This window comes from Streptosporangium sp. OZ121 (genome assembly GCF_051918885.1).
In the GTDB taxonomy this organism is placed as follows: domain Bacteria; phylum Actinomycetota; class Actinomycetes; order Streptosporangiales; family Streptosporangiaceae; genus Streptosporangium.
This window is the reverse complement of sequence record NZ_JBPXMC010000013.1, coordinates 1-112,225: the sequence shown is the minus strand read 5'-3', so window position 1 is coordinate 112,225 and position 112,225 is coordinate 1. Positions and strand designations below refer to the sequence as shown.

The following is a 112,225-nucleotide window of genomic DNA, read 5'->3' as shown; positions in this document are numbered from 1 at the left end:
TCCAAGCCGCTGTCCGTGGTCTCCAAGGACAACGTGGAGATGACCGTGTCCGGGGTGGCGACGTTCACGCTGAACACCGACTGCAGGACGCTCCAGCAGTTCCACGAGAAGATCGGGCTGAAGTTCCGCGCCTACTACGAGGAGGGTGAGTCGTCCGACGGCTGGCGGCGGATGCTCAACATCTACATGCGGGTGCCGCTGGACCGCGCGCTGGACGCCGCCTCGCAGGAGTTCGAGTGGCGGGGGCTGTTCAACGATCCGAAGGTGAAGCAGGCCTGGGAGGCGCGGGTCGGCCAGCTCGCCAGGGAGTTCATCAAGGCGACGGCCGGGGGCGACTACTTCTGCAACCAGAACTACGGGGGCAGCGGGCAGTGCGGTGACATCTCCCTGACCATCCAGAAGCCCGAGCCGCCGGAGGCGCTGGTCGCCGCGCTGGCCTCGGAGCAGGCGGCCAAGGCTGAGAACGTCGCGCAGACCCAGCGCAACGCCAAGGTCCGCACCGAGATCGAATCGATCAAGGACCTGGTCAGGGTTCTCGGCCCGCAGGGCGCCGTGCTCTGGCAGGCCATCCAGAAGGGGCAGGTCAGCGTGGTGCCGGTGCCGCAGGGCAGCGACCTCAACATCACCCCTCAGGGCCGCTGACCCCGGCGCCCGGAACCCTCGCCCGGCGGCCGCCGCAGGAAGCGGGCGGCCGGGGAGTCGCCGGGGAGTCAGGGCAGAGGGTGTGCCCGTCCCCGGAATCCTCGTCCTGCGGCCGCCGCCGGATGATCTCGTGGCCGCCTCACGCCGTATCCGCCGGGGCGGGGGACCGGCTCACGATGTGCGGTCCGCCCGGTCGGGCATGACCGGGCCCAGCTCGGCGCCGAAGTCGTGCGCGATCCTGCGCATGCCCTCGGCGAGGTCCCGCCGGTCGAGCGCGGTGATGCGCTCGGCCGGTCCGGACACCGACAGCGCGGCGATCGTCCGCGCCCCGTCCCGTACGCCCACCGCCAGGCAGTGCACGCCCAGCTCCTCCTCGCCCAGGTCCATCGCGTACCCGTGCTCTCGCACCCGCTCCAGCTCGGCGAGCATCCCGGGCAGGTCGGTGATCGTGTTGGCGGTCCTGCGCGGCATGCCGGTCCGCTCGACCAGCGACGCCACCTCGGTGTCCGCCCTGCCGGCCATCAGGACCTTCCCCACGGCCGTGCTGTGCGGCAGCACCCGCCTGCCGACCTCCGCGAACATCCGCAGCCGCCTCGGCGAGGGCACCTGGGCGACGTAGACCACGAAGTCACCCTCCAGCACCGCCAGGTTGGCCGTCTCGCCCGACAGCTCGACCAGCCTCGTCAGGTACGGCTGCGCCCACACGCCGACCATGCGCTCGGCCACCCCGCCGAGCCGCACCAGCGCGCCGCCCAGGGCGTAGCGGCGGTCGGACTCCTGGCGTACGTAGCCCCGGGCGAGGAGCGTGCGCAGCAGCCGGTGGATCGTCCCGTACGGCAGCCCGGTGCCGGCCGCGATCTCCGAGAGCCCGGCCTCGCCGCCCCGCTCGGCCAGCGCCTCCAGCACGTCCAGCGCCCGGTCGACCGACTGCACCGCGCTCATGCGCCCCCCTCGATCCCGCACCGGCCGCGCGGGCCGCTCACCGGGCACCCGCTCACGAAACCCCCGCTCACCGGGCACCCGCTCACCGAACCCCCGCTCACGGCACCCTCGCCAGTCCGCGCAGCGAGGCGTCGAGGACCTGGGCGGTGTGCGCCACGGGGACGGGTTCGGCGCCCCGGCGGCGGATCGCCGCGGCGATCTGCATGGTGCAGCCGGGGTTGGCCGAGACCAGCAGGTCGGCGCCGGTGGCGAGCACCCGCTCCGCCTTGCGGTCACCGAGGTCTCTCGCGGTCTCCGGCTGGAACAGGTTGTAGGTCCCCGCCGAGCCGCAGCAGATCGCCGACTCGGCGATCTCCCTCAGCTCCAGGCCGGGGACGCCGTCCAGGAGCTTTCGGGGTTCCGACCGTATCCCCTGGGCGTGGGCCAGGTGGCAGGCGTCGTGGTAGGCCACGGTGAGCGGCAGCGGATGCCGCTCGGCCACCGGGCCGAGCGCGACGAGATACTCCGCCAGGTCGACGGTCCTGATCGCCCGCGCCCTGTCCGCCCAGTCTTCGCCCTCGCTCTCGAGGATCTCCGCGTAGTCCTTCATCGTCGACCCGCAGCCGGCGGCGTTGACCACGATCGTGTCGACGCCCGCCCGCTCGAAGGTGGTGATCGTCCGCTTCGCGAACCGCAGGGCCTGCCTCTCCTGGCCGGAGTGCAGCGACAGCGCCCCGCAACAGCCCTGCGAGGGCGGGATCACCACGTCGCAGCCCTCCATCGCGAGCACCCGCGCCGTGGCCTCGTTGACCTGCGGGAAGAACTCCCCCTGCACGCAGCCGGTGAGCATCCCGACCGTGGCCCTGCGCGTCCCCCGCGCCGCGACCCGGTGCGGCAGCCGCACCCTGGCCGCGGCCGGGGGAGCGAGGTCGGCCATCGCCGCCAGGGACGGGTTGACCCGCTCCAGCCTCGGCGCGACCGCCCGGCGCAGCCCGGCGCTGAGCCGCAGCGGCAGGCGCATCGCCCGCAGCCGCCGGGGATAGGGGAAGAGCTGGAAGACCAGCGCCCGCAGCGCCCTGTCGTCCGGCTCCCGCACGTGCACCCGCTCCACCTCGGCCCGGGTCTGCTCGATCAGACGGTCGTACCTCACCCCGGACGGGCAGGCGGTCACGCACGCCATGCACCCCAGGCACGCGTCGAAGTGCCCGGCCATCTCCGGCGTCAGCGGGGTGCCCTCGACGTGCTGCTTCATCAGGTGGATCCGGCCGCGCGGGGAGTCCATCTCCTCGCCCCACAGGACGTACGTCGGGCACGAGGGCAGGCAGAACCCGCAGTGCACGCAGTCGTTGATCAGCTCAGGGTCCACGTCAGATCCCTCCCGCGAACCGGCCGGGGGACATCCTCCGGCCGGGGTCGAACCGTTCCTTGACCCGTCGCATCAGCGGCAGGGCGCCCGACGGGCCCCAGCGGTCGATCCCGCGGGCGAGGGCGGCGGGCGCGGCGAGCACCGTCAGCCCGCCGCCGAGCCGCCGGAGGTCGTCGCGTACGCCCATCACGAACCCGGCGAACTCCGCCTCTCCGACATCTTCCGGCAAGGCGACCAGCAGGACGGCGGAGGCCACCGACCCACGCACGCGCGCGGGCAGCCCGCGGGCGGCGACCGCCCGCAGCGCCGGGTACGCGGCGGCGGGCGGGACCCGCAGCTCCAGCAGCACCTCCTCGCCGGGCGGCGCCGTCCACCAGGCGGGCGCCTCGGTGGTGATCCGCGCGCTCCCGCACTCGTCCATCGTCTTGCGTACGGCCTCGGCCCGGGCGCCGGCCGCCACCCCCTCGACGAGCGCGGACACGGTGGGCACGCCGGTGAGGTCCGGCCAGTCCAGCTCGACGGCGCTCGGCTCGGCCTGCGAGGCCGCGAGTTCGGCGACCAGCGCGGACAACGAGTCCTTCGCCGTGGGAGAACCCGGCCCGATGGAGGCGGGCAGGTCCACGCTGACCCAGCGGCGGCCGGCCGGGACCGGGTGGAGGCGGAAGACGGCCTCGGTGATGACGCCGAGCGTGCCGTACGAGCCGGTGAAGAGCTTGCCCAGGTCGTAGCCCGCGACGTTCTTGACGACGGTGCCGCCAGAGGTGGCGATCGTGCCGTCGGCCAGCACGACCGTGATGCCGATCAGCAGGTCGCGGGCGGTGCCGTAGCGGAACCTGCGGGGCCCGGCGACCGCGGTGGCGAGCGTGCCGCCGACCGTGCCGGTGCCCAGGGGGGTGTCCAGGGCGAGTTCCTGCCGCGATCGCGAGAGCGTGTCGTCGAGGACGTCGAGGGGGAGCCCCGCGCCGGCCCGCGCCACGAGGTCGCCCGAGGAGTGCTCGACCCCCGACCCGTTCCCCAGGAGCAGGCAGCAGGTGTCGATCAGCAGGTCGCACCGTTCGGGAGGATTGCCCCAGTCGAGCTTGGTGCCGTCTCCCACCGGGACCACGGCCAGGTCGTGCGCGGCCGAGACGCGCATCAGCGCGGCGACCTCCCCGGTGTTCTCCGGCAGGGCCACCCAGCGCGACCGCACCCCGCCCACCGCGTCGTCGGCGGTCGCCTCCCTGATCGTCACGCCCGTCTCGCGCAGCGCCTTCAGCGCCCTCAGTGTCTTCACCGGTGCCGTCAAAGCCGCCTCCAGCGGTGCTCCCATCAGAACTGCTCCGCCTGTCCCGACTCGACCAGCGGGTGCACGCCCTTGCGGACCCCGGGGACCTCGCCGCACAGCCGGGGGGTCGGGAAGATCTTGCCCGGGTTCGACAGGCCGCGGGGGTCGAAGGCACAGCGCACCAGCTGCATGGTGTTGAGATCGTCCTCGGAGAACATTTTGGTCATATATCGGGACTTGTCCACGCCGACGCCGTGCTCGCCGGTGATGGAGCCGCCGTGCTCGATGCACAGGTCGAGGATCCTCCCCGAGACGATCTCCGCCCTCTCCTCCGCGTCCGGCTCCGCGTCGTCGAACAGCACCAGCGGGTGCAGGTTGCCGTCACCGGCGTGGAAGACGTTCGCCACCCTGATGCCGTACTCGCGGGAGAGAGCGTCGATGCTCGCCAGCACCCCGGACAGCGCGGTCCGGGGGACGACGCCGTCCTGGACGATGTAGGCGGGGCTGATCCGGCCCACCGCGGCGAACGCCGACTTGCGGCCCCGCCAGATCGCGGCCCGCTCCGCCGGGTCGTCGGCGACCCGTATCTCGAACGCGCCGCTCTCCCGGCAGATCCGCGTCACCTCGCCGAACTGGTGCGCGACCTCCTCGGCGGGGCCGTCCAGCTCCACGATGAGCACCGCCCCCGCGCCCTCGGGATAGGCGCACGCCACGGCCGCCTCGGCCGCCTCGACGGCGAGGGCGTCCATCATCTCGATCGCGGCGGGCACGATGCCGCCGCCGATGATCGCCGACACCGCCTGCCCGCCCCGCTCGATGTCCTCGAACGCCGCGAGCAGCGTCGTGACGGACTCGGGCAGCCTGCTCAGCCGTACGACGACCTTGGTCGCGATGCCGAGGGTGCCCTCCGAGCCGACGAACGCGCCCAGCAGGTCGTAGCCGGGGTCGGTGTCCGAGAGCTCGACGATGTCGCCGTCGGGGGTGACGATCTCCAGGCCGACCACGTGGTTGACGGTGAAGCCGTACTTCAGGCAGTGCGCGCCGCCGGAGTTCTCCGCCACGTTGCCGCCGATCGTGCAGACCTGCTGGCTGGAGGGGTCGGGCGCGTAGTAGTAGCCCAGGTCGCGGACGGCCTCGGTGATCGCCAGGTTGGTGACCCCCGGCTCCACGGTCGCCCGCCGGTTCGGCAGGTCGACGGAGAGGATCCGCCGCATCTTCGAGGTCACGACCAGCACCCCGTCGGCCCGTGGCAGGGCGCCGCCCGACAGTCCCGTCCCGGCGCCCCTGGCCACGAACGGCAGGCCGTACTCGTTGCAGATCCTCACCACGGCCGCGACCTGCTCGGCGCTCTCGGGCAGCACCACGACGCCGGGGGTGACCCGGTGGTGGGTCAGCCCGTCGCACTCGTAGGTGCGCAGCCGTACGGGATCGGTGATGACCGACCCGGGGCCGAGGAGTTCCTCGAACCTGCGGGCCGGCTCGTCCAGGGTCTTCGTCGACATCGTTCCTCCTCCGGCGTGCCCGGCGTGCCCGGCGTGCCCGGCGTGCCCGGCGGACCGGCGCCGCCGGTGCCCGCCGGCCTCCATCGGCCGATCGAGGACGGCACCCTCGTCATCCTCGTCTCGAATTCTCGCTCAGCGCGGCGGCGCCGGCGTTCCTGCCGTGCCTGGGGCCCTCGTCCACGAGACCGGCGAAGCGGGGCTCGCCGGCCGCCCGCTGCGACGCCCGGCAGTCGGGGGAGGGCGGCGTGCGGGCGGGTCCTGCCGGGGAGCGGCGGATGCGCAGGTGGAGCCGGCCCTTGATCATCGTGATCAGGACGCCCCTGGCCCATCCCTCGTCCGCGGTCTTGCGCGCGTAGAACTCCCTGGTCGCCCTGTTGTCCAGCATATCCAGCAGGACGATGTGGTGACCCCAGGGAATCGGCCGCGCCGTCTGCGGGACGGAGTCGGGCCAGGCCGCCGCGAAGGCCCTCATGTAGAGGAGGTTGGTCCGCGAGTAGCCCGTCGCCTCGGGGAACGCGCCGCGCAGGTCGGCCGAGAGCCGGGGCACCATCTTCCTTCCCCACTCCTCGTCCGGCTGCCGGTCGAGGATGTGGCGGCCGATCCGCCAGTACTGGCGGATCAGCTCGGTGTCGGTGGTGAGCAGTGCCACCCGCCCCCTGCTGCCGATGATCTCGCGCTTGACGGCGTCGAGCAGCGCTTCGTACCCGCCCTGTCCGGCTCCCTCGCCGTTCCTGTCATCGCTCATGCACGCAAAGTATCCACTCGGCCCGACGTCCGCATCCGCCCCCGGTGGCCGCTCGGAGTGAGGAATCCCCGCCAGGGGATGAGGATTCCTCACCGTCGGAATGGTCATGTCACGGCATACGCGCATACGCCGGGAGAGTAAGGAACTCCGCGAAGTCGTCGTCCAGGGCGACTTCCTTGAACAGGGCGGTGGCCTGGCCGTAGAGGGTCTCGTCGTAGCCGGGCTCCGCCTCGATCTTGGCGAGCTCCTCGTCAATGATCTTCTCGACCAGTTCCCTGGTCACCACGTCGCCGGTGTCGGCGAGCTCGATGCCGTTGTGGATCCACTGCCAGATCTGGGAACGGGAGATCTCGGCGGTCGCCGCGTCCTCCATCAGGTTGTGGATCGCCACCGCGCCCTGCCCGCCCATCCAGGCGGCCAGGTAGCGCAGCGCCACGTCCACGTTGTTGCGCAGCCCCGCCTCGGTGATGTCGCCGGGGGTCTTGGACACCGCGAGCAGGTCGGCGGCGGAGACGGAGACGTCCTCGCGCAGGCGGTGGAGCTGGTTCGGCCGGTCGTCGAGAACGGCGTCGAAGACGTCGCGGCAGATCGGCACGAGGTCGGGATGCGCCACCCACGAGCCGTCGAAACCGTCGCCGGACTCGCGGGTCTTGTCGGCGGTGACCTTCTCCAGGGCGATCTTGTTGACCTCGGGGTCGCGGCGGGAGGGGATGAACGCGGCCATCCCGCCGATGGCGTGGGCCCCGCGCCGGTGGCAGGTGCGGACCAGCAGCTCGGTGTAGGCGCGCATGAACGGGGCGGTCATCGTCACGGCGTTGCGCTCGGGCAGCAGGAACTCGCGGCCGCGGGTGCGGAACTTCTTGATCACGCTGAAGAGGTAGTCCCAGCGGCCCGCGTTGAGGCCCGCGGAGTGGTCGCGGAGCTCGTAGAGGATCTCCTCCATCTCGAACGCGGCCGGGTAGGTCTCGATGAGCACCGTCGCCCGGATCGTCCCCTGGGGGATCTCGAGCAGTTCCTGGGCCCTGACGAAGACGTCGTTCCAGAGACGGGCCTCCAGATGCGACTCGATCTTCGGCAGGTAGAAGTACGGGCCCTTGCCCTTGGCCATCTGCCGCTGCGCCGAGTGGAAGAAGTAGAGGCCGAAGTCGACGAGGGAGGCGGAGAACGGCCTGCCGTCGAGGGTGAGGTGCTTCTCGTCCAGGTGCCAGCCGCGGGGGCGGACCACGATGGTGGCCAGCTCGGTGTCCGGCTTGAGGGCGTAGCTCTTCTCCCCGGCGGAGAAGTCCAGGGTCCGGTCGAGCGCGTCGCGCAGGTTGAGCTGGCCGCCGATGGTGTTCTCCCAGGTGGGGGCGTTGGCGTCCTCGAAGTCCGCCAGCCAGACCTTGGCACCCGAGTTCAGCGCGTTGATCGTCATCTTCCGGTCGACGGGGCCGGTGATCTCCACGCGGCGGTCCACCAGCCCGGGCGCGGGCGGGGCGACGTGCCACTCGGACTCGCGCACGTGCCTGGTCTCGGGCAGGAAGTCGAGGGTGCCGCCCGCCGACAGCTCCGCCTGGCGGGCCTGGCGGGCCTCCAGCAGCTCCAGGCGCCGGCCGTCGAACTCACGCTGGAGGGTGGCCACGAAGGCCAGTGCCTCCGGCGTGAGGATCTCGTCGAAGCGGTCCTGGATGGGGCCGCCGATCTCCACACCGTCCATGAGTCCCTCTTTCCGTGCAATTTTCCGCAGGGTGGAAAAGTAATTCTGAATTGTGGAATCGACGCTACTTGAGGGTCGGTTGCGGGTCAAAGGCAGGGTCTTCCTCAGGGCTCGCTCGGGGAGTTCCCCGATGATCTGGGAGGCGGACTCGGACAGAGTGAGGTAGCGCCCTCGGCAGAGGGGGAGAACGGACCGGTCGCACATGGGGAGCGAGGGCTTCCCGGGAAATCGAGGGTTGAGCGCATGAGGAAGAACATGCTCGTCGCCGGAGCGGTCGTGGGGTCGGTGTTCTTGCTCTCGGGATGCGACTTCGCCCTCGACTTCCGCGAGCGGCAGCAGGAGGTCGTCTCCTACGACGTCACCGCCAAGCTGACGAACCTGGACGTCGCCACCGGCTCCGGCGACATCGTGGTCACCGAGTCGGACCGGCCGGCCGTCCACGTGACCGAGACCATCCACTGGCGTGGCGACAAGCCCGCCCCCCGGCACCCGGTGGACGGCGGCACGCTCACCCTGCGCGACGAGTGCCGCGGGAACTGCACGGTGGACTACAAGGTCGAGATCCCGCGGGGCCTCACGGCCAAGCTCGACACCGGCTCGGGCACCATCACGATGCGCGGGCTGACCGGGGAGGTGAACGCCGTGAGCGGCTCCGGCGACATCGAGGCCGGCGGCCTCACCTCCAAGCGGTTCACCGCCGAGACCGGCTCCGGCGACGTCGAGGCGAGATTCTCCGCCGCGCCCGAGGGGGTGCGGATCGAGACCGGGAGCGGCGACGTCGTCGCGTACCTTCCCCAGGGCGGCTACGACGTCACCGCCGAGACCGGCTCCGGCGACGAGGCCGTGGAGGTGACGAAGGACCCCGCTTCGCCCCGCAAGGTCACGCTGAAGACCGGCTCCGGTGACGCCCAGGTCCTGCTTCCCTGACGCCGCGGCCCCGGGGCGTTCCCCGGAGCCCGATCGGGGCGCCCGGGCACCGCGGGGACGAAGTGGTGATAACCAGGTGATGACGTAGAGGTTCCCGTGGCACCATCGGGGGGAAGAGACCCGGGGTGTTCGGGCGTTCACTCATATGAGAAGAACGCGTAAGCACCAACCATCTGAATGGAGCGACGACATAGACACTCGTGAGCCGCTGGACATCGACCGATTCGACGACCTGCTCGACAACGGCGAGATGGATCTGGCCGAGCGCCAGGCACTCCGCCGGGTGGCGGGCCTCTCCACGGAGCTGGAAGACGTCACCGAGGTCGAATACCGCCAGCTGCGGCTTGAGCGGGTCGTCCTGGTCGGCGTCTGGACCTCCGGAACGGCGACCGACGCCGAGAACTCCCTCCTGGAGCTGAAGCTCCTCGCCGAGACCGCGGGTTCGGAAGTGCTGGAGGGTCTGATCCAGCGCCGGCAGAAGCCCGACACCGCGACCTACATCGGTTCGGGCAAGGCGCAGGAGCTCGCCGACATCGTCTCCGCCACCGGTGCCGACACCGTGGTGTGCGACGGAGAGCTGAGCCCCGGCCAGCTCCGCCAGCTGGAGGAGATCGTCAAGGTCAAGGTCATCGACCGGACCATGCTGATCCTCGACATCTTCGCCCAGCACGCCAAGAGCCGCGAGGGCAAGGCGCAGGTCGAGCTCGCGCAGCTCAACTACCTGCTGCCGCGCCTGCGAGGCTGGGGTGGCAACCTGTCCCGCCAGGTCGGCGGTCGCGCCGCGGGCGGCGTCGGCATGGGCGGTCGTGGCCCCGGTGAGACCAAGATCGAGCTGGACCGCCGCCGGATCCGCGAGCGGATGGCCAAGCTGCGCCGCCAGATCGGCGAGATGACCACCGCCCGCGTGACCAAGCGCTCGCGGCGCCTGCAGCGCGAGGTCCCCGCCGTGGCCATCGCCGGATACACCAACGCGGGCAAGTCCTCGCTGCTGAACCGGCTGACCGGCGCGGGAGTGCTGGTCGAGGACTCCCTGTTCGCCACGCTCGACCCGACGGTCCGCAGGGCGCACACGCCCGACGGCCGCCTGTTCACGCTGGCCGACACCGTCGGGTTCGTCCGGCACCTGCCGCACCAGCTCGTCGAGGCGTTCCGCTCCACGCTGGAGGAGGTCGGCGACGCCGACCTGATCCTGCACGTGGTCGACGGCTCGCACCCCGACCCCGAGTCGCAGCTCGCCGCGGTGCGCGAGGTGATCGGTGACATCGAGGGCGCCCGCGACATCCCCGAGATCGTGGTCATCAACAAGGCCGACGCCGCCGACCCGGTGGTGCTGGCCCAGCTGACCGCGAAGGAGAGTCACACCGTCGTGGTCTCGGCCCGCACCGGTGCCGGGCTCGACGAGCTGAGGGCCGTGATCGAGCGGGAGCTGCCCCGCTTCGACCAGGAGGTCAGGCTTCTCGTGCCGTACGAGCGCGGCGACCTGATCTCCCGGGCGCACAAGGAGGGCGAGGTCCTCGGCGTCGAGCACACCGGGGACGGCACGGTCCTGCACGCCAGGGTCCTGCCCGGCCTCTTCGCCGAGCTGGAGAAGACCGCCAAGCCGGTCGAGACCGCCGTCTGACCCGCCTTTCCGGCACGCCGTACCGTCCCGCGGGACGGTACGGCGAAGGGGCTCAGCGACGCGCCCCGCGCCGGAACATCACCAGCGCCACGTCGTCCTCCCTGGCGCCGAACCGCTCGATCAGCCGGTCGCAGAAGACCTCCTGGTCCTCCTCCACCCGCTCCGCCAGGTGCCGCACGATATCCAGGCTCTCGTCGAGCAGCTTGTCGCGGTCCTCGATGAGCCCGTCGGTGAACATCAGCACCGAGCCTCCCTCGGGGACGTTCACCCGGTCGACCCGGTAGGTCTCCTCGGCCACTCCCAGCAGGAGATTGCCCAGGCGGTGATAGCCGGCCTGGTCGTCCGCGATGAAGAGGGGCGGGATGTGCCCCGCGTTCGCGATCTCCATCTCCCCGGTCGCCGGGTCGAGCAGGAGCAGGCACACGGTGGCGGTCATGCCGGGGTGGTAGCGCCGCAGCACCTCGTTGAGCAGCGCCATCGACGCGCCGAGGTCCGAGGTGCCGATGACGGAGGCGCGCAGCGCGTGGCGCAGCTCCGCCATGACGGTGGCGGCCAGCAGCGAGTGTCCCTGGACGTCGCCGATGGCGATGAGCACCCGCCGGCCCATCCGCAGGACCTCGTAGAAGTCGCCGCCGACCTCGACGTTGTCGACCGCCGGCTGGTACCGCCAGCTGATCGCGAGTCCGGGGATCTCGGGGATCCGCGTCGGCAGCAGGCTGCGCTGCAGGGTGAGGGCGATCGCGTGCTCCTCGGCGTACGCCCGCAGCGCGTCCACGGCCAGGGCGAGGGCCTGCCCGAGCTGGCGCAGCACGTTGGACTCGTCGGCGTCGAGTGGCGAGGTCCCCTCCACCCCGAGGTAGACGGGAGGTCTGCCCAGCTTGGTGCGGCAGACCACGGCCGAGACGTCGCCACTGAGCGTCGCGTCGGGCATCAGCTCCAGCCACTCGGCGGCCGGCACCGTGAAGACCTGCGTACCGGCGGCGGCGCCCAGGGACATCGCGCTCAGCCCGGGCAGCGTGTCCGGCGCCGCGACCTTGGCGACGGGGGCCTCCGCGGGGAAGGCGGAGAACCTGCGGGTCCGGCCGTCGGGGGGCAGGGCGAGCGTGCCCGCCTGCCTCCCCATGATTCGTGAGGTTCCCTCGACGGCCGTGGTGAGGAGCTCCTCGAACGTCTCGGCGGCGTTCATCGAGAGCGTGACCTCGGTGAGGGCGGCCAGCCGCATGGCCATCAGCTCGGCCCGCTGCCGGGCGCGGTAGTAGCGCAGCGTGGCCTCGACGGTCGCGGCGAACTCGTCCGGTTCGACCGGCTCCGCCAGGTAGGCGTCGGCCCCGCGTTCGAGGCCCTGCGCCCGGTCGGCCGGGGTGATCGCCGCCCCGGAGATCTGGATGACCGGGATGGAGGACGTCGCCGGGTCCGCCTTGATCTGCTCGCAGACCTCGTAGCCGCTGATGTCGGGCAGCCGCACGTCCAGGACGACGAGGTCCGGCCGCAGCTCCCTGACCTTGACGAGCGCCTCCATGCCGCCGGTGGCCTGCACGACCTGGTGCCCCGAGCGCCGCAGCCAGCTCGACAGGATGTACAGCTTGGTCGGGGTGTCGTCCACGACGAGTACCGTCGCCCCGTTGTCACCCATCCACGTGTCCGAGGGCGCTTCCGATCGCCTCCAGAAGGGTGTCACGGCGAAGCCCCTGTTTGGAGATCATCATGTGTGCCCTCTCGGGGACCTGGCGCGACGTGGCGACGGTCACGACGATCACCGGAACCTCGTGCAGCCGCTCGTCGTCCGACATCCGCAGCATCAGCGCGGTGCCGTCGAGGCGGGGCATCAGCAGGTCCACCAGCGCGATGTCGGGAGGGTTCTCCTTCATCATCTCCAGGGCCATGAGCCCGTCGGAGGCCTCGTCGATGTGCGCGGCGAACCCGGTGAGCATCCGGCGTACGGTGGCGCGGAACTCCTCGTCGTCGTCCACGATGAGCAACCGGCCGACCACGGGAGCCCCGTCGTGCCGGTAGGGCAGCCTCAGGGTGGCCGTGGTGCCGGACCCGGCGACGCTGGCCAGGTGCAGCGCGCCGCCCAGCGCCTCCGCCAGCCGCCGGGCGTACGGCAGGCCGAGCCCGGTCCCCTTGCTCCGCACCTGGATCGGCCCGGGAACCTGGAAGAACTCCTCGAAGACGCGTTCCAGGTGCTCCTCGGGCACGCCTATTCCCGTGTCGGTCACGGTGAAGACCAGGTCGTGGGTGGCCGCGTCGAGGTTCACCTTCAGCTTGACCTCGCCGTGCTCGGTGAACTTCAGCCCGTTGGAGAGCAGGTTGCGCAGGATCCGGGTGAGCATCACCTCGTCCACCAGCATCTCCCGCGGAGCCTGGGAGACCTCCACCTTGAGCGTCACCTCGTCGTTGCCGGTGGTGGGGCGCAGCGTCATGCGCAGCCGTTCGGCCAGGGCCACCAGATCGACCATGGAGGGCTGGGGGTCGAGTCTCCCCGCCTCGGCCTTCGCCATGTCGAGCAGCTCGCTCACCAGTGACAGCAGCGTCTCCGCCGAGGAGCCGATGAGGTTGATCTGGTGGAGCTGCTCGGCGGCCAGCGGATCCCCGCCCGGTCCCACCAGCAGGCGGACCAGGCCGATGATCGAGTTGAGGGGGGTGCGCAGCTCGTGGCTGACGGTGGCCCAGAACCTGTTCTTCGCGTCGCTCGCCGCCCGGAGCTGCGCGGACTTCTCGTCCAGCTCCGCGTAGAGCGCCACGACGCCGCGGTTGGTCTCCTCCAGCTCCTCGGACAGCTGGTTGTAGAGCGCCAGCACCCCCTGGTTGGTCTCCTGGAGCTCGGTGTTGAGCTGCAGGACCTCCTCCAGGGTCTCGGCGAGCTCGCTGTTCTGCCTGCGCAGCTCGTCGAGGGCGGTGGTGGGCGTCGAAGCGGCGATCTTGGCGCGGATCTCCTCCGCCGAGAGTCTCGGCTTGCGGCCCTGCGGGAGCCGTTTGACCATGCTTATTCTTCCCTCGGCGGGATCGAGCTCGATGAGGTCGACGAGACGCCCCGCCAGCGTCACGCCGTCCGAGGGACGGAAGTCGGTTTTCGCCGAGAAGTCGACCGCGACGAGCAGGGCGTCCCGCTCCAGCCGGAAGGAGACGGAGATGTCGGCACCCGCCTCGACGAACTCCCTGCCGATCTCGCTCAGCGCGGTGGCCACCCGGATCTGGTCCTGGGCCTCCAGCCCCACGCTCTCCGCCACCTCGCGACCCAGCTTGCGCATGGCGAAGACGTCCTGGTCGTCCTGGACGTGAATCCGGCTCAGCTCGTCCTCGGTCATGCGCCCGGCCTGACGGCGACCACGCAGGCGTCGTCCCTGCGGGTCCCGGCATCACGCAGCAGCGTGCCGGCGACGACGGAGGGGAGGCGCGTGACGAGCCCGGGATAGGAGGTGATGTCCCAGCGTTCTGTCAGGCCGTCGGAGTGGAGCAGGACGACGCCGTGCCGGGGCAGTGCGTACTCGTACTGGCGCAGGGTCCTGGCCTTGTGCCCGGCGATGCCCGGGACGGAGATCATTCCCTGGCGGCCGTCGTTGTGGGCGATCCACGCGGAGACGTTGCCGAGGCCGGCGAAGCTCACGGTGCCCGCGGCGCCGTCGACGCGGGCCACGGCGACCGCGCCGCCCCTGGTGTGGCCGAGGCCGGCGTGGATGCGCTCCAGGGCGGTGACCGGGGCGAGGTCGGCGTGCCGCAGGAACAGCCGTACCGCCTCCTGGGCGGCCTGGGCGGCCGCGGGTCCGTGCCCCAGGCCGTCGCAGAGCATCACGGTCGTCGTGGTGCCCTCCTCGGTGATCACGAACGCGTCGCCGCAGACGGTCTCCTCGCCGATCGGGCGGGTCAGGCCGCTCACCCGGCACGCGGGACGCGAGGCGTCCTGCGCGACGAAGTACATGCCGAGAACGGTGCCCCGGTTGGGTATCGAGTGAACCTCGTACCCGCTGGCCATCCGGGCGATGCCGCCCAGCCCGATGCCGAGCGTGCCGGTGGTGGAGTAGCCGTCGCGCAGGGCGCGCGAGACGTCCGGCATTCCCGGCCCCCGGTCGATCGCGAGGACCTCCACGGCCGAGTCCAGCTCCGGATGCGGGCGGATCAGCATCACGCCCTCGGTCGCGTGCTTGACCAGGTTCGACGCGGCCTCGCTCACCGCGACGGCGACCCGCCCGGTGTCCTCCTCGCTGAACCCGCGGATCTCCGCGAGCGTCACGGCGGTACGGCGGAGGGCGCCGATCGCGCTGGCGTCCTCGGCCCGTACCCAGGTGTCGTGCTGGGAGTGGATCAGCGTGCCCATTTCGTCACCGTGATCAACGTGCCCTCACCGGGAGTCGATTCCAGGTCGAACTCGTCGACCAGGCGGCGGGAACCGCTGAGGCCGAGGCCGAGGCCTCCGCCGGTCGTCCACCCGTCGGTCAGCGCCTGCTCGATGTCCGGGATGCCGGGCCCGTTGTCGCTGAACACCATCCGCAGGCCCCGCCGCATGCCCTTGTGGACGACCTCGACCCGTACCTGCCCGCCTCCCGCGTACACCAGGGCGTTGCGGGCCAGCTCGCTGGCCGCGGTCACCACCTTGGTCTGGTCGACCAGGGACAGGCCCACGTTCACGGCGACGGTCCTGACGTGCTGGCGGACCAGCACGACGTCGCCGTTGACGTTGATGGGCAACTCCTCCACGGTCGTCACCAGGCGGCCGTGGAGGCTTGGGAGCTTTCGATCTGGTTCAGCATCGCGACGCCCTTCTCGAGGTTGAGCGCCGTGCGCACGCCGCCGAGGGAGAGGCCGAGCTCGACGAGGGTGATCGCCACCGCCGGGCGCATGCCGACGACGATCGTCTCGGCGTCGAGCATGCGGGAGATCGCCGCGATGGTGGCCAGCATCCGGCCGATGAAGGAGTCGACGATCTCCACGGCGGTGATGTCGATGATCACCCCTCGCGCGCCGGTCTCGACCACCTTCTCCGACAGGTCCTCCTGGAGCGCGAGCACGCTCATGTCCTGCAGGTCGATCTGGATGGAGACGATCAGGATGTCGCCGAGCTTGAGGATGGGGACGCGATCCATCAGCTCTCCACCGTCCGTACCGCGATGCGGGACTCCCCGCCCTTGACGAATTTGACCCCGCTCGCCCGCAGCGTGTGGGCCAGCGCGTCGGCGAGGGTGGCCTTGGTCACGATGTCGCCGAACTCGATGCCGAGGGTGACGATGGTGTGGGCGATCTGCGGGCGGATGCCGGAGATCACGCACTCGGCGCCCATCAGCCGGGCCGCCACCACGGTCTTGAGCAGGTGCTGGGCGACCTCGGTGTCGACGGCGGGCACACCCGTGATGTCGATGACCGCGTGCTCGGAGCCGGTGTCGACGAGCGTCTGCAGCAGCTTCTCCATGACGACCTGGGTCCTGGCCGAGTCGAGCGTGCCGACCAGCGGCACCGCGACGATGCCCTCCCAGAGCTTGACCACCGGGGTGGACAGCTCGAGCAGCTGTTCCGCCTGATCGATGATGATCTTCTCCCTGGCCGCCGCGTAGCTCTCCATGGTGAAGAGCCCGAGGTCGTCGATTACCCGGGAGAACCAGATGAAACCTCGCACGGCCTCGGGAGAGCCGTCCTCCTCGACGATCTCGTAGAGCGCCTCCTTCAGGCCGAACACCACGATCGCGGTCTCTGTCGGCGTGAAACCCTGGCGGGCACGGTCCCGGGAGAGCTCGGCGAGCAGACCGCGCAGGTCGCTGAGGTCGCCGGAGTCGCCGAACGACTGGCGCAGCGCCTGGTAGAGCTCGCCCAACTGGCCGGCCAGACCTCCGCGATCCGCCTGATTGCCGGTGCCGCCGGTGGACGAACGGGCGATCTCAAGCCAGCGCTTGAGGACGCGCGCCTCGTGCTCCTGGAAAAGTTCTTCGATGCGACGCCGACCGGCGTCCGCGTGGACGGACAAGGCAACTCCCATGCGTACGACCTGGAGACAACTCGCACGAAAGGCTACATGGAACGTCCTGCTTACGACCTTTTTTGAGGTTGGGCAGGCCGCTTGTCATCAGAGCTTCGGAAGGGTGGGGCGACCGGGTCGAGCGGCCGGTGCGGCCGTATCACATCACGGGCTTCGCGGGTGATCTCCAGGGCGCCGCGCCACGACATGGAGCCCGGGGAAGATCGCGGGTGAGCGGGGCGCAAGGGGGGCGTAGGGGGGCCACAGGGGGCCGTAGGGGAGAAGGGCCGAGGGGGCGCGAGCCTTCCGGATGTCAGCCTAGAGTGGTGGCGAACGGCGTTTCAATGGTGAAACTTGCACCGAGAGGCCCGACATGGCTGCACTACAAGAGAGTGAAAACGTACAAAAGCCTCAAAAGTGACAGTGGTCGCCCAAGGTTTGGATTGCTACCATAAGGCAAATCTAGCGAGATGTTATGACGCAAGTTGCTCTGGTGACTACTGTTACGGGCGATGAAGAAGTAGTCTGAGCTGTGGAAAGTTGCTCAACGCCACGCGTGATCGTCGAGCCGACGGGTGAGGTGCGGTCGCGGAGGGGCGGCGTTCTTCCCAATTAGCCTGTACAGCGGGCCGACTTGTGAAATAACGTAACTGAACTGAAATCGCCCGATCATGATCTCGGCGATACTGTCGCCGCACAGCGAATACGCGGATGAGAGCAGGAGACCCCCCGATGCCGTCCGGACTCACAGCGGGCTTGAAGGGCACGGTGCCCGGCGACGTCCGGGGCGGCTCGCCCCGTCCGGGTGCGGTCCTCCTCCAGGTGTCTTCCCCTGAACACAAGGCGGTGATGCGATGACGGTCCGCCTCCTGACCAACATCGGCCGGCTCTGGACCGGAAACGACGTGTTCAGCAACGCGGCGATCCTCGTCCACAACGACCGGATCGCCTGGGTCGGCCGCGCCGCGGATCTTCCGCAGAGCGTGCCGGGGGTCGTCGACGACATCGTCGACGTCGACCATGTCGAGAACCTGGGCGGCGCGCTGGTCACTCCCGGCCTGATCGACGCGCACACCCATCCGGTCTACGCGGGAAACCGCTACGCCGAGATGGCGATGCGCTCCAGCGGGTCCACCCCGTCCGCGATCACCGCGGCGGGCGGCGGCATCGGCTCCACCGTGACGGTCACCCGTGGCACCGACCCTTGGACGCTCTGCAACGGCGTCCGCGAGCGGCTCCGCGACTGGCTGCTCAGCGGCACCACCACCATCGAGGCCAAGACCGGCTACCACCTCACCCGTGACGGCGAGCTGGCCGACGTGCGACTCCTGCGCGAGCTGGAGAAAGAGCCGATGATGCCGCGGGTGCACGTGACCTTCATGGCCGCGCACGTCGTCCCGCCCGAGTATTTCGGCCGCCAGCGCGACTACGTCGAGGCCGTGGGCGCCTGGTGCGCCGACGCCGCCGCGGCGGGAGCCGACGGTGTCGACGTCTACTGCGACGAGGGCCACTTCACCGCGGAGGAGGCCCGCTGGGTGCTGGCCTCCGGACGCAACGTCGGCCTGCTGCCACGCCTGCACGCCGGCGCCTACACCAGGCGCGGCGCCGTCCAGCTCGCCGCCGAACTCGGCTGCGCCTCCGCCGACCTGCTCCACCACACCACCGACGAGGACATCGCGATACTGGCCCGCTACGGCGTCCCCGCCGTGGTCTGCCCCGGGACCGCCCTCCAGCGTGGCAGCCTGCCCCCGGTCCGCCGGATGCTCGCCCAGGGTGTCACGGTGGCCCTCGGCAGCGACCACAACCCGGGCCACTGCGGCATCACCTCGATGTCCCTGGTCATCAGCCTCGCCGTCGCGGCCTTCGGCATGAGCGTCGGCGACGCCCTCCGGGCCGCCACCCTCGGTGGTGCCACGGTCCTCGGCGCTCCCGATCGCGGCGTTCTCGCCCCCGGCCGCCTGGCCGACATCGTCCAGTGGGACGCCGACCACGAGGGCGCCTTCGCCTGGGCCTTCGGCCTCAAGCCCCGCCGGGTCTGGCGCGGCGGCACCCCCGTCCAGTAGGTCTCCCCCCTTCCGGAGGCTTCGCCCTCGGAACCCTCGCCCGCCGGATCCTCCCCTCCAGCGACCCCTCCTTCCGACGGGCTCTCCCCTCGAGCGGCCGTTTCCCTCGCGCTCGCGGCTCCTCGCCGTTCACGAGGGCTCCTCCTCGTTCACGAGGGCTCCTCGTCGTTCACCCGGGGAGTCGTTCACCCGGGGAGTCGTTCACCCGGGGAGGAGCCGATCCCGTCTCCTCCGTGTGATCTCCACCGCGTAACCTCTGGGCATGTCTCCACCGGTCGCCGTCGTCACGGACTCCACCGCCTACCTCCCTCCCGAGGAGGTCTCCCGCAGGGGAATCGTCGTGGTGCCGCTCCAGATGATCGTGGGAGGCAGACCGCTCGACGACATGCCGCGGATCGAGGGTGCGAGCATGGGCGACATGCTGCGGGAACGGGGCCAGGTGACGACCTCCATGCCCGCCCCGCGCCGTTTCACGGACGCCTACGACGAGGCGGCGGCCCGGGGTGCGACCGGCATCGTCTCCATCCATCTGTCGGCGGAGATGTCCGGCACTGTCGAGGCCGCCCGGGCGGGGGCCGAGCATTCCCCCGTCCCGGTCGACGTCGTCGACAGCAGGTCCATCGCCATGGGTCTCGGGTTCCCCGTCCTGGCCGCCGCGAGCGCCGCCGCGACGGGCGCGACACGGGCCGAGGTGGCGGACGCCGCCCGCCGCCGCATGGAGTCGGTGCACAGCTTCTTCTACGTCGACACCCTGGAGTATCTCCGCAGGGGAGGCCGGATCGGCGCGGCGGAGACCCTCCTCGGCTCGGCGCTGATGATCAAGCCGATTCTGCACATCTCCGACGGCGCGATCGTTCCCCTGGAGAAGGTCCGTACGGCTAGCCGTGCCATCGCCCGCCTCGAAGACCTCGCGGTCGAGGCCGCGGGTACGGGCCCGGTGGAGGTCGCCGTCCAGCATCTCGCCGCCCGGTCCCGCGCGGACACCCTGGCCGCACGACTGCACCGGCGCATTCCCGCCCTTGCCAAGGTCATCGTCGTCGAGGTCGGCCCGGTGATCGGCGCGCACGTCGGTCCAGGCATGCTCGGCATCACCGTCTCCGCGGGCGAGCCTCTGGTGTCCACCGATCCGTGAGGTCCGCTGGTCCGTGTCGTCTTCGAGCCCGTGTGGTCTTCGGATCCGTCTGATGACCCGCGCGCCGATCAGGCCGACCTGTGTCCCCGCTCTCCGCCGATCGTCCCCTTATCCCCAGAACGAGATTCGGTGAAAGTGCGCCCGCCGCCGTCTCCGTAACGTCCTGCGGGTGCGGACCACAGGCCAGAACACCGAGCGGTTCCAAGCCGAGTCGCGACTGCGGATCCTGACCGGGAGCGGATCACCCGGCCGGGTGCCCCCGTCGTGCCGTCCGGCCGGCACACCGTGCCAGGGCAGGCATGCGCGGGCCGGAGGTCAGGGCGAACCGGAGGACGTCGTCCACGACGGTCCCGCCGCGCGCATGCGTTCGGCGCCGATCCCTCCGTCCTTCGAGGCGCTTCGCAAGGTCGTGGCGACCCAGAAGGTCGCGCTCGGTCCTGACCGCCCGGGGCTGCGCCTGCTGTTGCTCGTCGCCCTGGTGGCCACCGTCGCGGGCGGCGTGTACGCCTGGCGGTCCCAGCCGGAGCCCGAGCCCTTGGCCCCGCCGATGCCGATCGCCGGGTCACCGCTGTCGGCGCCCGTCACCGTCTCGCGGCAGGGGTCCACGCCGGTCGCCGAGCTGACCGTTCACGTGACGGGTAAGGTCCGCCGGCCCGGGGTGATCACGTTGCCCGGCGGTTCACGGGTCGCCGACGCGCTCCAGGAGGCCGGGGGCGTCCGTGGAGCGGCCGCCACGGGATCCCTCAACCTCGCGCGCAGGCTCGTCGACGGCGAGCAGATCGTCGTCGGCCTTTCCGGTACGGCCGCCGTCGCGGCGGCGCCCGCTCCGGTGAATCCGGCAGATCCCGCCACCGCCGTCGTCGACCTCAACACCGCCACCCCCGAGCAGCTTGAGGAGCTACCGGGCGTGGGCGAGGTGCTCGCCCGGCGCATCGTCGAATACCGCGACGCACACGGCGGCTTCCGCTCCGTCGAGCAGCTTCGCGACGTGAGCGGGATAGGTGACCGGAAGTACGCCGAGATGCGGGACAAGGCCCGTGTTTGACACCTCGGTCGCGAGGACGGCCGTGACGAGGTTCGCCACGGCCGGAGTCTCCGGTGGCTCCGCACCCCCCAGCGGGTCCGAGGGGTCGGGAATCCTGGGCGGTTCAGGAAAGGGGTGGCGTGCGCATGCCACGCATCTGGTCCTGCCGGCGGCGGTCTCATGGATGACCGCCCTCTTCCTGCTGGGTTGCTCGGCCGCGACCGGTGCGGTGACGGCCGGTCTCATGGCCGCGGGTGCCCTGGCCGTGGCCGTCCTGACCCGGGCACAGGGGGCGGCGAGCCGGCGGAACGCGGCGATCGCGATCCTGGGATGCGCCGCCGCGGTGGCGGGGTCGGTGGCCTTCCGGGTGCACGCGGTCGGTACGGGGCCGGTCGCCGAGCTCGCGGGCAGGAACGCCTCGGCGACGGCCGAGGTGGTGGTCACCGACGATCCCCGGGAGACGAACCGTGGGGGAGGGCCCTTCCCGCGGGAGGGTTTCGTGGTGCCCGCCCGGGTCGAGTCGGTCGGGACGGGAGCGGGCAGGGTGGCGCTTCGGGCTCCGGTGGTGCTGTTCGTCTCGGGCGCCGGGTGGCGATCCCTGCTGCCCAGCCAGCGAGTGGAGGTCAGCGGGCGCTTCGGCCGGGCCGGCCCCGGAGAGCTGCTCGCGGCGGTGGTGCTGGTCAAGGGGGCACCACGAGTCCTGAGCGGGCCATCCTGGGAGCAGCGCGCGGCCGGGGCACTCAGGTCGGGGTTACGGGAGGCGGCCGACGTGTTGCCGCCGGCGCAGCGCGGGTTGTTGCCCGGCCTGGTGGTCGGCGACGTGTCCCGGATGGACGAGCAGGTCAAAGCCGACTTCAAGGCGGCGGGCCTCAGCCATCTTCTCGCGGTCTCCGGCGCGAACCTCGCCGTCGTGGCGGGGGCGGCGGTCGCGCTGGCCAGGGTGGCCGGGCTGCCTCTCGCGGCGCGGGCGGTGCCGGCGATGGCGGCCATGATCGCCTTCGCGGTCGTCGCCCGGCCCTCGCCCAGCGTGCTCAGGGCCCTCCTGATGGGCGGGGTCGCCGCCCTCGCCCTCGGCACGGGCCGCTCGCGCGACGGTGTCGCGGCCCTGTCGGCGACCGTCCTGGGGCTGGTCTTCTTCGTCCCCGACCTCGCCCGCTCTTACGGCTTCGCCCTGTCGGTCTCGGCGACCGCGGGCATCCTGGTCCTCGCCCCGGGCTGGCGCGACCGGCTCTCGGCCCGTATGCCCCGATGGTTCGCCGAGGCGACCGCGGTGGCCGCCGCCGCCCAGGTCGCGGTCACCCCGGTCCTGGTGCTGATGTCGGGACAGCTCGCACCGGTGGCGATCCCGGCCAACCTGCTCGCGGGCCCGGCCGTGGCCCCCGCCACCCTGCTCGGTTTCGCGGTGGCGTTGGTCGCGCCCCTGCACATGGGGCTCGCCCAGCTGCTGGTCCGGCCGGCGGGGCTGGCCACCGGATGGATCATCGAGGTGGCCGAGCACACCGCGGCGCTCCCGCTGGGTGTGATCCCGTGGCCGGGCGGCGTCACCGGGCTGCTCCTGCTGGCCGGTGCCGTGCCACTCGCCGTGCTGGTGCTGCGGCACCGGCGGCCGCGCCTGATCGCCCTGGCGGCCCTCACCGGGCTGGTCCTCGCCGTGACGGTGGCCGCGCCGATCGTGGCACGCTGGCCGCCTCGCGGATGGCTACTGGTGGCCTGCGACGTCGGTCAGGGAGACGCTCTGCTCGTCGCGGCGGGGCCGGGGCGGGCCGTGGTGGTGGACGCGGGGCCGGACCCGGTGCCGGTGGACCGCTGCCTGCGCTCCATGGGGGTCGGGGAGGTGCCGCTGGTCGTTCTCACCCATCCGCACCTCGACCACGTGGGCGGTCTCGACGGTGTCTTTCGCGGGCGCGCCGTGGGAGCGGTGATGGTGACCCCGCACGGTGCCGGAGAGCGCGAGGGGGTGAGGCTGAGCGCCGATCTCGCCCGCCGCCACGTGGTCGAGTGGGCGGCGAGGCCCGGTGCGACCTGGCGGTTCGGGCCCTCGGAGCTCACCGTCATCGGCCCGGTGGCCGAGGCCTCCCCGCCCGGCGCGGGGGAAGGGGCGGCCGTCAACAACGCCAGCGTCGTGGTGCACGTCCGCTGGGCCGCGGGGGCGGCTCTGCTCAGCGGAGACATCGAGACCGAGGCCCAGGCGGAGCTGCTCCGGCGCGGCCTGCCGCCCGCCGAGATCCTCAAGGTTCCGCACCACGGCTCTGGCAGGTACGACCCGGCCTTCCTCGCCGCCTCCGGTGCCCGCGCCGCTCTGATCAGCGTGGGGGCGGACAACGGCTACGGCCACCCCGCCCCGTCGACCCTGGCCGCGCTGCACCGGCTCGGCATGCGCGCCTACCGGACGGACCTGTCGGGAGACCTCGCGGTGGTGGTCCGCGAGGGGGCTCTGGCGGTCGTCGCCCGAGGGCGCGCGGCCCCGTTGGCGGGCGGCTCGTGGCGCCCGGCCCGGATGGACGGGGCCGGTGCGGGTCGAGTCCCGGTCCTGGCCGGGCGGTGCGGGTCAGGCCTCGGTGCTGGCCGGACGGTTCCGGCCGGGCGGTGCGGGCCGGATCCTGCTTCCGGCCGGACGGTTCCGGCCGGATGGCGCGGGCCGGGTCCTGGTTCTGGCCGGCGGCGTGGGCCGGGTGCCGGTTCTGCCCGAGGAGCGCGGGTCAGCTCCCGGTCCTGGCCGGGCGGCGGAACTCGGTGTCCACGTCGGCGGCGTAGACCGACCGGCTGCAGCGCGCGCAACGGTACATGATCGGGCCCTCGTCGAGGGACGTTCCGCAGCGGGGGCAGGCGTGGCGGCGAATAGTGGAGTTTGTCATGGTTCTCACCTCCTGTGTTGTTTCCAGAGTGCCTCGCGGCACCTGCATTCCGATTGCGAACGACTTGCCGGCGGCTCACCCGGCACCGGGACGTGGCATGCTGCTCGTCATGGCGGCAACCGATCCGGCACCCGTGATCCTGATACTCGGCGACGAGGAACTCCTGGCCGACCGCGCGGTGAGCGAGGTGACCTCGGCGGTCAAGGCCGCCGATCCGACCGCCGAGGTGCACGATCTGCCCGGCTCGAAGATGGAGCTCGGAGAGCTCACCCGCATGACGTCACCCTCACTGTTCGGTGACAGGTCCGTGGTGGTCGTCCGCTCGGCCCAGGACCTCGGCAAGGACGTCATCGCCGAGGTCGTCTCCTACGCGGCCCACCCGGCGGACGAGACCGTGCTGGTCCTCGTCCATCCGGGAGGCGTCAAGGGGAAGGCCCTGGTCGACGGGGTCAAGAAGGCCGGAGCCCAGGTGGTCTCCGTCGCCAAGGTGACCAAGCCGGCCGAGCGCCTGGCGTTCGTCAAGGCGGAGCTGAAGCGGGCCGGACGCACCATCGGGGCCGACGCCGCCGCCGCGCTTCTCGACGCCGTGGGCAACGACCTGCGCGAGCTGGCCGCCGCGTGCAGCCAGCTCGCCTTCGACACCCCCGGCAAGACGATCGACGAGGCCGCCGTCGCGCGCTACCACCGGGGCAGGGCCGAGGTCAGCGGGTTCACCGTGGCCGACTCGGCCGTCGAGGGACGGCTGGGAGACGCCCTGGAGCAGCTGCGCTGGGCACTCTCGACCGGTACGGCACCGGTCCTGCTGGTGAGCGCGCTCGCCGGGGGCCTGCGCTCGCTGGCCAAGGTGGGAGGCGCGCCCCGCAACCTCCGGGGCGGCCAGCTCGCCAGCCATCTCGGCATGCCGCCCTGGAAGATCGACCGGGTCCAGCGGCAGCTGAACGGCTGGGGCCCCGAGGGCCTCGCCCGCGCGATCCAGGCCGCCGCCACCGCCGACGCGCAGGTGAAGGGCGGCGGAGCCGACCCCGCGTACGCGCTGGAGCACATGGTCCAGACCGTGGTCGCCAGCCGCACGGGGCGTTAGGCGCTTCGGGGAGAGACGGCCTGAGCCACCCTGAGCCGCAGGGCGGGGCATGAGGCGCACCGGGAAGAGGCGCCTGAAACGCAAGAACGCCGCATCCCCGAAGGGTGCGGCGTTCGCGAAACGTGGAGCTACTTGGCGACCGACAGGGCGGCGGCGCGCTGGGCGATCGCCGACTTGCGGTTGGCGGCCTGGTTCTTGTGAATCACGCCCTTGCTGGCGGCCTTGTCCAGCTGGCGGGAGGCGGCGCGCTGCAGCGCGGCGGCCTCTTCGACGTTACCCTGGTCGGCGGCCTCGCGGAACTTGCGGATGGCCGTCTTCAGGGAAGACTTGACAGCCTTGTTACGCAGCCGGGCCTTCTCGTTCTGCCGGTTGCGCTTGATCTGGGACTTGATGTTCGCCACGAAGAAGCCTCGGTGAATGTCGTTGGATGGGGCGCGCGGGCAGAGAGGGCGCGCCACACGCAGTTGACTAGGCTACCAACTGCCGTGGTCGACACTCAAATCGACAGGCCAGGCAGAAGGATGCCTGATCAGTTTAGCGTGTGACCGTGGTGGCTCGGACCGTAATCCTCACGGCTTGAACCAGAACTTCTCGTACTCCGCCCAGTCCTCCTTGGTGGCGGCGAAGTCGACGTAGAGCGCCAGGCCGAACCGTTCGCGCGGTTTGCCGTACGAGGTCAGTGCCAGCCGGGCGCCCCTGGCCGCCTTCTCGACGCTCTCGGCCTCGTCGGCCCAGGAGACGCCGTGGTCGTGATAGGCAGGGGCGCCGATCAGCACCGTCTTCTCCTCGGGGACGAGCTCCAGCGCCAGCGAGCTCTGCCGCACGACGTAGCCGCCGTAGACGGAGGGGAAGGGGAGGTAGGAGTCGTAGGTCATGATCGCCACCTGGTCGGTGAGCTTCGCCACCTGGCGGAAGTAGTCGGGTGACCAGTACTTGTCGCGGCCGGTGGCGGCGCGCGCGGCCGGGCGGACGAGCGGGAACGGCTCGATCTGCGGGGTCGAGGTGGACAGCAGGCCGTCGCCCACGATCGCGCGGGTCTGTGTGAGCAGGTCGAGGAAGTCGGTGTCGCCGTCGCCGATCGGCTCGAAGTTGTAGTGGACGCCGTCGAAACCGAGCGCCGTGATCGCGCGGGCGCCGTCCAGCACGCGCTGCCTGGAGGCCGCGTCGTCGAGGTCCAGGACGCCGTCGACCTTCTGGCCGAGCCAGGCCGACACCCTGACCTTGGGGAGTTCCTCGCGCCACCACTTCAGGAAGTCGGCCGCCTTCGGATATTTGCCGACAGGTAGTGTCCCGTCGGGGTCGAACGGGCCAGAATGGACGTACACGTCCTTGATCCCGGTCTTTCGCAGCCGGGCGGCGAGGGTGCGCACGTCGTCGGCCGTCTTGCGGCCGTCGACCCACGCGTGGCCCAGCCACAGGGCGTCGTGGCCGGTCGTCTTCGCCCATGGGGCGGGTGTCCCGGTAAACTGCAGGGTGAGGGTGGCCACGGCCACCCCTGGAAGCGCGAGGAGCAGGGCCGCCACCATAGCGAGGAACCGCAGGCCGCGCCGTGCTCTGGTCCGGGCAATCACCCGGACATGTCACCATGGAAGACGGCTGGCATGCCAGCCGTATGATCGTCATCAATCTGTTGAAACGGACCCCGGTGCGCATTCAGCCTGGCCAGACCGACCCCGCTGTGCTCCGCAACTTCTGCATCATCGCGCATATCGACCATGGCAAGTCGACGCTCGCCGACCGCATGCTGCAGATCACCGGAGTGGTCGACGACCGTTCCATGCGCGCCCAGTATCTCGACCGGATGGATATCGAGCGCGAGCGCGGCATCACGATCAAGTCGCAGGCGGTCAGGCTGCCGTGGAAGGTCGGCGACACCGACTACGTCCTCAACATGATCGACACCCCCGGGCACGTCGACTTCACCTACGAGGTCTCCCGGTCGCTCCAGGCGTGTGAGGGCGCGATCCTGCTGGTCGACGCCGCGCAGGGCATCGAGGCGCAGACCCTGGCCAACCTCTACCTGGCCATGAACAACGACATGACGATCATCCCGGTGCTCAACAAGATCGACCTGCCCGCCGCCCAGCCGGAGAAGTACGCCGCGGAGATCGCCCACCTCATCGGCTGCGAGCCGGAGGACGTGCTGAAGGTCTCCGGCAAGACCGGCATCGGTGTCCGCGAGCTGCTGGACCACGTGGTGGCGAACGTCCCGGCCCCGGTCGGCGACGCCGACGCGCCCGCCCGCGCGCTGATCTTCGACTCGGTGTACGACACCTACCGCGGCGTGATCACGTACGTCCGGGTGATGGACGGTCACCTGGGCAAGCGCGAGCGCATCCTGATGATGTCCACCACCGCGGCCCACGAGACGCTGGAGATCGGCGTCATCTCGCCCGAGCCGAAGATCGCCGACAAGGGGCTCGGCGTCGGCGAGGTGGGCTATCTGATCACCGGCGTGAAGGACGTCCGCCAGTCGCGGGTCGGCGACACGGTGACCTCCGTGACGCGTCCGGCCCTCAAGGCGCTCAGCGGCTACGAGCACCCCAAGCCCATGGTCTTCTCCGGCCTGTATCCGATCGACGGTGACGACTACCCCGACCTTCGCGAGGCCCTGGACAAGCTCCAGCTCAACGACGCCGCCCTGGACTACGAGCCGGAGACCTCCGCGGCCCTGGGCTTCGGATTCCGCTGCGGCTTCCTCGGCCTGCTCCACATGGAGATCGTCCGCGAGCGGCTGGAGCGCGAGTTCAACCTCTCGCTCATCTCCACCGCGCCCAACGTGGTCTACCGAGTGATCATGGAGGACGGCAAGGAGGTCGTCGTCACCAACCCCTCGGAGTTCCCCACCGGCAAGGTGGAGAAGGTCTTCGAGCCGATGGTCAAGACGACCGTGCTCGTCCCCTCGGAGTTCATCGGCGCCATCATGGAGCTCTGCCAGAACCGCCGGGGCAACCTGCAGGGCATGGACTACCTGTCCGAGGACCGCGTCGAGATCCGCTACACCATGCCGCTCGGTGAGATCATCTTCGACTTCTTCGACCAGCTCAAGTCCCGTACGCGCGGCTACGCCTCGCTGGACTACGAGCCCTCGGGCGAGCAGGAGTCGGACCTGGTGAAGGTCGACATCCTGCTCCAGGGCGAGGCGGTGGACGCCTTCAGCGCCATCGTCCACCGGGAGAAGTCGTACGCCTACGGGGTCGAGATGGCCAAGAAGCTGCGCGAGCTCATTCCCAGGCAGCAGTTCGAGGTGCCGATCCAGGCGGCCATCGGTGCCCGGGTCATCGCCCGGGAGAACATCCGCGCCATCCGCAAGGACGTCCTCGCCAAGTGCTACGGCGGCGACATCTCCCGCAAGCGCAAGCTGCTGGAGAAGCAGAAGGAGGGCAAGAAGCGGATGAAGATGGTCGGCCGCGTCGAGGTTCCCCAGGAGGCGTTCGTCGCCGCGCTGTCCACCGAGTCCTCCACGGACAAGGCCAAGAAGTAGGCGCTTCCCCCAGGCACCCCGGGCCCGTCCCGCGACCGGCTCGGTCCACCCCGCACCGCCCCCGCACCGGCTCGGCCAGATGTGAAGGGCGCCCGGGGGGAGGAGACCGGGGAGGAAGAACGTGCGGGCGAGGCCGCTGATGACCCAGATCCTGCGGCCTCGCCCGGTATGAGGGGGTCGCTCAGCGCAGGACGCTGTAGAGCGCCGAGGTGAGCGACGCCTTGGTGTCGTCCTGGTCGATGGACCACATCATCGAGCCGCCGAGGCCCTTCAGGCGGATGTAGGCCGCCTTCTGGAGCAGCGAGGCCGGGTCGTCGTAGGACCAGAACTCGTTGCCGTCGTAGAGCCACACGGATCCGGTCAGCAGGTCGCGGTAGCGCTTGCCCGGCTTGTTCACGAGGATCTTGTAGTCCTCGCTTCCGGCGGCGAAGGTGCCGGGAGCGGGGCCGGTGGCGGTGCCGTACAGGCCGTTCCTCCCGCCGGTGACGCCGGTCCAGCCCTGGCCGTACGCCGGTACGCCCACCACGATCTTCTTGGCGGGTGCGCCGCGCGTCAGGTAGTCGCGGACGGTCTGGTCCACGCTGTACTTCACCGGGTGGGGGTCGCGCCGGTCGTTGAACAGGTTGCCGTTGTGGCCGGTGACGGTCTCCCACGAGCCGTGCAGGTCATAGCCCTGAACGGTGGCGAAGGTGAGCTGCCTGAAGACGTCGCGGACCTCGAAGCCGGCGTCGATCTTCGCGGCGGCGGCGGGCAGGAAGGCGGTCAGCTCGGTGCGCCGGTCGAACTCGTTCATCTGGCGGCGGAGTTCGGTGACGAACAGGGTGAAGTTCCGCTTGTCCTCGGGACGGATGATGTTGCCGTCGGCCCCGGAGGAGCCGGGCCACTCCCAGTCGAGGTCGATGCCGTCGAACACGCCCGCACCGGTGCCTGCCGCGGTGCCGGGCAGGTTGCCCTTGAGCCACAGGTCGATGCAGGAGGAGGCGAGCTTGGCGCGGCCCTCGGGGGTCAGCACCGCGTCGGAGAAGTACTTCGAACCGGTCCAGCCGCCGAGGGAGATCAGCGCCTTGAGGCCGGGGTGCTTGGCCTTGAGCTTCTTCAGCTGGTTCAGGTTGCCGTTGAGCGCCTGGCCCTCGGCGTCGGCGACGCCGTCCACGCTCTGCTCGGCGGGCACCGGGCGCTGCCAGTCGGCCCACGGGTCGGGGGAGTAGCAGTCGCCCCCGGCGTTGACGAAGCCGAAGGCGTAGTTGATGTGGGTCAGCTTGGCGGCGGCGCCGCTGGTCTCCATGTCCTTGACGTGGTAGTTGCGGCCGTAGACGCCCCACTGGATGAAGTAGGCGACCCGCTTGTAGCGGTCACCGTGCTCCCGGGGGGTCTGGGCCTGGGCCGTGGCCGGCACGGCCACGGCCGCGAGACCCGCGGCGAGGGCTGCCGCGAGCACTTTACGGAGGAGTCTCTGCACGGGCTTCTCCACTGCTTGAAATAAGTAACTTATAGGAAACTTTCCTTTAAGTTTTCCCGGATCGTAGACCTGCGGGATCTGGCCGTCAACGGCCAACGGCGTTTTGACCGGTGGACGGCGGGATGCTTCGGCTAACTTGGGAAGGCATGGAGCAGCAGGCGTTCTGCAACCGATGTGGCACCCCTGTGCGCGGGCTGTCGCGATGCCCCGGGTGCGGGGCGCCGACGGGGGGTCGGCCTCCGCTGGATCAGTCCTCACCGGCCCGGTTTCCACCGGCTCAGCCCTCGCGGGACGTCCCCGCGGGCGAGACCCGGGTCCCGCCGGAGGAGTGGCGGCAGGATCCCGCCGACTGGCAGCAGCATCTCCCCCCGGACGAGCGTCCCCCCCAGCGGGACGAGCGGCCCCGGCAACCCCCGGCGGGGGACCGGGCTCCGGCACCGCCGCCGGACCGAGGCCGGGACCGGCCGCCACGCGGGGATCGCAAGGTCTGGCCACTGGTCGCGACGGTCACGGTCCTCGCGATGTCGCTGGCCACCGCGGGGTCCTTCTGGCTCACCCCGCGAGGCGGCGAGACGTCCGTGGCGGGCGGCATCCGGACGGCGACGACCGGCGACCGGGCGGAGGCCGAGGCCGGGACACCCCCGGCGGGGCGCGCTCCCCAGGGGCCCCATGACGCCGAGACCCAGGCCAGGGTCCTCGACGCCCTGCTCGCCGACAGCGGCGGCTCCAGATCGGGCCTCGGCTCGGCCCTCGACCAGCTGCGCTCCTGCGAGGGCACCGCCACCGGGCTCGCCACGCTCCAGCGGATCACCGCGGCCCGCCGCGAGCAGGTGGTCCAGGTCGACGCGCTGGACACCGGCGAGCTCGACGGAGGCGACGCGGTCAAGGCGCGCCTCACCAGGGCCCTGACCGCCTCGTTCAACGCCGACGAGGCGTTCCTCGCCTGGGCGACCCGCCAGGAGGCCGGGTGCGGCCGCGCCTGGAGCGGCGACGACGACTACCGGCGCGGTCTCGCCTTCTCCGGCGAGGCGACCACCGCCAAACGGGGCTTTTTGAAGCTGTGGAACCCCCTCGCCCGGCGGTACGGCCTGCCGGTGCGGGACGAGCACGAGATCTGACGCTCGGGGGTGGCGCTTCGGCGTCCCTGAGCACCGGATCCTCGGCGTACCGGGCATCGCGGAGGAGGCGGCAGACTTGGGGCGTGCCATCCACACTTCCCGACGGGGACCCCGCGCCCGCCTCGGGCGAGCTCCCGGAGAGCGCGCTCGCCGGGCTCGGCGAGCGCCCCTTCGGCTTCTACGTCCACGTCCCCTTCTGCGTGACCCGGTGTGGTTACTGCGACTTCAACACCTACACGGCGTCCGAGCTCGGTCCCGGCGCGTCGCAGAAGGACTACGCGGACACCGCCGTCGACGAGGTACGACGGGCGCGGGCCAACCTCGGCGCCGCGCACCTCCCCGTCGAGACCGTGTTCTTCGGCGGGGGAACCCCCACCCTGCTCCCCGCCGGAGACCTCGTACGGATCCTGCGGGCGATCGAGGAGGAGTTCGGGCTCGCCCCCGGCGCCGAGGTGAGCACCGAGGCCAACCCCGAGTCGGTGGACCCCGCCTACCTGGCGGAGTTGCGCGCGGGCGGGTTCAACCGGATGAGCTTCGGGATGCAGAGCGCCCGCGAGCACGTGCTCGCGGTGCTGGACCGCCGCCACACCCCCGGCCGCCCCGCGCGGGCCGTACGGGAGGCGAGGGAGGCGGGGTTCGACCACGTCAACCTCGACCTGATCTACAGCACGCCCGGGGAGAGCGACGACGACTGGCGCGCCTCGCTGGCCGCGGCGATCGAGGCGGGCCCCGACCACGTCTCCGCGTACTCGCTGATCGTCGAGGACGGGACGAGGCTGGCCGCCAGGATCAGGCGCGGCGAGCTCCCGATGCCCGACGACGACGTGGCCGCCGACCGCTACCTGATCGCCGACGCCATGCTGGCCGAGGCGGGGTTCGAGTGGTACGAGGTGTCCAACTGGGCGACCTCGGAGGCCGGGCGCTGCCGGCACAACCTTCTCTACTGGACCGGCGGCGACTGGTGGGGCGTCGGCCCCGGGGCGCACAGCCACATCGGCGGCACCCGCTGGTGGAACGTCAAGCACCCCGCCGCCTACGCCCAGCGCCTGGCCGCGGGCACCTCGCCCGCGCACGCGCGCGAGGTGCTGGGCCCCCGGGACCGGGCGGTGGAACGGCTGATGCTGGAGCTGCGGCTCGCTCGGGGCTTCCCGCTCGAGGAGCTGGAACGCCCCCCGGTGGTCGCCCGCGCGCTGGCCGACGGGCTGCTGGAGGTGGAGCCGTTCAAGGCGGGCCGCGCGGTGCTCACCCTGCGCGGCCGCCTGCTGGCCGACGCCCTGGTCCGCGACCTCACCTGAGGCTCCACCCCGGGCCCGGACAGGTCAGCTGACGAAGCGGATGTTCATCGGATAGCGGTACCTCTCTCCCCGGTTGGCCGCCACCGCGGCGACGATCGCCATGACGATCGACGCGACCCAGAGGAAGAACATCAGCACGAAACCGATGAGCACGAACGCCAGGATCCAGGAGACGAAGTAGACGATCAGCACCGTGAGCTGGAAGTTGAGCGCCTCGGCGGCCTGGTCGCGCACGTAGGGCGACTCGTTCTTCTTCGCCAGGTAGAGCACCAGAGGGCCGACGAAGGAGGTCAGCAGCCCCAGCAGGTGGGCGAGCACCGACATGGTGGTGTCGTCGCTGCCGGGCCGCGGGCCGTACGTGCCCGGCGGGGCCTGGTAGCCGTATCCCTGTGCCGCGCCGTACGCGCCGTACTGGGAGTATCCGGGCTGGTAGCCGCCCGCGTCGTACGGGGAGGCGGGCGGCGGGTAGCCCCCGTAGCCCCCGTAGCCCTGGTCCGGCTGCCCGTATCCCTGACTCGGTGGCCCGTAGCCCTGCCCGGGCCGGCCGTAGCCCTGATCGGGTTGCCCGTACCCCTGGTCAGGCACGCCGTAGCCCTGGCCGGGGGGCGGGGCACCCTGGCCAGGCCACGTGTGGCCGGGCGGGGGATCGCCGATGCGCCGCGTCCGGTCGTCGCCCTGCGGGTCCTCGGGGTTCTCGCTCATGTCCCCTCCTGATGGGTTGACGGCCCTGACGGGTCAGACGGCCTGGCCGTCCTCGCCGGGAACCGTCACGAAGTCGATCAGCTCCTCGACGGGGCCGAGGAGCTCGGGCTCTAGATCGGCATATGTCGTGACCGATCCGAGAATGTGGCGCCATGCGGCGCCGGGCTCCACGTTCCAGCCCAGCGCGGCGATGACGCCCTCCTTCCAGGGCACGCCGCGCGGCACCGACGGCCAGGAAGGGATCTTGAGCACGTGCGGCCTGACCGCCTGCCAGACGTCCACGAACGGATGCCCGACGATCAGCACGTGCGGTGAGGAGACCTGCGCGGCGATCCGGCTCTCCTTGGAGCCGGGGACCAGGTGGTCGACGAGCACGCCCAGCCGCCGCCCCGGCCCCGGGCCGAACTCCTCGACGATCGAGGGCAGGTGGTCGACCCCCTCCAGGTACTCCACGACCACGCCCTCGACCCGAAGGTCGTGCCCCCAGACCTTCTCCACGAGCGCGGCGTCGTGCACGCCCTCCACGTAGATCCGGCTCTCCTTGGCGACCTGGGCCCGCAGGCCCTCCACCGCGATGGAACCCGACGCGCTCCGCCGGGGACCGCGCGGTGCCGCGGCGGGCCGTACGAGCGTCACCACCTTGCCCTCCAGGAGGAACGCGGCCGGCTCCAGCGGGAACACCCGCCGGCGCCCGAAGCGGTCCTCCAGGGTGACGGCCTCCTTGTCGCAGGCCACCACGGCGCCGCAGAAGCCGCCGTCGGCGTCCTCGACGACCAGGTCGAGCTCCGCGGGCACCCGGGGGATGGTCCCCCTGCGCGGGCGCCGCCAGTCTCCCGCCAGAACGTCACGCTCGTACATCACCGACCGCCCACCCTCTCTCGCCGGGGATCAGGTGGGACGCTAGCAAACACCACCGTCACCCGCCGTAGGGTCCCGGCTGTCCCCACTGCCCCACCGGCACCGCGGCGGCCCGGCGCTTGCGGGCGTTGCTCCGCTTCACCAGTACGACGATCGTCACGACGATGGCGAGCAGGATCCCGACGCCGGGGATCACGAACAGGGCGACCACCCCGCCCACCAGCGAGTCGGCGGCGAGCTCCTTGCCCACGCCGAACCTGGTGCCCTCGGCGGGATCGGCGGAGCACTGGACCTGGTAGTCGCCCGCCTGGTCCACGCCGACCCGCAGGCCCATCTCCCAGGTGACGCCGTCGGATCCCGCGACGGTCTGCTGGATGTCGGGCTTCTGCAGCCTGGGGGTGCCCGTGCCGCCCTTCAGCGTGCACTCGAACTGGGTGGGACCGCCCGTGGCGACGTAGATCGCCGGCTTGTCCGCCGGGTCGATCGTGACCGTCTTGGCCTCGCCGGGGGCGAAGGTCTGCGTCGGGGCCGCGTCGGTGACCGCGCCGACGAGGCCGCCGGCGAAGCCGCCGATGCCGACGATGATGCTGACCAGGGCGAGCAGCCAGACCCCGACGATCCACCCGATGCCGGGCTTGATCTTCCCGGTGGGGGGCGGAGGTCCCTGCGGGGCGCCGTAACCGGGAGGCGCGTAACCGTACGAGGGGGGCTGCTGGCCGTACTGCTGCTGGCCATACGGCTGCTGGGGGCCGCCGTAACCGGGGCTGCGGGAGGCGTCGCCCGGATAAGAACCGAAATCGTTGGACATGACCGAATTCTGATGGGTGCCGCTTGGATCGCGATAGCAGTTGACTTGACAACGGCTTGCCGTCATCATCCGCAGCTCTTGCTTATCGCGCCTTCCGCACCGGGGCCGTACACTTGGCACTCGGGAACACAGAGTGCCAAACCTCGTGTTTCCCTCTGAACGCAGGCAGGGAGGTGACCACGTTGGTCGACGACCGCAAGCTCGCCGTGCTCCGCGCCATCGTCGAGGACTACGTGTCCACCAACGAGCCGGTGGGTTCGAAAGCCCTCGCGGACCGGCACAACCTGGGGGTGTCCCCGGCGACGATCCGCAACGACATGGCGGTGCTGGAGGAGCAGGGCTACATCGCCCAGCCCCACACCAGCGCCGGCCGGGTGCCCACCGACAAGGGCTACCGGCTCTTCGTCGACCGCCTCTCGCAGGTGAAACCCCTGTCGAGCGCGGAACGCAAGGCCATCGAGAGCTTCCTCGCGGGCGCGGTGGACATCGACGACGTCGTCATGCGGACGGTACGGCTGCTGGCCCAGCTCACCCGGCAGGTCGCCGTGGTGCAGTACCCGACGCTGACCCACTCGACGGTCAGGCACGTCGAGCTGGTGCCGCTGAGCGAGCGCCGGCTGATGTTCGTGCTCATCACCAACACCGGCAGGGTCGAGCAGCGCGTGGTCGAGCTGCCCGACGTCGTCGACGAGCAGCGCGTGGCCCATCTGCGTGCGATGCTCAACGCCTCCCTCGACGGGTGCGGGCTCACCAGCGTCCCCGACAAGGTCGCCGACCTGCCGGAGCGGCTGCCCGCGGAAGACCGGCCGCTCGCTGCCACTATCCTGTCAGTGCTGCTGGAGTCCCTGGTGGACCGGCACGATGAGAAGATCGTTTTTGCCGGAGCCGCCAACCTCGCGGGAGCCGACTTCACCGTCGGGCTCCGCGACGTGCTGGAGGCTCTGGAAGAGCAGGTCGTGCTCATGCGACTGCTCGGTGAGACCTCCGACCTTTCGGCGCTGACCGTGCGGATCGGCTCGGAGAACCCCTACACCGGACTCCAGGGCACGTCCATCGTCGCCGCCGGATACGGTTCTGGGGACAAGCAACTGGCCCGGCTCGGTGTGCTGGGCCCGACGCGAATGGACTACCCGGTCACGATGGGCGCGGTGCGCGCGGTGGCACGCTACGTCAGCCAGATCCTGGCTGCATCATAAGAGGTCAACGAAAAGTGGCTAAGAGCGACTACTACGGCACCCTCGGGGTGCGCCGTGACGCCAGTGCGGAAGAGATCAAGAAGGCGTACCGGCGCCTGGCGCGCGAGCTGCATCCCGACGTCAACCCCGACCCCGAGACCCAGGAACGCTTCAAGGAGATCACGCAGGCCTACGAGGTCCTGTCCGACTCCAGCAAGCGGCAGATGTACGACATGGGTGCCGACCCGTTCGCCTCGGGCGGCGGCGCGGGGGCCGGGGGCTTCGGTGCCGGCTTCCCGTTCAGCGACATCATGGACGCCTTCTTCGGCGCGGCCGGTGGCGGCGGTGGCCGGGGTCCCCGCTCCCGTGCCCGGCGCGGGCGCAACGCCACCATCCGGGTCGAGCTCGACCTGCGCGAGTCGGGCTTCGGCACGACCCGCGAGCTGGTCGTCGACACCGCCGTGGTCTGCGAGGTCTGCACGGGCTCCGGCGCGGCGGCCGGCACCCACCCCGACACCTGTGACATGTGTCACGGCCGGGGTGAGGTCTCCCAGGTCACCCGGTCCTTCCTCGGCCAGGTCATGACCTCCCGCCCCTGCCCCCAGTGCGGCGGCTTCGGGTCGATCATCCGCAACCCCTGCCAGGAGTGCTCGGGCGACGGCCGGGTCCGCACCCGGCGGACCATCAAGGTCCGCATCCCGGCCGGGGTCGAGGACGGCACCCACATCCAGCTCGCCGGCGAGGGCGAGATCGGCCCGGGGGGAGGCCCGCCCGGCGACCTGTTCCTGGAGATCGTCGAGCGTCCCCACGAGATCTTCGAGAGGCGCGGCGACGACCTGCACTGCACCGTGCAGATCCCGATGACCGCGGCCGCGCTCGGCACCATCCTGACCATGGAGACGCTCGACGGCGCCGAGGAGCTCGACATCCGTCCCGGCACGCAGTCGGGGCAGACGATCCCGCTCTACGGGCGGGGCGTGCAGCGCCTGAACGAGACGGGCCGCGGCGACCTGCTGATCCACGTGAACGTGGAGACCCCCTCCCGCCTCGACGCCGAGCAGGAGGAGCTGCTGAAGGAGCTCGCCAGGCTCCGCGGCGAGGAGCGCCCGCCGGGCAAGTTCGCCCCAGGGCAGCAGAGCTTCTTCTCCCGCCTGCGGGACGCCTTCAATGGCCGCTGACCCGGCCCGAGCCCGGTCGCGTCGAGGCCTGGCCCGCGTGCGGCCGGGGCGTCCCGCCCCGGCCGTCCCAGGGGCGTGTCACCCGCGCCGGGCCGGCTCCGGGGCGTGGCGCCCCGGCCCGTCCTGCTCCGACGGCCCATGACCGTCCCGGTCTTCCTGGCCGACCCCGCCGACCTGGCCAGGCCGGCGTTCGTCTTCGGCGGTCCCGAGGGGCGCCACGCGGCGGCCGTACGGCGGCTGCGGGCGGGGGAGCGGCTCGACCTGACCGACGGGGCGGGCTCCGTCGCCGAGTGCGTGGTGACCGAGGCGGGCAGGGACTCGCTCCGGGTCGAGGTGCTGCGCCGCCACGACGTGCCCGTGCCGTCACCGCGCCTGGTCGTGGTCCAGGGCCTGCCCAAGGGCGACCGGGGCGAGCTGGCCGTGGAGATGATGACCGAGGCGGGGGTCGACGTGATCGTCCCCTGGGCCGCGGCCAGGTGTGTCACCCAGTGGAAGGGCGAACGGGCGGCCAAGGCGCTGGCCCGCTGGCGGTTCACGGCACGCGAGGCGGGCAAGCAGTCGCGCCGTTTCCACCTGCCGGAGGTGACGGAGCTCGCGTCCACCGCGAAGGTCGCCGGCCTGCTGTCGGCGGCGGCGCTGGGCGTGGTGCTGCACGAGGAGGCCACCGCCCCGCTGTCCGGCCTGTCCCTCCCCGCCGGTGGCGACATCGTCGTGGTGGTCGGCCCCGAGGGCGGGGTCTCGGGCGAGGAGATCGCCGCGTTCCGTGAGGCCAAGGCGGTGCCGGCGCTGCTCGGGCCGACGGTGCTGCGCACCTCGACCGCCGGGGTCGTCGCGGCGGCGGTGCTCCAGACGCGCAGCGGCCGCTGGTGACATCCCGCCGGTGCGCGGCCGGTCGCCCCTCGGCGGTCGCCGGTCCCGGCGAATCCGTGTCGTGAGGTCCCGGAGGTGTGAGGCCAAGGGGAAGCGCTCGTGAGGCCCCGGGGATCCGCCCCCGCGAGCGGGTGGCGGGGAGAGAACCGGTCAGGGGCGCCGTGACCGGTCACCGCGCTAACTCTGGGTGGGGATCGGAACCGGGGTGCTCGCCTCCGTCGGCATGGGAGGCGAGGCGTCGCCCGACGGCGCGCACTCGTCGGGCGAGCACGGACTCTCCGAGGGAGCCGGCCTCGTCTTCGTCGGCGTCGGTGTCGCCTCGATCTCCTCGCACCTCCTGAAGACCCCGCTGGGCTCGACGGTGGGGCTGTCGAGGGGGGTGGGGCAGGTGGGCGTCGGTGTCGGCGTCGGCCGGGGAGCCGTCGTCGCCGGGTTGGGCCTGGAGGTGGGCCGCGTGCTGGGCGCCGCGCTCCTGGACGGCGCGGGCCTCGGCGAGAGCATGGTGGCGCCGGGGTCCGACCTGCTGGCGGCCGGAAGCGGGGCGGGGTCGGACGGCGGTTGCGAGGAGGGCGCCGGGGGACGTGAGGTGGCGGACCCGTCGACGGGAGGGGTCGACTCGGCGAACTTGATCCACTCGACCCTCACCTGGCGGCCCACCTCCTCGCGGAACTGGGGAACCACCATGACGACGGTCGCCGCGACGAGGACCGCGCCCGCGACGGAGGCCCCGGCGCGCCACCACACCAGCCGGCGGATCCCGCGCCGCTCGATGCGTCCGCGGATCACCTCCAGCCCGTCCGGGGAGGGAACGACCGAGTTCGCCTCCGCGCTGAGCGCGCGGCGAAGCAGCTCGCCGTACTCATCCGGGGAGTCGGTCATGACAGTTGCTCCAGTGAGGTTCGGAGGGCGGCCATGCCGCGAGCCGTGTGGCTCTTGACCGCGCCTTTGCTGATGCCCATCGCATGGGCGATCTGCGCCTCGGACAGGTCTCCGTAGTAGCGCAGCACCAGGGCCTCCCGCTGGCGTGCGGGCAGCCCGCGGAGCGCCTCGATGACGGCGGAACGCTCGAACTCGCCGATCGCCCCGTTCTCGGCGCTCGGCGCGTCGGGCATGCCCTTGGGCGCGTACTTCTCGACGACCGCCCGATGCCGAAGCACCGAACGTGATCGGTTGACGACCGACTGTCGCAGATAGGCCAGTGCCTTGTCGGTGTCGCGCAGTCGGCGCCAGGCGCCATGGATGGCGACGAACGCGTCCTGCACGACCTCCTCCGCGGTTGCCATGTCGCGGACGAGTAAGACGGCGAGACGGACAAGAGACCGATAGTGCGCGCTGTAGAGCGCGGTAACGGCCATGTCGGCATCCCATCCGACGGGCACCGCCCCGAGCGACCTGTCGGCCACGAGGGTCTCGGTGGTCACATCAGTGGGACGCTTGGCCTTCCCAGAGGGTTTACGCTCTTCCGGTTCATTAGGGGGCATGACCCAGTCGTGTCCTCGCCAGGCGGCCATATATTGCTGCGCGCAAAGGGCTGTCGTGGTTGAAGTTTTGCACACCCACCATATCCGGGCGGATCTTTGTTTGCGGACGGGAACCATCACCGATTCGCAACGTCCTCGGCGGTATGGTGCCTGTCATGGTGAGCGAAGCCGACTGCCTGTTCTGCAGGATCGTGGCCAAGGAGATTCCCGCGGAGATCGTCTACGAGACCGATCGCGCGCTGGCCTTCCGCGACGTCAATCCCCAGGCGCCGACCCACGTGCTGGTGATCCCCAAGGGTCACTACCGGGACGCGGCCGCCCTGGCCGCCGCCGACCACGGCCTGGCCGACGAGGTGATCAGGGTCGCGCACGAGGTCGCCCTGCGCGAGGGGGTCGTGGAGTCGGGCTACCGGCTGGTGTTCAACACCGGGCCCGGTGCCGGCCAGACCGTCTTCCACGTGCACGGACACGTGCTCGGCGGGCGCGGCCTGCAGTGGCCGCCCGGCTGAAAACCGGCAAGCGCGATCCTGGCGATCGCGGCTAGCATGGCGTTGAAGTTCCGCGCCTATATCTGGAGGCGAACAGGCCGTAAGGCCCGCTCATGTCCGAGACAAACGATTCCAGCAGAACGCCGCCGCGGTCCCGGGGTGCCAGCCGGACCCAGGCGAAGGTGGTTATTCCGGACGATCAGTCGATGGTCAGCCTGCTGGGCTCGCGCGACGAGCTGTTGCGCGTCATCGAGGGCGCCTTCCGCGCCGACATCCACGTCCGGGGCAACGAGATCACCGTCACCGGCAGCCCCGAGGAGAGCAGCACCGTGGTGCGGCTCTTCGAGGAGATGTCCGAACTCGTCCGCGGGGGCGCGCAGCTCACGGCCGACGCGGTCGAGCGCAGCATCGCCATGCTGCGGATGACCTCCGACCGGCCCGCCGAGGTCCTCTCCCTGGACATCATCTCCTCGCGGGGCCGGACCATCCGCCCGAAGACCGTGAACCAGAAGCGTTACGTCGACGCGATCGACAAGTTCACCGTCGTCTTCGGCATCGGACCGGCCGGCACGGGCAAGACCTACCTCGCCATGGCGAAGGCGGTGAAGGCCCTCCAGGAGAAGAAGGTCAACAGGATCATCCTCACCCGCCCCGCGGTAGAGGCGGGCGAGCGGCTGGGATTCCTGCCCGGCACGCTCTACGAGAAGATCGACCCCTACCTGCGCCCGCTCTACGACGCGCTGCACGACATGCTCGATCCCGACTCGATCCCCAGGCTGATGGCCGCGGGCACGATCGAGGTCGCCCCCCTGGCCTACATGCGCGGCCGTACGCTCAACGACGCCTACATCATCCTGGACGAGGCGCAGAACACCTCGCCGGAGCAGATGAAGATGTTCCTGACGCGGCTGGGCTTCAACTCGAAGATCGTCGTCACCGGTGACGTCACCCAGGTCGACCTGCCGAACGGCACCCAGAGCGGCCTCAGGGTCGTCCAGGACATCCTCGAGGGCATCTCCGACATCCACTTCAGTCGCCTGACCAGTGCCGACGTGGTGCGGCATAAGCTGGTGGGAGACATCGTGGACGCATACGGGCGCTACGACGAGACGCAGCGCCAGAGCAGCGCGGTGGAGCAGATCAAGGGCGTCGTCAAGCAGCGCCCCCGGGGGAGATCATGAGAGTGGACGGGCCGGCGGCCGGTCGAGAAGCGGTGGGCGAGCGATGAGCACGGAGCGGCTCCGGCGCGAGAAGCGGATCGGGTCGTGTGGCACGAACCGGTCGCGCGGCGGGCGGGGAGCGGGGAACGGCCGATGAGCGTCGAGGTCAACAACGAGTCCGGCGTCGAGATCGACGAGGGGCTCATCGTCTCGCTGGCGGGGCACGTGCTGGAGCGGATGGGCATCAACCCGCTCGCCGAGCTGTCGATCCTGGTCGTCGACGAAGAGGCCATGTCGGTGCTGCACGAGCAGTGGATGGGTGAGCCGGGTCCCACGGACGTGCTCGCCTTCCCGATGGACGAGCTGCGCCCCGGTCCCGGCGCGGGCGCCAGGCAGGAGGGCGACGCGCCCACCGACCCGGCGCTCCTCGGCGACGTGGTGCTCTGCCCGCAGGTGGCCGCCAAGCAGGGGGCCGAGGCCGGGCACGGCACCGAGGCCGAGCTGGAGCTGCTGTGCACGCACGGCATCCTCCACCTGCTCGGCTACGACCACGCCGAGCCCGAGGAGCACAAGGAGATGTTCGGCCTGCAGGGCGAGCTTCTGGAGTCGTGGCGGGAGGTGCGCCCCCAGCGGTGAACTTCGCCAACGGGTGGTTGTTCTCGGCCGTCGTCCTCGTCGTGGTCGGCGGGTTGATCGCCAGTGCGGAGACGGCCCTGACCCGCATCTCAAGGGTCCGCGCGGAGGAGTTCGTCCGCGACGGCCGCCGGGGCGCGGAGCGCCTGCAGGCCATCGTCGCCGACCCGCCGCGCTACCTGAACCTGCTGCTCCTGCTCCGGCTGAGCTGTGAGCTGGTCGCCACGGTGATCGCCACGCTGCTGTTCATCGACTGGCTCGGTGACCAGGGCTGGGCCTACACCGCCGCGGCGGCCGTCATGATCGTCGTCAGCTACGTGATCGTCGGGGTCTCTCCGCGCACGCTGGGCCGCCAGCACGCGGAGCCGATCGCGCTCGCCAGCGCACCCCTGGTCTACGGCCTGACCCGGATCTTCGGGCCCCTGCCCAAGCTGCTCATCCTGCTCGGCAACGCGGTGACGCCCGGCAAGGGCTTCCGCGAGGGGCCCTTCACCTCCGAGGCCGAGCTGCGCGACCTGGTCGACCTGGCCGAGGAGCGCAGGGTCATCGAGCCCGACGAGCGGGAGATGATCCACTCGGTCTTCGAGCTCGGCGACACCCTGGTCCGCGAGGTCATGGTGCCCCGCACCGACATGGTGTTCATCGAGCGCGGCAAGACGCTGAACCAGGCCCTGTCGCTCGCCCTGCGCAGCGGTTTCTCGCGGATCCCCGTGGTCGGTGAGAACGAGGACGACGTCATCGGCATCGCCTACCTCAAGGACATCGCGCGCCGGGTGCAGGACATCGGTGAGGAGGGGCGCGCCGAGCCGGTGGAGTCCCTCATGCGCCCGGCCACCTACGTGCCGGAGAGCAAGCCGATCGACCAGCTGCTCCGCGAGATGCAGGCCCGCCAGATACACCAGGCCATCGTCATCGACGAGTACGGCGGCACGGCCGGCCTGGTCACCATCGAGGACATCCTGGAGGAGATCGTCGGTGAGATCGCCGACGAGTACGACCAGGAGGCGCCCAGGGTGGAGCCGCTGGAGGGCGGCGCGGTCCGGGTGACCGCCAGGCTCCCGGTCGGTGACCTGGAGGACCTGTTCGGCATCGAGCTGGAGGTCGACGACGTCGAGACCGTCGGCGGGCTGCTGGCGCACGCGCTGGGCCGGGTGCCGATCGCCGGTTCCCAGGCGGTGGTCGAGGGGCTCAGCCTGACGGCCGAGAGCCTCGCCGGTCGCCGCAACCGGATCGGTACGGTCCTCGTCACCAGGACCGTTCCCGCCGAGCCCGACTCGGTCTCGGCCTCCGCCGACCAGTGAGGGCTCCCGGGCCGCCGTGGTGGCCCGGGGAACGCCCGGGACGGGTGGATCCAGGTGGGGCGGATCCGGGTCGGCCGATCCCGGCGGGCGGATCCGGTGGGCCGATCCGTTCCCAAGCCGCCCGCAAGCCTCCTGCAAGCGGGGCGCGCGATGCTCCTCTCACGGCACCCGGTCGCGCGGGGGCCGGTGGAGAAGGTCCCGGCGCCCGGAGGGGTTCGCGGTGCGGGGGATCGGCTTCAGGGGGAGACAGAGTCACGCAGAGCTCCGAGGCTGTTCTGCGTCACTCGCTCAAGGGTGTTCTCGACCGTGAAATGCGGTTGAGGGCACCCTTGGGCGTTTATTGAATGATTGCCGCTTTTGCCGACGGGGAAGAAAGCGAGTCGGTGGGGACGGGACGCCTCGCCCATGACATCGGGGGAATGCTCATGGCACGGGGAACGAGCTTTGTCGTTTTTGCGGTGTTATATGGGCTTTTATCAAGTATTTCGGTCGGGTGTGGCGGTGAGTCGGGGCCCGACGGCGCCACGGACCGCGCCGCGGAGCTGAACCGGCTGCGGAGGGTGCTCAGCGAGGCGCGGGACCTGCCGGACGGATTCTCGGCCCGCCCGCGCAACGGCTGGCGCGCCCCCTTCCGGGCCGTCGACGAGGACTGCCGGCTCGTCCTCGACGCCGCCGGAGGCAGGCCGCCGAAGCGGGCGCTGGGAGCGAGGGCCGCCGTGACCTATCAGGGCGACGGGGTCGGGGAACTGGCCGGGTTCGGCCTCGCCTCCTACGGCGGTGACGACGCGGCGCTCCACTTCGGCGAGCTCGCCGAGGCGCTGGGCGGCTGCCCGGTCGCGCGGGCCCCCGTCGCCGGGCGCGGCACCGCCTTCAGGGTCTCCGACCTGGACCTGGGCCCGGTCGGTGACGGGGTGCAGGCCAGGCGGCTGAACGGCAGGCTGAACGGATACCCGTACGAGATCCACCTGGTGTTCGCCCTCAGCGGCCACACCCTGGTCTCGCTGGTGCACGCCGGGGTCAGGGACGTCGACGCCGCGCGTACCGGGCAGCTCGCCCGCCTGCTGGTCGGCGAGGCCGGCGAGGCCGGCGCGTGAGAGGTCACCGTCCGGGCTGTGAGAGGCCACCGTCCGGCGAAGGGGTCACCCTCTGGGAGGTCACCGTCCGGGTGAGCACCGCCTGGGGGAGGCCGCCGGGGTACCGCTGTTCGAAGGGGATCCCCGCCTGGGCGAGGCCGGGTCGCCGCGGGGGCCGGGAGCTGAATACCCTTGTGCCGTGAGTGACGCGACCCTCGATCCCGAGGACAAGAAGATCATCGTGCTGGCCCGTTCCGCCCGTGCCCGCAACGGTGCCGCCGAGGGGGCCGCCGTGCGGGACGAGACCGGCCGGACCTACTCGGCGACCAATGTGGCACTGCCGTCTCTGACCTTGTCGGCGCTCCAGGTCGCCGTGGCGATGGCCGTGTCCAGCGGAGCGGAGTCGCTGGAGGCCGCCGCGCTGGTCACGGCGGGTGACGGTCCCTCCGACGCCGACACTTCGGCGGTCCGCGATCTGGGCGGCGAGACCGTGCTCGTGGCCGGTCCCGACGGGACACCGCGTCAGAGCTGAGTCCGGCATCGGCGACAATGGTTGACGTGAGTTCCTCAGCTGCTGATTTCCATGCCGGTTTCGCCTGCTTCGTCGGCCGGCCCAACGTCGGCAAGTCCACGCTGATGAACGCGTTGGTCGGCACGAAGGTGGCGATCACCTCTTCCAAGCCCCAGACGACCCGCCGGGCCATCCGTGGCATCGTGCACCGCCCCGACTCCCAGCTCGTCATCGTCGACACGCCGGGCCTGCACCGGCCGCGCACGCTCCTGGGCGAGCGGCTGGACAGCCTGGTGCTCTCCACCCTCACCGAGGTCGACGTGATCGGCTTCTGCGTGCCGGCCAACGAGCCCATCGGCAAGGGCGACCGGTTCATCGCGGAGAAGCTCGCGGGCATCAAGAAGACCCCGGTGGTCGCCGTGGTGACCAAGTGCGACCTGGCGACCCGCGAGCAGATCGCCGCGCAGCTGCTCGCGATCTCCCAGCTCGCCGACTTCGACGACATCGTGCCGGTCTCCGCGCAGTCGGGCGAGCAACTCGACGTGCTGGCCGACGTGCTGGTCCAGCGACTCCCGGAGAGCCCGCCGCTGTACGAGGGAGGGCAGCTCACCGACGAGCCCGAGCAGGTGCTGGTGGGCGAGCTGATCCGCGAGGCGGCACTGGAGGGCGTGCGCGACGAGCTGCCGCACTCGATCGCGGTCGTCGTCGACGAGATGATGCCGAGAGAGGGCCGCGACGACCTCCTCGACATCTACGCGCACATGTTCGTCGAGCGCCCGTCCCAGAAGGCCATCGTGATCGGGCACAAGGGTTCCCGGCTCAAGGACGTCGGCAGCCGCGCCCGCCGGCAGATCGAGGCGCTCCTCGGCACCCGCGTCTACCTCGACCTGCGCATCAGCGTCGCCAAGGACTGGCAGCGCGACCCCAAGCAACTCCGCCGCCTGGGCTTCTACGACTGACAGTGATGATGTTCATGGTGACGCTGCGGCGGGTCTGACCCACCGACGGACTGACGTCTCGACTGCCGGCCCGGCCGCCCCCTCAAGGGCGGTTTCACGACCGGGAGTCCGGCCCCGCCCCGTCAAGGGCGGTCGCCTCCTCGCCGTGCCGGAGCCGCCGCCGCAGCTCGACGGCGTCCCGGCCGAGCGCGGAGACCAGGGTGCCGGGGCCGGCCAGGGGGAGGACGGCCCAGCCGTCCCCGACCACCGTCTCCGGCGCCCGCCCGGTGATCAGGGTGCTGCCCACGCAGCGGGCGTCGCCGTAGACGGCGGAGCTGTCGTCGATCTCCGGGTCGCCCACCACGAACTCCTGGCGGAGCAGCGGCACCCCGCCGAGGACGGCGTCGAAGCGCGAGTGGCAGCGTCCCGGCCGCTCGCCGTACCGGCCGAAGACGATCTCCTCGCGCCAGAGCACCCGCGCGTCCTCCGCCAGGTCCAGCCGGACGACCGTGCGGTGCAGGCAGCCCGCCGCGAGCACCGTCGGCTCCGGCGCGAACCGCAACGAGGCGCCCGCGCCGACCCTGGCCGTGATCGTCATCACCGACTCGGCCCCCGCGGAGCCGGGCAGCACCAGCGTGCTCGCGACCGACCGCACCTCCAGCGAGGTTCCCGGCGCCACCTCGATGTCGAGGGCCAGGTCGTCGCCGCCCAGCGGGCCCGCCGCGGTGGACACCAGGTGCACCCGGTCCGGTGCGGTCGCCCGGACCGTGAGCGGCGGGCCCGAACGCATCGTGGCGAGGACGGTCCGGCCGCCGGAGTCCCGGCGGGTGACGATCGCCGCCCGCGCCCTCATCGACCGCCGCCCGACCGGCCCCGGCTCCGGCCGTACGGATCGTGCGGACGTGGGGACGTCGTCGTGGACGGGTGCGGGCGCGCGGCCGGGGGCGGGGGCGGGAGCCGGGGCGGAGTCGGTGACGGGCATGGGGTCAGGCGTTGGAGTGCTCGTGGGCCCAGGACTCGACCAGGCCGGTGACCCATTCGGAGACCGCGTGCGCGCTCGGATCCTCCCTGATCGAGGTGAACAGCACGGGCCTGCCCTCCCGCACGGCCGCCGCGTCGCGCGACATGACCGTGAGGTCCGCGCCGACCATCGGGGCCAGGTCGGTCTTGTTGACCACGAGCAGGTCGGCCGTCGTCACGCCCGGGCCGCCCTTGCGCGGGACCTTGTCGCCGCCCGACACGTCCAGCACGAAGATCTGCCGGTCGGCCAGGCCCCTGCTGAAGGTCGCGGTGAGATTGTCCCCGCCGCTCTCCACGATCACCAGGTCGAGCGGGCCGAACCGCTCCTCCAGGGTCTCCACCGCGTCGAGGTTGGCCGCGATGTCGTCGCGGATGGCGGTGTGCGGGCAGCACCCGGTCTGCACGGCGACGATCCGCTCCGGGTCGAGCACGCCCGCCCTGCGCAGGAAGTCGGCGTCCTCGGTGGTGTAGATGTCGTTGGTCACCACGCCCAGGCGCATCGAGGGGCCGAGCGTCCGGCACAGGGCCGCGGTCAGCGCGGTCTTGCCGCTGCCGACGGGCCCTCCGATGCCCAGGCGCAGTGCTCGTCCGTGAGGGTCGGCGGCGTGATGGTGGTCGTCGTGGTTGGCGCCCATGGGGGGGTCACCGTCCTTCCAGGTGGTCGTCAGGAGACGAAGAGCCTCAGATCTGCGCGGATGTGCTGTTCGGCGAGCAGGTCGAGCGCGGGGGCGGCGTGCGCGGGCAGTGACTCCCAGGAATCCCAGGAATCCCAGGACTCCCTGGGTTCCTGGGATTCCTGGGATTCCCGTGACCGCGGGGCCTCCCCGGTGGGGACGGTGGCCGCGACCCGTTCCAGGGCCGGGGCGAGATCGGCGAGCAGGCGGTGGACGGCGACCGGGTCGAGGCCCAGCAGCCGCACCGCCGCCGTGGCGGGTCCGGTGACGGAGGTGTAGGCCGCCGCGAGGGCGGCCTCGGCGGGGGAGCACCCCGCCACGGCCGCCACCGCGCCGAGCGCGAGCGGGTGGTGGACGCCCTGGGGCACGGCCCCGGCCAGGGTGTCGAGCACGGGGGAGGGCCAGATCCTCCGCGAGGTACGCAGCAGCAGCCTGCCCTGCGTGCGGCTCGCCTCCCGCTGGGCGGGAGAGGAGATCCTGGCATCGGCCTCCGCGTCCAGCCGTACCCACCCGGAACGGCCCGTCTCTGGATGGGGGGACGAGCCGTTCGCGGGAGTGGGAGCGAGGGCGACGCCGTTCGTCCGCGCGGGGACCTCCGCCGGTGGGCCGTCCGCCGGGGGCGGGAGGCTCGCGGCGAGGTGGGCCGCGCCGAGCTCGCAGGCCGCGGCGGCGAGGGCGGCCGTCACCAGGCCCGCGGTGGCCAGGCGGCCCCGCAGGAAGGCGGCGAGGCCGGGAAGGTCGTGGATCGCGCCGATCCTGACCGCCTCCTCGGCGCCCCCGGAGTGGCCGTGGCCCCCGGCGGGCAGCCGGGAGTCGGCCAGGAGCAGCAACGCGGCGTTCATGCGCTACGGGGTCTCCTTTCGGCTGGACGGGACCTGCTGGGCGAGGCGGCGCCGCGGTCGAGCGGGCGCCGCTCAGAACAGGAAGTAGCGCTGGGTCATGGGCAGGGTCTCGGCGGGGGCGGGTTCGATCACTTCGCCGTCGACGCTGACGGCGAAGGTGTCGGGGTGGACCTCGATCCTGGGCATGGCGTCGTTGAGCGGCATGCTCTCCTTGCCCCTGCGGCGGACGTCGGCCACCGGCAGCAGGCGCCTGCGCACAGCCAGGCGGTCGGCGAGGCCGTCCTCGATCGCGAGGGGGGCGACGAAGTGGACCGATGTGGCGGCGGCGGTGACCGGGGCGGCGCCGAACATCGGGCGCGGCATGACCGGCTGCGGGGTCGGGATGGACGCGTTGGCGTCGCCCATCTGGGCGTACGCGATGACACCGCCCTTGACCACCAGGTCCGGCTTGACGCCGAAGAAGGCCGGGTCCCACAGGACCAGGTCGGCCAGCTTGCCGGTCTCCACCGAGCCGACCTCGCCGTCCAGGCCGTGGGCCGTCGCCGGGCAGATCGTGTACTTGGCGACGTAGCGCCGGGCGCGGAGGTTGTCGGCCGGGCCGTCGCCGGGCAGCGCGCCGCGGCGGCGCTTCATCACGTGCGCGGTCTGCCAGGTACGGATGATCGTCTCACCCACCCGGCCCATCGCCTGGGAGTCCGAGCCGATCATCGAGATCGCGCCCATGTCGTGCAGGATGTCCTCGGCCGCCATCGTGGACGGCCGGATCCGCGACTCGGCGAACGCCAGGTCCTCGGGGATGGACGGGTTGAGGTGGTGGCAGACCATCAGCATGTCGAGGTGCTCGTCGAGCGTGTTGACGGTGTGCGGGCGGGTCGGGTTGGTCGAGGACGGCAGGATGTTGCCGTAGGAGGCGACCCGGATGATGTCCGGCGCGTGGCCGCCGCCCGCTCCCTCGGTGTGGTACGCGTGGATCATCCGGTCGCCGATCGCCACCAGCGTCGACTCCACGAACCCGGCCTCGTTGAGGGTGTCGGTGTGGATGGTGACCTGGGTGCCGGTGGCGTCGGCGACCGACAGGCAGGCGTCGATGGCGGCCGGGGTGGTGCCCCAGTCCTCGTGCAGCTTGAAACCCGAGGCCCCGGCGCGGAGCTGTTCGAGCAGGCCCTCTCGGCTGACCGTGTTGCCCTTGCCGAGAAGCGCGACGTTGATCGGGTAGGAGTCGAGCGACTCCAGCATCCGGGCGAGATACCAGGTGCCGGTGACGGTGGTGGCCTTGGTGCCCTCGGCGGGCCCGGTGCCGCCGCCCACGACGGTGGTCACCCCGGCGGCGAGGGCCTCGTCGAGGATCTGCGGGCAGATCAGGTGGACGTGGGAGTCGATCGCGCCGGCGGTCAGGATCTTCCCGTTGCCCGCGAGGATCTCGGTCGAGGGGCCGATGACCAGGTCCGGGTGGACGCCGTCCATGGTGTCGGGGTTTCCCGCCTTGCCGATCGCGACGATGCGGCCTTCCCTGATCCCGATGTCGGCCTTGACCACACCCCAGTGGTCGAGGATCACCGCGCCGGTGATCACCAGGTCTGGCGAGCCCTCTGCCCTGGTGGTCCTGGCCTGGCCCATCGACTCCCTGATGACCTTGCCGCCGCCGAAGACGGCCTCGTCGCCCGCCCCCGACGGGCCCATCGAGAGGTCCTCGGTGACCTCGATGAGCAGGTCGGTGTCGGCCAGCCTGATCCGGTCGCCGGTGGTGGGGCCGTAGAGCGCGGCGTAGCGGGATCGTTCAATGAACACTGGGGCTCCCGTCGAGAGGTCCGGCCCACTCCGGGCGGAGACCGGGGACGATCCGCAGTCCGCCGATCGGTACGAGGGTCACGTCGCGCTCCACGCCGGGCTCGAAGCGCACCGCCGTGCCGGCCGGGACGTCGAGCCGGGTGCCCCAGGCCGCCTGGCGGTCGAACTCCAGACCCGGGTTGCACGCGGCGAAGTGGTAGTGCGAGCCGACCTGGATCGGCCGGTCGGCGGTGTTGACGACGCGGACGGTGACGCGCTCGCGGCCCGGGTTGAGCGGGATGGGCGCGTCGCCGTACTGGATCTCACCGGGTGTCATCGGCGTTCACCGTTCCTGGAGTGCGGCAGGGTGTGTCGCGGATCGCCCGGCGTGCGCGCGAGCGGCTGGTCATCACGGAACCGCCCGGCGTGCGCGGGGCGGCCGGTCTCCACGGGGTCGCCCGGCGTGCGGGAGGGCGGCCGGCTCTCACGGGATCGGCCTGGGCTCACGGGATGGGCTGGTGGACGGTGACGAGCTTGGTGCCGTCGGGAAAGGTGGCCTCGATCTGGACCGACGACAGCATTTCCGGCACCCCGTCCATGACGTCGTCGCGGGACAGCACCTTGCGGCCCGCGTCCATCAGCTCGGCGACGGTGCGCCCGTCCCTGGCGCCCTCCATGAGGAAGGACGCGATGATCGCGGTGGCCTCGGGGTGGTTGAGCCGGAGGCCCCGTGACCTGCGGTCGCGGGCGACACCGGCGGCGACGTGGATGAGCAGGCGTTCCTGCTCGTGTGGTGTGAGCCGCATTCCCGGACCATAGGAACCGGCGGTTTCCATGATGTTGCGCGTCGATGTCGTGCCGGTTTCCAGGTGCCGCGAGTGGTGCGAACGGGGAAGAAGCGCTCCTCGACGCGTTCTTTCCTGCGGGTATGCCGCCGCATTCCGAAGCAGATATCACGAAATTTGGTGATATGTCGGGATAAAAAATGGTGTGGTGTCCGCGCCGCCGCGTCCTGTCACAGCGGTGAAATCCCGGTAAAGCGCAATTAACAAATGCGAACTAGGCGGGAAACCTCACTCAGTCACCTTGACGGCAGATAGATCGGTGCGGGGGCCGTACCGGCAAGGAGGAAAGTCATTGAGGAACACAGCATGGCGCTCCGGAGTCGTCGTCGCGGCGCTGGCCACGGCGCTGGCCGCCTGCGGAGGCGAAGCCCCCTCGGGCACGAACGAGGCCTCCGCCGGCGGCGGTGAGGACGGCATCAAGGTCGGCATCCTGCACTCGCTCAGCGGCACCATGGCCATCAGCGAGGTGACCGTCCGGGACTCGGAACTGCTCGCCATCGAGGAGATCAACGCCGCCGGAGGCGTGCTCGGCAAGAAGCTGATCCCCGTCGTGGAGGACGGCGCGTCCGACTGGCCCACCTTCGCGGAGAAGGCCACCAAGCTCATCCGCCAGGACAAGGTCGCCACCACCTTCGGCGGATGGACCTCCGCCAGCCGCAAGGCGATGCTGCCGGTGTTCGAGCGGAGCAAGGCCCTGCTGTGGTACCCGGTCCAGTACGAGGGCCTGGAGAGCTCGCCGTACATCTTCTACACCGGCGCCACCACCAACCAGCAGATCATCCCCGGCCTCGACTACCTCAAGGAACAGGGCAAGAAGAAGATCTTCCTGGTCGGCAGCGACTACGTCTTCCCGCGGACCGCCAACAAGATCATCAAGGCGTACGCGGCGGCGAACGGGATGGAGATCCTCGGCGAGGAGTACACCCCGCTCGGCCACACCGAGTACAGCACGCTGACCAACAAGGTCGTCCAGGCCAAGCCGGACGCCGTCTTCAACACCCTCAACGGCGACAGCAACGTCGCCTTCTTCAAGCAGCTCAACAGCGCCGGGGTCACCGCCGAGCAGATGCCCGTCCTGTCGGTGAGCGTCGCCGAGGAGGAGGTCAAGGGCATCGGCGTCGACAACATCGCCGGCCACCCCGTCGCCTGGAACTACTACCAGACCACCGAGAACCCGGCCAACGAGAAGTTCGTCGCCGCGTTCAAGGCCAAGTACGGCGCCGACAAGGTGACCTCCGACCCGATGGAGGCCGGATACAACGCCGTCTACCTCTGGGCCGAGGCCGTGAAGAAGGCCGGGTCCGTCGAGGTCGAGGCCGTCAGGAAGGCCGCCGGAGGCATCGCCCTGGAGCGTCCCGAGGGCCTGGTCACCATCGACGGCGAGAACCAGCACATGTACAAGACGGCCAGGATCGGGGTGATCCAGCCCGACGGCCTCATCAAGGAGGTCTGGAACTCCGGCGAGCCGATCAAGCCCGACCCCTACCTCAAGGGTTACCCCTGGGCGAGCGGCCTGGCCAACGGCTGATCCCCTCTCAGACCGGCTCCGGGCCGGGCCGTGACCAGATCACGGGCAGCACCGTGACGCACCCACAATGCGGCACGGCCCGCCCCGGAGCCAAACACTCGTAGGAAGGGGACCTTCGGTGGAGGCGTTTCTCAACCAGCTCCCGATCGGCCTGTCCATCGGTGCCGTACTGCTTCTCATCGCCCTCGGCCTGACGTTCACGTTCGGCCAGATGGGCGTGATCAACATGGCCCACGGCGAGTTCATCATGGCGGGCGCGTACACCGCCTACCTGCTCCAGGACCTCACCGGCCGGATGGCCGTGATCGTCGCCCTGCCCGTCGCCTTCCTGGTCGCCGGGCTGATGGGGCTCATCCTGGAACGGACCGCGATCCGGCACTTCTACGGCCGCCCGCTCGACACCCTGCTGCTCACCTGGGGCGTCAGCCTCGTGCTGCAGCAGCTCGCCCGCGACCTGTTCGGCGCGCCCAACGTGCAGGTCCAGGCGCCCACCTGGCTGCAGGGCGGCATCGCGTCCCTGCCGTACAACCGGCTGTTCATCTTCGCCCTCGCCGTCGCCACCGTCGTCGGCGTCTGGGCCTACATGAACCGCACCGGCCAGGGCCGCCGGATGCAGGCGGTGATGCAGAACCGGCAGCTCGCCGCGGTCAGCGGCATCAACACCGCCCACGTCGACCAGCGCACCTTCTTCATCGGCTCGGGCCTGGCCGGGGTCGCCGGGGTGGCCCTCACCCTCATCGGCCCCGTCGGACCCGCCCTCGGCACCTACTACATCGTGGACGCCTTCCTGGTGGTCGTCGCCGGAGGGCTCGGCCAGCTGCGCGGCGCCGTCATCGCCGCCGCCGGACTCGGCCTGCTCAACTCCTACGCCGAGTTCTGGAGCGACGCCAGCCTGGCGAAGGTCATCGTGTTCGCCGCGATCATCGCCTTCCTCCAGTTCCGGCCGCAGGGCCTGTTCGTACTCCGATCGAGGGCGCTCACATGAATCTCGCACGCCTCAGGGGGCCCGGGGTCTTCGCGGTGGTGGCCGTGCTGGCCCTGGTGGTCGCACCGCTGCTGCTGGAGCCCTTCCGCCTCGGCCTGCTGGCCAAGTACCTCTGCTTCGCGATCATCGCCCTGGGCATCGGCCTGGCCTGGGGGCAGGGCGGCATGCTCGTCCTGGGCCAGGGCGTGTTCTTCGGGCTCGGCGGCTACGCGATGGCCATGCACCTGAAACTGGTGGACGCCCAGGGCGACCTGCCCGACTTCATGGTGTGGAGCGGGGTCGAGCAGCTGCCCGCCCTGTGGAAACCGTTCGCCAACCCGGTGTTCGCGCTCGCCATGGTCGTCGCCGGGCCGATGCTGATCGCCACGGTGCTGGGCCTGCTGGTGTTCAGGCAGCGGGTGCGCGGCGCCTACTTCGCGATCCTCACCCAGGCGCTCGCCGCCGCGTTCGTCATCCTGCTCGTCGGCCAGCAGGGCCTGACCGGCGGCACCAACGGCCTGACCAACTTCTACGACCTGTTCGGCCAGGACCTGGCGGCCGACTCGACCCAGCGCGGGCTGTACTTCACGGTCGCGATCGTCACGGGGCTGCTCTACCTCGGCGCCCGCCAGCTGGTCAAAAGCCGCTTCGGGCGGCTGCTCGTCGCCATCAGGGACGGCGAGGACCGCGTGAGGTTCCTCGGCTACGACCCGGCCAGGGTCAAGACCGTCACCTTCGCGCTGTCGGCGGGCATGGCCGGGCTCGCGGGGGCCCTGTTCGTGCCCGTGGTCGGCATCATCTCGCCCGCGCTGCTGGGCGTGGTCCCCTCCCTCGAACTCGTCGTCGCGGTCGCGGTGGGCGGCAGGTTCGCGCTGGCGGGGGCGATCCTCGGCGCGGTCGTGATGGGGTACGCCAAGACGTCCTTCAGCGAGCAGTTCGCCGACGGCTGGCTCTACCTGCAGGGCGCGCTGTTCATCCTCGTCATGACCCTGGCCCCCAAGGGGATCCTCGGCGTGGCGGCGTCGGCGCGCGACGCCTGGGCGCGCAGGTCGGGGCGCCGTACGGACCCCGAACCGCCGCCCGCGGACGCTCCCGGTACGAGAGTGATGGAGGAGGTCGGATGAGCCCGATGATCGAGGTACGCGGGCTGTCGGTGGTCTTCGACGGCTTCCGCGCCATCGACGGCATCGACCTGACGGTCGAGAAGGGGGAGCTGCGATTCCTGATCGGCCCCAACGGGGCCGGGAAGACCACGCTCATCGACGTCATCACCGGCCTGACCCGCCCGACCACCGGCGAGGTCGTCTTCGACGGGCGCAGCCTGGTCGGCCTGCGCGAGCACAGGATCGTCCGGCTCGGCGTGGGGCGGACCTTCCAGACCTCGGTGGTCTTCGAGGAGCTCACCGTCCTGGAGAACCTCGACCTGGCCGCGTCCTTCCGCCGCCCGCTCTGGTCGCTGGCCCGGCGCAGGCGAGGCGTCTCCGACGCCGTCGCCGAGGCGCTGGAGACCACCGGCCTGAAGGAGCTGGCCGACCGGCCCGCGGGGGTGCTCTCCCACGGGCAGCGGCAGTGGCTGGAGATCGGCATGCTGCTCACCCAGCGCCCCAAGCTGCTCCTGCTGGACGAGCCGGTGGCCGGTATGTCCAAGGACGAGCGGGAGCGCACCGGCGAGCTCCTGACGTCCGTGGCGAACGACCACACGGTGATCGTGATCGAACATGACATGGAGTTCCTGCGCAGGTACGCCTCGCAGGTCACCGTCCTGCACGAGGGCAAGGTGCTGATCGAGGGATCGGTGGACCAGGTCCGCGACGACCCGCGCGTGCAGGAGGTCTACATCGGAAGGAAGCGCAGCGATGCTGTCGGTACGGGAACTTGACGCGGGGTACGGCAGGGCCCGGGTGCTGTTCGGGGTCTCCCTGGAGGTGGAGCCCGGGCAGCTGATGTGCGTGATGGGCCGCAACGGGGTGGGCAAGACCACCCTGCTCAACACCGTGATGGGAGTGCTGCCCGCCACCTCGGGGTCGGTCACCTTCGAGGGGCGCGACGTGACGCGCCTGCCGCCTCACGAGCGGGTCCGGCTCGGCATGGCGTACGTCCCCCAGGGGCACGAGACCTTCCCCCAGCTCAGCGTGCTCGGCAACCTCCAGGTCACGCTGGAGGCCGCCAAGGGGCCGCAGGAGGCGCTGGAGGAGGCCCTGGAGACCTTCCCGCGCCTGAAGCCGCTGCTCAAGCGGCGCGCCGGGTTCCTGTCCGGCGGGCAGCAGCAGCAGCTCGCCATCGCCCGCGCCCTGGTCACCCGGCCCAAGCTGCTCATCCTCGACGAGCCCACCGAGGGCATCCAGCCGTCGATCATCATCGAGATAGAGGAGGCGATCGAGCGGCTGCACGCCACCGGCCTGTCGCTCCTGCTGGTCGAGCAGTATTTGGACCTGGCGCTCCGCCTCGCCGACCGCTTCCTCATTCTCGACGCCGGGCACGTCGTCCACTCGGGGGAGGCCGAGGAACTGCGCGGGGAGGGAATTCACCGCCTTCTCGCCGTCTGACCGTTAAAGCGCTGAATCGGACTTTCCGGAGCAAGAAGGCTGCGTTTGATCACTTCTTGATGAAGAGGCTCCCGTCGGGGGTGATGACGACATAGCCTGCCCAGAAAAGCGGAGTCCGGGGGTGTCATGGCGAAGGAACCTGCGGACGGGCAAGAGCGGCCGGAACGAGTGTCCTTCCCTCCGGAGCCCCCCGAGTCTCCCGCGAAGCGAGGCCGGTCTCCTGGCGGGGAGACCGGTTCTTCCCGCCAGGAGACCGGTTCTTCCCGTAAGGAGCCCGGGGGCCCGGCCGGTGACGAGCGTGAGGTACGGCCCGGCCGCGCGGCCGGTGAGCCGGCCGGTGACGCTCCCGGCCGGCGAATCGGCCGGGAGACGGGGGAGACGTCCCTCGGTGAGCGCAGGGACCGGGCCGCGGGCGAGCGTGCTCGGCGGCCGGGCGACGGGCGTGACCGGCGGCCCGATGACCGCTACGAGTCCGACCGCTACGAGTCCGACCGGCGGGACGACGACCGGTACGGGCGTGAGCGGCGCTCCTCCGGAGCGTACGAGCGCGACCGCTGGGACGACGACCGCTACGAGCCCGACCGGCGGCCCGATGACCGGTATGACCGTGACCGGTGGGACGACGACCGGTATGACCGCGACTCGCGGTCCGAGGGCGCGGACGCCGAGGGCCCCCGCTCAGGGCCGCCGACCGGCCCGCCCGGACCGTCCGGCCCGCCCCGCCGCCGCGGATTCCGCCGCTTCCGGCTGGCCGCCTGGATCGCGCTGGTCCTCGCCGCGGTCGTGGTCGGGGTGTCCATCGTGTGGGTGAGCGGGCCTCCCACCGAGGCCGAGTTACGGGAGAAGGCGGGGCTTCTCAACAAGGACAGACTGCTGATCGGCGTGAAGGAGGACACCCCGGGCATCGCCCTGCGGAAGCCGGGCGAGACCGGTTTCACCGGCTTCGACATCGACATCGCCTACATGATCGCGGCGGATCTGGGTTTCCGGCCCGACCAGGTCGACTTCCTGTCCATCGAGACCGAGGACAGGGCGCGCATGCAGGCCCGCGACACGGACGGGGCGTTCGTCAAGGTCGACCTCGTGGTGGCGACCTTCAGCGTGACGCCGGAACGCAGGGCCGATCCCTCCGTCGGCTTCTCGACGCCCTACCTCTACACCGAGCAGTCGGTGGTGACCAGGGCCGACTACCCCGACGACAACGTCGCCTCCCTGGGGCAGCTCGAGGGCAAGAGGGTCTGCTCGCTCGGCACCTCGACCTCCCTGGCCGAGCTGAAAAAGGCGATCAAGGTCGACCCCATCGCCGAGCTCCTGATCAGCAAGTGCGTGGACCGTCTCGCGGACGGCCTCGCGGCCAACAGGGCGGCCGACGCGGTGACCACCGACGCGGCCCTGCTGGCCGGGTTCGTCGCGGACCCGGAGAGGAAGCTGCGCCACCACGACATCGCGCTGGAGAAGACGGAGATGTGGGCGGTGAACGCGGGCTCCAACGGCGCGCTGCGCACCCTGGTCGACCTCGCGCTCTACCGCTCCTACGCCGATCCGGGCAACAAGATGTGGGAGGAGGCGTACGAGAAACACATCCGGCCGTTGCTGGCGGCCAACCCGGGGGTGGACGTGGCGCAGGCACGGCAGCCGTGCGCGCTTCCCCCGGACGTGCGCCGGTGGCCGTGGGAGCGAACCCTCCCCGTCCAGGATTGCCCCTCCGCCCCTTGAAACCCGACGCGCGGGTGAGGGACGCGCCGAGGAACCAGGAGTGGTTCCTCACGCTGCTGCCGGTGTTCCCGATCGTCCTGCTGGTGATGCGGCTGTGGTACGCCAGCAAGCAGGACACCCAGACGCTGCTCCTGCTCGTGCAGACCATCAGCCCACTGGGTCTGCTGAGCGCGGTCCTGCTGACCACGGTGTGGGTGCTGCCCGTCGTCGTGGTCGGCGGCAGGCTTCTCGGCACTCTGCACTGGATCAGCACGGGCCGCTCCTCGTGGCTGGTGCACAGCGCTCAGCGGCTGCCCGGCTGGGTGGTGGTCCTCGCCGTCGCGATGGGCGTGTGCACCTGGCAGCTGCGCTTCCTGCCGACGCTGGCGATGCTGTCACTGGCCCTGCTGGGGCTCACCGTGCGTGAACGGTTCCCGGACCACGAGGAGCTGCGGACCACGTTCTGCTACGCGCTTCCGGTGATCGCGGCCGTGCTGTCGTACGTCCTGCTGTGGCCGGCCATCGTCTCCGCGTTCGCCGCGCGGGACGTGGCGACCGCGATCCTCCTGACCCTTCCCCCGGCGTTCGCGGCGCTGCTGACCGGTCCGGTGCCCGAGGCGCCGGCCAGGGTGCTGACCCACGGCATCGCGATCGCGATGGCGGTGTTCACCCCGTTCCTGGTCGGCGTGGTCGTGATGAGGGCGCCGATCCTCCCGCTGATCGCCATGCAGCTCACCCTGGAGAAGCCGGCCGCGGAGAGGCCCGCGGAGGTGGTGGTGGGCTACATGGTCGCCAGCGACGACCAGATGACCACCGTCCTCAAGCGTGACGGTGTCGTGGAGTTCATCCAGAACGACCGGCTGCAGTCGAAGGTGCTCTGTCCCGACCCCGGTGAGGTGCCCCGGACGTGGGTGAACCTGCACGGCTGGTACGTCGAGCACAGCGTGATCTCCTGGCTCGCCCCGGTCTCGCAGCGGACTCCCGCCGACTCGCGCTGCGAGGGCCGCCCGGCCGGGGAAACCGGCCCGGCCCCACCGAGCCCGAACTCGTCTCCGAGCCCGTCGCCGTCCCCGGGATCAAGGGCCTTCCCGGGCGGCTGACGGCCTCCGGGAAGGGACGTCCGGGACCGGCGATCACTGAAGGTAGTCTTCGACCTCGTCGATCGGGCGGGGGGCCGCCGAGTTGGGGTCCTCGCCGAACTCGCGGCGCGCCCGGCGCTGCCTGAGCAGGTCCCATGCCTGGTCGAGGGCCTCCTCCAGGTGCTTGATCCGGTTGTTCTCCTCGTGCGAGGAGATCGAGTGCGAGCCCAGCTTCGCCCGGAGCTCCTGCTCCTCGGCGATCAACTCGTGGATGTGGGCGAGGATGTCGCCGTCCCTCATGTCCGTTCCCCCTGTCAGAGTTTTTCTGGACTGTATCCGATCGGCGGGTCACCGCACCGTCGGAGGCCGACCCCGCGACGGCGGCCCTTCCTCGGGTGAGATGCCGGAGATCTCCGGACCCCGCCGGGTGAGCGAAGATCTTCGAGTCCCGCCATGTGAGACCGGGGCCCGGGCATCCTGAGACGTCTGCTAACGTGCTAGGCATGCTGCGCGGCCTGCTTCTTAGCTGCCGCGACGAGGGCCTGTAGAGGCCGGCTCCCTCGTCGCGGAGCGAGCCATGCGCGTCGGCCACGATTGTTTTCCCAGTCGAGGAGCCTTGCATGTATCCGCAGCAGCAGCCCAGTCCCATGCCGTTCAAGCGCTATGAGTCCTTCGCGCCGATCCAGCTGGCCGACCGCACCTGGCCAGGGAAGGTCATCGACCGGGCCCCCCGGTGGTGCGCCGTCGACCTGCGTGACGGCAACCAGGCGCTGATCGACCCCATGGACGCCCACCGCAAGCTCCAGATGTTCGAGCTGCTGGTGAAGATGGGATACAAGGAGATCGAGGTGGGCTTTCCCGCCGCCTCCCAGACCGACTTCGACTTCGTACGGCAGATCATCGAAGAGGGCCTGATCCCCGACGACGTGGTGATCCAGGTCCTGACCCAGTCCAGGGCCGAGCTGATCGAGCGGACCTTCGAGTCGGTGCGCGGGGCCAAGCAGGCGATCATCCACCTGTACAACTCCACCTCCACCCTCCAGCGCAGGGTCGTCTTCGGCCAGGACCGCGAGGGCATCACCGCGATCGCGGTCGAGGGTGCCAAGCTCTGCAAGAAGCTGGCCGCCGAGATGGACGACACGGAGATCTACTTCCAGTACTCCCCGGAGTCCTTCACCGGCACCGAACTGGAGTACGCGGTGGAGGTCTGCGACGCCGTCAACGACGTCTGGCAGCCCACCCCCGACCGCAAGGTCATCCTCAACCTGCCCGCCACCGTCGAGATGGCCACGCCCAACGTCTACGCCGACCAGATCGAGTGGATGCACCGCAATCTGGCCTACCGCGACTCGATCGTGCTGTCCCTGCACCCCCACAACGACCGCGGCACCGCCGTCGCCGCCGCCGAACTGGGCTACATGGCCGGGGCCGACCGGATCGAGGGCTGCCTGTTCGGCAACGGCGAGCGCACCGGCAACGTCTGCCTGGTCACGCTGGGCATGAACCTGTTCTCCCAGGGCGTCGACCCGGAGATCGACATCTCCGACATCGACGAGATCCGCCGGGTCACCGAGTACTGCAACCAGCTGCCCGTCCACCCGCGCCACCCGTGGGGCGGCGAGCTCGTCTACACCGCCTTCTCCGGCTCCCACCAGGACGCCATCAAGAAGGGCTTCGAGCACCTGGAGCGCGACGCGGCCGCCGCGGGCGTCCCGGTCGAGGAGTTCGCCTGGGCGGTCCCTTACCTGCCGATCGACCCCAAGGACATCGGCCGCACGTACGAGGCGGTCATCCGGGTCAACAGCCAGTCCGGCAAGGGCGGGGTCGCCTACATCATGAAGGCCGACCACCACCTGGACCTGCCGCGGCGCCTGCAGATCGAGTTCTCCCGCGCCGTCCAGACCCACACCGACACCATCGGCGGCGAGGTGAACGCCACCCAGATGTGGGAGGTCTTCACCGACGAGTACCTGCCCAACCCGACGAGCCCGTGGGGCCGCCTGGGCCTGCTGGCCCACCGGACCACCTCCAGGGGCGACGGGCAGGACGCCATCAGCGCCGACCTGCGTCTCGACGGGGAGATCCGCGAGGTCGAGGGAGTCGGCAACGGTCCCATCTCCGCCTTCTGCGACGCCCTGGCCCGGGTCGGGGTCCAGGTACGCGTCCTCGACTACGCCGAGCACGCCATGAGCGCGGGGACCGACGCCAAGGCCGCCTCCTACATCGAGTGCGAGATCGCCGGCCGGACCCTGTGGGGTGTCGGCATCGACTCCAACACCACCACCGCCTCGCTCAAGGCCGTCATCTCCGCGGTCAACCGCGCCGGCCGCTAGCGGAGCGGACGGGGCGGCACGGCTCCCGCGTACGGCCCGCCGGCCGCACCGCCCGCACCGCCCTCGCGCCTGCCGCCCGGCACCGCCCGCGTCGCCCCGCACCCGTACCACCCGCTCTCTCCCGCACAGTCCCCGCCTCGTACGGCACGATCTGCCGTACGAGGTCCGACGGCCGCCCACAAGGCGTCCACGTCGCTCACCCGACCGCGCCCACCGCGAGATCCGTCCGGGCGCGGTCGAGTCGTTTCCGCTCGCCCCGGGGCACGGGGACGCGTCGATGGAGCCGCCGTGGCCTCGCGGATTCCGGATCGGTACCGCGGAACCGGCTTTTCCGGGTATGGATCGGCGCCGCGGACGGGCTCGCGGATCCCTCTCCATCCGAGTCGTCCGGAGGGTTTCCCGTCTGCCGAATTCCTGGCATTCCATGGTGAGTCGCTGTGAGACATCCCAACGTCATCGACATAGCCTCTTTGCAGCTCAGGGTGTAACTCGCTCCCCCCAAACTGACCGAACGCGACATATTCGGCTGTTTACGGAATTCGTATTTATCGGGGGAATTTATGCGATGTATCCTCGGCCTGGCCACCGCCGGGCTCGTCATCCTCAGCGGTACCGCCGCGGCGGACGCGCAGCCGGCGGGCTACGAACCCGGCCCGTCCGTGGCTCGATCGACCGTTGATCCGCCTCCGTGGCCGCCCCGGCCGGTGCCGCTGCCCCGCCCCCTGCCGCCTCGCCCGAATCCGGAACCGCCCATCCCCGAGCCGTCGTGGATCCGGCCGACGCCGCCCCGGCCCGTTCCGTTCCCACCCCGGCCGATCCCGCTGCCGCCCCGCCCCCAACCGCTGCCGCCTCGCCCGCCCATCACGGTCCCGCCGTGGGGCCCGACGATCGACGGCCCGTACCCCAAGCGCCTCACGCTGACCGTCTCGCGCATGGGCAGGACGCGGACCGTCCGGCTCGCGTGCGCGCCGATGTACGGCATGCACCCTCGTGGGCCGGAGGCGTGCGCGCTGCTGAGCCGGGTGCAGGGCAACCCCGCTTACCTCAGGCTGCCGTGGATGGCCTGCCCGCGGCACTACGACCCCGTCACCGTGTCCGCGACCGGCACCTGGAACGGTCGTTTCGTCCAGTACCGGCGGACCTTCAGCAACCAGTGCGAGCTGCGCGCCGCGACCGGGGCGATCTTCTCCTTCTAGGACCCGTCCCGTGGGACACGCCTGGAACACATGTCCCGGACCCGCTCGGCGTCCGGGACATGTGACGGCCCGCCGTACGAGCCCCTCCGGGCGCCGGGCGGGGGCCGCTCACCTCACGAGCCGTAAAATGGAGGGAAGTCCCAGGTCGGCGGCCTCGCGTCACGAGCCGGCGACGCCCACGGCCAGGAGCGGATCCGCGGTAGGACGGGGTGAGACGGCGATGGGCGAGCAGTCTTCGGGAACCGTGCTTTCTTCTGCTCAGCGGGCGGCCATGCGGGATCTTCTGACCGCGGACCGCGAGAGGACGGTGACCCAGATCACGGCGTTGACGCGCGACTGGGACGACCTCGTCGATTCGTCGGCGCTGGTGGCCAACGACGACGAGCACGACCCGGAGGGGGCGACGATCGCCTTCGAGCGGTCCCATCTGCAGGCGCTGCTCGACAGAGCACGAGATCATCTCGCCGCCCTCGACGAGATGGTCGGGCGACTCCAGCAGGGCACCTACGGCGTGTGCGACGACTGCGGGCGGCCCATCGCCCTGGAGCGCCTGAAGGCACGCCCGGTCGCCCGTACCTGCATCGAGTGCGCCGGACGCGGGCGGTGACGAGGCTCGAGAGGCCCTGAGCGAGCCGGGGCCCGCCACCCGCGCCGAGCGCGCCGGACCGGGCGGTGACGACTCGCGGCGGATGTAGCGATATTCCTGAACTACCCTGGGTGCGGCGATGCCCGCCGTCGCGCTTCGGATGATCACCGGCCACGAGCCGTGCCCCGCCCGGCCGCGACCCGTGCCCCTCACGGTCACCCTGTGGCCCGGGCCCCGCACGATCACCCGCGTGTGGCGCGCATCCGCCGCGTACGGCCTGGCGTGAGGCGTAGAGAGGGCACATCGTGACCAGAGAACCGCGGAACTGGGCGGGCAACATCACCTACGGCGCCGCGCGGTTCCACCGCCCCGGCGGCATCGAGGAGCTCCAGGAGCTGGTCGCCGGCAGCGGCGCCGTCCGGGCACTCGGCACCCGCCACTCCTTCAACGAGATCGCCGACCGTCCCGGTGGCGACCTCGTCTCGCTGGAGGGCCTGCCCGCCGATTTCGAGCTCGACCCGGTGCGGGGCACGGTCACGGTGGGTGGCGGGGTGCGCTACGGCGAGCTGAGCCGGTGGCTGGACGACCGAGGCCACGCGCTGCCCAATCTCGGCTCCCTGCCGCACATCTCGGTCGCCGGTGCCTGCGCCACGGCCACGCACGGCTCCGGCGTCGCCAACGGCAACCTGGCCACCGCCGTCTCCGGCCTCGAACTGGTCACCGCGGACGGTGAGATCACCGTCCTCAGCCGGGAGAAGGACGGCGACCGCTTCGCCGGGGCGGTCGTCGCCCTCGGTGCGCTGGGCATCGTCACCAGGGTCGTCCTCGACGTCGTCCCGTCCTTCGAGGTGCGGCAGTACGTCTACGAGAACCTGCCCTGGGCGCGGATGGAGGAGCACTTCGAGGAGATCCTCTCGGCCGCGTACAGCGTGGGCCTGTTCACCGGCTGGACCGGCTCCGGGATCGACCAGGTGTGGGTGAAGCGCCGCGACGGCGACCCCGGCCCGTGGGAGCCGGCGCCGCGCTGGCTGGACGCCACGGCGGCCACGGCCGACCGGCACCCGCTGCCGGGGATGTCCGCCGTCAACTGCACCGCGCAGATGGGCGTGCCCGGCCCCTGGTACGACCGGCTGCCGCACTTCCGCCTGGACTTCACCCCGAGCAGCGGGGAGGAGCTCCAGTCGGAGTATCTGTTGCCGCGCCGCCACGCCCTCGCCGCGCTCCGCGCGCTGGACGCGGTCAGGGACGTCGTCGCCCCGGTCCTGCAGATCTCGGAGATCCGCACCGTCGCGGCGGACGACCTGTGGCTGAGCACCTCCTACCGCGAGGACGCCGTCGCCGTCCACTTCACCTGGAAGAAGGACTGGCCCGCGGTGAGCCGGGTGATCGCCGTGGTCGAGGAGGCGCTGGAGCCCTTCGAGGCCCGCCCGCACTGGGGCAAGCTCTTCCTCATGGGTCCCGAGCGCCTGAACTCCCTGTACGACCGGCTTCCGGACTTCCGGCGGCTGGCCGCCGAGCTCGACCCCGCGGGCAAGTTCCGCAACCCGTTCCTCGACGCCCGGGTGTTCGGGGGAGGCCCCGTTTCCTGACCGTTCGCAGCCTCAACCTTGATCTGCACATCAGTAGATGAGCGGATCGCATGAGTAGATCCGGGTAGTTAACCCCCATCACAGCGGTAACAGCGCGATGTTAACCATAAAGGTCGCGAATCCGACACTTGTGACGAGGGGGAGACGCATGGAACGCAATACGGTCGTGCGCGCGATGCACGACGTGGGGCTGGCCGCCTGGTTCGGGGGCTCGTTGATGGGCGCGATCGGCCTCAACGGCGCTGCCAACGTGGTCAGTGACAGAAGCGAGCGCCTGCGGGTGGCGAACGTGGGATGGGGGCGCTGGAGGCCGGTCAACGCCGTGGGCATCGGCGCCTTCCTCATCGGCTCGGCCGGCCTGCTGGCGGCCAACAAGCAGCGCGTGGCGCACCAGCAGGGGGTGGGGGCGAGCACCGCGGCCAAGGCCGCGCTGACCGCCGCCGCGCTGGCCGCGACCGCCTACACCGGGGTGCTCGGGGCCAAGCTGGCGGACGCGGGCGACGTGCCTGTGGAGGGCGCGGTGAAGCCGGAGAAGGAGACACCGGAAGAGGTCGCCAAGGCGCAGCAGCAGTTGCGCGTCATGCAGTGGGTCATTCCGGCCGTCACCGGGATGATCGTTGTTCTCACCTCCCTGCACGGGGAGCAGCAGCGGCCGGGCCAGATCCTCCGGGGAGCCGTGCGCAAGAAGTTCTCCCGATAGGAGGCCTCCGGCCGGTCACACGGTCTCGCGGAGATCGTCGTACGCCCGCGGGGCGCCGCCGTCGGCACCTCGGCCGCGCGGGCGGCGTCGGACGACCTCCGGTCACGTCGGCGACGTCGCGGCGCGCCTCTTCCACCTGTGAGAACGAGCGGAAGAGGCGCGTCGCCCTGTTCGCCGGGCGGGAGCGCGGAGGGGACGGCCTCAGGCCTTGGACATCAGGCCGCGGCTGATGGCCTCCTCGCGGAGGCGTTTCAGCGGCAGCGCGGCGCCGTCGCGCTCGATGCGCCAGACGTCCCACCCTGCGCACGCCCTGGTCCCGGCGACCGCGGCTCCGGCGGCCGACAGGGAATGGTAGGCCTGGCACGTCGCCGCCACCCTGATCGTCCCGCCCTCCTCGACCGTGGCGAAGTGCATCTCACCCCTGACCGTGCGGAAGATCTTGGCGTTCGGCGCTATCAGGCCGCATTTGATGAGGTCGACGACCTCGACGCCGTAGTGGCGGCGGGACCCGGACTGCTCGGGGGCGGGGGGCGGGAGGACGATCACCGACATGCGGAAACCGAGCCTGGCCGGGTTCCAGATCTCCTCGCAGAGGAGCCGGTAGAGGTTCTGCCGCCGTTCGATCTCCCGTACGCCGAACTCCGGGCAGGGCTGGAACGCCCTGTCCAGGCCCAAGTCCCTGAGGTAGTGGGTGAACGGGGTGTTGCGCAGGCGGCTCTTGGGGTGCAGGGAGGCCGCGAGCCGGTTCTCCGCGTAGTAGTGCTCGAGCTTCCGCTCGTAGGGGTCGTCGCGGAAGCTCGCGTTGACGGACTTGGGCAGGAGCAGCAGGGCACCGAGGCGGTTGCGCCGGATGTAGAACTCCGCGGTGGTCTTGACCTCGGCTCTGTGCCGCTCGAAGCGGTTGGCCCAGACGTGCTCGATCTCGTACTCGCGCCCTCCCCGCAGGAACGCGTACTCGTGATTCCCGCCCTCGCACTCGCGCTGGACGTGGGCGGTCATCCGGGAGAGCAGGTAGCGGACCAGGCGGCGGTTGTCGGCCCGGAGCCCGAAGGAGGCCAGCTCGCGGAAGTCGTGTTCGAGCAGGGAGGTCTCCCGGCCGAGGACCGTGGCGACGTCGTCGGTGGTCCGGCTATCACTCCAGACAGGTGGACGTTACTCATCGCGGCCGAGTCGTGACGTGTCAGGCAGGCAGGCCGAGGGTGCGGGCCTGGCAGCGCATGGCGTGGTCGAAGGCCGCCGCGAGGTCGAGGATCGCGTTGTTGAACTGGCCGAACAGCTCGAAGCTGAGCCAGCCGAACAGGCCGGTCCAGGCGATCAGGCCGCGGACGATCACGTCGTCGGGGACGTCGGGCATCAGCTCGCGTACGCGCGCGGCATCCTCGTGAAAGGACGGCGGGACGGGCGGCTGGGTGGTGTCGGGCGGGTTCAGCACTCCGGCGCGGTGGGCGTCGGAGACGATCCGGCCGTAGACGACGGTGTCGCGGACCGCGGCGGGGACGGTGTCCTGCGGTGCCCGGTAGCCGGGTACGGGTGAGCCGTACAGCAGGGCGTACTCGTGCGGATGGGCCAGGGCCCAGTCCCGTACGGCGTGGCAGACCGCCATCCACCTGCCCCCGTGGTCCTCGGGCGGTACGGCCGCTTCGGCGTTCTCCACGGCCTCGCCGACGGCGTTGTAGCCGTCGATGATCAGGGCCGTGAGCAGGTCGTCCCTGGACGGGAAGTAGCGGTAGATCGCCGACGAGGCCATGCCCATCTCGCGGGCGACCGCGCGCAGGGACAGGCCGCTCGCGCCGTCGACGGCCAGCTGCCGCCGGGCGACGTCCGTGATCTCGCGGGTCAGCTCGGCTCTGACCCTCTCGCGTGCGGTGAGGCTCGAACTCATGCCGCGACCATACCAGAGCACTGAAAACAAAAGAGAGCACCGCTCTTGACGATCAGTGCTCTCTAGCGAGAGCATTGCTCTCAGAACGGAACGGTGATTCTCAAGGAGCTCCCATGCTGTCCCTGGCCAAGAACCTCAACCTTCTTGTCATGTTCCTGCTGGAGCTGGGCGTGCTGGCCTCCGTCGGTTACTGGGGCTTCGTCGTGAGCTCGAACTGGTCGCTGAAGCTGCTCCTCGGCCTCGGTGGGCCCGCCCTGTTCATCGCGATCTGGGCGATCTTCGGCGCGGCCAACGGCGCGACGATTCCGCTCACCGGCTTCGCCCGCGTCGTCCTTGAGATGCTCTGGTTCGGCGGCGGCGCCATGGCGCTGGTCATGGCGGGCCGCCTCGTCCCCGGAGTCACCTTCGCCGTCGTCTTCGTCCTCAACGCCGTCCTCCGGCTCGTCTGGAACCAGTGAGCCGACATATCAGTCATCAGTGAAGGAAAAGGAAGAGGAATCATGGCCAAGCACGTCATCGCGGGAGCCGGTCAGGTCGGCTCCGAGGTCGCCCGGCAGCTGGCGGGTCAGGGGCACGAGGTCGTCCTCGTCAGCCGCTCGGGCTCGGGTCCCGACCTGCCGGGCGTCCGCAGGGTCGCCGCCGACGTGAGCGACCGAGAGAGGCTGACCGCCCTGACCGGGGGCGCCGCCGTCCTCTACAACTGCGTCAACCCGCGCTACCACGAGTGGGCGCGCGACTGGCCGCCGCTCGCCGCGTCGCTGCTGGGAGCCGCCGAGACCGCCGGCGCGGGGTACGTCATCCTCGGCAACCTCTACGTCTACGCGGCTCCCGACCGGCCGATGAGGGAGGGCGACCCGCTGGACCCGCCCAGCGCCAAGGGCGCGATCCGGGTCAAGGTGTGGCGGGACGCCCTGGCCGCGCACGAGGCGGGCCGGGTCAGGGTGACCGAGGTGCGCGGATCCGACTACTTCGGCCCCGGCTGCCTCGACCAGTCGCACCTAGGGGAGAGGTTCGTCCCCGCGCTGCTGGCCGGCAGGACCGTCCGCTTCGCCGGTGACCCCGCCCGGCCGCACAGCTGGACCTACGTGCCCGACGTCGCGCGGACCCTGGTCGCGGCGGGCGAGGGCGACCGTGCCTGGGGCCGCGCGTGGCACGTCCCGACGAACGAGCCGATGTCGGTGCGCGAGGTCGCCGAGCGCCTGTGCGCGCTCGCAGGGGTCCCCGACCCGGGGGTCAAGGCCATGCCCCACTGGCTGCTGCGCGCCGCCGGGCTCTTCTCGCCGATGCTCGGGGAACTGGAGGAGCTGCGCTACCAGTTCGTCCGCCCCTTCGTCCTCGACTCCGGCGAGTCCCAGGCCGCCCTCGGCCTCGCGCCGACCCCGATGGACGAGGCGCTGGCCGCGACGCTCGCCTGGTGGCGCGACCGCCTGGCCGTGGCGGCGTAGCGGAGGACGTCCCACGCCGTACGCGGGGGAGCGCGGGGCACCCCCCGCCGGGTGGGATCGGCGGCACGCCGCCCGTGCCGGGGCGGGGCCGCACCCGCCCGAACGGGGAGGCCGGGACCGCACCCGCCGGGGCAGGGCCGGGGGCACGCCGTACGCTTTGAGCATGAAGATCGCTGTCATCGGCCTCGGGGACATCGCGGAGAAGGCGTACCTGCCGGTCCTCGGCGCGACCCCCGGACTCGACCTCCACCTGTGCACCCGTGACCGCGCCACACTCGACCGCCTCGGCGACGCCTACCGGGTCGAGCGCCGCTTCTCCTCGGTGGAGGAGGTGCTCGGAGCGGGAATCGAGGCGGCCTTCGTGCACGTCGCGACGGCCGCGCACACGAAGGTCGTCGAGCCGCTGCTGCGCGCGGGCGTGCACGTCTACCTGGACAAACCGATCGCCTACACCCTCGCCGAGTCCGAGCGCCTGGTGCGGCTGGCACGCGAGAGCGAACGGTCGCTGCTCGTCGGCTTCAACCGCCGCAGGGCGCCGTCCTACGCGGCACTGCGCGATCTTCCCCGCGACCTGGTGGTGATGCAGAAGCACCGCGCGCGCCACCCCGCCGACCCGCGGACCGTCGTCTACGACGACTTCGTCCACGTCGTGGACACCCTCAGGTTCCTGGTGCCCGGCGAGGTCGAGCACACCGGCATCCGCACCCGGGTCAGGGACGGGCTGCTGGAGTACGTGACGCTGGAGCTGTCCGGGGACGGCTTCACCGCCTTCGGGATCATGAACAGGATGAGCGGTGCGGCCGAGGAGACCGTGGAGGTCACGGGAGGCGGTGCCAGGCGCCGCGTGATCAACCTGGCCGACGTGATCGACTACACCGGCGGCGAGGCCCTCACCAGGCGAGGCGACTGGACCCCGGTCTCCCGGCAGCGGGGCATCGAGCGGGTCTGCCTGGAGTTTCTCGACGCGGTCCGCTCCGGCACCGTCCTCGACGCCGGCGACGCCCTGGCCACCCACGCGGTCTGCGAGGACATCGTCACCGCGGCGACCTGACCGCCCGCGCGGTCTGCGAGGACATCGTCACCGCGGCGACCTGACCGCCCGCGCGGTCTGCGAGGACATCGTCGCCGCGGCGACCTGACCGCCCGCGTCGCGCGCCCCGGTGGCACGACGCGGACGGCCGGCTCGCCGGGTCCCCGCCGGAAAGACGGCGGGACGTCCCCGGTCAGCGTTCGGCCAGGTATCTCCGGCCGAGGGCGCGCAGGCGATCGTGGGCCGACTCGTAGGCGTCCGGACGGCCGAGGGCGGACTTGGGAAGCTTGGCGACCATCGTGTAGTTGGTGTCGCAGACGTTGCCGACCGGGGCCTCGCCGATCTGACTGACCAGCTGGTAGGCGTCCAGCGGGTCCAGGCCGGTGAGCTCGGAGGTCCAGGTGACCAGGTCGTGCTGGCTGATCCGGTAGGCGTCCTCCAGCGGGCGGGCCGAACCGGTGGACATCAGGTGGGTGTCGTCCTCCAGGCGGGGCCACGGGGTGCTCACCCCCTTGACCAGCTCCACGGCGACGACGGTGTTCATCGCCGCCTCGACGGCGGTGCCGCACACCTCGCCGTGCCCCTGCCTGGCGTGCCCGTCGCCGATCGCGAAGAGCCCGCCCTCGACGTTGACGCCGAGATAGACGGTCACCCCGGCGCGCAGCTCGGGGGTGTCCATGTTGCCCCCGTGGGCGTCCGGGGTGATCGTCATGCGGGCCTCGGACGCGGCGGGCGCGACGCCGACCGTGCCGTGCATCGGGTCGAGCGGCAGTTCGACCGTGAAGTCGCTCCTGCGGGCGTGGTAGCGGACCACGCCCGCGGCCGTGTCGATGTCGTAGCGCCACACCAGCTCCTCCAGGGGAGGGGTGAGCATCGCGGTGGTGTGGGTGCCGGTCAGCGCGCCGAAGTGCGGGAACGTGGCCGACACGGCCCAGTCCCTGGCGGGTTCGATGGAGACGAAGTGCAGCGCGAGCGTGTCGCCCGGCTCGGACCCCTCCACGTGGAAGGGCCCGGTGACGGGGTTGAGGTAGGGGAACTCGCAGACCCGCGAGGGCAGGTCGTCGACCGAGGTCACCAGGCCGCCGAAGCAGTCCTCGGTGTACGTCTCGACGATCGAGCCGGGGGCGACCCTGGCCACCGCGGGCCGCCCGCCGAAGGTGTAGCTGAGGTCCTCGGGCGCGGGGCGGTAGGGGAAGACGTTCATCGCGCGCCCTCCAGGGGGAGCGGCACGGAACCGCGTCCCGCGACGGGAAGGGCGGAGGGGGCGCGGAAGGAGCCGAGCCCCTCCCCGACCTCCAGGAAGATCTCGAACACGGTTCTGCCCTCACATGTTGTCGGGTGGGTGGGACGGGGGCGTGGGCTCTCAGGGCTTGCCGGCCGTGTCGGGTGCCGCGGCCGTGCCGGATGCCTCCGGGGTGTCGACGAGTCCGGCCAGGGTGGGCCGGCGGCCCGTGGCGTAGGAGACGCCCAGCACCACCAGGCCGACGCAGAACCAGACGATGCCGAGCGTCTGGGCCGCGATGCTGGCGTTGATCACGACGTAGAGCAGGATCGCGAAGCCGAGCACCGGGGCGACGAGGTGCCGCCACAGGTCGCGGCTGCCCCGGCGCACGACGTAGTGGACGACCACCGACACGTGCAGCGCGAGGAAGGCGGTCATCGCCCCGAAGTTGACCAGCCCGCTGATCAGCGTGATGCCGTCGTCGCGGGTGGTCAGGTAGAGCCCGACGATCAGGGAGACCGCGGCCACCACGAGGGTGGCGTTGACGGGCACCCGGTGCTTGGGGTCGATCTTGGCCAGGAAGGAGGGGAGCTGGCGGTCGCGGGCCATCGCGAACAGCAGCCGGGAGGTGGCGGCCTGGGCGACCAGGGAGTTGGCGAAGCCCCAGGCGATGGCGGTGGCGACCGCGGTCAGCACGCTGAGCCAGTGGCCCCCGGCGAACGCGGCCATGTCGTAGAAGGCGGTACCCGCCGGGTCGCCCTCGGTCAGCAGGCGGGCCCGGTCGGGGGTGAGCAGCGCGGCCACCCAGGTCTGCGCGATGAACAGCACCCCTGCCAGGCCCAGCGCCGCGACCATGGACCTGCCGAGCCGCCGCGAGTCCTCGCGGCTCTCCTCGGCCATCATCGAGATGCCGTCGAAGCCGAGGAAGGACAGCACCGCGATCGAGACCGCGCCGAAGACGAGTGACCAGGAGAAGGTCGAGGAGTCGAACAGCGGGCTGAGCGCGCCCGCCTGGGCCTTGCCCTGGGCCAGGGCGACCACCCCGACGACCATGAAGATCGCCAGCACGATGAGCTCGCCGATCAGCATGATCTTCGTGATCCGCGCGGTCATCTGGATGCCCGTGTAGTTCACGACCGTGTTGAGCACCACGAACACGATCAGCCAGCCCCAGACGGGGATGGCGGGCACGAAGGAGGCCATCGCCGCGCTCGCGATGAGATAGAGCAGGGCGGGTACCAGCACGTAGTCGAGCAGGATCACCCACCCGGCCAGGAAGCCGACGGGCGCGGCGATGCCGCGGCCCGCGTAGGTGTAGACCGATCCGGCCATCGGGAACGCGCGGGCCATCTGCGCGTACGAGAGCGCGGTGAAGGCCATCGCGACCATGCCGATGGCGTACGCGAGGGCGACCATGCCACCCGAGGCCTGGAAGACGCCGCCGAAGATGCCGAACGGCGCGATCGGGACCATGAAGATCAGGCCGTAGACGAGCAGGTCGGTGAAGCTCAGTGACCTGCGGAGTTCCTGTCGGTAGCCGAATTGCTCCAGCGAGGGATCGGTTGTCATGTACGGCTCCTTGAAGTGGCTGCAGCCGTACCCTAGAACCTTTCTTTTCAAAGGAAAAGTTTTCAGTCTGAAGTTTTTGTCCGACTTTGACCCGCCGCGCATCCGGGGCCGGTACGGAACCGCCGCACCCGCCGGTGAGCCACTGCCGCAGGTCCGGAGCCGGGCCCGTCCCCCCGGCCTCGCCCCCGTACGGGCCCTAGAGGCGTTCGGCGTACCAGGTCGGAGACTCACCGAACATGTCCTTGAAGTCCCGGACGAAGTGCGCCTGGTCCGCGTACCCGAGTTCGGTCGCCAGCCCCGCCCAGTCCGCCGGCGCGCCTCGCTCCAGCCGCTCGGTGACCTCGTGCAGCCGGTAGCGACGGATCACCCATTTCGGACCTATGCCGACGTAGTCGGCGAACAGCCGCTGCAGTTCCCGGACATTGGTCTCGAAGAGGTCGGCCAGTGTGGTGACCCTGGTGATCTCAGGATTGGCGGCGATCGTCGCGACGATCCCCGCGGCTCGCTCCACCTTGGCGTCGCGCTCGGGCAGCCGAGCCCTGAGGAAGTCCTCGACGGTCGCGACATCGACCGGGTCCGGCAGGTCACCGGTGAACACCTGGCGCGCGTCGAGAGACCGGTTCGTGATCGTCGAGACGGGCGCACCCAGGAACGGCCGGAACCCCCCCGGCCGGAACGCCACCCCGAACACGCCGCTCCTGCCTTCCAGCACCTTGATCCGATGCCCGTCGCAGACGCCCTGCACCGTCGCGCCGCTGTCACGGAAGGTCAGGTGCACATTGGGGTACGGCACGACCAGCTGCCTGTAGGGCTCGGCGTAGTCCCACGAGACCACCCAGTAGCGTTCGACGTAGGGCGCCAGATCGGGCGACGGCCTCGGGAAGGCGTGGCGCTGGAACCTCGTCCACGCACCGGCGAGCTCACGGATGTCCCTGGACATGCGGCCGAGCCTATGTCGCGTTTGTTCAATACACCCGTCGCGGGACGTGTTTTCCTGGACGCCATGCATGACAGAGAGCTGATGACCCGCGCGGCCGCGCCCCTGGCGGAGATCATTCACATCATCGAGCCGGACCAGCTGAGTGCCCGGACCCCGTGCTCCGAGTACGACGTGCGCAAGCTGATCAACCACCTGCTGTTCTGGGGACCGTCGCTCGAGGCGGCCGCGCGCAAGGAGACCGTACCGCCACCGGCCGGGAGCGAGACGGACGTGGACCTGACCGAGGGGGACTGGGCGGCCGCCCTCGAGATCCACGTCAAGCGCACCGTGGCCGCCTGGAGCCGTCCCGCCGCGTGGGAGGGGACGACGCACATGGGCGGCCCGATGGAGCTGCCGGCGTCGCTGGTCGGAGGCATGGTGGTGGGCGAGCTGGTCGTGCACGGCTGGGACCTGGCGCGGGCGATCGACCGGCGCCCGGCCTGGGACGACGACCTTGTCGCGTACCTGCACGACGAGCTGGCCAAGAACGCCGCGCAGGGGCGGGAGATGGGCGTCTACGGGCCGGAGGTCGGCGTCCCGGCCTCGGCGTCGCCGTTGGACCGCGCGCTCGGCCTCATCGGCCGCGACCCCGCCTGGACCCGCTGAGAACACCGCGCGACCCCGCCTGGACCCGCTGAGAACACCGCGCGGGGCCGTTTCGCGGGTTCGAGGTCCTCCGCCCGCCTGCAGATCCGAAGTCCCGGCCCTAGCGGACGATGTCGAAGTCCAGCCCGTCGGCCCGGCCGATGTGGGCCTGCCGCCGCACCCCGCGTCCGCGCAGGGTCAGCCGCCCCCGCGCGGTGACGATGGAGGTGCCGTCGGCGATCGCGTCCACCTCGGGCACGGCGAGCGTCCCGGCGCGCGAGCCGAGCGCGGCGAGCATCAGCACCGCCTCGTAGCAGCCCTGCCCGTGCCCGTTGAGCAGCGGCGCGGTCGAGCCGAACCTGCGGGCGTAGCGCTCGCCGAGGCTCAGGCTGTCGTCGGTGCCCAGGCTCGCGAAGTAACCCATCGCCCCGTACAGCTCGCCGGTGGCGTCGCCGCCGATGCCGAGCAGGCCGTGCTCCTCCAGCGCGCCGCAGAGCCGTGGCCAGGACAGTCCGGCCGCCGCGAAGGCCCGGTTGAAGGCGACCAGGTCGCTGCCCACCAGGCTGAGCAGCACCGCGTCGGGCCGGCCGGCCACCAGCCTCTCCAGGGCCGGGGAGAAGTCGCGGGTGCCGTACGGCACCAGGAGCTCGCCGACGACCCCGACGTCCCGTGCGGCGAGGTGGCGGCGGGCCGCCCCGTGGACCAGGCGCGGCCAGACGTAGTCGTTGCCGAGCAGGAACCACCTGCGCGCCCGGCGGCGGTCGATCAGCCAGTCGAGGCCGGGCCGCAACTGGCGGCCGGGGGTCTCGCCCAGGAAGTAGACACCCGGCGCGTGACCGCCCCCCTCGTACGGCGGCGCGTAGACGAACGGCACCCTGCCGGCCAGCGCCCGCACCACCTCGATCCTGACGTCGCTGCCGTGGGTGCCGACCACGGCGTCGATCGCGCCGCAGCGCGCGAGCCCCGCCACCTCGGCGGCCACCTGCGCCGCCGGACGACCGCCGTCGACCAGGACCAGCTCCACCGGCCTGCCGAGCATCCCGCCCGAGAGGTTCACCTCGTCGGCGGCGAGGATCGCGCAGTTGATCGCGCACGGCCCCACGAGGCCGAGCACGCCGGAGATCGGCACGACCAGCCCGACGCGCAGCGCGTCCCCCGGGAGCAGCCGGGCTTCCAGGGGTTCTATGACGGGTGTGATGGCTTCTGCCACACAGACGAGTATCCTCCGGAATGGATGGGTACGGCAGTCCCGTCACTCGGACGGGACACGGATCGTGACGCAGACGGGAGCTCCATGTGGTGACGACCGGGCTGGGATCCTCGCTCGCCTACCTCCTCAGCAGGGCCGAGCGCAGTGTCAACCGGGGACTCGCCGCGGCGGTGACCGCCCAGGACGTCTCCGTCGAGCAGTGGCGCATCCTGCGCGCCCTCGCCGACGGCCGGGGGCACTCGATGGGCGACCTGGCCGAGGCCGTGCTGATGCCGCACCCGACGCTGACCAAGGCCATCGACCGGCTCATCGACCGTTCCCTCGTCTATCGGGGTCACGACCCGGGCGATCGCCGGAAGGTCGCCGTCTTCCTCGCCGACCGCGGGTCCGAGCTGCTGGCCCGGGTCGAGGGCGGGGTGGCCGAGCACCATCGGCTGATCGAGGCGGTCTACGGCACCGAGCGCACCGAGCGGCTCATGCGGGATCTGGAGGGGCTGGTCACCGCCCTGGACGATGCTCCGGCGGTCCCGTCGCCGGCGGTCCCGGAGCGCGCCCCCGGCGGCCCCGGCCGCTCGTGACGTGCCCCGGCCGGCGGCGTCGGAGCCCGTGCGCGCTCTGACCCGCGGGGACCGCGCCGCGCTCCGGTCCACGGGTTCCTCAGGCCCCATGACACGCCCCCTCACGGCCTCAGGAGTGCAGCCCGTGCGCCCGGTGGGCCTCGGCGACACGGCCGGCACCGACCACGGCCTCAGGAGTGCAGCCCGTGCGCCCGGTGGGCCTCGGCGACACGGCCGGCACCGACCACGGCCTCAGGAGTGCAGCCCGTGCGCCCGGTGGGCCTCGGCGACACGGCCGGCACCGACCACGGCCTCAGGAGTGCAGCCCGTGCGCCCGGTGGGCCTCGGCGACACGGCCGGCACCGACCACGGCCTCAGGAGTGCAGCCCTCGACGACACGGCCGGCACCGATCACGGCCTCAGGAGTGCAGCTCGCGCGCCCGGTGGGCCTCGGCGACACGGCCGACACCGATCACGTGGGCCGCCTGGCGCAGGGTGATCCCGCACTCGGCGGCGACCGTCGCGGTCGTGTCGAACGCGTCCTCCACGATGCCGCGGAGCCTCGCGTCGACCTCGCGCGCGCTCCACGAGCGCGCCTGCATGTCCTGCAGCCACTCCAGGTAGGAGACGATCACGCCGCCCGCGTTGGCCAGGATGTCGGGGACCACGGTGACGCCCGCGTCGGCGAGGACGCGGTCCGCCCCGGGCGTGGTGGGGGAGCTGGCGCCCTCCACGACCAGGCCGGCCCTGATCCGGGTGGCGTTCTCCTCGGTGATCGCCCCTTCCATCGCGGCGGGGACGAGCACGTCCACGTCGAGCTCCAGCAGTTCCTCCCGCGACAGCGCGTCCGCCCGGTGGTAGCCGCGCACGCCGCCGGTCTCCTCCGACCACGCCCGCAGGTCGTCGACGTCCAGGCCGGAGCGGTCGATCACGGCCCCGGTGCGGTCGGAGACGGCGACCACGAGGCAGCCCGCGTCGGCGAGGTAGCGCGCGGCCGGGGCGCCGACCTTGCCGAAGCCCTGGATCGCGACGGTGCGGCCCTCGGGGGAGCCGTCCAGGGCCCTGAGCGCGGCGATCCGCACGCCGCGAGAGGTGGCCCCGGCCCGGTCGGGCGCGCCACCGGGGGTCACGGGACCGCCGATCGTCACGCCGGGCACCGGGTAGCCCGCGTTCACCGAGTAGGTGTCCATGATCCAGGCCATGGTCCGCTCGTCGGTCCCGACGTCGGGGGTCGGGACGTCCCTCTCGGGACCGATGATCGGCAGGACCTCGTTGACGTAGCGCCGGGTGACCCGTTCCAGCTCGCGGGCGCTCAGCGAGGCGGGGTCCACCGAGACGCCGCCCTTGGCGCCCCCGTAGGGGATGCCGGCCAGCGCGCACTTCCACGTCATGCCCATGGCCAGGGCGGTGACCTCGTGGACGTCGGTGCGGGGGTGGAAGCGGATGCCGCCCTTCGCCGGGCCCCGGGTAGTGTTGTGCTGCACCCGGAAGCCCTGCACGACGTCCATCCGGCCGTCCTCGCGGCGGACCGGGACCGAGACGGTGAGCGAGCGGCGGGGGGTGGCGAGCATGTTGCGCAGGCTGTCGTCCAGGTCCAGCCGGTCGGCCGCCTGGTCGAGCTGGAACAGCGCGGAGTCGAGGGCCTGCCGGCCCGGACTGGCCGAGGTGGTGGCGGCCGGCGTCGTCGACGGCACCGTGAGCGTTGTCAAGGCAAACCTCCGTACGGTGAGCGGAGCGCCCTTGCTCCACTCGGGGCACATGGTCACGATCAGAGTAGGTTCGGTTTTTTGCCCGCAAGGACGGACCGTGTTTCGTTCTGATGACTGATCACCGGGCCTGTTCGCGGGCACGCGACCAGGAGGTGCGTTGTTATCTGCCGGTCCTCTTGGGCAATCTGGGGGTAACACGCAGATTTGGCAGTCTCCGGTCAAGGATTCTTGCCGTTGTGCAGTGGCTGAGGGGATGAACGTGCCGGAACTTGTGGTCGGACCGATGCTGCGTTATGTCGACGAGACGAGCGCGTCGGTATGGGTGGAGACGAGCGAGCCGTGTGAGGTGACGGTCGAGGTCGGCGGCGTGCGTTCGGAGGCCAGGACGTTCACCGTCCACGGTCACCACTACGCGATCGTCGACGTGGAGAGCGGCGGGACCTACGAGGTGCGCCTGGGCGGGGAGACCGTGTGGCCGCTGCCCGACCAGCCGCCGAGCCGCATCCGCCTGCTCGGCCCGGACGGCCCGAACCGCGTCATGTTCGGCTCCTGCCGGACCAGCGTGCCGCACGACCTCGTGTACACGATCTCCCACGGGGTGGACGTGCTGCGCGCGTACGGCGGCACCCTGCCGGACGCGCCCGACGAGCGCTGGCCCGACCTGCTGCTGCTCCTCGGCGACCAGGTCTACGCCGACGAGCCGTCCGCCGAGATGCTGGAGTTCATCGCGAGCCGCAGGGACACCGACCCGAAGAAGGAGATCGCCGACTTCGAGGAGTACGCCGAGCTGTACCGCCTGGCGTGGACCGACCCGGAGATCCGCTGGCTCCTCTCCACCGTGCCTACCGCGATGATCTTCGACGACCACGACCTGCGCGACGACTTCAACACCTCCATCTCCTGGCGCAAGGCGATGGAGGACGTCCCCTGGTGGCGGCACCGGGTGGTCTCCGGGATCGGCGCCTACTGGGTCTACCAGCACCTGGGCAACATGTCGCCGGCGGAACGGGCCTCCGACGAGGTGCTCAGCAAGGTGTGCGCGGCCGAGGGGGACGGCGCCGAGGTCCTCGACGTCTTCGCCGAGCACGCCTACGACGTTCCCGCCGACAGCCGGTGGAGCTACGCCCGCGACCTCGGCGACACCCGCCTGATCATGCTCGACTCCCGCTGCTCCCGCCAGCTCGACCCCGCCGACCGGCGCATGATCGACCCGGTGGAGTGGGAGTGGCTCACCGATCAGCTCCGCAGGGACGGCGCGAAGCGCTTCGTGATCGGCTCCTCGGTGCCGTTCCTGCTGCCGGCGGGCATCCACCACATCCAGAACTGGAACGAGGCCCTGGCCCAGGGCGCCTGGGGCAAGACCGTGGCCCGCTGGTCGGAGACCCTGCGCCAGGCCGTCGACCTGGAGCACTGGGCTGCCTTCCGCCGCTCGTTCGAGGACCTGTCCAAGCTGCTGATGGGGCTGGGGAAGCCGGTGATCATGCTCTCCGGCGACGTGCACTACTCCTACGTGGCCAAGGCCCGCGGGCTCCCCGTCTACCAGCTGGTCTGTTCCCCGATCCGCAACCCGCTGAGCCGCACCCTCCGCCTGGCCAACATCGTCGCCCAGTTCGGCATCGCCAGCCTGATCGGCCGCTCGCTCTCCCGCGCGGCCAGGATCCCCAAGCCGCCGTTCAAGTGGCGGATCACCAACGGCCCGTGGTTCTCCAACGCGGTGGCGATCCTCTCCCTGGACACCGCCCCCACGTCGGTGCGCTGGGACACCGCCACGGGCACCGAGGTCTCGGAGATCACCGTCGTGGAGCTGGAGGACTCACCCGTCCGCTAGAGGCCCCGGGGTTCCGGTGCGGCCCGCGTCCCCTCCGGGACGCGGGCCGCACCGGAGGGGTCACCGCGCGAGTTCCGTCAGGACCGCGCCGAGCTGGTCGACCGCCCACACGAGGTCCTCCTCGGAGACGACGATCGGCGGGGCGAGGCGGATGGTCGAGCCGTGAGTGTCCTTGGCCAGGACGCCGTGGGCCATGAGCGCCTTGGAGACCTCCCGCCCGCTCGCCAGCGACGGGTCGATGTCGACCCCCGCCCACAGGCCGCGCCCGCGCACGGCGATCACGCCGTGGCCGATCAGCGCGCGCAGCCTCTCGTGCATGACCTCGCCGAGCTCCCTGGCCCGCGCCTGGTACTCGCCGGTGCCGAGCAGCTCGATGACCGCGTTCGCGACCGCGCAGGCGAGCGGGTTGCCGCCGAAGGTCGAGCCGTGCTGCCCCGGCCTGATCACGCCGAGCACGTCCTCGTTCGCGGTGATCGCCGAGACCGGGACGACGCCGCCGCCCAGGGCCTTGCCCAGCACGTAGATGTCGGGGACGACGCCCTCGTGGTCGCAGGCGAAGGTCTCGCCGGTGCGTCCGAGGCCCGACTGGATCTCGTCGGCGATCATCAGGATGTTCTCCGCGGTGCACAGCTCGCGCACCTCGGTGAGGTAGCCGTCCGGCGGCACCAGCACCCCGGCCTCGCCCTGGATGGGCTCCAGCAGCACCGCGACCGTGTTGGCGTCGACGGCCTCGCGGATCGCCTCGACGGAGCCGTACTTCACGATCCTGAAACCGGGGGTGTACGGGCCGAAGCCGCCGCGGGCGTCGGGGTCGGTGGAGAAGCCGACGATCGTGGTGGTCCGGCCGTGGAAGTTGTCCTCCATCACGATGATGTTGGCCTGCTCGGCGGCCACGCCCTTGACCTCGTAGCCCCACTTGCGGGCCACCTTGATCGCGGTCTCCACGGCCTCGGCGCCGGTGTTCATCGGCAGGACCATGTCCTTGCCGGTGAGGTCGCCCAGCCCGGCGGCGAAGGCGGCGAACTGGTCGTGGAAGAAGGCGCGGCTGGTCAGGGTGAGCCGCGACAGCTGCTCCTGCGCCGCTGCGATGATCTTCGGGTTGCCGTGCCCGAAATTCAGTGAGGAGTAGCCGGACAGGCAGTCGAGGAACCGCCTGCCCTCCACGTCGACGACCCAGGCGCCCTGCGCCTCGTGGATCACGACGGGCAGGGGGTGGTAGTTGTGCGCGCTGCGGCGCTCGCTCAGCTCGATGAAGTCGTCGGTGCCGGTCATCCGATGTCCCGCCCCTCCCTGGTTCGCCTGGTCCGTGGCCGTCATGCCGCGCGCCGTCCCCGGATCTCCAGCGTGCAGCACTTGGGGCCGCCGCCGGCCTTGCGAAGCTCCGACAGGTCCACCGGGATGACCTCGAAGCCGCGGCGCTTGAGTTCGAGCTGCAGGTCGGCGGCCTCGGCGTTGATCACCACGTTGACGCCGTCGCTGACGGCGTTGAGGCCCAGTACGGCCGCGTCGGCCTCGCCCGCGATGACGGCGTCGGGGAAGAGGACGCGGAGCACCTCCTGGCTCCCCGGCGAGAAGGCCTCTGGGAAGTATGCCACGTTATGTCCGTTTAGCGGGAAGAGTGCGGTGTCCAGGTGGTAGAACCGGGGGTCCACCAGCTGCAGCGTCACCACCGGGCGGCCGAGGAACTCCTGGGCCTCCTTGTGCGCGGTGATGTCGGTGCGGAACCCGGTCCCGGCCAGCACCAGGTGGTCGAGCGTGAGGAAGTCGCCTTCGCCCTCGTTGGTGAAGGCCGCGTCACGGACCCGCTCGTAGCCGTTGTCGACGAACCACTTCAGGTACGCGGGCCCCTCGGCCGCGCGCTGCGGGTGGGTGAACCGCGCACCGTACACGCGGCCGTCCACGACCAGCGCGCCGTTGGCGGCGAAGACCATGTCCGGCAGGCCCTCCACCGGGTCGATGAGGCTGACGCGGTGCCCGAGCTCCTCGTAGGCGCTCCTGAGGGTCTCCCACTGCCTGATCGCCAACTCGCGGTCGGCGCCGGACTCGGGATGCATCCACGGGTTGATCGCATACTCGACCGCGAAATGGTCGGGCCGACACATGAGGTAGTGCCTCGTCATGGATAACCCCGCAGTTAAAGGTCGTGGTGACAGCCGCCGTCACGGTCTCGACGGCGGTGCCATCAGCCTAGGAACAGCGTTCTCGCAGGCCAAGGGGCTGCGTTTGCGCGCTGACGCGGGTTTCTTGCGTGCTTCAGGCCAGAAACGTCGATTCGTTGTGCGGGGCGACGAACGGCTCGCTGCGCGAGGTGACCAGGGGGGCCTCGATCAGGCGGGAGAGCACGATGGAGCTCTTGGTCCGCACCACGAACGGCTCCGCGGCGATGCGCTCGATCACCCTCTCCACGTGCCGCACGTCGGTGGCCCTGATGTGCAGCAGCGCGTCGGCCTCGCCGGTGATGGTGCACGCCGAGACGACCTCGGGATGGCGGCCGACGGCCACCCCGATCTCCGACGGCGAGGTCTTGCCCGCGCAGAACAGCTCCACGTAGGCCTCGGTGGTCCAGCCGAGCGCCGCGGGCTCCACCCGGGCGGTGAACCCGGTGATGGCGCCGGTCTCGCGCAGCCGGTCCACCCGGCGTTTCACCGCCGACGCCGACAGGCCCACCCGCTGCCCGATCTCCGCGTACGTGGCGCGAGCGTCCTCGATGAGCGCCCCGATGATGTCGCGATCCAGCCTGTCCAGTTCCACGCAGACCTGTATACCGCCTGGGCCGGTGCGGGTTCGCGATGGGCGGCGGTGGCGTGCGGCCCTGGACACGCGAATGCCGCCGGACAGATGATCTGTCCGGCGGCACGCGCCGTTCGCGAGGTCTCGGGTCAGGTCTGGTCGGCCTCGCCGGTGGCCTGTTCCTGGGCCTCCTCGGGAGAGGTTTCCAGGTCGTCGCTAGCCTGGGCGGCGTTCGCCGTCTGCTTGTCCAGGCCGACCCAGCTCGTCACGCTCTCGACCGCGAACAGCACGCCGAGGTAGAGCGTTAGCGCGGCCAGCACCCACGTCAGCACGCCCAGCGCGGCACCGGCGCCGACCAGCAGCAGCCGGAGCTCCCAGCCCAGCCCGGCCTGGAACACCCAGGGGGCCGGCCAGATGCTCTGCCGCGTCCGGTACACCGTGTCGTAGGTGTGGTAGCCGATCACGTAGATCAGCACGTACAGCAGCCACTTGGGCGCGTCGACCGCCAGACCGATCAGGATGATCGTGAGGAACTCGGCCGCCCGGATCAGCGGCGGCGTCAGCCAGTCGAGCTTGCCGAGGTGGTCGCGGGCCGCGGTGGGCAGCACCAGGACGATCATGACCAGCACCGGGACGAGCAGGATGGGCCCGTTCACCAGCATCCCGGTCACGGCCATCGCGATGATCGCCAGCAGCGCGGCGAGCGAGGCGGGCACCGGGGGCAGGCCCGGACCGACCTTGTCGCGCAGCAGCGTGACCAGCGGGCCGTCGTCGCGGTAGGCGAGCAGCCGGGCGGTCTGCACGCGCAGCCGCTCCTCGTACGGATCCGGAGCGGGGGTGGTCTGCGGCTGGGTGATCATGCGAGAGACCTCATCAGGCGTCCGGTGAGCGAGTAGGCGGCCCCGATGCCGCCCCAGATGATCAGTGTCAGGAAGGTGATCCTGGCGTCGAACAGGGCGCTGACGATCGCGATGGCGGCGAAGCGCTCACCGATGGGGAACACGATCATCTTGCGGGCCCAGTGCACGGCCCGGTACCTGCCGGCCCTGCCCCACATCTTCAGCAGGTTGCGGATCCCGCTAGTCGTGGCGTTCTTGCGCTGCTCCAGCGCCTGGCGCAGGCCGGTGTCGGCGCTGACCGACAACGGCACCGAGGGCAGCGGCGACGGGGGCTTGCGCCGGTTCGCCGCGCCGTAGGAGAAGTCGAGGAGGTGCTTGATGGACTGCACGCCGAGCGCGATCAGCGCCAGCGTCCAGACGTCGCCCACGCCGGAGACCGCCGCGCCGACCGCCAGGCCCGCGAAGACCACGTACTCCTTGAACCGGTCGAACGTGGCGTCCAGCCACGCCCCCAGCACGCCGAACTTGCGGGCGTACCGCGCGACCTGGCCGTCCACGCAGTCGAAGACGAACGCGAAGTAGATCAGCACGCCGCCCGCGACCATCCCGGCCCGCTCGCCGGTGGCGAAGCACAGCGCCGCCGCCACGCCCAGCGCGATCGAGATCAGCGTGACCTGGTTGGGGGTGAGCCCCCGCCTGGCCGCCCAGCGGGCGATGAACCGGGAGTAGGTGCTGACGAAGTACGTGGTGAAGAAGCCGTCGGCGCCCTTGACCGCGTTGTTCAGCCGCGCCTTGTCCTCGTCGAACGTGGACATCTCGGCGAGCGCCTCGGCGGCCTGCTCGGGAGAGGACACCCGGCGGAAGAACAGGTCGCGGCGGCCGCGGATGCCGACGGAGACGCCCTTGCGCACCAGGCCCAGGACCAGCAGCTGGACCAGGTCGTCGTCGGGACCCAGCAGGTGGGCCATGTCGGCCAGCTCGCGGGCGGCTTCGGCGAGGACGGGCGCGTGCTTGTGGTGCAGGTGCAGCGGGCCGAGCAGGACCGAGTTGGGCCTCGTCACCCCGTGGAAGGCCGAGCCCACCGAGATGACCCGGGACTTGCGGGCGCGCACCCGGACGGGCAGGTCCTCCAGCCTCCGGTCGCCGATCTCCGGCAGGGCCTCGTCGATCGGGACGTCGGGGACGATGACGTCGCCGTTCTCGTCCTCCTCCCGCGGCTCCTTGGTGATCAGCGCGAGGGCCCCGCGCTTCGACTTGGTGATCTGGTAGATCAGCTCGTCGTGGATCAGCGAGTTGGTCGGCAGGAAGAGCAGGTTCTCGGTGGCGCCCTCGACCGCGTCGGCCACGGCACGCAGGTCGCCGGCCAGGTCGGAGGTCTCGACCAGGCTGCCGGGGAAGCCCCGGTGGGCGGCGGCGTCGCCCGAGCGGACGATCGTCACCGGCTGGGGGTCGAGTGAGGCGAGCTGGCCGTGCAGCTTGCCGATCACCGTGGGGCAGCCGGGAAGCGCGGGCAGGGTCAACGCGGCGGGCGTCGCCTGGCCGGGAGCGGCATCGGGGCCGGGCGATGAGCCCAGCAGGACCACGCGGGGCATGGCACCCTTTCGTGCGGAGACGGGTGTTGAGGCGGTGTAACCGGGGGCGGCATTTCGCCAGAGGCCAAAGTTTAGTGAGTTTTGGGTGAACAACACGCACCGGTGATCTATCCGTGTCGTTTGATCATGGTTCCACCTCTGCCAAGTGAACGGTCCCACTACACTGTGCGGGTGAGTCTGTACCGTGACGACGGCATCGTGCTGCGCACCCACAAGCTGGGCGAGGCCGACCGCATCGTCACCGTCCTGACCCGGCGGATGGGCAAGATCCGGGCCGTCGCCAAGGGGGTCCGGCGGACAACATCACGATTTGGGGGCAGGCTCGAGCCGTTCACCCACGTCGACCTCCAGTTCCACACCGGCCGCACGCTCGACATGATCACCCAGGCCGAGACCATCCGGTCCTACGGCGAGCCGCTCGTCTCCGACTATCCGCGCTACACGGCGGGCACCGCGATGCTGGAGACCGCCGACCGCCTGGTCATGGGGGAGAAGGAGCCCGCGCTGCGCCAGTTCCTGCTGCTCGTCGGCGGCCTGCGCACGCTCGGTTCGGGTGACCACGAGGCCAGGCTCGTCCTGGACGCCTACTTCCTGCGCTCCCTCGCCGTCGCCGGGTACGCCCCCGCCCTGGAGGCCTGCGCCCGGTGCAAGGCCGTCTCGGTGCGGGCCTTCGCCATCGTGGCCGGGGGCGTGGTGTGCGGGACCTGCCGTCCCGCGGGCGCGGCGGTGCCCGAGGGGGAGACCCTCGCCCTGATGGTGGCGCTGCTCAAGGGCGACTGGCTCACCGCGGACGCCTCCGTCGCCCGGCACCGCGCCGAGTGCAGCGGCCTGGTCGCGGCCTACCTCCAGTGGCATCTCGAACACGGCATACGCTCTCTTCGACACGTAGAAAGGGAGCTCGCCACGTGAACGTCCGCCCACCCGTCCCGCATCCCTCCGGCGCAACCCCGCCCCCGATCCCGCGCGACCTCGTGCCCCGGCACGTGGCGATCGTGATGGACGGCAACGGCAGGTGGGCCAAGCAGCGCGGCCTGCCCCGCACCGAGGGGCACAAGGCGGGCGAGGCGTCGCTCTTCGACGTGATCGAGGGCGCGATCGAGCTCGGCATCCCGTACCTGTCGGCCTACGCCTTCTCCACGGAGAACTGGAAGCGCTCCCCCGACGAGGTCCGCTTCCTGATGGGCTTCAACCGCGACGTCATCCGCCGCCGCAGGGACCAGCTCCACGCGATGGGCGTGCGGGTCCGCTGGGCGGGACGCCCCGGCCGGCTGTGGAGGAGCGTCATCCAGGAGTTGCGCGACGCCGAGGAGATGACCGAGGGAAACTCCACGCTCACCCTGCAGTTCTGCGTCAACTACGGCGGCCGCGCCGAGATCGTGGACGCCGCCCTGCGCCTGGCGCAGGACATCGCCGACGGGCGGGTGAAGCCGGGCCGGGTGAAGGAGGAGACCTTCGCCCGATACCTGGACGAGCCGCAGATCCCCGATGTCGACCTGTTCGTGCGGTCCTCCGGCGAGCAGCGCATCTCCAACTTCCTGATCTGGCAGACGGCGTACGCCGAGATGGTCTTCCTCAACCGTCTCTGGCCCGACTTCGACCGCCGCGATCTGTGGGAGGCCTGCGAGACGTACGCCAAGCGCGACAGGAGATACGGGGGAGCGGTGCCGAACGCGGTCCCGTCCGCGCGGGACGCCTCGGGCGGCCCGGGTGCCGCAGCGGAATAATGTTATGTTCCGGGTGACGCCGACCCGCTGAGAGGTGCTCCCGGATGACTGTCAGGATCGAACGCGACGGGCCCGTCACCACCGTCGTGCTCTCCAGGCCCGAGGTCCGCAACGCCGTCGACGGCCCCACGGCCCGGGCGCTCGCCGACGCCTTCCGCGACTTCGACGCCGACCCCGGCGCGGCAGTGGCCGTGCTGTGGGGCGAGGGGGGAACGTTCTGCGCGGGAGCCGACCTCAAGGCCGTCGCCGAGGGCCGCGCCAACCGGGTGGACCCCGAGGGCGACGGGCCGATGGGGCCCACCCGGATGCGGCTCGGCAAGCCCGTGATCGCGGCCGTCGCCGGGCACGCGGTCGCCGGAGGGCTGGAGCTGGCCCTGTGGTGCGACCTGCGGGTGGCCGAGGAGGACGCGGTGTTCGGGGTCTTCTGCCGTCGCTGGGGCGTCCCGCTGATCGACGGCGGCACCGTCCGGCTGCCGCGGCTGGTCGGGACGGGACGGGCGATGGACATGATCCTCACCGGCCGTCCGGTGGCCGCCGCGGAGGCCCTCGGCATGGGGCTGGTCAACCGGGTGGTGCCGGCCGGCACCTCGCGCGCCGCCGCCGAGAACCTGGCCGCCTCCATCGCGCGCTTTCCCCAGGAGTGCATGCGCGGCGACCGCATGTCGGTGCTGGAGCAGGAGGGGCTGCCCGAGCGGGAGGCCATGGCGGGGGAGCTGCGCCACGGCCTGAACGCCCTGCCCGGCGCGGTGGCCGGTGCGTCCCGCTTCGCCGCGGGAGCCGGCCGCCACGGCGACTTCGGCGCTCTGTGACCCGCGGTTCCCCGGCGGGGGCCGGGTTCGCGCCCCTCCGCGTCGTCGCGGTGCCTCGGCTCAGGCCTTGACCTCGCGCAGGCGGCCGGTCTCCACCTCGTGGACGAAGCCGCGCACCGAGTCACGTCGTAACCTGCCCGCATTACCTACTAGGTCAACAGGTATTAGCGGGGAGTGACGTCAGGCCCGGCGCCGGGCGCGGTAGGCGGCGACGTGCATCCGGTTCCCGCAGGTGCGGCTGTCGCAGTAGACCCGCGAGCGGTTGCGTGACTCGTCCACGAAGACGTGGTCGCAGTCGGGCGCCGAGCAGGTGCGCAGGCGCTCCCACTCGCCCTCGACGAGCAGGTGGGCCAGGGCGACCCCGATGTCGGCCGCGAGGTGCTCGTGGAGCGAGGCGTCCGGCGCGAAGTAGTGGACGTGCAGGGGGTGGCCGTCGTGCTCCGCCAGGCGCGGGGTGATGCGGGTCCCGCTCAGCAGGGTGTTCAGCCGGATGACCGCGGTGGGCTGGTCCGGGGCGGTGAAGACCTTGTGGAAGGCCTCGCGCAGCGCGCGCACCTGGGTCAGGTCGGCGGCGTTCAGCTCGCCGACCCCGCTGACCTCCCAGCGCGCCACGAAGTCGCCGAGTTCCCTCAGGTCGGTCAGGGTGTCCTCGCCCCCGGTGGAGGGGGAGGTGTTGACCAGGTCGACCGCGGTGGCGAGTGAGTGCACCATGTCATGTCCGAATGGCATGTTGACTCCTGTAGGAGGCGATTGCAACGTGGAGGCGCGTACGGCGGCTCGCCGTGTCGGAAGCGTATCTCTCCCGTGGACCTCCGGCGCCCCCTCTCGGGCGCCCGTCACCGTGGCGCGCCCCGTGCGACAAGGCTTTCCGTGAAGCATGTCCTGGTGAGCCGTGATGTTGTACGCCGCGTCCTGAAAACAGTCTTCTCGTACAGTGTGCTCCGTCGCGCCGGGGTGTCCGCCCGGGCGCGGCTCAGGTGGGGCTCAGGCGCGGCTCGGCGTGCGGAGCGGCTTGGCGGCGGTGGCGCAGGAGGCGCAGGTTCCGAAGATCTCCACCGTGTGGGTGATCTCGGTGAAGCCGTGCTCGGAACCGACGGTCTCGGCCCAGCGCTCCACCGCGGGTCCGGCCACCTCCACCGTACGGCCGCACCTGCGGCAGACCAGGTGGTGGTGGTGGTCGCCGCTGGCGCACGCCCGGTAGACCGACTCGCCGTCGTCGGTGCGCAGCACATCGACGTGACCGGTGTCGGCGAGCGCCTGGAGCGCCCGGTAGACGGTTGTCAGTCCGATCTTGGCGCCTTCCGCGCGCATCTCCGCGTAGACGTCCTGCGCGCTGCGGAACCCCTCGCTCTGGCGGAGGATCGTGTGGACGGCGTCACGCCTGTTGCTCATGGGCTGGACTCCTGAGGTCGGCTTCGACGTACGAATCTACCGAGCCCGAGGGCGAGGACGAACCCCGCGAGAGCGACGATGACGATGATCGCGCCCGGCGGGACCTCGATGTAGAAGGAGGAGGTCAGGCCACCGACCGTGGAGATCATCCCGAACGACATGGAAAGGAACATCGTGCTCACGAACCCCCGGGTGAGCTGCTGGCTGGTGGCCACGGGTACCACCATCAACGCGCTCACCAGAAGCAATCCTACGACGCGCATGGCGATGACCACGGTCAGCGCGGCGGTCACGGCGATCAGCAGGCTGAGGAAGCGGACCGGCAGGCCGCTGGCCTTGGCGACCTCCTCGTCCTGGCACAGTACATAGAGTTCCCGCCCGAAGACGGTCACCACGCCGAGCACCGCCACCGCCAGCAGGCCGATCACCCACACGTCCTCGACGGCGACGCTGCTGATCGAGCCGAACAGGTAGGACATCAGCGTGGCGTTGCTCCCCCCGGGAGCCAGCGAGATGAGCAGCACGCCTCCGGCGATGCCGCCGTAGAACAGCAGGGCGAGCGCCACGTCCCCGCTGGTCCTGCCGCGCTCGCGGACCAGTTCGATGGCCACGGCGCCCAGTATCGAGACCACCACGGCCGTCAGCACCGGGGCCGTTCCGGTCAGGAAGCCCAGGGCCACGCCGGTCAGCGCGACGTGCCCGATGCCGTCGCCCAGCAGGGCCAGGCGGCGCTGGACCATGAACGTGCCGATGGCGGGGGCGGCCAGGCCGACCAGGAGAGCGGCGATCAGCGCCCGCTGCATGAAGTCGAACTGCAGAAGCTCGATCATGAGGCGGGCCTCCAGTCGAGCGGGCTCACGGGCTCCTCCTCGGCGTGCGGGTGCACGTGGTCGTGGCCGGGCAGCGCGTGCGTGCCGACCGCCTGGGGTGGCGGGCCGTCGTGGCACACGTACCCGTCCCGCAGGACCACCGCCCGGGTGATCAGGGGCTCCAGCGGGCCGAGCTCGTGCGCGACCAGCAGGACCGTCTTGCCCTGCGCGACGAGTGTGGACAGGGTCTCCGCGAGGAGCAGCTGGCTCTCGGAGTCGACGCCCGCCGTGGGCTCGTCCATGACGAAGGTGTCGGGCTCTCCGGCGAGGGCGCGGGCGATCAGCACCCGCTGCTGCTGCCCGCCGGACAGCGCCTGCACCGGGTCGGAGGCGCGGTGGGCCAGGCCGACGGCCGCCAGGGCCCTGCCGGTCGCCTCACGGTCGGCCGCGCCGGTCGGGCGCAGCCGGCGCTGCCTCGCGATCCTGCCGGAGGCGACGACCTCGCGGATCGTGGTCGGCACACCCCCGCCCACCGAGAGCCGCTGGGGTACGTAGCCGATGCGCCACCACTCGCGGAACCGGGCGGGCGGCCTGCCGTACAGGAGGGTCTCGCCGCCGGATAGGGGGATGAGGCCGAGCAGGGCGCGGATGAGGGTGGACTTTCCCGATCCGTTCGCGCCGAGCACCGCCACCGCCTCACCGGGCTCGACGGACAGGTCGATCCCGCGAAGCACCGGACGGCGGTCCAGGTTGACCTGGCCGCCGTTCATGGTGAAAACCGTTTTGCTGGATGTCACGTGTGGCCTTTACGAGCAGCCGAGCGCTGCCTGGAGTGTGGAGAGGTTCTGGCGCATGGCGGACAGGTAGTCGCCGTTCGACGGCTGGCTTTCCACCGGATCGAGGACCGCGGTCTTCGCACCGACCTCCTGGGCGAGAATCTCGCCGACCTTCGGGCTGACGAGGGTTTCGGTGAAAATCGTAGTTACTTTCTCCTGCTTGGCCACTTTTGCCACTTCAGCGAGGCGCGCGGGAGAGGGCTCGCCGTCGGGATCGAGACCGCTGATACCGATCTGGTGCAGCTTGTAGCGGTCGGCGAGGTAGCCGAACGCGGCGTGGCTGGTGACGATCGCGTCCGAGGAACAGCCGGCCAGGCCCTTGGCCAGCTCCTGGTCCAGGGTGGTGAGGTCGGCGGCGGTGGCGGCGGCGCGGTCCCGGTAACCCTGCGCGTGCGCGGGGTCGGCGGTGGCGAGCCTCTCGCCGAGCTTGGTGGCGACCGTCGCGAAGCGGGCCGGGTCGAGCCAGAGGTGGGGGTCGTGACCGGTCTCCTCGTGGTCGTGTCCCTCCTCGCCGTGGTCCTCCTCCTCCGCGACCGCGGGAAGGGGGGTGACCGAGGTGGCCGCGTCGAAGGCCCGGTCGGCGGCGTGCTGCTCGACGGCCTCGTCCACCGCGGGCTGGACGCCCTTGATGTAGACGACGAGTCCCGTCTTCTCCAGCCCGGCCACCTGGAGCGGGGACAACTCCAGGTCGTGCGGCTCGACGCCGGGCTTGGTCAGGCCGGCGACGGTCGCGTCGGGACCGCCCACCCGCTCGGCGAGCCACTGCAGGGGATACATGGCCGCGGTGACGGCGGGTTTCCCGTCCGCGGAAACGCCCGACGCCCCCCCGGATGAGCCGCCGGTGGTTGAGCCGGCCTCGGCACCGCAGGCGGTGACGGCGGCGAGGAGGACGGCGGACGCGGCCAGGCTGGCATTACGTATACGGATACGTCGGGAGGACTCGGACATCATGCTAGCTAGTATGCGCGTAAATGAAAATGGTTGTCAAAGTCGGGCCTCGCGCGATGCCCGCGGCCGGGAACGGGGCCTCCGGACGGCGGGCGTCAGAGAGCCCGGCCGGCGAAGGGGGCGAGTGTCGCGGCCGGGCTCTCGTCACCGGGCCGGGGAGCCGCCGCTCTCCGGCCTCGGCGGTCGGTGGTGGGGGGAACGCGGTGATTCCGGCCCGGCGGGGAGGAGCCGGGCCGCACCTCCCGGCTCCCGGCGGGCCGCGGCGCCCGGGAGCGCGGGCGCCCGGCCCTGCTGGTAGCCGGGAGATGCGACCCAGGCTCAGCCGGGGACCAGGTCGACGCGTCCTTCCCCGGTGTAGACGTTCATCGAGCTGCCCCTGACGAACCCGATGAGTGTCAACCCCGTCTCGGCGGCCAGCTCCACGGCCAGCGAGGAGGGGGCCGAGACGGCGGCGAGGATCGGGACGCCGGCCATCACGGCCTTCTGGACCAGCTCGAAGGAGGCGCGTCCCGACACCATGAGCACGGTCGAGGTCAGCGGCAGGCGCCCGTCGCGCAGCGCCCAGCCCACCAGCTTGTCCACCGCGTTGTGCCGGCCCACGTCCTCGCGCACGCAGAGCGCGTCGCCGCCGAGCGTGAACAGGCCCGCGGCGTGCAGCCCGCCGGTCCGGTCGAACACCCGCTGCGCCGCGCGAAGCCGGTCGGGCAGCGCCGCGATCACCTCGGCCGTCACCGGTGCGGGATCGCCGTCCACCCGCCATTTCGCGACCGTGCGGACCGCGTCGAGCGAGGCTTTGCCGCACACCCCGCACGAGGAGGTGGTGTAGAAGTTGCGCTCCAGGGAGGTCGCCGGCGGGGAGGTGCCCGCGGCCAGCCTGACGTCGAGCACGTTGTAGGTGTTGGCGCCGTCGGCGGTGGCGCCCGCGCAGTAGCGGATCGCGGTGACCTCCTCGGCGGAGGTGACCACCCCCTCGCTCACCAGGAAGCCCGCCGCCAGGTCGAAGTCGTCGCCCGGCGTGCGCATGGTGATCGTGAGCGGTCGCCCGTCGAGCCGGATCTCCAGCGGCTCCTCGGCCGCCAGCACGTCGACCCGGTGGGCGGCCGCGGCCTCCCGCAGCCGCAGGACCCGGCGTTTGACGGTGACCCTACCCATCGGCGGAGGCCGTCCGCGTGCCGGGGACAGGTCCGGAGGCGGGTGCGGAGGCGGGTGCGGAGGCGGGGCCGGAAAGGGGGATCGTGTCCTCCGAGGTGGCCACGTTCTGGACGTGCTGGAAGCCGAAGCGGCCCTTGATGCACAGGTTGCCGTGGGTGACCGGGTTGTCGTGCGGCGAGCTCACCTTGACGATCCGGTTGTCCTGCACGTGCAGGGTCAGGTTGCAGCCGACCCCGCAGTAGCTGCAGATCGTCGTCGTCTCGGTCTGCCGGGACTCGTCCCAGCTGCCCGCCGCGCGCATGTCGAACTCGCTCTTGAACGACAATGCCCCGGTGGGGCAGACCTCCACGCAGTTGCCGCAGTAGACGCAGGCGGAGTCGGTGAGCGGGGCGTCGTGCTCGGTCGAGATCATCGCGTCGAAGCCCCGCCCGGCGACCGAGATGGCGAAACTGTTCTGCCACTGGTCGCCGCAGGCGTCGACACACTTGTAGCAGAGGATGCACTTGGAGTAGTCGCGCACGTAGAGGTCGTTGTCGACCTTCGCGGGCTGCGCGACCGTGGCGGCCTCCTCGCCGAAGCGGTCGGGCCGCGCGCCGTACTCCTCGATCCACTCGGCCGCGCGCGGTGTGGTGGACAGGTCGGCCGTCGAGGCCAGCAGCTCCAGGACGATCTTGCGGCTGTGCCGGGCGCGCTCGGTCGCGGTGCCGACGGCCATGCCGGGCTCGGCCCTGCGCGAGCAGGCGGGGGCGAGCGTACGGGCGCCCTCGACCTCGACCACGCAGACCCGGCAGGCGTTCTTCGGGGTGAGGGTGTCGCCGTAGCAGAGGGTCGGGATGTCCTTGCCCGCCGCCGAGCAGGCGTCCAGCACGGTCGAGCCCTCCGGCACCCGGACCGGGTCGCCGTCGACGGTCATCTCGATCAGCCGCCGGGGCGGCTGCAGGGGAACACTCATGATGCCTCCGAGGGGGAGAAGACGCCCAGCCGGTCGATGGCCGACTCGACGGCGTTCCAGGCGGTCTGGCCGAGCCCGCAGATCGAGGCGTCGCGCATGGCCTGGCCGACCTCTCGCAGCAGCGCGATGTCGCCGGAGGTGGGCCTGCGGCGCAGCCGGTGCAGCGCCTCCTCCTGCCGCACGGTGCCCACCCGGCAGGGCACGCACTGCCCGCACGACTCGTCGCGGAAGAACTCCGCGATGCGCACGAGGATGTGCGCCAGGTCGACGCTGTCGTCGAGCACCAGGACCACGCCCGAACCCAGTGTCGTGCCGGCCGCCCGGGTGCCCTCGAAGGTCAGCGGGACGTCGAGCTCGTCCGGGCGGACGAACCCGCCGGCCGCGCCGCCCAGCAGCACCGCCCGGAGCTGCCCGGTCGCGCCCCCGGACAGATCGAGGAGCTCGCGCAGGGTGGCGCCGAACGGCAGCTCGTAGACGCCTGGCCTGGCGACCGTGCCCGAGACGCAGAACAGCTTGGTGCCCGTCGAGCCCTCCGTGCCGGTCGCCGCGTAGGCGGCCGCCCCGCCGGCCAGGATGGGCAGCACGTTGACCAGGGTCTCGACGTTGTTGACCACGGTGGGCTTGCCGAACAGGCCCTTCTCCACGGGGAAGGGCGGTTTGCTGCGCGGCTCGCCGCGGAAGCCCTCGATCGAGTTGAAGATCGCGGTTTCCTCGCCGCAGATGTAGGCGCCCGCGCCGCGCCTGATCTCGATGTCGAAGGCGAAGCCCTGCCCCATGACGTCGGCCCCGAGCAGACCGCGCGCGCGGGCGACCTCGATGGCGTGGGCCATCCGGCCGATCGCCCGGGGATACTCCCCGCGGATGTAGAGGTAGCCCTTGGGGCAGCCGGTGGCGTACGCGGCGATGGTCATCGCCTCCACCAGCGCGTACGGGTCGCCCTCCATGACCACGCGGTCCTTGAAGGTGCCCGGTTCGCTCTCGTCCGCGTTGCAGACCAGGTAATGGGGGTGGTCGAGCTGGCGGGCCGCGGCCTCCCACTTGCGCCCGGTGGGGAACGCCGCCCCGCCCCGCCCGACGAGACCGGATTCGAGCACCTCGCGGATGACGCCGGCGGGGCCGATCCTGACGGCCTCGCGCAGCGCGGTGTAGCCGCCCTCGGCCCGGTAGTCGTCCAGGCTCGCCGGGTCGACGACGCCCACCCGGCGCAGCAGCACGAGGGAGGGGTCGCCCGCCTGCGGGACGGCGTGCTCGGCGGGGGGCTCCGCACGCTCGGCCAGGGCGGGGCCGCCGGTGGCGTCCATGCCGCTGAGGCCGCCGAGCTTGCTGAGATCCCTCACCTTGCTCGCGTCGCCCGCGCCGCCGGCGTCGCTCGTGCCGTCCGCGTGGTCGGCGCCGCTCGTGCCGCCCGTGCCGTCGGCGCCCTCCGCGGCACGAGCGTCGCCCGCGTCGCCGGCGTCGCCCGTGCCGCTCGCGTCGCCGGTGTCGTGGGCGCGGCCGGCTCCGTTGGCTGCGCCGCTTCCGTTGGCGCCGCCGCCCCCGTCCGGGCCGTTGTTTCCGTGCGCATCGCCGTTTCCGTTCGCACCGCCGGTGGAGGCCGGTGCCGGTTCGGCCGGGCCGTACACGGTCGCCCCCGGGAACTCGCCGGCCTGCAGGGCCAGCGCGGCGGGTGCCCGCTCGCACAGGCCGAGACAGGGGCTCGGCTGCCAGGACATGCCGGGCGGGCCGAGCCTCTCCTCGGTGCTCCGCCGCACCGCGTCGGCGCCGCGCGCCTGGCAGGCCAGGTCGGTGCAGACGTGCAGCACCCGCGCCGGCCGCGGCTTCATGGAGAACAGCGAGTAGAAGGTCGCCACCCCGTACGCCTCGGCGGGCGGCACGGTCAGGCGGCGGCAGATGTAGTCGAGGGCTCCCTCGCTGATCCACCCGATCCTGTCGTTGACCGCGTGCAGCGCGGGGAGCAGGAGGTCACGCCTGCCGCGGGCCTCGTGCCCGCCGACGGCGATCCGCAGATCGCCGTCCGAGCGGGCGCCGCCCTCCCAGCCCGTCGCGGGGGCGCCGAGGAAGGCGTCGACGGCGGCGCGTTCCTCGGCCGAGGGCCGGGCGTCACTGAACCGGAGATCCACGCCCCCTTCACCCGGCCTTCGCGGGTACGAGCTTGTCGACGCGCACGGCGGCGGCCTTGAACTCCGCGGTGCCCGCGATCGGGCAGGTGGCCTCGATGGTGAGGGAGTTGGTGTCGACCTCGTCGGGGAAGTGCATCGTCATGAAGACCAGGCCGGGACGCAGGGCCGGGTCGATGTGGACGGGGGCGACGACCGAGCCGCGCCGGGAGCTGATCCTGACCTCCTCGCCGGGACTCACCCCCAGCCTCGCGGCGTCCTCGGGGGACAACTCGATGTTCTCTCCCCTGCGCAGCGGCGAGGCGAACCCGGACGACTGCACGCCGGTGTTGTAGGAGTCGAGACGGCGGCCGGTGGTGAGCCGCAGGGGATACTCGTCGTCGAGCAGGTCGACCGGCGGGGAGTGTTCGAGCACCGCGAACGGCGCGGCCCTGCCCCGCCGGGCCGGGTCGCTCTCCCAGAGCCGCCCGTGCAGGAAGGGCGGTTCGAGGGAGTCCTCCGACGGGCAGGGCCACTGGATGCCCTGCAGCTTGTCGAGCCTGTCGTAGGTCATGCCGGTGTGGGCGGGGGAGAGGGCGCGGAGCTCGTCCCAGACCTCCTCGGCACCGGTGTAGTTCCAGTCGTGGCCCAGGCGGCGGGCCAGCTCGCAGAGGATCCAGATGTCGTCGCGGGCCTCGCCCGGAGCCTGGAGAGCCTTGCGGACCCGCTGCACCCGCCGCTCGCTGTTGGTGAAGGTGCCCTCGCTCTCGCACCAGGCCGCGCCCGCCGGCAGCACCACGTCGGCCATCTGGGCGGTCTTGGTCAGGAAGATGTCCTGCACGACCAGGTGGTCGAGCATGCTGAGCCGCTTGACGCAGTTCAGTGAGTCGGCCTCGGACTGGACCGGATTCTCCCCGATGAGATAGCAGGTGGTGACCTCACCCTCGGCCATCGCCTCCAGCATCTCGGTGAGGTTGAGGCCGTAGCGCGGCTGGATGGGCTTGTCCCACGCCTGCTCGAACTTGACGCGGATCTCCGGGTCGAGGATGTCCTGGAAGCCGGGCAGCCGGTTGGGGATGGCGCCCATGTCGCCGCCGCCCTGCACGTTGTTCTGGCCGCGCAGCGGGGACAGGCCCGAACCGTAGCGCCCGACGTGGCCGGTGAGCAGCGCCAGGTTGATGAGGGCGCGCACGTTGTCGGTGGCGTTGTGGTGCTCGGTGATGCCGAGCGTCCAGCACAGCTGGGCGCGGTCGGCCCTGGCGTAGGCGTGCGCGAGCTCCCGGATGGCGGCCGCGGGCACGCCGGTGACCTGCTCGGCCACCGGGAGCGTCCACGGCTCGACCGAGGCGGCGAACTCCTCGAAGCCCTCGGTGGCGCGCTCGATGAACGAGGCGTTGTGCAGCCCCGCGTGGATGATCTCCCGGGCCACCGCGTGCGCGAGCGGGATGTCGGTGCCCACGTTGAGGCCCAGCCAGAGGTCGGCCCACTCGGCGGTGCCCGTGCGGCGGGGGTCGACCGCGAACATGCGGGCGCCCTTCCTTATCCCCTTGAGCACGTGGTGGAAGAAGATCGGGTGCGCGTTGCGCGCCGCCGAGCCCCACATCAGGATCACGTCGGCGTCCTCCACCTCCTGGTAGGAGGAGGTGCCGCCGCCGCTGCCGAAGGCCGCGGACAGGCCCGCCACGCTCGGGGCGTGGCAGGTGCGGTTGCAGGAGTCGACGTTGTTGGTGCCGATCACCACCCGGGTGAACTTCTGTCCCACGTAGTTCATCTCGTTGGTGGAACGGGCGCACGACAGCATCGCGAAGGAGTCGGGCCCGTGTTGCTCGACGTTGCGCCGGAAGCCCTCCGCGGCCCGTCGCAGCGCCTCGTCCCAGGTGGCGCGGCGCAGCACGCCGTCTTCACGGACAAGGGGATGGGTGAGCCGGTCGTAGTGCTCGGCGCGGTCCCCGCGGTCCCTCTTCATACCCCATCCTTTCGGCAGTCCTGTATACAGTCTACGGTATGTCGCATCAGCCGACGGCGGCAAGATTTTCCCGGACCCGCTCGTCCAGGAGGTCGGCGACCGCGTGGATCGCCCGTAGCGTGGGCACCTCGGCGCCGGTCAGGTCGGCCAGTTCCACGACGGCGGCGAGGAGCACGTCGAGCTCCAGGGGCTTGCCCTTCTCCAGGTCCTGGAGCGTGGAGGTCTTGTGCTCCCCCGCCCGCTCGGCGCCCGCGATCCGGCGCTCGATCGAGATGTCCGGCTCGCAGCCCACCCGGCGGGCCACGTCGACGGTCTCGCGCATCATGGTGACGACGAGGTCGCGCGTCCCGCGGTGGCGGCAGATGCCCGCCATGGTCGCCCGGGTGAGCGCGCTGATCGGGTTGAAGGCGATGTTGCCCATGAGCTTGATCCAGATGTCGCGCCGCAGATCCGTCTCGACGGGACATTTCAGCCCGCCCTCGATCATGGCGGCGCTGAAGTCGACGCAGCGTGAGGAGAGGGAGCCGTCGGGCTCGCCGATGGAGAACCGGGTGCCCTCCAGGTGGCGGATCACGCCGGGCGCCTCGATCTCCGTCGCCGCGTAGACGACGCATCCGATGGCGCGCTCCAGCGGCAGGGCGGCGGTGACCGCCCCGCCGGGGTCGACGCTCTCGATCACATGGCCCTGGTAGGGGCCGGGCAGCCGGTGGAAATACCACCACGGGATGCCGTTCTGGGCCGCGATGAGGCCGGTGGTCTCGTGGAGCAGCGGCCGGATCATGGGCCCGGCCGCCGCGTAGGAGTTGGCCTTGAGGCCGAGGAAGACGTGGTCCACCGGGCCGATCTCGCGGGGGTCGTCGGTGGTGTGGGGGTGGGCGGTGAAGTCTCCGCGCGGGCTCAGCACGCGCACTCCCGATTCGCGCATCGCCGCGAGGTGCTCTCCGCGGGCGATCAGATGCACCTCGGCGCCCGCCCTGCACAGGGCGGCGCCGACGTAGGCGCCGATGGCGCCGGCGCCAAGAACAGCGACTTTCACAAGAGGCTCCGTCCTCGCGTCCATAGTGCATTCGGTATACAGTATGGAAAAAATCCGGTCAAGGAGCCGCCGATGGCCGTCCCCCGATCCACCGTCCACGAAGCCCCGTCCCGCGATCCGGACACCGTGTCCCCGCCGTCCCCGCCGTCCCCGCCGGGGGCGTCGCACCGCGGCGCCCTCCCGGAGGCGCTCCCGTGGGAGTCGGCCCGCCGGGTCGCGGCGTCCGCCGCGGGGCCGCTCCCCCCGGTCGACCTCCCTCTCCATCTGGCGTACGGCTGCCGCCTGGCCGCGCCGCTGCACGCCCTCGTCCCGGTGCCGGGCGCAGACGTGGCCGCGATGGACGGCTACGCGGTCGCGGGTGATCCGCCCTGGCGGATCACGGGCCTCGTGCTGGCCGGGGGCGCGCCCTTCGGGGCCGCGCTCGCGCCCGGCACGGCGGTGGAGATCGCCACCGGTGCCCCGGTGCCCGAGGGAGCCGAGGCGGTGCTGCCCTACGAGCTGGCCGTACGGACCGGCGGGGCGCCGGGTGCCGGACCGGTCCCCGGGGGCGGGCCGCCGGGCCGATCCGTGCCGCCGGGCCGGTTCGCGCCGCCGCTCGGCCGGTTCGCGCCGCGGGGCGGGGAGCCGTGGCCGGCGGGCGAGCCGGCCGGCGAATGGGTCTCGGCCCAGGCGGGGGCGGTCGAGCCCGGCAGGCACATCCGGCGGCGCGGTGAGGACTGCCCGCTGGGGACCGCGGTGCTCACTGCCGGTTCGGCCGTCACGCCCGCGGTGCTCGGCCTGGCGGCCGGGCTCGGGCACGACGTGCTCCGCGTACGGCCCAGACCCCTGGTGTCCGTGCTGGTCACGGGCGACGAGGTGGTGACGCGCGGGCTGCCGGGCCCGGGGCGGGTGCGCGACGCGATCGGTCCCATGCTGCCGGGGCTCGTCGAGTGGGCGGGCGGCCACACCGAGGCGCCGCGGTGGCTGCCCGACGGGGCACGGGCGCTGGCCGCCGCGCTCGCGGGCACCCCGGACGGTCCGCCGGGCCAGGTGATCGTGGTCTGCGGCGCCTCGTCGAAGGGGCCCGCCGACCACCTGAGAGCGGTGCTCGCCGGGCTCGGGGCGGAGGTCCTCGTCGACGGCGTCGCGGTGCGTCCCGGCCATCCGCAACTCCTCGCCAGGCTCCCCGACGGCCGCCTGGTGGCGGGGCTGCCGGGCAATCCCTACGCCGCCCTGGTCGCCGCGCTGACGTTGCTCGCCCCGGCGGTCCGGGCGCTCGCGGGCGGCCCCGAGGCCCCGCGCGAGCGGTCCGCGCTGGCAGGCCACGTACGACCCCACCACACCGACACCCGCATGGTCGCGGTGCGGCGCGGCGGACGTGGCGCGGTGCCCGTCGGGCACGACCGGCCGGGATCGCTGTGGGGGGCCGCGCTCGCCGAGGCGCTCGCGGTCGTCCCGCCCGGGTGGGGGGGCGAGCCGGTCGAGCTCGTCCCACTGCCCGCACAAAGGGTCTAGACATCCTTGGACCCCGGGGGTAACCATTGCCCTCATACGGTATGCAGTATGGAGAACACAATCGAGAGGACCACCAGAATGACCCAGCCAGCGGACACGGCGCCGGAAACCATCTCCGGAGGCCACCTGGTGGCGAAGGCGCTCAAGGCGGAGGGGATCGATGTGATCTTCACGCTCTGCGGCGGCCACATCATCGACATCTACGACGGTTGCGTCGACGAGGGCATCGAGGTCATCGACGTCCGCCACGAGCAGGTGGCGGCGCACGCGGCCGACGGTTACGCCCGGATCACCGGCAAGCCGGGTTGCGCGGTCGTGACGGCGGGGCCGGGCACCACCGACGCGGTGACCGGCGTGGCCAACGCCTTCAGGGCGGAGAGCCCCATGCTGCTCATCGGGGGGCAGGGGGCTCTGAGCCAGCACAAGATGGGCTCGCTGCAGGACCTGCCCCACGTCGACATGATGACCCCGATCACCAAGTTCGCGGCCACGGTCCCCTCGACCGAGCGAGTGGCCGACATCGTCTCGATGGCCTTCAGGGAGTGCTACCACGGCGCTCCCGGGCCGTCCTTCCTGGAGATCCCGCGCGACGTCCTCGACGCCAGCGTCCCGCTCTCCAAGGCCCGCATCCCCGAGGCGGGCCGTTACCGCGCCTCGGTACGCCAGGCCGGAGACCCCGAGGCCGTCGAGCGCCTCGCCGACCTGCTGGCCCACGCGGAGAAGCCCTGCGTGCTGCTGGGCAGCCAGGTCTGGACCACCCGGGGCACCGACGACGCGATCGACTTCGTCCGCGCCCTCAACATCCCCGCCTACATGAACGGCTCGGCCCGCGGCACGCTGCCCCCCGGCGACCCGCACCACTTCCAGCTCTCCCGGCGCTACGCCTTCACCAACGCCGACCTGATCATCATCGTCGGCACCCCGTTCGACTTCCGGATGGGCTACGGCAAGCGCCTGTCGCCCTCGGCGACGGTGGTCCAGATCGACCTCGACTACCGCACCGTCGGCAAGAACCGCGACGTCGACCTGGGCATCGTCGGTGACGCCGGGCTGATCCTGGCCGCGGCCACCCAGGCCGCCTCGGGCCGCGTCGAGAACGGCGCGACCCGGCGCAAGGAGTGGCTGGAGGAGCTGCGCGCGGTCGAGACCGCGGCCTACGAGAAGCGGCTGCCCCGCCAGCTCTCCGGCGCGCAGCCGATCGACCCCTACCGCCTGGTCCACGAGATCAACGAGTTCATGACCGAGGACACCATCTACATCGGCGACGGCGGCGACATCGTCACCTTCTCCGGCCAGGTCGTCCAGCCCAAGTCGCCCGGGCACTGGATGGACCCCGGGCCGCTCGGCACCCTCGGCGTCGGCGTCGCCTTCGCCATGGCGGCCAAGTACGCCAGGCCCGACAAGGAGGTGCTCTGCCTCTTCGGAGACGGGGCGTTCAGCCTCACCGGCTGGGACTTCGAGACGATGGTCCGCTTCGACCTGCCGTTCATCGGCGTCATCGGCAACAACTCGTCGATGAACCAGATCCGCTACGGCCAGGCCGCCAAGTACGGCGAGAACCGCGGCCGGGTCGGCAACACCCTCGGCGACGTCAGATACGACGAGTTCGCCCGGATGCTGGGCGGCCACGGCGAGGAGGTCAGGGACCCCGCCGACATCAGGCCCGCGCTGGAGCGGGCCCGCGAGTCGGGCAAGCCCGCCCTGATCAACGTGTGGGTCGATCCGGACGTCTACGCGCCCGGAACCATGAACCAGACCATGTACAAGTAGGGGGACCCCATGAAGGCACTGGAAGGTGTCCGCGTCCTCGACATGACCCACGTGCAGTCGGGTCCGTCCTGTACGCAGCTCCTGGCCTGGCTCGGCGCCGATGTGATCAAGCTGGAGGCGCCCTCCGGCGACATCACCCGCAAGCAGCTGCGCGACGTCCCCGACGTCGACAGCCTCTACTTCACGATGCTGAACTGCAACAAGCGCAGCATCACCCTCAACATGAAGAGCGAGCGCGGCAAGCAGCTCTTCACCGAGCTGGTGCGCGACGCCGACATCCTGGTGGAGAACTTCGGGCCCGGCGCGGTGGACCGGATGGGGTTCTCCTGGGACCGGCTCCAGGAGCTCAACCCGCGGCTGGTCTACGCCTCGATCAAGGGTTTCGGCCCGGGACGCTACGCCGGCTTCAAGGCGTACGAGGTGATCGCCCAGGCGATGGGCGGCTCGATGAGCACCACCGGCTTCGAGGACGGCCCGCCGCTGGCCACCGGCGCCCAGATCGGCGACTCGGGCACCGGCATCCACGCCGTCGCCGGCATCCTGGCCGCCCTCTACCAGCGCGAGCAGACCGGGCGCGGCCAGCGCGTCCAGGTGGCCATGCAGCACGCGGTGCTCAACCTGTGCCGGGTGAAGCTCCGCGACCAGCAGCGGCTCGGCCACGGGCCCCTGTCGGAATACCCCAACAAGACCTTCGGCGACGAGGTGCCGCGCTCGGGCAACGCCTCGGGCGGCGGCCAGCCCGGCTGGGCGGTGCGGTGCGCCCCCGGCGGTCCCAACGACTACATCTACGTCATCGTGCAGCCGGTCGGCTGGGCACCGCTCGCCGGGATCATCGGCCGCCCCGAGCTGGCCGACGACCCCGAGTGGGCCACCCCTGAGGCGCGCCTTCCCAACCTCGACAAGATGTTCCAGCTCATCGAGGAGTGGAGCATCACCCGCGACAAGTGGGAGGTCCTCGACCGGCTCAACGCCGCCAACATCCCCTGCGGCCCGATCCTGTCCACCAAGGAGCTGCTGGAGGACGAGAGCCTGCGGCGGGAGGGCGCGCTGGTCGAGGTCGACCACCCCCAGCGCGGCTCCTTCGTGACGGTCGGCAGCCCGCTGCACCTGTCGGACTCGCCGGTGGACGTCACCGCACCGCCCCTGCTCGGTGAGCACAACACCGAGATCTACGCCGGCCTCGGCCTGTCCGCCGACGAGCTGGCCGAGCTGAAGACGAACGGAGTCATCTGATGGCGCATGACCAGGTCGCCGTACGCGAGGTGCTGGACAAGGCCCGTGCCGAGGGCCGCACCGCGCTGACCGCCCCCGAGGGCAGGAGGATCTGCCAGGCGTACGGCATCTCGACCCCCGGTGAGGGGGTGGCGACCTCGGCCGAGGAGGCGGTGTCGCTCGCCGGGGAGATCGGCCTGCCCGTGGTGCTCAAGATCGTGTCCCCCGACATCCTGCACAAGACCGAGGCGGGCGGGGTGCTCGTCGGCCTGGCCGATCTCGACGCGGTGCGCGCCGGCTACGACCGGATCCTGGCCTCCGCGCGCTCGTACGACCCGGAGGCGTCGATCGACGGCGTCCAGGTGCAGGCCATGGTCGGTGCCGGGCACGAGGTGATCATCGGCGCGGTCACCGACCAGACCTTCGGCAAGGTCGTCGCCTTCGGGCTCGGCGGGGTGCTCGTCGAAGTCCTCAAGGACGTGACCTTCCGGCTGGCCCCCCTCTCGGGTGATGATGCACTCGGGATGCTGGACGACATCAGGGCGGCGGAGGTGCTCCGTGGTGTCCGTGGTGCGGAGGCGGCGGACAGGGGGGCGCTGGCGAACATGATCGAGCGGGTCGGCGCGCTCGTCGGGGACTTCCCCGAGATCGCGGAGGTGGACCTGAACCCCGTCTTCGCCACCGCCGACGGGGCGACGGCCGCCGACGTGCGCATCCTCCTCGACGCCGACCCCGTCGCCGCGCCCGCCCGCCTCTCGCGGGAGGAGATCCTCGCCGGGATGAACCGGATCTTCAAGCCGCGCGCCGTCGCGGTGATCGGCGCCTCCGGCGAGACCGGCAAGATCGGCAACTCGGTCATGCGCAACCTGATCAACGGCGGCTACCGGGGCCACATATACCCGATCAACCCGAAGGCCCCGGAGATCCTCGGGCTGCCCGCCTACCCCAGCATCGCCGACGTGCCGGGCGAGGTCGACGTGGCGGTCTTCGCCATTCCGGCCAAGTTCGTGCCCGCGGCGCTGGAGGAGGCCGGGCGCAAGGGGGTGGCGGGAGCCATCATGATCCCCTCAGGTTTCGCCGAGACGGGCAACGTCGAGGGCCAGCAGGAGATCGTCGAGATCGCCCGCAAGCACGGTGTGCGGATGCTCGGCCCCAACATCTACGGCTACTACTACACGCCGGAAAACCTGTGCGCCACGTTCTGCACGCCGTACGACGTGAAGGGCGGGGTCGCGCTGACCTCGCAGAGCGGCGGCATCGGCATGGCCATCCTCGGCTTCAGCCGCACCACCGGGATGGGCGTCTCGGCGATCGTCGGGGTCGGCAACAAGGCCGACGTCGACGAGGACGACCTGCTCACCTTCTTCGAGCAGGACGACAACACCAACTGCGTGGCCATGCACCTGGAAGACCTCAAGGACGGGCGCGGGTTCGTCGAGGCCGCCCAGCGGATGGTCGCCAAGAAGCCGGTGATCGTGCTCAAGGCCGGGCGCACCGCGATGGGCGCGCGGGCCGCGGGCTCGCACACCGGAGCGCTGGCCGGCGACGACAAGGTCTACGACGACATCCTCCGCCAGGCGGGCGTCGTGCGGGCCCCGGGCCTCAACGACATGCTCGAGTACGCCAGAGCGCTGCCGCTGATGCCCGCGCCCAAGGGGGAGAACGTCGTCATCATCACCGGGGCGGGCGGCTCGGGAGTGCTGCTCTCCGACGCCTGCGTCGACAACGGACTGACCCTCATGGAGATCCCGCCGGATCTCGACGAGGCCTTCCGCGCCTACATCCCGCCCTTCGGGGCGGCGGGCAACCCCGTCGACATCACCGGTGGCGAACCGCCCAGCACCTACGAGAACACCATCAGGCTGGGCCTGACCGACCCCCGCGTGCACGCGCTGGTGATCGGCTACTGGCACACGATCGTCACCCCGCCGATGGTCTTCGCCGAGCTGGTCGCGCGGGTCGTGGCCGAGGAGCGGGCCAAGGGCAACGACAAGCCCGTGGTCGCCTCGCTGGCCGGTGACACCGAGGTCGAGCAGGCCTGTGACCATCTCTTCGCGAACGGGGTGATCGCCTACCCGTACACCACGGAGAAGCCCGTGGCCGTGCTCGGTGCCAAGTATCGCTGGGCGAGGGCCGCTGGGCTGCTGCGCGGCTGAGCCGCGCCTCATGAGCGAGGGGGCGAATCGGGGCACTCGCAGGATCAACCAACCCCCCAGGAGGTCCGCAGGTGGACACATCGAGAACACCGGCTGCAGCGGAGCCCGGCGAAGCCGCCGCCGCATCCGGCCAGGAAGAAAAAGTATGGCGGGCGGGCGGGCTGGAGCCGATGCCCATACGCACCCTGCCCGACGCTCCCCCGTCGATCCACATCCTCGGGCCGACGGTGTTCCTCGTCGCGCTCGGCGTGGGCATGGGCGAGTCGTACATGTGGCCTCGGCTGGTCCTGCTGTTCGGACCGGAGATCCGGTGGCTGTTCCTCATCGGCGTCACCCTCCAGGCCGTGGTCATGCTGGAGATGGCCCGATACGCCATGGCGACGGGGGAGAGCATCTTCTTCGGCGCCGCCCGGGTCTTCAAACCCCTGATGTGGTTCTTCTTCGTCGTCGCGATCCTCGTCTACATCTGGCCGGGTCACCTGTCCGCGGGGGCCGCCGCCTTCGAGCAGATCACCGGCATTCCATGGGTGATCACGGCCGTCGCCGGCCTGATACTCGTCGGCGTCGTCTTCAGCCTGGCGAAGGTGATCTACAACCTGCTGGAGAACGTGCTGTCGATCCTGATCGGCGCGCTCGTCGTCGGGACCGCCGTGGTGGCGGCCATGGTCGGCACCTGGGGCGACGTGACGAGCACGGTCACCGGGATGTTCGCCTTCGGCTACCTGCCGCAGCAGGCGCTCTCGGAGGCCTGGTTCCCGGTGATCGTGGGCTCGATCGCCTTCGCCGGACCGTCCGGAATGCAGCAGATGTGGTACACCCTGCACCTGCGTGACTCCGGCGCCGGCATGGGCGCCCACATCCCTGCCGTCCGGGGTCTCAGGCACGCCGGCGAGGAAGAGGCCATGCCCTCGCGCGGCTTCATGTTCGACACCGACAACCCTGAGGAGATGCGCAAGTGGAAGGGGTGGCGGCGCTGGGTCACCTTCGACGCGCTCCTGCTCTTCTGGGGCATCACGATGCTGGTCACCGTCTCCTTCACAGTGATCGCGCAGGCGGCGGCGAGAAACACCCCCGGCGTCCGCGCCGTGATCGAGTCCGGGGAGCGGGAGGCGGCGCTGAACGCGATGGCCGACTCCTTCGCCTCGGCGGGCAGCTCGGTGCTGGGCGGGGTCTTCCTCGGCTTCATCGCGCTGATCGGGTTGAACGCCACCCTCGGCCTGTTCGACTCCTTCTCCCGGGGTCAGGCGGACATGAGCTTCCACTTCGTGCGCGGTGCGAAGAAGCTCGGCATGTCCCGCCTGTACGCCGCCTTCCTGTGGGGCGTCATCGCGTTCGGCATCCTGATCCTGCTGTTCGGCCCGGCCGACGGCCCGAGCGGGATTCTCGACACGCTGGCGTTCCTGTCCACGTTCGCCATGGGCGCCTACTGCGTGACGCTCCTGCTGGTGAACAACCGCATGTTGCCCAAACCGATCCGGCCGAAGATCTGGACCAACCTGATCATCGGCTTCGGGGCGGTCTTCTATCTGGGGATGCTGCTCTACAGCCTGTTCGCCTTCGGTGTGGTCGTGGGCTGAGACCGTGCCGATGCGACAAGCTGAACTCGCCCTTCCCGGGGTGCTGATCGGAGCCGTCGCCGGCGTCATGGCCGGGGGGCTGACCCTGCTCGCAGGGCAGCCCGCCGGCTGGGCCGCGATCTCCGCGGTGACGCTGGCCCTTCCCCTGGGCCTCCTCGGGGCCGGATACTCCATTCTGCTCGGCCAGAACCTGTTCAGACCGGGGCTGTTCGCCCCCGCGGGTCTATACTGGCTGGCCGGCTTCCCCCTGGCCCGGCTGTTCCAGGAGACGATCACCGGCCTGGCCGTCTTCGGGCACGTCAGCCTGGCCGGCGGGGTGGCGGGATTCCTGGCCTACCAGGCCATGGTGAGCCTCGGCTTCGCGATCGGCTTCCTCTGGTTGCACGAGAGGCTCATGCCCCACTGGTTGATGCGCCTGAGAGAGCGCAATCCGCGGGCGCGCGAACTCCTCGCCGCCTACGTCGAGCACGCTGAGGCGCTGTGGCTCGCCAAGGAACGCCGCCGCGCACGGAAAGGAGCGCGTTGAACATTCCCACCTGGGTGTGGCTGGTCACGATCGCCGGCTTCGGCCTCGTGCTCGCCATCGACTTCTACCTCGTGGCGCGCAATCCGCGAAAGCCCACGTTCCGCGAGTGCACGTTCTGGGTCGTCTTCTACGTGTCGCTCGCCATCGCCTTCGGCGTGGGGTTGCTGGTGGTCACGGGGCCGTCGTACGGCGGCGAGTTCTTCGCCGGCTGGATCACCGAGTACTCCCTCAGCGTCGACAACCTGTTCGTCTTCCTGCTGATCATGAGCCGCTTCTCGGTGCCGGACCGTTACCGGCAGAAGGTGCTCCTGATCGGCATCGTCCTGGCACTCGTCATGCGCGGCATCTTCATCGCCGCCGGGGCGGAGGCCGTGACCCGCTTCGACTGGCTCTTCTACATCTTCGGCGCCTTCCTCATCTACACCGCGTGGAAGCTCATCGGTCATGAGGAGGAGGAGGCGGAGTTCTCCGAGAACATCGCGCTGCGCACGGTCAGGCGGGTCGTTCCCACCACGGAGAACTACCACGGCTCGTCGCTCTCCGTGATGGTCAACGGCCGCCGTGCCGTCACCCCGATGCTGATCGTGATGGTGGCGATCGGGACCACGGACCTGTTGTTCGCCCTCGACTCCATCCCGGCCATCTTCGGGCTGACCAAGGAGCCCTACCTGGTGTTCACCGCCAACGCCTTCGCGCTGATGGGGCTGCGGCAGCTGTTCTTCCTGATCGGCGGGTTGCTCGACCGCCTGGTCTATCTCAGCAAGGGCCTGTCGATCGTCCTGGCCTTCATCGGCGTCAAGCTCATCTTCGAGGCGCTTCACCACGACGGCGTCCCCTGGGCCCCGGAGATCCCCATCCTGGTCTCCCTCGGGGTCATCGTCGGCACGCTGGCAGTCACCACCGTGGCCAGCCTCCTCAAGTCGAGAGGCGACCGCGGTCGCACGCCGGCGGACCAGAACGGCTCCGCGGAGAATCCGGCCGCCGGTTCCACGGACCCGGTGGCCGACCCTCCCGGTTCCTCCGACGCAGCCCTCGACCCCGCCGACCCCGCCGCGAGGCGGAGCGAGGCTCACGCGGACGGCTGAGGCGCGGCCGGCCGTCGCGAGCGGGTGGTCTCCCCGGTGGGGGCCTCCCGCTCGCTCATTTGGGAATGTCGATCCCGTCGGTCCGCTGCTCGGTCGCCCAGCGACGCAGATGGCGCTCGGCGTTCTCCGCCGAGCCGTACTTCCGCATGGCCGTCGCGAGGCCGAGCCCCATCATCCGGCCGTCGGCGGAATGGCCCGCCGGTGCGGAGGCGAGAAAGCGGAACCTGTTGAGAAACGCTCTCATCGATCATCACCACCAATTCTTTCTTCAAGTATCTGCCCTGGGTGTTTCACCCAAACGGGCGAGTCGTGAATTCTGTGTCAACTGGCCCGTGAGCTGCTCGAACCATGCGGGAACGGCTCGGGAGGGGCGGGATTCCGTGCGGGTTCGCGCGGGGTGCCCGCGCTTTTCCGGCCGGTACTGATCGGGCGTTACCGGCCCGTACCGATTGGCGGGTGCCGATTCACCGGATTATCCGCCGCCGGTTCGTTCGATTCGCCCATGCCGGTCCGCGGAGGTTCGGGTGCCGGTCCGCACGGATTCCTCCGTGCTTCCCCGGACGTGCTTCTGAGGTGCTTTCCGGACGTGCCTTGCAGGACCGGGACGCGCGAGATCCTCTCGTGCCGGATCAGACCGGCACGAGAGGGTTCGCGGTGATCGGCCCGCACCGGATCGAGCCGGCGCCGAACCCGTGCGGGAGGGGATGGCTCGCGCCGGATCGGACCGGCGCGAGCAGGAGGGGAGGGAATCGTGATCGGCTCGCGCCGGCCCGGGAGGGTCGGCTCGCGCCGAGGGGACGGAGGGTCAGCTCGCGCTGAGTGAGCGCGGGCGCCGGCGGCGGGCGGCGGGCGCGGGCTCCTCCGGCTCGACGGGCTCCGAGGCTCGCTGCTCCAGGTAGGAGGAGCGGGTGTGCTCGGTGTGGTCGCGCATGATCTCCGCGGCCCTGACCTCGTCGCGTGCCTCGATGGCGTTGATCAGCTGGTCGTGCTCCTCCCAGGAGTCCCGGCCGCGCTGGCGGGCCACCGGCGTGTGATACCACCGCACGCGGCGGGAGACCTGCGAGGCCAGCTCGGCCAGCACCGCGTTGCCGGACAGCTCGGTGACCAGCGCGTGCAACTCGGAGTTGGCCGCCACCGAGGTGTCGATGTCGTCCGCCTCCAGAGCCCGGAGCCCGCGCGCGCACACCTCGCGCAGCCGGGCCACGCCCGCGGCGTCCGAGTTGAGCGCGGCCAGCCGCGCCGACTCGGTCTCCAGCAGGGCGCGTACGGCGAGCAGTTGGTCGGCCTCCTGCACGGTCGGCGCGTGGACGAACGCCCCGTGGCCGGGACGGAGATCGACCCAGCCCTCGCCGCTGAGCATCTGCAGCGCCTCGCGGACCGGCTGGCGCGACACGCCGAGCAGCTCGGCGAGCTCGCTCTCCGCGAGGTGCTGGCCGGGACTGAGGCTCCCGTTCACGATGAGTTCCAGGATCGCCTCGAAAACGCTCTCCCGGAGAGTGGTCGGGCGCGGGATCTTGGGCGCCGCTCCCGAGTTCGCCAGTTCCGACCGCACCATGTCTCTTCAGCTCCAGGATGAGAAAATATGGCGGCCCCTCGTCCGGCCAGCCCATTGTCTGTTGTCGACTGCCTACAGTATACAGTTTTGAGCAGGGTGTCCGTGGTGAGTCTGATCACATCATCGCTCATCCGGGAAGCGTGACCGGATGACCGGGCTGGCGCAGCGTGGCGCTGAGGGCCGCGGCGGCCAGCACCAGGCCCGCGGCGAGGAAGAACGCCGCGGCGTGGCCGGAAGAGGTCAGGGCCCAAGCGGCGAGGCCGACCCCGACGAGCCCGGCGACCGCCTTCGCACTGTAGACCACGCCGTGGATCGAGGCGGTGTGCCTCTCGCCGAAGTATTCGCGGACCAGGCTGGCGATGAGCGGGTAGAACGCGCCCCCGCCCAGGCCGGCGGGCACCGTCGCCACCAGGATCATGACGGCCGATCCGGTCACCGCCCCCCAGGCCAGCAGCAGCTGTCCCAGGCAGAGCAGGGCCAGCACGGCGCTGAGCGTGCGCCCCCGCCCGGTCACCTCGGCGGCGAGCATGGCGCAGGCGCGCCCCACGCCGTTGAGCACCAGGAGCAGGGCCACCGCCGCCCAGGGGAAGAGGCCGCCGAAGGTCGCCAGCGCGACCACGTCGAAGATGGAGACCGCCCCCGCGCAGACCAGGATCGACACCAGTGTGGGGAGTGAACCCGTCCGCAGCGCCTGGCCCAGGGAGAACTGGCGTACGGCCCGAGGCTCCCTGCGCAGCGCGATCCGGTCGTCGGCCCAGGCGCGCGGGTCGATGTGGGCGGGCCACCAGTGCGGCGGCGGCAGGCGGACGAAGGTCGCCGCCAGACCCACCGCGACCAGCGAGACGGCCGCCGCCACGGCGAACAGCGGCTGGAGCGCGCTCCCCGCGCTCCCCGTGTTCCCCGCGGCCCCGAACAGGCCGGCCGCCACCGCGAGCGGGGCCGTGCCGTAGGCGAAGGCGCCGGTGGTGAAGCCCACCCTCGCGGCCGGGCGCTCGGGGTACCAGCGGGCGACGGCCTCGGTGCACGAGCCGTACACCAGGCCGGCGCCCACGCCGCCGAGCAGGGCGTAACCGGTGAGGACCGCGGGGAGGTCGCGGGCGAAGGCCGTCGTGAGCAGCGCCGCGGCGCTGAGCGGTGCGCCGGCCCACAGCGCGACGCGGATCCCGAGCGCGCCGCGCCGCAGCAGCAGGACGGTGGGCAGGGCGACGGCGGCCTGGCAGACGATCCAGACGGCCAGTGGCGCCAGGGCCGAGGCGAGCGGCCAGCCGCGCGCCTGCGCCAGGGCGGGCACCGCCGCCGCGTAGCCGTACTGCATGGCGCCGATGGAGGCCATGGCGGCCCAGGGGAGCCAGAACATCCACGACCGGGGACGGTTGATCAGATCCTGCGGGGTGTCGCCGACGAGGTAATCGCGTCCCCGCCAATCTCTTACGAGCTGCGTCTTCTCCATACCGTATGGAATATCCGTCGCCGGAGTCCCTGTCGAGGCCTGGACGGCTAGATTTCCATACGGTATACCGTCTACAAGAACCGTATCCAGGGAGGTCGCGTGGACCTGTTCGAATACGAGGCGAAGAAGCTCTTCGCGCGGCACGGGGTCCCCGTCCCCACCGGCGAGGTCGTGGCCACTCCCGAGGACGCCCGCGCGATCGCGGCCGGCCTCGGTGGCCCGGTGGTCATCAAGGCTCAGGTGAAGACCGGCGGCCGGGGAAAGGCCGGGGGCGTGCGGCCCGCCCCCGGCCCCGACTCCGCCGAGCAGGAGGCCCGGCACATCCTCGGCATGGACATCAAGGGCCACATCGCCGAGACCGTGCTCGTGGAGACGGCCACGATCCCGGTCGAGGAGTACTACGTGGCCTATCTCGTCGACCGGGCCAACCGGTGTTTTCTCGCCATGGCCTCCGTCCACGGCGGCATGGACATCGAGGAGGTGGCCGCGACCAGGCCCGAGGCACTGGTCAAGATGCCGATCGACCCCCTGACCGGGATCGACGAGGACGCCGCGCGCGAGCTGGTGACCCGGGCGGGCTTCCCCCCGGACCTCCAGGGCGCGGTGGCCGAGGTGCTGGTCCGCCTCTGGCGGGTCATGGTGGAGGAGGACGCCCTGCTGGTCGAGGTCAACCCCCTGGTGTGGACGGCGGGAAGCGCGATCCTCGCCCTCGACGGCAAGGTCAGCCTCGACGAGGGCGCGGCCTTCCGCCACGAGCACGCGGCCCTGACCGCCGGGCCCGGCGACGGCGGCCTCGAGGCGCGGGCCAGGGCCAAGGGCCTCAACTACGTCAAGCTCGACGGCCGCGTCGGGGTCGTCGGCAACGGCGCGGGGCTGGTGATGAGCACCCTCGACGTCGTCGCCCAGGCCGGGGAGCGCTTCGGCGGGGTCCGCCCGGCCAACTTCCTCGACATCGGCGGCGGGGCGTCCGCGCAGGTCATGGCGAACAGCCTGGAGATCATCCTCTCCGACCCCGACGTCAGGTCGGTCCTCGTCAACGTCTTCGGCGGCATCACCGCCTGCGACGCGGTGGCCGACGGCATCGTCTCCGCGCTCGGGCTGCTCGGCGACCGCGGCCTGAGCCGCCCCATCGTCGTGAGGCTCGACGGCAACAACGCCGAGGAGGGCCGCCGGATCCTCACCGAGGCCGGACACCCCGCGATCCGCCAGGTCACCACCATGGACGGCGCCGCCGAGGAGGCGGCCAGGCTCGCCGCCGCATGAGCGGGCCGACCATCGGACACGGCGAGCCCGCCGGTCCCGCCCACGGAGGGCACGCGAGCACGGAGAGGGAGTGGCAAGCATGGCGATCTTCTTGACAGGCCACAGCAAGGTGGTCGTGCAGGGCATGACCGGCGCGGAGGGGAGACGGCACACCGCCAGGATGCTCACGGCGGGCACCGACGTGGTCGCCGGTGTCACGCCCGGCAAGGGCGGCGGCACGGTCGACTTCGCCGAGCGGACCGTGCCGGTGTTCGGCACGGTCGCCGAGGCGATCACCCGGACGGGGGCGGACGTCTCGGTGGTCTTCGTGCCGCCGAGGTTCGCCAAGGCCGCGGTCATCGAGGCCGTCGACGCGGGGATCGGCCTCTGCGTGGTCATCACCGAGGGCATCCCCGTCCACGACACGCTGGCCTTCTGGGCGCACGCCCGGGCGGCGGGCGGCAGGACCCGGATCATCGGGCCCAACTGCCCGGGGCTGATCAGCCCCGGCGCCTCCAACGCGGGGATCATCCCGGCCGACATCACCAGCGCGGGCCGCATCGGCCTGGTCTCGAAGTCGGG

General features: G+C 71.2%; 102 protein-coding genes and 1 pseudogene (1 of these 103 cut by a window edge). 51 read left to right on the top strand and 52 right to left on the bottom strand.

All coding sequences use genetic code 11. The features are described from left to right. A protein-coding gene (locus tag ACTOQ1_RS23360) for an SPFH domain-containing protein (RefSeq protein ID WP_440070139.1) crosses the window boundary here: on the top strand, positions 1-642 show its 3' portion. Its footprint begins 288 nt before the window's first position; only the last 642 of its 930 coding nucleotides appear in the window; the start codon falls outside the window, past its left edge; its stop codon occupies positions 640-642. Positions 643-813: 171 nt separating this feature from the next. On the opposite strand, the gene ACTOQ1_RS23355 is transcribed toward ACTOQ1_RS23360, so the two are convergent. The 6 genes from ACTOQ1_RS23355 to aceB form a co-directional block, all read right to left on the bottom strand. Beyond that, on the bottom strand, positions 814-1,584 hold the full coding sequence (locus ACTOQ1_RS23355) for an IclR family transcriptional regulator (RefSeq protein WP_440070138.1): 771 nt from the start codon (positions 1,582-1,584) through the stop codon (positions 814-816). A gap of 97 nt (positions 1,585-1,681) precedes the next feature. Beyond that, the gene (locus ACTOQ1_RS23350; RefSeq protein WP_440070137.1) at positions 1,682-2,929 is read right to left on the bottom strand and encodes a (Fe-S)-binding protein; all 1,248 of its coding nucleotides are present in this window, start codon (positions 2,927-2,929) and stop codon (positions 1,682-1,684) included. A 1-nt stretch (position 2,930) separates the two neighbouring features. Further along, entirely contained in the window at positions 2,931-4,238 is a 1,308-nt protein-coding gene (locus ACTOQ1_RS23345) for an FAD-binding oxidoreductase (RefSeq protein ID WP_440070136.1), read from the bottom strand. Continuing rightward, positions 4,238-5,695 (bottom strand): FAD-binding oxidoreductase, encoded by a 1,458-nt coding sequence (locus tag ACTOQ1_RS23340; RefSeq protein WP_440070135.1) that lies wholly within the window; start codon positions 5,693-5,695, stop codon positions 4,238-4,240. The genes ACTOQ1_RS23345 and ACTOQ1_RS23340 overlap by 1 nt, the downstream gene beginning before the upstream one ends. A 109-nt stretch (positions 5,696-5,804) precedes the next feature. Continuing rightward, positions 5,805-6,440 (bottom strand): DUF1016 N-terminal domain-containing protein, encoded by a 636-nt coding sequence (locus tag ACTOQ1_RS23335; protein ID WP_440070134.1) that lies wholly within the window; start codon positions 6,438-6,440, stop codon positions 5,805-5,807. 109 nt (positions 6,441-6,549) lie between these two features. Then, entirely contained in the window at positions 6,550-8,136 is a 1,587-nt protein-coding gene (gene aceB / locus ACTOQ1_RS23330) for a malate synthase A (protein ID WP_440070133.1), read from the bottom strand. 243 nt (positions 8,137-8,379) lie between these two features. Here aceB and ACTOQ1_RS23325 point away from each other — a divergent pair, with 243 nt between their 5' ends. Further along, entirely contained in the window at positions 8,380-9,063 is a 684-nt protein-coding gene (locus ACTOQ1_RS23325; RefSeq protein ID WP_440070132.1) for a DUF4097 family beta strand repeat-containing protein, read from the top strand. A 250-nt stretch (positions 9,064-9,313) separates the two neighbouring features. Next, complete coding sequence (gene hflX / locus ACTOQ1_RS23320) at positions 9,314-10,684, top strand: GTPase HflX (protein ID WP_440070215.1); 1,371 nt, start codon at positions 9,314-9,316, stop codon at positions 10,682-10,684. A 52-nt stretch (positions 10,685-10,736) separates the two neighbouring features. Here the strand turns inward: hflX and ACTOQ1_RS23315 are convergent, their stop codons facing one another. From ACTOQ1_RS23315 to ACTOQ1_RS23290, 6 genes are read right to left on the bottom strand one after another with little or no spacing between them, the layout of a single operon-like run. Further along, positions 10,737-12,317: a SpoIIE family protein phosphatase gene (locus tag ACTOQ1_RS23315; protein ID WP_440070131.1), complete on the bottom strand. Its 1,581-nt coding sequence runs from the start codon at positions 12,315-12,317 to the stop codon at positions 10,737-10,739. Continuing rightward, positions 12,310-13,992 carry an ATP-binding response regulator gene (locus ACTOQ1_RS23310; RefSeq protein WP_440070130.1) on the bottom strand — a complete coding sequence of 561 codons (1,683 nt, stop codon included), beginning with the start codon at positions 13,990-13,992 and terminating at the stop codon, positions 12,310-12,312. Before ACTOQ1_RS23310 ends, ACTOQ1_RS23315 begins: the two co-directional genes overlap by 8 nt. Next, positions 13,989-14,999: an ATP-binding protein gene (locus ACTOQ1_RS23305; protein ID WP_440070129.1), complete on the bottom strand. Its 1,011-nt coding sequence runs from the start codon at positions 14,997-14,999 to the stop codon at positions 13,989-13,991. The genes ACTOQ1_RS23310 and ACTOQ1_RS23305 overlap by 4 nt, the downstream gene beginning before the upstream one ends. Beyond that, positions 14,987-15,388: an anti-sigma regulatory factor gene (locus tag ACTOQ1_RS23300; protein ID WP_362677378.1), complete on the bottom strand. Its 402-nt coding sequence runs from the start codon at positions 15,386-15,388 to the stop codon at positions 14,987-14,989. The genes ACTOQ1_RS23305 and ACTOQ1_RS23300 overlap by 13 nt, the downstream gene beginning before the upstream one ends. Beyond that, the gene (locus ACTOQ1_RS23295) at positions 15,385-15,765 is read right to left on the bottom strand and encodes an STAS domain-containing protein (protein ID WP_362834250.1); all 381 of its coding nucleotides are present in this window, start codon (positions 15,763-15,765) and stop codon (positions 15,385-15,387) included. Before ACTOQ1_RS23295 ends, ACTOQ1_RS23300 begins: the two co-directional genes overlap by 4 nt. Next, positions 15,765-16,649 carry an STAS domain-containing protein gene (locus ACTOQ1_RS23290; protein ID WP_440070128.1) on the bottom strand — a complete coding sequence of 295 codons (885 nt, stop codon included), beginning with the start codon at positions 16,647-16,649 and terminating at the stop codon, positions 15,765-15,767. Before ACTOQ1_RS23290 ends, ACTOQ1_RS23295 begins: the two co-directional genes overlap by 1 nt. Positions 16,650-17,482: 833 nt before the next feature. Here ACTOQ1_RS23290 and hutI point away from each other — a divergent pair. The 5 genes from hutI (at position 17,483) to holA (ending at position 24,783) form a co-directional block, all read left to right on the top strand. Further along, positions 17,483-18,691, top strand: a complete 1,209-nt coding sequence (hutI, locus tag ACTOQ1_RS23285) for an imidazolonepropionase (RefSeq protein WP_350974555.1) — start codon at positions 17,483-17,485, stop codon at positions 18,689-18,691. A gap of 262 nt (positions 18,692-18,953) precedes the next feature. Then, on the top strand, positions 18,954-19,823 hold the full coding sequence (locus ACTOQ1_RS23280) for a DegV family protein (protein ID WP_440070127.1): 870 nt from the start codon (positions 18,954-18,956) through the stop codon (positions 19,821-19,823). 169 nt (positions 19,824-19,992) lie between these two features. Further along, complete coding sequence (locus tag ACTOQ1_RS23275) at positions 19,993-20,868, top strand: helix-hairpin-helix domain-containing protein (protein WP_440070126.1); 876 nt, start codon at positions 19,993-19,995, stop codon at positions 20,866-20,868. 163 nt (positions 20,869-21,031) lie between these two features. Next, positions 21,032-23,635, top strand: coding sequence for a ComEC/Rec2 family competence protein (locus tag ACTOQ1_RS23270; protein ID WP_440070125.1), 2,604 nt, complete (start codon positions 21,032-21,034; stop codon positions 23,633-23,635). A 176-nt stretch (positions 23,636-23,811) separates the two neighbouring features. Beyond that, complete coding sequence (holA, locus tag ACTOQ1_RS23265) at positions 23,812-24,783, top strand: DNA polymerase III subunit delta (RefSeq protein ID WP_440070124.1); 972 nt, start codon at positions 23,812-23,814, stop codon at positions 24,781-24,783. Positions 24,784-24,911: 128 nt separating this feature from the next. Here the strand turns inward: holA and rpsT are convergent, their stop codons facing one another. Beyond that, entirely contained in the window at positions 24,912-25,184 is a 273-nt protein-coding gene (rpsT, locus tag ACTOQ1_RS23260) for a 30S ribosomal protein S20 (protein ID WP_440070123.1), read from the bottom strand. 168 nt (positions 25,185-25,352) lie between these two features. Beyond that, positions 25,353-26,354, bottom strand: a complete 1,002-nt coding sequence (locus ACTOQ1_RS23255) for a hypothetical protein (RefSeq protein ID WP_440070122.1) — start codon at positions 26,352-26,354, stop codon at positions 25,353-25,355. 41 nt (positions 26,355-26,395) lie between these two features. Here ACTOQ1_RS23255 and lepA point away from each other — a divergent pair, with 41 nt between their 5' ends. Further along, on the top strand, positions 26,396-28,267 hold the full coding sequence (gene lepA, locus ACTOQ1_RS23250) for a translation elongation factor 4 (RefSeq protein WP_440070121.1): 1,872 nt from the start codon (positions 26,396-26,398) through the stop codon (positions 28,265-28,267). 181 nt (positions 28,268-28,448) lie between these two features. Here the strand turns inward: lepA and ACTOQ1_RS23245 are convergent, their stop codons facing one another. Then, a complete protein-coding gene (locus tag ACTOQ1_RS23245) occupies positions 28,449-29,726 on the bottom strand; it encodes a glycoside hydrolase family 18 protein (protein WP_440070120.1) in 1,278 nt (425 codons plus the stop codon). Positions 29,727-30,247: 521 nt separating this feature from the next. Here ACTOQ1_RS23245 and ACTOQ1_RS23240 point away from each other — a divergent pair. Beyond that, on the top strand, positions 30,248-30,844 hold the full coding sequence (locus tag ACTOQ1_RS23240) for a hypothetical protein (protein WP_440070119.1): 597 nt from the start codon (positions 30,248-30,250) through the stop codon (positions 30,842-30,844). 83 nt (positions 30,845-30,927) lie between these two features. Beyond that, positions 30,928-32,139, top strand: coding sequence for a radical SAM family heme chaperone HemW (hemW, locus tag ACTOQ1_RS23235; RefSeq protein ID WP_440070118.1), 1,212 nt, complete (start codon positions 30,928-30,930; stop codon positions 32,137-32,139). Positions 32,140-32,163: 24 nt separating this feature from the next. On the opposite strand, the gene ACTOQ1_RS23230 is transcribed toward hemW, so the two are convergent. The 3 genes from ACTOQ1_RS23230 to ACTOQ1_RS23220 are packed head-to-tail and all read right to left on the bottom strand — an operon-like array spanning position 32,164 to position 34,507. Next, positions 32,164-32,841, bottom strand: coding sequence for a DUF4870 domain-containing protein (locus ACTOQ1_RS23230; RefSeq protein ID WP_440070117.1), 678 nt, complete (start codon positions 32,839-32,841; stop codon positions 32,164-32,166). A gap of 33 nt (positions 32,842-32,874) precedes the next feature. Next, on the bottom strand, positions 32,875-33,699 hold the full coding sequence (locus ACTOQ1_RS23225; RefSeq protein WP_440070116.1) for a DUF3097 domain-containing protein: 825 nt from the start codon (positions 33,697-33,699) through the stop codon (positions 32,875-32,877). A gap of 58 nt (positions 33,700-33,757) precedes the next feature. Beyond that, positions 33,758-34,507 (bottom strand): hypothetical protein, encoded by a 750-nt coding sequence (locus tag ACTOQ1_RS23220; RefSeq protein WP_440070115.1) that lies wholly within the window; start codon positions 34,505-34,507, stop codon positions 33,758-33,760. A 182-nt stretch (positions 34,508-34,689) separates the two neighbouring features. Between ACTOQ1_RS23220 and hrcA the strand changes: the two genes are divergently transcribed. The 3 genes from hrcA to ACTOQ1_RS23205 all read left to right on the top strand — a co-directional run bounded on the left by hrcA (position 34,690) and on the right by ACTOQ1_RS23205 (position 37,730). Then, complete coding sequence (gene hrcA / locus ACTOQ1_RS23215; protein WP_440070214.1) at positions 34,690-35,703, top strand: heat-inducible transcriptional repressor HrcA; 1,014 nt, start codon at positions 34,690-34,692, stop codon at positions 35,701-35,703. Between the two features lie 14 nt (positions 35,704-35,717). Further along, the gene (gene dnaJ / locus ACTOQ1_RS23210; protein ID WP_344742687.1) at positions 35,718-36,860 is read left to right on the top strand and encodes a molecular chaperone DnaJ; all 1,143 of its coding nucleotides are present in this window, start codon (positions 35,718-35,720) and stop codon (positions 36,858-36,860) included. 138 nt (positions 36,861-36,998) lie between these two features. Next, positions 36,999-37,730: a 16S rRNA (uracil(1498)-N(3))-methyltransferase gene (locus ACTOQ1_RS23205; protein WP_440070114.1), complete on the top strand. Its 732-nt coding sequence runs from the start codon at positions 36,999-37,001 to the stop codon at positions 37,728-37,730. A gap of 177 nt (positions 37,731-37,907) precedes the next feature. Here ACTOQ1_RS23205 and ACTOQ1_RS23200 read toward each other — a convergent pair whose 3' ends face one another. Continuing rightward, complete coding sequence (locus tag ACTOQ1_RS23200) at positions 37,908-38,609, bottom strand: hypothetical protein (protein WP_440070113.1); 702 nt, start codon at positions 38,607-38,609, stop codon at positions 37,908-37,910. Further along, the gene (locus tag ACTOQ1_RS23195; RefSeq protein WP_043655278.1) at positions 38,606-39,085 is read right to left on the bottom strand and encodes a SigE family RNA polymerase sigma factor; all 480 of its coding nucleotides are present in this window, start codon (positions 39,083-39,085) and stop codon (positions 38,606-38,608) included. The genes ACTOQ1_RS23200 and ACTOQ1_RS23195 overlap by 4 nt, the downstream gene beginning before the upstream one ends. Before the next feature lie 284 nt (positions 39,086-39,369). Between ACTOQ1_RS23195 and ACTOQ1_RS23190 the strand changes: the two genes are divergently transcribed. The 7 genes from ACTOQ1_RS23190 (at position 39,370) to era (ending at position 45,336) form a co-directional block, all read left to right on the top strand. Further along, positions 39,370-39,720, top strand: coding sequence for a histidine triad nucleotide-binding protein (locus ACTOQ1_RS23190; protein ID WP_440070213.1), 351 nt, complete (start codon positions 39,370-39,372; stop codon positions 39,718-39,720). 92 nt (positions 39,721-39,812) lie between these two features. Continuing rightward, entirely contained in the window at positions 39,813-40,880 is a 1,068-nt protein-coding gene (locus ACTOQ1_RS23185) for a PhoH family protein (RefSeq protein WP_362677341.1), read from the top strand. Between the two features lie 132 nt (positions 40,881-41,012). Continuing rightward, positions 41,013-41,495 carry an rRNA maturation RNase YbeY gene (ybeY, locus tag ACTOQ1_RS23180; protein WP_344742683.1) on the top strand — a complete coding sequence of 161 codons (483 nt, stop codon included), beginning with the start codon at positions 41,013-41,015 and terminating at the stop codon, positions 41,493-41,495. Beyond that, positions 41,492-42,793, top strand: coding sequence for a hemolysin family protein (locus ACTOQ1_RS23175; protein ID WP_440070112.1), 1,302 nt, complete (start codon positions 41,492-41,494; stop codon positions 42,791-42,793). The genes ybeY and ACTOQ1_RS23175 overlap by 4 nt, the downstream gene beginning before the upstream one ends. A 560-nt stretch (positions 42,794-43,353) precedes the next feature. Beyond that, the gene (locus ACTOQ1_RS23170) at positions 43,354-43,887 is read left to right on the top strand and encodes a hypothetical protein (RefSeq protein ID WP_440070111.1); all 534 of its coding nucleotides are present in this window, start codon (positions 43,354-43,356) and stop codon (positions 43,885-43,887) included. Positions 43,888-44,065: 178 nt separating this feature from the next. Continuing rightward, the gene (locus tag ACTOQ1_RS23165; protein ID WP_440070110.1) at positions 44,066-44,398 is read left to right on the top strand and encodes a cytidine deaminase; all 333 of its coding nucleotides are present in this window, start codon (positions 44,066-44,068) and stop codon (positions 44,396-44,398) included. Positions 44,399-44,415: 17 nt separating this feature from the next. Beyond that, positions 44,416-45,336: a GTPase Era gene (gene era, locus ACTOQ1_RS23160; RefSeq protein WP_440070109.1), complete on the top strand. Its 921-nt coding sequence runs from the start codon at positions 44,416-44,418 to the stop codon at positions 45,334-45,336. 94 nt (positions 45,337-45,430) lie between these two features. On the opposite strand, the gene ACTOQ1_RS23155 is transcribed toward era, so the two are convergent. From ACTOQ1_RS23155 to ACTOQ1_RS23130, 6 genes are all read right to left on the bottom strand, one after another. Then, positions 45,431-46,297: an urease accessory protein UreD gene (locus ACTOQ1_RS23155; protein ID WP_440070108.1), complete on the bottom strand. Its 867-nt coding sequence runs from the start codon at positions 46,295-46,297 to the stop codon at positions 45,431-45,433. A 4-nt stretch (positions 46,298-46,301) separates the two neighbouring features. After that, the gene (ureG, locus tag ACTOQ1_RS23150; protein ID WP_440070107.1) at positions 46,302-46,970 is read right to left on the bottom strand and encodes an urease accessory protein UreG; all 669 of its coding nucleotides are present in this window, start codon (positions 46,968-46,970) and stop codon (positions 46,302-46,304) included. Positions 46,971-46,999: 29 nt separating this feature from the next. After that, positions 47,000-47,851, bottom strand: a complete 852-nt coding sequence (locus tag ACTOQ1_RS23145) for an urease accessory protein UreF (protein ID WP_440070106.1) — start codon at positions 47,849-47,851, stop codon at positions 47,000-47,002. A gap of 72 nt (positions 47,852-47,923) precedes the next feature. Next, positions 47,924-49,639, bottom strand: a complete 1,716-nt coding sequence (locus tag ACTOQ1_RS23140; RefSeq protein WP_440070105.1) for an urease subunit alpha — start codon at positions 49,637-49,639, stop codon at positions 47,924-47,926. After that, complete coding sequence (locus ACTOQ1_RS23135; RefSeq protein ID WP_435287046.1) at positions 49,629-49,955, bottom strand: urease subunit beta; 327 nt, start codon at positions 49,953-49,955, stop codon at positions 49,629-49,631. The genes ACTOQ1_RS23140 and ACTOQ1_RS23135 overlap by 11 nt, the downstream gene beginning before the upstream one ends. 166 nt (positions 49,956-50,121) lie before the next feature. After that, the gene (locus tag ACTOQ1_RS23130; RefSeq protein ID WP_362677318.1) at positions 50,122-50,424 is read right to left on the bottom strand and encodes an urease subunit gamma; all 303 of its coding nucleotides are present in this window, start codon (positions 50,422-50,424) and stop codon (positions 50,122-50,124) included. A gap of 331 nt (positions 50,425-50,755) precedes the next feature. Here ACTOQ1_RS23130 and urtA point away from each other — a divergent pair, with 331 nt between their 5' ends. The 7 genes from urtA (at position 50,756) to ACTOQ1_RS23095 (ending at position 58,296) form a co-directional block, all read left to right on the top strand. After that, on the top strand, positions 50,756-51,991 hold the full coding sequence (urtA, locus tag ACTOQ1_RS23125; RefSeq protein ID WP_440070104.1) for an urea ABC transporter substrate-binding protein: 1,236 nt from the start codon (positions 50,756-50,758) through the stop codon (positions 51,989-51,991). 118 nt (positions 51,992-52,109) lie between these two features. Further along, positions 52,110-52,976: an urea ABC transporter permease subunit UrtB gene (gene urtB / locus ACTOQ1_RS23120; protein WP_362677314.1), complete on the top strand. Its 867-nt coding sequence runs from the start codon at positions 52,110-52,112 to the stop codon at positions 52,974-52,976. After that, complete coding sequence (gene urtC / locus ACTOQ1_RS23115; protein WP_440070103.1) at positions 52,973-54,079, top strand: urea ABC transporter permease subunit UrtC; 1,107 nt, start codon at positions 52,973-52,975, stop codon at positions 54,077-54,079. The genes urtB and urtC overlap by 4 nt, the downstream gene beginning before the upstream one ends. Then, positions 54,076-54,834: an urea ABC transporter ATP-binding protein UrtD gene (gene urtD, locus ACTOQ1_RS23110; RefSeq protein WP_440070102.1), complete on the top strand. Its 759-nt coding sequence runs from the start codon at positions 54,076-54,078 to the stop codon at positions 54,832-54,834. Before urtC ends, urtD begins: the two co-directional genes overlap by 4 nt. Then, positions 54,812-55,501 carry an urea ABC transporter ATP-binding subunit UrtE gene (gene urtE, locus ACTOQ1_RS23105; RefSeq protein ID WP_440070101.1) on the top strand — a complete coding sequence of 230 codons (690 nt, stop codon included), beginning with the start codon at positions 54,812-54,814 and terminating at the stop codon, positions 55,499-55,501. The genes urtD and urtE overlap by 23 nt, the downstream gene beginning before the upstream one ends. 126 nt (positions 55,502-55,627) lie before the next feature. Then, complete coding sequence (locus tag ACTOQ1_RS23100) at positions 55,628-57,217, top strand: transporter substrate-binding domain-containing protein (protein WP_440070100.1); 1,590 nt, start codon at positions 55,628-55,630, stop codon at positions 57,215-57,217. Beyond that, positions 57,214-58,296 (top strand): hypothetical protein, encoded by a 1,083-nt coding sequence (locus ACTOQ1_RS23095; protein ID WP_440070099.1) that lies wholly within the window; start codon positions 57,214-57,216, stop codon positions 58,294-58,296. Before ACTOQ1_RS23100 ends, ACTOQ1_RS23095 begins: the two co-directional genes overlap by 4 nt. A gap of 33 nt (positions 58,297-58,329) precedes the next feature. Here the strand turns inward: ACTOQ1_RS23095 and ACTOQ1_RS23090 are convergent, their stop codons facing one another. Continuing rightward, entirely contained in the window at positions 58,330-58,575 is a 246-nt protein-coding gene (locus ACTOQ1_RS23090; RefSeq protein WP_440070098.1) for a DUF2630 family protein, read from the bottom strand. Positions 58,576-58,895: 320 nt separating this feature from the next. On the opposite strand from ACTOQ1_RS23090, the gene leuA reads away from it, so the two are divergent. The 5 genes from leuA to ACTOQ1_RS23065 all read left to right on the top strand — a co-directional run bounded on the left by leuA (position 58,896) and on the right by ACTOQ1_RS23065 (position 64,679). Beyond that, complete coding sequence (leuA, locus tag ACTOQ1_RS23085; protein ID WP_440070097.1) at positions 58,896-60,608, top strand: 2-isopropylmalate synthase; 1,713 nt, start codon at positions 58,896-58,898, stop codon at positions 60,606-60,608. Positions 60,609-61,168: 560 nt separating this feature from the next. After that, complete coding sequence (locus ACTOQ1_RS23080) at positions 61,169-61,804, top strand: SSI family serine proteinase inhibitor (RefSeq protein ID WP_440070096.1); 636 nt, start codon at positions 61,169-61,171, stop codon at positions 61,802-61,804. Between the two features lie 220 nt (positions 61,805-62,024). Beyond that, a complete protein-coding gene (locus tag ACTOQ1_RS23075) occupies positions 62,025-62,411 on the top strand; it encodes a TraR/DksA family transcriptional regulator (protein ID WP_440070095.1) in 387 nt (128 codons plus the stop codon). 284 nt (positions 62,412-62,695) lie between these two features. After that, entirely contained in the window at positions 62,696-63,979 is a 1,284-nt protein-coding gene (locus ACTOQ1_RS23070) for an FAD-binding protein (RefSeq protein WP_440070094.1), read from the top strand. A gap of 148 nt (positions 63,980-64,127) precedes the next feature. Continuing rightward, positions 64,128-64,679 (top strand): hypothetical protein, encoded by a 552-nt coding sequence (locus ACTOQ1_RS23065; RefSeq protein ID WP_440070093.1) that lies wholly within the window; start codon positions 64,128-64,130, stop codon positions 64,677-64,679. A gap of 201 nt (positions 64,680-64,880) precedes the next feature. Here ACTOQ1_RS23065 and ACTOQ1_RS23060 read toward each other — a convergent pair whose 3' ends face one another. After that, positions 64,881-65,738 carry a GmrSD restriction endonuclease domain-containing protein gene (locus ACTOQ1_RS23060; protein WP_440070212.1) on the bottom strand — a complete coding sequence of 286 codons (858 nt, stop codon included), beginning with the start codon at positions 65,736-65,738 and terminating at the stop codon, positions 64,881-64,883. Between the two features lie 121 nt (positions 65,739-65,859). Then, complete coding sequence (locus ACTOQ1_RS23055) at positions 65,860-66,561, bottom strand: TetR/AcrR family transcriptional regulator (RefSeq protein ID WP_440070092.1); 702 nt, start codon at positions 66,559-66,561, stop codon at positions 65,860-65,862. 113 nt (positions 66,562-66,674) lie between these two features. Here ACTOQ1_RS23055 and ACTOQ1_RS23050 point away from each other — a divergent pair, with 113 nt between their 5' ends. The 3 genes from ACTOQ1_RS23050 (at position 66,675) to ACTOQ1_RS23040 (ending at position 69,057) form a co-directional block, all read left to right on the top strand. After that, positions 66,675-67,019, top strand: coding sequence for a YrdB family protein (locus tag ACTOQ1_RS23050; protein ID WP_440070091.1), 345 nt, complete (start codon positions 66,675-66,677; stop codon positions 67,017-67,019). A gap of 42 nt (positions 67,020-67,061) precedes the next feature. Continuing rightward, positions 67,062-68,006 carry an NAD-dependent epimerase/dehydratase family protein gene (locus ACTOQ1_RS23045; RefSeq protein WP_440070090.1) on the top strand — a complete coding sequence of 315 codons (945 nt, stop codon included), beginning with the start codon at positions 67,062-67,064 and terminating at the stop codon, positions 68,004-68,006. A gap of 163 nt (positions 68,007-68,169) precedes the next feature. Beyond that, positions 68,170-69,057 (top strand): Gfo/Idh/MocA family protein, encoded by an 888-nt coding sequence (locus tag ACTOQ1_RS23040; protein ID WP_440070089.1) that lies wholly within the window; start codon positions 68,170-68,172, stop codon positions 69,055-69,057. A 172-nt stretch (positions 69,058-69,229) separates the two neighbouring features. Here ACTOQ1_RS23040 and ACTOQ1_RS23035 read toward each other — a convergent pair whose 3' ends face one another. The 3 genes from ACTOQ1_RS23035 to ACTOQ1_RS23025 all read right to left on the bottom strand — a co-directional run bounded on the left by ACTOQ1_RS23035 (position 69,230) and on the right by ACTOQ1_RS23025 (position 72,767). Further along, the gene (locus tag ACTOQ1_RS23035) at positions 69,230-70,240 is read right to left on the bottom strand and encodes an acetamidase/formamidase family protein (RefSeq protein ID WP_440070088.1); all 1,011 of its coding nucleotides are present in this window, start codon (positions 70,238-70,240) and stop codon (positions 69,230-69,232) included. Between the two features lie 159 nt (positions 70,241-70,399). Further along, positions 70,400-71,827 carry an APC family permease gene (locus ACTOQ1_RS23030; protein WP_440070087.1) on the bottom strand — a complete coding sequence of 476 codons (1,428 nt, stop codon included), beginning with the start codon at positions 71,825-71,827 and terminating at the stop codon, positions 70,400-70,402. Positions 71,828-72,023: 196 nt separating this feature from the next. After that, positions 72,024-72,767, bottom strand: coding sequence for an AraC family transcriptional regulator (locus tag ACTOQ1_RS23025; protein WP_440070086.1), 744 nt, complete (start codon positions 72,765-72,767; stop codon positions 72,024-72,026). Positions 72,768-72,830: 63 nt separating this feature from the next. Here ACTOQ1_RS23025 and ACTOQ1_RS23020 point away from each other — a divergent pair, with 63 nt between their 5' ends. Next, positions 72,831-73,412: a TIGR03086 family metal-binding protein gene (locus ACTOQ1_RS23020; protein ID WP_440070085.1), complete on the top strand. Its 582-nt coding sequence runs from the start codon at positions 72,831-72,833 to the stop codon at positions 73,410-73,412. A gap of 100 nt (positions 73,413-73,512) precedes the next feature. Here the strand turns inward: ACTOQ1_RS23020 and ACTOQ1_RS23015 are convergent, their stop codons facing one another. Continuing rightward, entirely contained in the window at positions 73,513-74,601 is a 1,089-nt protein-coding gene (locus tag ACTOQ1_RS23015) for a substrate-binding domain-containing protein (protein WP_440070084.1), read from the bottom strand. 86 nt (positions 74,602-74,687) lie between these two features. Between ACTOQ1_RS23015 and ACTOQ1_RS23010 the strand changes: the two genes are divergently transcribed. Continuing rightward, entirely contained in the window at positions 74,688-75,179 is a 492-nt protein-coding gene (locus tag ACTOQ1_RS23010) for a MarR family winged helix-turn-helix transcriptional regulator (protein WP_440070083.1), read from the top strand. Positions 75,180-75,577: 398 nt separating this feature from the next. Here ACTOQ1_RS23010 and ACTOQ1_RS23005 read toward each other — a convergent pair whose 3' ends face one another. Continuing rightward, positions 75,578-76,867, bottom strand: coding sequence for a Glu/Leu/Phe/Val family dehydrogenase (locus ACTOQ1_RS23005; protein WP_440070082.1), 1,290 nt, complete (start codon positions 76,865-76,867; stop codon positions 75,578-75,580). 259 nt (positions 76,868-77,126) lie between these two features. On the opposite strand from ACTOQ1_RS23005, the gene ACTOQ1_RS23000 reads away from it, so the two are divergent. Then, positions 77,127-78,695, top strand: coding sequence for an alkaline phosphatase D family protein (locus ACTOQ1_RS23000; protein WP_440070081.1), 1,569 nt, complete (start codon positions 77,127-77,129; stop codon positions 78,693-78,695). Positions 78,696-78,755: 60 nt separating this feature from the next. Here the strand turns inward: ACTOQ1_RS23000 and rocD are convergent, their stop codons facing one another. The 5 genes from rocD to ACTOQ1_RS22975 all read right to left on the bottom strand — a co-directional run bounded on the left by rocD (position 78,756) and on the right by ACTOQ1_RS22975 (position 83,856). Continuing rightward, positions 78,756-79,967, bottom strand: coding sequence for an ornithine--oxo-acid transaminase (gene rocD / locus ACTOQ1_RS22995; protein WP_440070211.1), 1,212 nt, complete (start codon positions 79,965-79,967; stop codon positions 78,756-78,758). 41 nt (positions 79,968-80,008) lie between these two features. Beyond that, on the bottom strand, positions 80,009-80,815 hold the full coding sequence (gene ddaH, locus ACTOQ1_RS22990) for a dimethylargininase (RefSeq protein WP_440070080.1): 807 nt from the start codon (positions 80,813-80,815) through the stop codon (positions 80,009-80,011). A gap of 133 nt (positions 80,816-80,948) precedes the next feature. After that, positions 80,949-81,446 (bottom strand): Lrp/AsnC family transcriptional regulator, encoded by a 498-nt coding sequence (locus ACTOQ1_RS22985; protein ID WP_440070079.1) that lies wholly within the window; start codon positions 81,444-81,446, stop codon positions 80,949-80,951. A gap of 128 nt (positions 81,447-81,574) precedes the next feature. Beyond that, a complete protein-coding gene (locus ACTOQ1_RS22980) occupies positions 81,575-82,285 on the bottom strand; it encodes a DUF5941 domain-containing protein (RefSeq protein ID WP_440070078.1) in 711 nt (236 codons plus the stop codon). Next, entirely contained in the window at positions 82,282-83,856 is a 1,575-nt protein-coding gene (locus ACTOQ1_RS22975; RefSeq protein ID WP_440070077.1) for a CDP-alcohol phosphatidyltransferase family protein, read from the bottom strand. The genes ACTOQ1_RS22980 and ACTOQ1_RS22975 overlap by 4 nt, the downstream gene beginning before the upstream one ends. Before the next feature lie 171 nt (positions 83,857-84,027). Here ACTOQ1_RS22975 and recO point away from each other — a divergent pair, with 171 nt between their 5' ends. From recO to ACTOQ1_RS22960, 3 genes are read left to right on the top strand one after another with little or no spacing between them, the layout of a single operon-like run. Continuing rightward, complete coding sequence (recO, locus tag ACTOQ1_RS22970) at positions 84,028-84,765, top strand: DNA repair protein RecO (protein WP_440070076.1); 738 nt, start codon at positions 84,028-84,030, stop codon at positions 84,763-84,765. Then, entirely contained in the window at positions 84,762-85,580 is an 819-nt protein-coding gene (locus ACTOQ1_RS22965) for an isoprenyl transferase (RefSeq protein WP_440070075.1), read from the top strand. Before recO ends, ACTOQ1_RS22965 begins: the two co-directional genes overlap by 4 nt. A 44-nt stretch (positions 85,581-85,624) precedes the next feature. Continuing rightward, positions 85,625-86,389 (top strand): crotonase/enoyl-CoA hydratase family protein, encoded by a 765-nt coding sequence (locus ACTOQ1_RS22960; RefSeq protein WP_440070074.1) that lies wholly within the window; start codon positions 85,625-85,627, stop codon positions 86,387-86,389. A 180-nt stretch (positions 86,390-86,569) separates the two neighbouring features. Here ACTOQ1_RS22960 and ACTOQ1_RS22955 read toward each other — a convergent pair whose 3' ends face one another. The 10 genes from ACTOQ1_RS22955 to ACTOQ1_RS22910 form a co-directional block, all read right to left on the bottom strand. Then, positions 86,570-87,118, bottom strand: coding sequence for a CGNR zinc finger domain-containing protein (locus ACTOQ1_RS22955; protein ID WP_440070073.1), 549 nt, complete (start codon positions 87,116-87,118; stop codon positions 86,570-86,572). 255 nt (positions 87,119-87,373) lie between these two features. Further along, entirely contained in the window at positions 87,374-87,781 is a 408-nt protein-coding gene (locus ACTOQ1_RS22950) for a Fur family transcriptional regulator (protein ID WP_440070072.1), read from the bottom strand. Then, positions 87,778-88,611 (bottom strand): metal ABC transporter permease, encoded by an 834-nt coding sequence (locus ACTOQ1_RS22945; RefSeq protein WP_440070071.1) that lies wholly within the window; start codon positions 88,609-88,611, stop codon positions 87,778-87,780. The genes ACTOQ1_RS22950 and ACTOQ1_RS22945 overlap by 4 nt, the downstream gene beginning before the upstream one ends. Then, the gene (locus ACTOQ1_RS22940) at positions 88,608-89,360 is read right to left on the bottom strand and encodes a metal ABC transporter ATP-binding protein (protein ID WP_440070210.1); all 753 of its coding nucleotides are present in this window, start codon (positions 89,358-89,360) and stop codon (positions 88,608-88,610) included. The genes ACTOQ1_RS22945 and ACTOQ1_RS22940 overlap by 4 nt, the downstream gene beginning before the upstream one ends. A 36-nt stretch (positions 89,361-89,396) precedes the next feature. Then, positions 89,397-90,203 carry a metal ABC transporter substrate-binding protein gene (locus tag ACTOQ1_RS22935; protein WP_440070070.1) on the bottom strand — a complete coding sequence of 269 codons (807 nt, stop codon included), beginning with the start codon at positions 90,201-90,203 and terminating at the stop codon, positions 89,397-89,399. A gap of 489 nt (positions 90,204-90,692) precedes the next feature. Beyond that, the gene (fdhD, locus tag ACTOQ1_RS22930; RefSeq protein WP_440070069.1) at positions 90,693-91,526 is read right to left on the bottom strand and encodes a formate dehydrogenase accessory sulfurtransferase FdhD; all 834 of its coding nucleotides are present in this window, start codon (positions 91,524-91,526) and stop codon (positions 90,693-90,695) included. Beyond that, positions 91,519-92,478: a 2Fe-2S iron-sulfur cluster-binding protein gene (locus ACTOQ1_RS22925; RefSeq protein ID WP_440070068.1), complete on the bottom strand. Its 960-nt coding sequence runs from the start codon at positions 92,476-92,478 to the stop codon at positions 91,519-91,521. The genes fdhD and ACTOQ1_RS22925 overlap by 8 nt, the downstream gene beginning before the upstream one ends. Continuing rightward, a complete protein-coding gene (locus tag ACTOQ1_RS22920; protein WP_440070067.1) occupies positions 92,475-94,598 on the bottom strand; it encodes an NAD(P)H-dependent oxidoreductase subunit E in 2,124 nt (707 codons plus the stop codon). The genes ACTOQ1_RS22925 and ACTOQ1_RS22920 overlap by 4 nt, the downstream gene beginning before the upstream one ends. Before the next feature lie 7 nt (positions 94,599-94,605). Beyond that, on the bottom strand, positions 94,606-96,540 hold the full coding sequence (locus tag ACTOQ1_RS22915; RefSeq protein ID WP_440070066.1) for a molybdopterin oxidoreductase family protein: 1,935 nt from the start codon (positions 96,538-96,540) through the stop codon (positions 94,606-94,608). 46 nt (positions 96,541-96,586) lie between these two features. Beyond that, entirely contained in the window at positions 96,587-97,576 is a 990-nt protein-coding gene (locus ACTOQ1_RS22910) for a 2-dehydropantoate 2-reductase (RefSeq protein WP_440070065.1), read from the bottom strand. Positions 97,577-97,648: 72 nt separating this feature from the next. Here ACTOQ1_RS22910 and ACTOQ1_RS22905 point away from each other — a divergent pair, with 72 nt between their 5' ends. From ACTOQ1_RS22905 to ACTOQ1_RS22875, 7 genes are all read left to right on the top strand, one after another. Beyond that, positions 97,649-99,070 carry a molybdopterin molybdotransferase MoeA gene (locus tag ACTOQ1_RS22905; RefSeq protein ID WP_440070064.1) on the top strand — a complete coding sequence of 474 codons (1,422 nt, stop codon included), beginning with the start codon at positions 97,649-97,651 and terminating at the stop codon, positions 99,068-99,070. Positions 99,071-99,148: 78 nt separating this feature from the next. Beyond that, positions 99,149-100,840, top strand: coding sequence for a thiamine pyrophosphate-binding protein (locus tag ACTOQ1_RS22900; RefSeq protein WP_440070063.1), 1,692 nt, complete (start codon positions 99,149-99,151; stop codon positions 100,838-100,840). Positions 100,841-100,849: 9 nt separating this feature from the next. Beyond that, positions 100,850-102,073, top strand: a complete 1,224-nt coding sequence (gene frc / locus ACTOQ1_RS22895) for a formyl-CoA transferase (RefSeq protein ID WP_440070062.1) — start codon at positions 100,850-100,852, stop codon at positions 102,071-102,073. After that, positions 102,073-104,208, top strand: coding sequence for an acetate--CoA ligase family protein (locus ACTOQ1_RS22890; RefSeq protein ID WP_440070061.1), 2,136 nt, complete (start codon positions 102,073-102,075; stop codon positions 104,206-104,208). Before frc ends, ACTOQ1_RS22890 begins: the two co-directional genes overlap by 1 nt. Positions 104,209-104,378: 170 nt before the next feature. Then, positions 104,379-105,785: an Nramp family divalent metal transporter gene (locus ACTOQ1_RS22885; RefSeq protein ID WP_440070060.1), complete on the top strand. Its 1,407-nt coding sequence runs from the start codon at positions 104,379-104,381 to the stop codon at positions 105,783-105,785. Between the two features lie 10 nt (positions 105,786-105,795). After that, positions 105,796-106,311 carry a hypothetical protein gene (locus tag ACTOQ1_RS22880; protein ID WP_440070059.1) on the top strand — a complete coding sequence of 172 codons (516 nt, stop codon included), beginning with the start codon at positions 105,796-105,798 and terminating at the stop codon, positions 106,309-106,311. Then, the gene (locus ACTOQ1_RS22875; protein WP_440070058.1) at positions 106,308-107,396 is read left to right on the top strand and encodes a TerC family protein; all 1,089 of its coding nucleotides are present in this window, start codon (positions 106,308-106,310) and stop codon (positions 107,394-107,396) included. Before ACTOQ1_RS22880 ends, ACTOQ1_RS22875 begins: the two co-directional genes overlap by 4 nt. Before the next feature lie 55 nt (positions 107,397-107,451). Here the strand turns inward: ACTOQ1_RS22875 and ACTOQ1_RS22870 are convergent, their stop codons facing one another. The 3 genes from ACTOQ1_RS22870 to ACTOQ1_RS22860 form a co-directional block, all read right to left on the bottom strand. Then, positions 107,452-107,640 carry a hypothetical protein gene (locus ACTOQ1_RS22870; RefSeq protein WP_440070057.1) on the bottom strand — a complete coding sequence of 63 codons (189 nt, stop codon included), beginning with the start codon at positions 107,638-107,640 and terminating at the stop codon, positions 107,452-107,454. Positions 107,641-108,201: 561 nt separating this feature from the next. Next, positions 108,202-108,951, bottom strand: a complete 750-nt coding sequence (locus ACTOQ1_RS22865; RefSeq protein WP_440070056.1) for a GntR family transcriptional regulator — start codon at positions 108,949-108,951, stop codon at positions 108,202-108,204. A 127-nt stretch (positions 108,952-109,078) separates the two neighbouring features. Beyond that, positions 109,079-110,401, bottom strand: coding sequence for an MFS transporter (locus ACTOQ1_RS22860; RefSeq protein ID WP_440070055.1), 1,323 nt, complete (start codon positions 110,399-110,401; stop codon positions 109,079-109,081). Between the two features lie 99 nt (positions 110,402-110,500). On the opposite strand from ACTOQ1_RS22860, the gene sucC reads away from it, so the two are divergent. Both sucC and ACTOQ1_RS22850 read left to right on the top strand, forming a co-directional pair. Continuing rightward, positions 110,501-111,664: an ADP-forming succinate--CoA ligase subunit beta gene (gene sucC, locus ACTOQ1_RS22855; protein WP_440070054.1), complete on the top strand. Its 1,164-nt coding sequence runs from the start codon at positions 110,501-110,503 to the stop codon at positions 111,662-111,664. A gap of 79 nt (positions 111,665-111,743) precedes the next feature. After that, positions 111,744-112,225: pseudogene (locus ACTOQ1_RS22850) on the top strand (succinate--CoA ligase subunit alpha); the annotation flags it as partial.

Bases quoted from the DNA above. Each gene is read 5' to 3' on its own strand.
- ACTOQ1_RS22980 (WP_440070078.1), bottom strand. From the start codon at position 82,285: ATGATCACCCAGCCGCAGACCACCCCCGCTCCGGATCCGTACGAGGAG.
- ACTOQ1_RS22915 (WP_440070066.1), bottom strand. From the start codon at position 96,540: ATGAAGAGGGACCGCGGGGACCGCGCCGAGCACTACGACCGGCTCACC.
- hflX (WP_440070215.1), top strand. From the start codon at position 9,314: ATGGATCTGGCCGAGCGCCAGGCACTCCGCCGGGTGGCGGGCCTCTCC.
- ACTOQ1_RS22935 (WP_440070070.1), bottom strand. From the start codon at position 90,203: ATGTATCCCCTGCAGTGGCTCGCCGAGCGGGTGGGCGGTCCCGACGCG.
- ACTOQ1_RS22890 (WP_440070061.1), top strand. From the start codon at position 102,073: ATGGCGCATGACCAGGTCGCCGTACGCGAGGTGCTGGACAAGGCCCGT.
- ACTOQ1_RS23145 (WP_440070106.1), bottom strand. From the start codon at position 47,851: ATGAACGCCGCGTTGCTGCTCCTGGCCGACTCCCGGCTGCCCGCCGGG.
- ACTOQ1_RS23035 (WP_440070088.1), bottom strand. From the start codon at position 70,240: ATGAACGTCTTCCCCTACCGCCCCGCGCCCGAGGACCTCAGCTACACC.
- ACTOQ1_RS23195 (WP_043655278.1), bottom strand. From the start codon at position 39,085: ATGGCCGTTACCGCGCTCTACAGCGCGCACTATCGGTCTCTTGTCCGT.
- ACTOQ1_RS23230 (WP_440070117.1), bottom strand. From the start codon at position 32,841: ATGAGCGAGAACCCCGAGGACCCGCAGGGCGACGACCGGACGCGGCGC.
- ACTOQ1_RS23340 (WP_440070135.1), bottom strand. From the start codon at position 5,695: ATGTCGACGAAGACCCTGGACGAGCCGGCCCGCAGGTTCGAGGAACTC.
- urtC (WP_440070103.1), top strand. From the start codon at position 52,973: ATGAATCTCGCACGCCTCAGGGGGCCCGGGGTCTTCGCGGTGGTGGCC.
- urtD (WP_440070102.1), top strand. From the start codon at position 54,076: ATGAGCCCGATGATCGAGGTACGCGGGCTGTCGGTGGTCTTCGACGGC.
- ACTOQ1_RS23200 (WP_440070113.1), bottom strand. From the start codon at position 38,609: ATGACCGACTCCCCGGATGAGTACGGCGAGCTGCTTCGCCGCGCGCTC.
- ACTOQ1_RS22865 (WP_440070056.1), bottom strand. From the start codon at position 108,951: ATGGTGCGGTCGGAACTGGCGAACTCGGGAGCGGCGCCCAAGATCCCG.
- ACTOQ1_RS22925 (WP_440070068.1), bottom strand. From the start codon at position 92,478: ATGAGTGTTCCCCTGCAGCCGCCCCGGCGGCTGATCGAGATGACCGTC.
- fdhD (WP_440070069.1), bottom strand. From the start codon at position 91,526: ATGGGTAGGGTCACCGTCAAACGCCGGGTCCTGCGGCTGCGGGAGGCC.
- ACTOQ1_RS23155 (WP_440070108.1), bottom strand. From the start codon at position 46,297: ATGCCCGTCACCGACTCCGCCCCGGCTCCCGCCCCCGCCCCCGGCCGC.
- aceB (WP_440070133.1), bottom strand. From the start codon at position 8,136: ATGGACGGTGTGGAGATCGGCGGCCCCATCCAGGACCGCTTCGACGAG.
- ACTOQ1_RS23040 (WP_440070089.1), top strand. From the start codon at position 68,170: ATGAAGATCGCTGTCATCGGCCTCGGGGACATCGCGGAGAAGGCGTAC.
- lepA (WP_440070121.1), top strand. From the start codon at position 26,396: ATGATCGTCATCAATCTGTTGAAACGGACCCCGGTGCGCATTCAGCCT.
- ACTOQ1_RS23130 (WP_362677318.1), bottom strand. From the start codon at position 50,424: ATGCGGCTCACACCACACGAGCAGGAACGCCTGCTCATCCACGTCGCC.
- ACTOQ1_RS23305 (WP_440070129.1), bottom strand. From the start codon at position 14,999: ATGGGCACGCTGATCCACTCCCAGCACGACACCTGGGTACGGGCCGAG.
- ACTOQ1_RS23030 (WP_440070087.1), bottom strand. From the start codon at position 71,827: ATGACAACCGATCCCTCGCTGGAGCAATTCGGCTACCGACAGGAACTC.
- era (WP_440070109.1), top strand. From the start codon at position 44,416: ATGGTTGACGTGAGTTCCTCAGCTGCTGATTTCCATGCCGGTTTCGCC.
- ACTOQ1_RS23290 (WP_440070128.1), bottom strand. From the start codon at position 16,649: ATGGGAGTTGCCTTGTCCGTCCACGCGGACGCCGGTCGGCGTCGCATC.
- ACTOQ1_RS22905 (WP_440070064.1), top strand. From the start codon at position 97,649: ATGGCCGTCCCCCGATCCACCGTCCACGAAGCCCCGTCCCGCGATCCG.
- hutI (WP_350974555.1), top strand. From the start codon at position 17,483: ATGACGGTCCGCCTCCTGACCAACATCGGCCGGCTCTGGACCGGAAAC.
- ACTOQ1_RS23310 (WP_440070130.1), bottom strand. From the start codon at position 13,992: ATGACCGAGGACGAGCTGAGCCGGATTCACGTCCAGGACGACCAGGAC.
- ACTOQ1_RS23240 (WP_440070119.1), top strand. From the start codon at position 30,248: ATGTCGCTGGCCACCGCGGGGTCCTTCTGGCTCACCCCGCGAGGCGGC.
- ACTOQ1_RS22945 (WP_440070071.1), bottom strand. From the start codon at position 88,611: ATGATCGAGCTTCTGCAGTTCGACTTCATGCAGCGGGCGCTGATCGCC.
- urtE (WP_440070101.1), top strand. From the start codon at position 54,812: ATGCTGTCGGTACGGGAACTTGACGCGGGGTACGGCAGGGCCCGGGTG.
- ACTOQ1_RS23055 (WP_440070092.1), bottom strand. From the start codon at position 66,561: ATGAGTTCGAGCCTCACCGCACGCGAGAGGGTCAGAGCCGAGCTGACC.
- ACTOQ1_RS22860 (WP_440070055.1), bottom strand. From the start codon at position 110,401: ATGGAGAAGACGCAGCTCGTAAGAGATTGGCGGGGACGCGATTACCTC.
- ACTOQ1_RS22880 (WP_440070059.1), top strand. From the start codon at position 105,796: ATGCGACAAGCTGAACTCGCCCTTCCCGGGGTGCTGATCGGAGCCGTC.
- ACTOQ1_RS23270 (WP_440070125.1), top strand. From the start codon at position 21,032: ATGACCGCCCTCTTCCTGCTGGGTTGCTCGGCCGCGACCGGTGCGGTG.
- ACTOQ1_RS23205 (WP_440070114.1), top strand. From the start codon at position 36,999: ATGACCGTCCCGGTCTTCCTGGCCGACCCCGCCGACCTGGCCAGGCCG.
- ACTOQ1_RS23345 (WP_440070136.1), bottom strand. From the start codon at position 4,238: ATGGGAGCACCGCTGGAGGCGGCTTTGACGGCACCGGTGAAGACACTG.
- ACTOQ1_RS23225 (WP_440070116.1), bottom strand. From the start codon at position 33,699: ATGTACGAGCGTGACGTTCTGGCGGGAGACTGGCGGCGCCCGCGCAGG.
- ACTOQ1_RS23355 (WP_440070138.1), bottom strand. From the start codon at position 1,584: ATGAGCGCGGTGCAGTCGGTCGACCGGGCGCTGGACGTGCTGGAGGCG.
- rocD (WP_440070211.1), bottom strand. From the start codon at position 79,967: ATGACCGGCACCGACGACTTCATCGAGCTGAGCGAGCGCCGCAGCGCG.
- ACTOQ1_RS22900 (WP_440070063.1), top strand. From the start codon at position 99,149: ATGACCCAGCCAGCGGACACGGCGCCGGAAACCATCTCCGGAGGCCAC.
- ureG (WP_440070107.1), bottom strand. From the start codon at position 46,970: ATGGGCGCCAACCACGACGACCACCATCACGCCGCCGACCCTCACGGA.
- ACTOQ1_RS22955 (WP_440070073.1), bottom strand. From the start codon at position 87,118: ATGCCATTCGGACATGACATGGTGCACTCACTCGCCACCGCGGTCGAC.
- ACTOQ1_RS23295 (WP_362834250.1), bottom strand. From the start codon at position 15,765: ATGGATCGCGTCCCCATCCTCAAGCTCGGCGACATCCTGATCGTCTCC.
- ACTOQ1_RS23325 (WP_440070132.1), top strand. From the start codon at position 8,380: ATGAGGAAGAACATGCTCGTCGCCGGAGCGGTCGTGGGGTCGGTGTTC.
- ybeY (WP_344742683.1), top strand. From the start codon at position 41,013: ATGAGCGTCGAGGTCAACAACGAGTCCGGCGTCGAGATCGACGAGGGG.
- ACTOQ1_RS23020 (WP_440070085.1), top strand. From the start codon at position 72,831: ATGCATGACAGAGAGCTGATGACCCGCGCGGCCGCGCCCCTGGCGGAG.
- ACTOQ1_RS23100 (WP_440070100.1), top strand. From the start codon at position 55,628: ATGGCGAAGGAACCTGCGGACGGGCAAGAGCGGCCGGAACGAGTGTCC.
- ACTOQ1_RS23045 (WP_440070090.1), top strand. From the start codon at position 67,062: ATGGCCAAGCACGTCATCGCGGGAGCCGGTCAGGTCGGCTCCGAGGTC.
- ACTOQ1_RS23185 (WP_362677341.1), top strand. From the start codon at position 39,813: ATGTCCGAGACAAACGATTCCAGCAGAACGCCGCCGCGGTCCCGGGGT.
- ACTOQ1_RS23065 (WP_440070093.1), top strand. From the start codon at position 64,128: ATGGAACGCAATACGGTCGTGCGCGCGATGCACGACGTGGGGCTGGCC.
- ACTOQ1_RS23050 (WP_440070091.1), top strand. From the start codon at position 66,675: ATGCTGTCCCTGGCCAAGAACCTCAACCTTCTTGTCATGTTCCTGCTG.
- ACTOQ1_RS23025 (WP_440070086.1), bottom strand. From the start codon at position 72,767: ATGTCCAGGGACATCCGTGAGCTCGCCGGTGCGTGGACGAGGTTCCAG.
- ACTOQ1_RS23315 (WP_440070131.1), bottom strand. From the start codon at position 12,317: ATGGGTGACAACGGGGCGACGGTACTCGTCGTGGACGACACCCCGACC.
- ACTOQ1_RS23135 (WP_435287046.1), bottom strand. From the start codon at position 49,955: ATGACACCCGGTGAGATCCAGTACGGCGACGCGCCCATCCCGCTCAAC.
- ACTOQ1_RS22950 (WP_440070072.1), bottom strand. From the start codon at position 87,781: ATGAGCAACAGGCGTGACGCCGTCCACACGATCCTCCGCCAGAGCGAG.
- ACTOQ1_RS22960 (WP_440070074.1), top strand. From the start codon at position 85,625: ATGACTGTCAGGATCGAACGCGACGGGCCCGTCACCACCGTCGTGCTC.
- ACTOQ1_RS23075 (WP_440070095.1), top strand. From the start codon at position 62,025: ATGGGCGAGCAGTCTTCGGGAACCGTGCTTTCTTCTGCTCAGCGGGCG.
- holA (WP_440070124.1), top strand. From the start codon at position 23,812: ATGGCGGCAACCGATCCGGCACCCGTGATCCTGATACTCGGCGACGAG.
- ACTOQ1_RS22975 (WP_440070077.1), bottom strand. From the start codon at position 83,856: ATGCCCCGCGTGGTCCTGCTGGGCTCATCGCCCGGCCCCGATGCCGCT.
- ddaH (WP_440070080.1), bottom strand. From the start codon at position 80,815: ATGACGAGGCACTACCTCATGTGTCGGCCCGACCATTTCGCGGTCGAG.
- frc (WP_440070062.1), top strand. From the start codon at position 100,850: ATGAAGGCACTGGAAGGTGTCCGCGTCCTCGACATGACCCACGTGCAG.
- ACTOQ1_RS22940 (WP_440070210.1), bottom strand. From the start codon at position 89,360: ATGAACGGCGGCCAGGTCAACCTGGACCGCCGTCCGGTGCTTCGCGGG.
- ACTOQ1_RS22885 (WP_440070060.1), top strand. From the start codon at position 104,379: ATGCCCATACGCACCCTGCCCGACGCTCCCCCGTCGATCCACATCCTC.
- ACTOQ1_RS23335 (WP_440070134.1), bottom strand. From the start codon at position 6,440: ATGAGCGATGACAGGAACGGCGAGGGAGCCGGACAGGGCGGGTACGAA.
- leuA (WP_440070097.1), top strand. From the start codon at position 58,896: ATGTATCCGCAGCAGCAGCCCAGTCCCATGCCGTTCAAGCGCTATGAG.
- ACTOQ1_RS23280 (WP_440070127.1), top strand. From the start codon at position 18,954: ATGTCTCCACCGGTCGCCGTCGTCACGGACTCCACCGCCTACCTCCCT.
- ACTOQ1_RS23090 (WP_440070098.1), bottom strand. From the start codon at position 58,575: ATGAGGGACGGCGACATCCTCGCCCACATCCACGAGTTGATCGCCGAG.
- ACTOQ1_RS23080 (WP_440070096.1), top strand. From the start codon at position 61,169: ATGCGATGTATCCTCGGCCTGGCCACCGCCGGGCTCGTCATCCTCAGC.
- ACTOQ1_RS23220 (WP_440070115.1), bottom strand. From the start codon at position 34,507: ATGTCCAACGATTTCGGTTCTTATCCGGGCGACGCCTCCCGCAGCCCC.
- ACTOQ1_RS22870 (WP_440070057.1), bottom strand. From the start codon at position 107,640: ATGAGAGCGTTTCTCAACAGGTTCCGCTTTCTCGCCTCCGCACCGGCG.